The sequence below is a fragment of the Seohaeicola zhoushanensis genome (assembly GCF_014656415.1).
In the GTDB taxonomy this organism is placed as follows: domain Bacteria; phylum Pseudomonadota; class Alphaproteobacteria; order Rhodobacterales; family Rhodobacteraceae; genus Seohaeicola_A; species Seohaeicola_A zhoushanensis.
In genome coordinates this window covers 53,440-165,141 of record NZ_BNCJ01000001.1, presented here as the reverse complement: position 1 = coordinate 165,141, position 111,702 = coordinate 53,440, and the positions used below count along the sequence as shown (strand labels likewise).

The window sequence follows — 111,702 nt, the reverse complement described above, 5'->3', positions numbered from 1 at the left end:
GCGATGGCGATATCGGCGATGGAGTATTCGCCGGTGATCCACTCCTTGCCGTCGAGCTGCTTTTCGAGAACGGCGAGCAGGCGTTTGGCCTCGGCGATGTAGCGCTCGCGCGGGCGGGGGTCTTCGATCTCGGCACCGGCGAATTTCACGAAATAGCCCATCTGGCCGAACATCGGGCCGACACCGGCCATCTGGAACATGACCCATTGGATGGTCTTGTAGCGCTCGGCGGCGGTGCGGCCGATCAGCTTGCCGGCCTTGTCGGCCAGATAGATCAGGATCGCGCCGCTTTCGAACAGGCCGATGGGCGTTTCGTCGGGGCCGTTCGGGTCGATGATCGCCGGGATCTTGTTGTTGGGGTTCAGCGAGAGGAACTCGGGGCTTTTCACATCGCTGTCGGCAAGCGTGACCTTATGCGCCTCGTAGGGCAGGCCGAGCTCTTCCAGCGCGATGGAAATTTTCACTCCATTCGGCGTCGGAAAGGAGTAAAGTTGAATCAGCCCGGGATCTTTCGCGGGCCATTTTTGCATGATGGTGACGGGGGACTGGTCGAGCATTTCGGTTCGGATCTCCGTTACGGAAGAGGTAGGGTTAACGTAATTGGCTTTCCTCGATAAAACAGGGCAACCTCGGTGCGCGGGCGCACCGGCATATGTTGAGGCGCGAACACCGCAAGGCGGTGTCACAGGAGCAGGAAAACAGGAATGATCAAGGAATTCAGAGATTTCATTGCGCGCGGCAATGTCATGGACATGGCCGTCGGGATCATCATCGGCGCGGCCTTCACCGCGATCGTCACCTCGCTGGTCGGGGATATCATCAACCCGATCATCGGTCTGTTCACCGGCGGCGTCGATTTCACGAACAACTATTTCGTGCTGTCCGGCGAGGTTCCGGCGGGCGCCAGCCTGGAGCAGGCGCGCGAGGCGGGGGCGGCGGTCTTTGCCTATGGCGCCTTCCTGATGGCGGTCATCAACTTCCTGATCGTGGCCTGGGTCGTGTTCATGCTGGTGAAGGGTGTGAACAAGGTGAAGGATGCCGCGGCCAAGAAGGAAGAGGCCAAGCCCGAGGCGCCCAAGGGGCCGAGCGAGGTCGACCTGCTGATCGAGATCCGCGACGCGCTGAAGAACCGCTGATCGCGCGACTGAACTGCCTGCCGGGGGCCGCAGCGACGGCCCCCGAAACTTTTTTCGGAACCGAAGACGAACTTGTGCGTTAGGGGGACAGGATGGACGAGATAATTGCTGAAGTCGGGGTATATGCACCGCTGGTGATCAACGGTGTGAAGGCCCTGATCGTTCTGGTCGTCGGATGGATGATTGCCGGCGCGGTATCGCGCTTCGTGCACAACCGCATGACCAACAATCCCCGCATAGACCCTACTTTGGGCGGGTTCGCCGCCTCTATCGTGCGCTGGCTGATCCTGCTGATCGTGCTGGTCGCGGTGCTCAACCTCTTCGGGATCGAGGCCACCAGCCTGGTTGCCATGCTGGGCGCGGCGACGCTGGCCATCGGCCTGGCGCTGCAGGGCACGCTGAGCGACCTGGCCGCCGGGTTCATGCTGATCCTGTTCCGCCCCTTCCGCATCGGCCAGTATGTCGACATCGGCGGCACCAGCGGGACGGTGAAGGATCTCAACCTGTTCTTCACCGAGATGGCGACGCCAGACAACGTGCAGATCGTGGTGCCCAACGGGCAGGTCTGGGGACAGACGATCCGCAACTTCTCGCACCACGAGACGCGCCGCGTCGACCTGGTCTTCGGCATCGACTATGACGACGACCCGGACAAGGCGATGGGGCTGATCCTTGACCTGGCGAAGGGGGACGAGCGCGTGCTGGCGGATCCCGAACCCTGGGTGCGGCTCACCAACCTCGGCGAAAGCTCGGTCGATCTGACCGCGCGGCTCTGGTGCAAGGCTGCGGATTACTGGGAGCTGAAATTCGCCATGACCAAGGCGGTGAAGGAAGCCTTTGACGCCAATGGAATCTCGATCCCCTATCCGCACCAGGTCGAGGTGCGAAAGTCGGCCTGACCGTCTGGTCTTTGTACGGGGCGCTGGCTAGTCTGCGCCCCGAAGCACCCTTGGGGGAGACAGGACGTGGCCGCCACAGGGCAGGGACCGCGTGACCGGATGAAGCATTCAGGGCAGAGGGCTGCCTGATGCTTTCGGAGCGCACGCGCACGGTGAGTGCGCTGGGTGTGGTGCAGATCTTTACCTGGGGCAGCAGCTATTACCTGCTCTCGGTGATCGCGCCCGAGATTTCCCGAGATACCGGATGGCGCCCGGCGCTGGTCACCGGAGGCATGACGCTGGGCATGCTGGCCTCGGGCCTGGCCGCGCGCCGGATCGGCGCGCTGATCCATGTACATGGCGGGCGGCCGGTGCTGTCGGGCGGAGTGGGCCTGATCGCCGCCGGGCTGCTTACGATGGGGCTGTCGACGCATGTGGCGGTCTACCTGGCGGCCTGGGTGCTGATGGGGCTGGGGATGGGCGCGGGTCTGTATGACGCGGCCTTCTCGGCGCTGGGGCGGATCTATGGCCGCGATGCCCGCGGGGCGATCACGGCGCTGACGCTCTGGGGCGGATTTGCCAGCACGGTCTGCTGGCCGATCTCGGCCTGGGCGGTCGAGACGGTGGGCTGGCGGGGTGCCTGCTTTGGATATGCGGCTCTGCACCTGTGCCTGACGCTGCCGCTCTGCTGGTTCGCGCTGCCGCGCGTGCCGCCGGCGCTGGAGCCGCCCGAGCCTGGCGCGCCCGCCGCGCGGCCGCCGCTGCGCGATGCGCGGGTCTGGGCGATTGCGGTGACCGGCACGCTGATGGCGATGATCGCCAGCATCTGGCTGGTGCATATCGTGCCGTTGCTGGGCGCGCGTGGCTATGGGCTGGCGGCGGCGGTGGCGCTGGGCACGCTGATCGGACCGGCGCAGGTGGCGGCACGGGTGGTCGAGATGGCGGGGCGCGGGCGGCATCACCCGATCTGGACGCAGACCATCTCGGTCACGCTCTTCGCGCTGGGCTTTGCCGGGTTGAAGTTCGGTATCGCGGCTGCGGTGGCGATTGTCGCCTATGGCGCGGGCAACGGGCTGTGGTCGATCGCGCGCGGGGCGGTGCCGCTGGCGGTCTTCGGGCCGCGCGACTATCCGCGGCTGATGGGGCTGCTGGCGACGCCGATGCTGCTGGCCGCCGCCGCCGGGCCCGCCGTTGGGGCGCTGATGATCACCCGGCTGGGGGCCGAGAGGGTGCTCGACATCCTGTTCGTGATGGCGCTGGTGCCACTGGCGGTGACCATACCGCTGCTGCTGCGGATCCGGCGCGACGAGCGGGTCGCGCCGGCCGGGATGGTCTAGCCCTTGATGACCAGAGCGGGCGAGACGACGTCGATCCCCAGCGCCTTGCCGACCGCGTAGTAGGTCAGCTTGCCGGCATGGACGTTCAGCCCTTCGAGCAGGTGCGGGTCGTCGGCGCAGGCCTGTTTCCAGCCCTTGTCGGCGAGGGCCAGCATGAACGGCATGGTCGCATTGCCAAGCGCGATGGTCGAGGTGCGGGCCACCGCGCCGGGCATGTTGGCGACGCAGTAGTGCATGATGCCGTCGACCTCGTAGATCGGGTCCTTGTGGGTGGTCGGCTTCGAGGTCTCGAAGCAGCCGCCCTGGTCGATGGCCACGTCGACCAGCGCCGCGCCGGGTTTCATCGTCGCCAGCTGTGCGCGCGAGATCAGCTTGGGCGCGGCCGCGCCGGGGATCAGCACCGCGCCGATCACCATGTCGGCCTCGGCGATCACCTCGGCGATATTGCCGGCCGAGGCATACATCGTCTTGAAGTCGCGGCTGAAGATGTCGTCGAGATAGCGCATCCGCACCAGCGAGCGGTCGAGCACGGTGACCTCGGCCCCCATGCCCGCCGCGACACGGGCCGCATGGGTGCCGACGACACCGCCGCCGATCACCGCGACCCGCGCCGGCGCGACGCCCGGCACGCCGCCGAGCAGCACGCCGCGTCCGCCATTGGCCTTCTGCAGGGTCCAGGCGCCGACCTGCGGGGCGAGCTTGCCCGCCACCTCGGACATCGGCGCCAGCAGCGGCAGGCCGCCGTTGCGGTCGGTCACGGTTTCATAGGCGATGCAGGTCGCGCCCGAGGCAAGCAGGTCGCGGGTCTGTTCCGGGTCGGGGGCGAGGTGGAGATAGGTGAAGAGAACCTGCCCCTCGCGCAGCATCTTGCGCTCGGCGGGCTGGGGTTCCTTGACCTTGACGATCATGTCGGCGGCGGCAAATATCTCGGCGGCGGTGCTGATGATCTTTGCCCCGGCGGCGACATAGGCCATGTCATCAAAGCCCGCGCCCGCCCCCGCGCCGGTCTCGATCAGCACCTCGTGCCCGTGTTGCACCGCTTCGTGCACGGCGTTAGGCGTCATGCCGACGCGAAATTCCTGGGGCTTGATTTCCTTCGGGCATCCGATCTTCATGCCGCGTCCTCCCTGTATGGATGTTATGGCCTCACTATCGCGCCTGAGCGCCGCAATTTCTGTGAAAGTTTCGCTCGCATTTGGGGGAGTTCTTCGAATATTCGTCGAGAAATCTGAACGAACACGCGAAGGACTTGCGCGGAATGGCCCTTGATTCAATTGACCGGAAGATTCTGGCCGCGCTGCAGCTCAGGGGGCGCATGTCGAATGCGGACTTGTCCGAAAAGGTGAACCTGTCGCCCTCGGCCTGTCACCGGCGGGTGCAGCGGCTGGAGCAGGAGGGTTATATCCGCGACTATGTCGCCCTGCTGGATGCGCGCAAGCTGGGAGTGCCGACAACCGTTTTCGTCGAGATTACCCTGCAGGGCCAGGCCGACGAGGTGCTGGACGCCTTCGAGAAGGCGGTGACGCGGATCCCCGACGTTCTGGAGTGCCACCTGATGGCGGGCACGGCGGATTACATCCTGAAGGTGGTGGCCGAGAACACCGAGGATTTCGCCCGCATCCACCGCCAGCACCTGTCGCGGCTGCCGGGCGTCGCGCAGATGCAGTCGAGCTTTGCCCTGCGCACGGTGTTCCGCACCACGGCGCTGCCGCTCTGAGCGAGCGTTGCCTTTCCCCATTGCGCTGTTAGGCTGACCCTTGGGGAGGATCTTCGATGCAGGCCGATTTCATCGTGGTGGGCGCGGGCAGCGCCGGATGCGTGCTGGCCAACCGGCTGAGCCGGGCGGGGCACCGGGTGCTGCTGCTCGAGGCCGGGGGGCGTGACAATTACCATTGGGTGCATATCCCGATGGGCTATCTCTATTGCATCGGCAACCCGCGCACCGACTGGATGTTCCGCACCGCGCCGGACAAGGGGCTGAACGGGCGCAGCCTGATCTATCCGCGCGGCAAGGTTCTGGGCGGCTGTTCCTCGATCAACGGGATGCTCTACCTGCGCGGGCAAGCGGCGGATTACGACGGCTGGCGGCAGATGGGCCTGCCGGGCTGGGGCTGGGACGACGTACTGCCGCTGTTCAAGCGGAGTGAGAACTATGTCGACGGCGCGTCCAAGATGCATGGCGAAGGCGGCGAATGGCATGTCGACAACCAGCGCCTGCACTGGGACGTGCTGGATCACTGGATCGAGGCGGCCGAGGCGGCGGGGCTGCCGCGCACCGCCGATTTCAACACCGGCAACAACGAGGGGGTCGGCTATTTCAAGGTGAACCAGCGCCGGGGCTGGCGGCTGAACACCGCGCGCGCCTTCCTCGGGCCGGCGGACAAGGATCACCTGACGGTCGAGACCCACGCCCATACCACGCGCCTGCTGATCGAGGGCGGCAGCGTCGTCGGGGTGGAATACCGCCAGAACGGCCAGCTCAAGACCGCGCGGGCCGGGCGCGAGGTGATCCTGGCGGCGGGGGCGATCGGGTCGCCGCAGATCCTGCAATTGTCGGGCATCGGGCCTGGCGCGCTGTTGCAGCGGCACGGCATCGCGGTGCGCAACGAGTCGCCGGGGGTCGGCGGCAACCTGCAGGACCACCTGCAACTGCGCTGCGCCTGGCGGCTGACGGGGGCGCGGACGCTGAACACGCTGGCCAATTCGCTGATCGGCAAGGTGATGATCGGGTTGGAATACGCGCTGAAGCGGTCCGGGCCGATGTCGATGGCGCCAAGCCAGCTGGGGGCCTTCTCGAAGTCGCGGCCGGACCTGGCGACGCCCGACCTTGAATACCACGTGCAACCGCTGTCGCTGGATGCCTTCGGGCAGCCGCTACATGCCTTCCCGGCAATCACCGCCAGCGTCTGCAACCTGCGCCCGGAATCGCGCGGGTATGTCCACATCGTCTCGCCCGATCCCGGGGCCGCGCCCGAGATCGCGCCGAACTACCTCAGCACCGAGGGTGACCGCGCGGTGGCGGTGGCGGCGATCCGGCAGGCGCGGGCGATCATGGCGCAGACCCCGATGGCGCGCTATGCGCCGCAGGAGATGCGCCCAGGCGACGCGATCACCGAGGACGGCGATCTGGCCCGCGCGGCGGGGGATATCGGCACGACGATCTTCCACCCGGTGGGCACGGTGCGCATGGGGGCCGACGACGATGCGCCGCTGGACGCGCGGCTGCGGCTGCGCGGCATGGACGGGCTGCGGGTCGCCGATGCCAGCGTGATGCCGACGATCACCTCGGGCAACACCAACTCGCCCACCATCATGATCGCCGAGAAGGCCAGCGAGATGATCCTCGCCGACCTGCGCGGCTGAGCGGATCGGCCATCGCCCGCCGATGCGGGGCGCGGGCCTCGGCAAGGGCGCGCGCGATCCCCATATGCCCTTCATAGACTCTGTGGAGGGCTGAAGATGATCGAAATCCGGCGCAACGACAGCGTGCTCGAGGTGCGGATTTCCGCGCCTGTCACCGCCGCCGACTACAAGGACATCCTGGTGCCCGCGCTCGACGAGGCGATTGCGACCAGCGAACATGTGCGGATGCTGGCGGTCTTCGACGCGAAGGTTTCGGACTATACCTTCGGGGCGATGGTCGAGGACGCGCGCATGGGGCTGAAGCACTGGCGCGGCTTCGACCGCGTGGCGGTGGTGGGCGCGGCCAAGGGCCTGCGCCATGCGATCCGCGCCTTTTCGGTGCTGATGCCCTGCCCGGTGATGACCTTCGACGCCGGCCAGGAAGACGAGGCGCGGCGCTGGCTGGAAGAGTCGCTCGGGAGCATCCACCAGACCGATCTCGGCAACGGGGTGCTGCATCTCAAGCTGATCGGCAAGCTCGACAGCAAGGCCTATGCCGAGGAGGGCGGCGACATCGACGCCTTCGTCCGCCGGAACGAAGGGTTCCGCCTGCTGCTCGACCTGCGCGAGTTCGACGGCTGGCAGGGGCTGGGCGCGATAGGTGACCACCTGAAGCTGGTGCGCGACCATGTCGGGCTGGTCGAGAAGGCGGCCATCGTCGGCGATGCCGGCTGGCAGCGCATGGCGCAGGAGGTGGGCAAGCGGATCCTGCGCAAGGAGGCGCGGTGGTTCCCGGCCGACAGCTTTGACGCGGCGAAGGCCTGGCTGGGCACGGCCTGACCCCCAGAAACGACAAACCCCCGATGGCGGCTGCCACGGGGGTCGTCAACAGCATTCGGCAAAGCCGCAGGGAGACTTACATCATCCCTTCGCGCTGTGCTTTCTTCCGTGCCAGTTTCCGGGCGCGGCGGATCGCTTCAGCCTTCTCGCGAGCCTTCTTTTCGGAAGGCTTCTCGAAATGCTGCTTGAGTTTCATCTCGCGAAAGACGCCCTCACGCTGCAGCTTCTTCTTCAGGGCGCGGAGCGCCTGATCGACGTTATTGTCGCGAACACTTACCTGCATGTGGTTTTCACCACCTTTCTAAGTTGAGTTGCAAGGATTTGCAGGACGTGGTCCTATAGCAAGGCAGGGGCTGCTTGTCCAGCGCCGCATTCGGTCCTCACCGGAGGCTGTTCCATGACCGCGACATATGACGACATCCGCGAGGCCCTGCTGGGGGCCGCGCTTCCCCACGTGCCCTTCGACGGCTGGAGCGAGGCGACTTTCGCCGCCGCCGTGGCCGATTCTGGCACCGACCCCGCGCTGGCGCGGGCGGTCTGCCCACGCGGCGCGCTGGATCTGGCGCTGGCGGCGCATGCGCGCGGCGACCGGGCGATGCTCGACCGGATCGCGGCCGAGGACCTGGCGGCCATGCGGTTCCGCGACCGGGTCGCGGCGGCGGTGCGCTGGCGGATCGAGGCGGCCGGCGACCGCGAGGTGGTGCGCCGCGCGGTGACGCTCTTCGCGCTGCCGCAGCACGCGGCCGAAGGCGCGCGGGCGATCTGGCAGACGGTCGATGCGATCTGGACCGCGCTGGGCGACAGTTCGCAGGATTACAACTGGTACACCAAGCGTGCGACGCTGGCGGGGGTCTATTCCTCGACGCTGCTCTACTGGCTGGGTGATACCAGCGAGGGCAGCGTGGCGACCTGGGATTTCCTCGACCGGCGGATCGAGGACGTGATGCGGATCGAGAAGCTCAAGGCCTCGGCCAATGCCAATCCGTTGCTGAAGCCGATGCTGGCGCTGCCGAACTGGGTGCTGGGACAGATCCGCCCGCCGGCGGCGGACCGCACCGCCGGCTATCCCGGCCGCAGCGCGCCGCGGGGCTGAGGCGCCGAAATCCGTCACGGATTTCGGTCCGGAATTCGTGACGAATTCCGGTTCCGCCCGGTGGCGGGGCACATTGCACATGTCCGGTCGATCGGCCAGAGTGCCGCCACGCAGCCAAGGGGGAAAGCAGATGAGCGATACGATGCGCGCCGTGGAGATCAGCCAGCCGGGTGGGCCGGAAGTGCTGAAAGTCACCACGCGGCCGGTGCCGCAGCCGGGGCATGGCCAGGTGGTGATCCGTGTCGCCTGGGCCGGGGTAAACCGCCCGGATGCGCTGCAACGCGCCGGTTCCTACGCGCCGCCGCCCGATGCCAGCGACCTGCCGGGGCTGGAATGCTCGGGTGAGGTGGTGGCGCTGGGCTATGGTGTCGATACGCTGAAGGTGGGCGACATGGTCTGCGCGCTGCTCCCCGGCGGCGGCTATGCCGAATATGTCGCGACCCCCGCCGCGCATTGCCTGCCGGTGCCGAAGGGCCTGAGCCTGCGCGAGGCCGCCTGCCTGCCCGAGACCTATTTCACCGTCTGGTCCAACGTCTTTACCCGCGGCCGCCTGCAGGCCGGAGAGCGGTTCCTCGTGCACGGCGGCTCGTCCGGGATCGGCACGACGGCGATCCAGCTGGCCCATGCCTTCGGCGCGCGGGTCTTCGCCACCGCCGGCAGTGAGGAGAAGTGCAAGGCCTGCACCGATCTCGGCGCCGAGATGGCGATCAATTACAAGACCGCCGATTTCGTCAAGCTGATGCAGGCCGAGGGCGGCGCGGACCTGATCCTCGATATGGTGGGCGGCGAGTATATCGAGAAGAACCTCAAGTCGCTGGCCGAGGATGGCCGCCTGGTGCAGATCGCCTTCCTGCAGGGGCCGGTTGCCAAGATCAACTTCGCGCCGATGATGGTGCGTCGGCTGACCATCACCGGCAGCACCCTGCGCCCGCAGAGCGTCCTGGCCAAGGCGCGGATCGCCGAGGACCTGCTGGCCCATGCCTGGCCGCTGCTCGACGCCGGGCGCATTGCGCCGGTGATGGACAGCACTTTTGCGCTGGCCGATGCGTCTGCGGCCCATGCCCGGATGGAGGGCGGCGCGCATATCGGCAAGATCGTCCTCGAGGTGGCGGGCGGCTGAGCCGGCGACCTGGCCGCGCGATTCTGACGGCCTGAAAAGGAATGTGCCGGGGCCTCGGTGGCCCTGGCGATTCTCGCGTGGCCTTCACAGGGGCCGGCGAATCGGCTTTCCGGGGAGGCGTGGATCGGCGGGCAGAAGTCGCGACGCAGGTGCCGGGACCGAATGGCAGATGGCCATTGGCCGAACCTTGCGGCACCGCGCCGGTCAAATACCCTCAAGCTGCCGGCAATCTGCTGCCAACCCACTGAGTTTCATCGTTTTACGGGAATTTGGTGGAGCCTAGGGGGATCGAACCCCTGACCTCTTGCATGCCATGCAAGCGCTCTCCCAGCTGAGCTAAGGCCCCGTAGTGCGCCGCTGTCTAGGCGCATCACCGGGCGGGATCAAGCGAAAAAATCCGGCCCGGTGAGGAATTATTTCACTCGTCGTCGTTGCCGGCCACGCCGTGCAGATCGTCGAGCGAGACGTCGTCGTCATCTTCTTCCTCGAGCAGTTCATCGCCCAGATCGACTTCGACATCATCGTCATCGTCGAGGACGACATCATCGTCCATGTCTGCGCGCTTGGACTTGAGCGAAGCGGCGTCTTCGTTGTCGGCGGCGATCATGCGCGCCTTGCTGAGGTCGAGCTCGACCACCTCGCCCGTGTAGGGGCTGACGATCGGCGATTTGTTGAGGTCGTAGAAACGCTTGCCCGTCGTCGGGCAAAGCCGTTTCGTACCCCATTCTTCCTTGGGCATGGTTATCCCCTCGATTATGGCTTGAGTCGGTGCGACGATTCAGGTCACGTGCCACAGGACGTGGGAACTGTCAAAGCCTTTGGCAAGAGGGGTGCATGGGCGAACATCTGCTGCCGGGGAGGCCTCCGGTGCCTTTGCTGCTGCGCCGTTCGACCCGTGCGCGGCGGATCACGCTGCGCATCTCGCGGCTGGACGGGCGGGTGACGCTGACATTGCCGAAGGGCGTGTCCGAGGCCAGTGCCCTTGCCTTTGCGCGCGAGAAGGAGGGCTGGATCCGTGGCCACCTGAGCCAGCGGCCGGGGCTGGAGACGGTGACCGAGGGGGTACTGCTGCCGGTCGAGGGCGTGCCGCGCCGGGTGGTTGCGGTGCCGGGGCGTCGGGTGCTGCTGGGCGCGGGCGAGATCGGTGTGCCGGCGGGGGCCGAGGGGCCGCGGCTGGCGGCCTGGCTCAAGACGCTGGCGCGCGACCGGCTGGCGGCGGCCTCGGACGGCTATGCGGCGGCGCTTGGGCGGCAATACCGGCGGATCACGCTGCGCGATACGCGCTCGCGCTGGGGCAGCTGCACCTCGGACGGGTCGCTGATGTATTCCTGGCGGCTGGCGATGGCGCCGCCCGAGGTGCTGGACTATGTCGCCGCCCATGAGGTGGCGCATCTGGCCGAGATGAACCATTCGCCGGCCTTCTGGGCGCTGGTCGAGCGGCTTTACGGGCGGCCCTATGCGGCGGCGCGGGGCTGGCTCAAGACCGAGGGCAACGCGCTGCACCGCTTCCAGTTCTGAACAAGCGCGCTTTGTCGGGGCGGCCAATGGGACTATGATCGTCCGGCGGCAACCGGGCGGGCGCGATGGACGACAGTCAACGCAGACGGCTTGCCGCCATCATGGTTCTGGACGTGGTGGCGTTCAGCCGGATGATGGCGGGCGACGAACGCGGCACCCTTGCGAGGGTGCTGGAGCTTCAACGCGGCATCGTCGCGCCCTTCGTGGCGCAGCACGAAGGGCGCATCGTCAAGCTGATGGGTGACGGAGTGCTGGCCGAGTTCGCCAGTGTCACGTCGGCCGTGGAATGCGCGCGGGCGATCCAGCAGGCGATGGAGCGGGATGCGGGCACGCCGCCGATGCGGCTGCGGATCGGGATCAACCTGGGCGAGGTGATCGTCGAGGGCGACGACATCTTCGGCGATGGGGTGAACGTGGCCGCGCGGCTCGAAGGGCTGGCCGAGCCGGGGGGCGTGGCGCTGTCCAAGACCGCCTACGAGCAGGTGAAGGGCCAGAGCGCCTTTGGCTTCGCGGATACGGGCCTGCACAGCGTCAAGAACATCCCCGAACCCGTGCGGGTGTTTCAGCTGCGTCCGGCGGGTGCGGGCCGGCGGCGGCTCCGGATCGCCACGCGGCGCAACGGGATGCTGGCCGGCTTCGTGCTGGCGCTGGCGGTCTCGCTGGTCGGGGCGCTGACCTGGCGCGATCGGGCAGGGGGCACCACGACGATGGACCTGCAGGCGCGGCTGGTCGCCGCCGACAGCAAGCCCTCGGTGGCGGTGCTGCCCTTCGAGAACCTCTCGCAGGACCCGGAACAGGCCTATTTCAGCGATGGCATCGCGCAGAACCTGATCACCGATCTCTCGAAGGTCTCGGGGCTGCTGGTGATCGCGCGGAACACCAGTTTCAGCTTCCGCGACCACCAGGCCGACGCGCCGACCATCGGGCGCGAGCTGGGGGTGCGCTATGTCGTCGACGGCAGCGTGCAGAAGCTGGGCGGCACAGTGCGGATCAACGCCAGCCTGACGGATACCGGCACCGGCTACCAGGTCTGGGCCGGCAAGATGGACCGGCCCTTCGAGGATCTCTTCGCTTTGCAGGACGAGGTGGCGGCGGGGATCATCGACGCCTTGCACCTGGAGCTGACCAACGAGGAGCGCCGCCGGCTGTCCAAGCGCTATACCAACAGTCTGGAGGCCTATGACCTCTACCTTCGCGCCTGGGAAGAGATCTGGCGGTTCAACGAGGACTCGCGCCTTCTGTCGCAGGTCTACCTGCGGCGGGCGCTGGAGGTGGACCCGAAGTTTGCGCTTGCCCGGGCGATCCTGGCGACGAGTTATACCAACCGCAACGGCGTCACGATCCGGGCCAACGAGGATTCGCTCGATATCGCCTATCGGCTGGCGCAGGAGGCGGTGCAGGACGATCCGGACCTGCCTGCCATTCATGGCGCGCTGGGTATCGTGCACATGTTCCGGCGCGAGTTCGACGCGGCGGATGCAGCCTTCGAGCGGGCGATCGAGCTGGACCCGAACTATGCCGATGCCTATGCGATGCAGGCCTGGAACTGGAACTATGCCGGCGATCCCGAGAAGGCGCAGGCGGGGTTCGACTATGCGCTGAAACTGAACCCGCGACCGCCGTTCCCCTATCTCAACGCGATGGCGGAGGTGCAGTTCAGCCTGGGCCATTACGACAAGTCGCTGGAACTGAACCTCGAGGCGCTGCGGCGCAACCCGGCGGCGCTGCGCCAGCATCTCTTCGTGGCGGCCGCCTATGCCGAGACGGGGCGCCTGGCGGATGCGGAATGGGAGGTGCAGGAGGTGATGGTCTTGCAACCCGAGCTGACCCTGCGCGCGCTGGAGTTCATCGCGCCCTTCCGGGACCGCGAGGTGTCGGACCGGCTGACCGAAGCGCTGCGCCGTGCGGGTCTGCCGGAATAGCACCGATTGACAGGCGCGGGCTTTGTGATCACAGATGCGGCCATGCTGCCCCGTTCCGCCGATCTTCTGCCTGCCGCCCATGACCGCGTCTACCGCGCGCTCAGAACCCGCATCATGCATGGCGAGATCGCGCCGGGCCAGTCGCTGACCCTGCGCGGGATCGGCAAGGACTATGGCGTCTCGATGACCCCCGCGCGCGAGGCGGTGCGACGGCTGGTGGCCGAGGGGGCCTTGTCGCTGTCCTCGTCCGGGCGGGTCTCGACGCCGGAACTGTCGAACGAGCGGATCGAGGAACTGGCGAGCCTCAGGGCGCTGATCGAGGTGGAACTGGCGAGCCGGGCGCTGCCGCGCGCCTATAACGCGCTGATCGACAGGCTGCAGACCATCAATGCGACGATCAGCGAGGTGATCCTGACGCGAGATGCGGTGGGCTATATCCGCACCAACCTGGAGTTTCACCGCACGCTCTACCTGCGCGCGCAGGCACCGGCGATGCTGGCGATGACCGAGACGGTCTGGCTGCAGCTGGGGCCGACGATGCGGCAGCTCTACAGCAAGCTGCGCCGCACCGATCCGCCGCATTACCACAAGCTCATCATCGCGGCGTTGAAGGCGGGGGACGAGCCGGGGCTGCGGCTGGCGGTGCGGTCGGACGTCACGCAGGGGCTGCGGATGCTGGCCAACTGACGCGTTTGGCGTCATGACTTCGGCATGATCCTTGATGTGTTCATCGTGCTCGCGGTTCTGGCGACGGGCGGCCTGCTGCTCTGGCCGCGCCTGTCGGTACTGCGGCTGTGGCGGGCGGCGATCACGCCGCTGGCCTCGATCATCGGCAGCGGTTTCCTGGTGCTGGGACCGATCCTCGACGCCTCCTATGGCTGGCAGGCGCCGCTGGTGATGGCGGCGCTCTGCCTCGGGGCCTGGGCCTTTGGCGCGGCGATCCGCGCCAACATCGCCCATCGGGCCGCGCGCGAGGAGGCGACGCCGACCGAGGTTGCGCTGGAGAATGCTGCCTCCTGGGTGCTGTCCTTCGCCTATGTCATCTCGGTTGCCTATTACCTGAACCTCTTCGGCGCCTTCGGGGTGCGGCTGACGCCCTTTGACAGCCCGCTGAACGCCCGGCTTCTGACCACGGCGGCCTATGCGGTGATCCTGGCGGTGGGCTGGACGCGGGGGTTCGGCGCGCTGGAGCGGATGGAGCAGGTCTCGGTCGGGTTGAAACTGGCGATCATCGCCGGGCTGCTGGTGGGTCTGTGCGGCTATTTCGTCACCACCGCCGAGCATGGCGCGCTGATCGTGAAGCCGCCGCAGCTGGGCGGCTGGGCGGCGGTGACGCTGGCCTTCGGGCTGATCGTGACGGTGCAGGGCTTCGAGACCTCGCGCTATCTGGGCCGGACCTATGCGCCCGAGATGCGGATCCGGTCGATGAAGCTGGCCCAGATCGTCGCCAGCGCGATCTACATGGTCTATATCGTGCTGCTGACCTACACGGTCGATACCGCCGGGACCGAGCTGACCGAAACGGCGATTATCTCGATGATGGAGGTGGTCGCGCCGGTGCTGCCGCTGTTGCTGGTGGTGGCGGCGCTGAGCGCCCAGTTCAGCGCGGCGGTGGCCGATACCGGCGGTGCGGGCGGGCTGGTCAACGAGCTGACCCACGGGCGGCTGACCGCGCGGCAGAGCTATGCCGTGCTGGTCGGCCTCGGCCTGGCGCTGACCTGGAGTTTGAACGTCTTCGAGATCATCAGCTATGCCTCGCGGGGCTTCGCGCTCTACTACGCCGTCCAGTCGGCGATTGCGGTGGTGGGGGCCAGCGGACCACGGCGCGCGGGCTTTGCGGCGCTGGCGGTTCTGGGCGTGGCGATCACGGTTTTCGGGGTGCCGGTGGAATAGGTCCGGCCGCCATTTCCGTGAGGTCAAGTCTTTCCCCTCGCTGCCCACCCCGTTAGGTCCGACCCGACAAGGGCGGCGCCTACGCAATTGCGAAGGCTTGCCGATGCGTTCTAGGATCGCGCCAGATACCAAGGGAGGAGAGACCATGACCACATTCACCCGCCGCGGGGCGCTGGGCCTCGCCGGGGGCGCGGCCGTTCTGCCGCTGCTCGGAACACCGGCTCTGGCCAATACCAAACTGACCGTGGGCGCGCTGCGCTTCACCAGCCACGCGGCAAGCTTCGTCGCCTTCGAGCGCGGCTATTTCGCCGACGAGGGGCTGGACGTCGAGTTCAAGTTCTTCGAGGCGGCCCAGCCAATGGCGGTTGCCATTGCCTCGGGCGATGCCGATTTCGGCGTGACCTCGATCACCGGGGGCCTCATCAGCCTGGCCGAGAAGGGCGCGGCCAAGGTCATCGCCGGGGCGCTGATGGAGGAGAAGGGCATCGACGGGCAGATGATCCTGGCCTCGAACGAGGCCCATGCCGCCGGTCTGACCAGCCCCAAGGCGCTGGACGGCAAGAGCTTTGCCGTGACCCAGGCGGGATCGTCGTTCCACTACATGGGCGCCAAGATCGCCGCCGCCGAGGGCGTGAACATCAGTTACAAACCGCTGCAGAAGGTCGGCGCGATCATCGGCGCGCTGAAGTCGGGGCAGGTCGATGCCTGGACCATCGTGCCGCATATCGGCAAGGCGCTGGTCGGGGCCAAGGCGGTGAGCCAGATCGGCATGGTGGCCGATTACCTGCCCGACTACCAGGTCACGACGGTCTTCACCTCGGCCAACAACGCGGCGAACGAACGGGCCAAGACCGAGGCCTTCCTGCGCGCCTTCTCGAAGGGCGCGGCCGATTTCAACGCGGCGCTGGTGGACAAGACGCTGGACGCGGCGGGCCAGGAAGAGATGGTCAAGCTGATCCACAAGTATGTCTACGAGGACCAGCCCTACGAGAAGGCGGCCAAGTCGATCATCAACGGGGCGATGCGGCTGAACAAGGACTCGGCGCTGAACATGGGTTCGGTGCAGGACCAGGTCGACTGGTTCAAGTCCGAGGGCCTGGTCAAGGACAGCATCACCACCGAGATGCTGGTCGACCCCAGCTATGTGCAGATGATGTGAGAACATGCGGGGCCTCTCGGGGCCCCGCGATTGCCCGATGGACCTGACGCTCGACCATATCACTCACCGTTACAGCGGCATGCCGGTGCTGCAGGACATCGACCTGCAGATTCCGGCGGGCGAGATCCTGTGCATCGTCGGCCCGTCGGGCTGCGGGAAATCGACCCTGTTAAGGCTGATCGGCGGGCTGGAGCGGCCCGACGAGGGTGCGGTGCGCATGGCCGGTGCCGCCCCCGAGGGCTGTCTCAACCCGCTGACCTACGTGTTCCAGGATTTCGCCCTGCTGCCCTGGCGCACGGTCGAGGGGAATATCTCGCTGGTGCTCGAGGACCACGGCCTGGGCGGGCGAAAGGGCGAGGAGATCATTGCCGACGTGCTGGCCCGCACCCGGCTCTCGGGCTTCCGCAAGGCGCTGCCTAGGCAGCTGTCGGGAGGCATGAAGCAGCGGGTGGCCATCGCCCGCGCGCTGGCGGTCAACCCGGCGGTGATGTTGCTGGACGAGCCGCTCTCGGCGCTCGATGCGCAGACGCGCGAGCTGCTGATGGACGACCTGGTCGGGCTGTGGACACGGCAGCCCTTTACCGGGGTCTACGTGACCCACAACCTCGCCGAGGCGGTGCGCCTTGGTCACCGGATCGCCGTGCTGTCGCGCCGGCCGGGCCGGCTGCGCGAGGTGATCGAGGTGCCCCGCGCGCTGGAGGATCGTCGCGCCGGCGATCCGGAGCTGGAGGCCCTGCAGGAACGTCTCTGGGGGCTGATGCGCGACGAGGCGATGGCGGCGGATCAGGAACTTGTCGATGTCTGAAGCACGAGTGGTGCCCTTCCGCGGCGGCGGGTTCCGTCCCGTGGCCAAGCGCGGCGCGGGGCTTCTGGTCTTCGTGGTGCTGATCCTGCTGGCCGAATGGGGCACGCGGGCGGGCTGGATCGGCAACCTGACCCTGCCGCGCCCCTCGGACGTGGCGCTGACGCTGGTGGACCTGTGGCAGAGCGGGCGGCTCTGGACGCATCTGGTGCCCTCGCTGACACGTTTGGCGGTGGGCGGCGTGATGGGCATTTCCATCGGCATCGCGGTGGGCGTGGCCATCGGCCTCTTCAGCCATGTGCGCGCCGGGCTGGTGCCGCTGGTGGCGGCGCTGTTCCCGATCCCCAAGATCGCGCTGCTGCCGCTCTTCGTGATCTGGTTCGGGATCGACGAAGGCTCTAAATACGCGCTTATCGCCTTCGGGACCTTCACGCCGACCGTCGTGTCGACCTATGGCGCAGTGGACAACGTCGACCGCACGCTGATCCGGATGGGGCAGAGCTTTGGCCTCTCGTGGTTCTCGATCGTGCGCAAGATCGTGCTGCCGGGGGCGCTGCCGGGGATCCTCTCGGGCCTGAGGGTGTCGATCGCCATCGGGATCATCCTGCTGGTCGCCGCCGAGATGCTGGGCGCCGAATACGGGATCGGCGCCTATATCCTGCAGGCCGGTTCGCTCTACGACCTCGAACGGCTGTTCGCCGGGGTGGTGATCCTCTCGGCGCTGGGCGTTCTGACGAGCTGGGCCATCGGGCTAGCCGAGAAGCGGCTGCTGCGCTGGCGGAGCTGAGCATGTGCCGGGCGGTGGTCGCCCGTGCGGGCGAAGAATTCAGCCGATGATCTCGGGCCAGAGCGCGGCATTGGCACGCGCGAAGGCGCCCAGGTGGCCGACCTTCGAGAGACCCTTCTCGGCCGGGTCGAGCACGCGGAAGCGGCTCTGTTCCACGCCATAGACCCCGACCAGCTTGGCGGTGCTGACCGGCGGGCAGACCGGATCGTCGGCCAGCGCGATCAGCTCGGCGGTGGCGCTGCTGCGGTGCCATGCCGGCTGCGGCAGGCTGGCGCCGAGATGCGGGAAGTAGGAATGCGGATGGGTGCACCATTCGCGCCATTGCCAGTAGGCGGTGGCCGGAAGGTCGGGGCCGAAGCCGGCGATGCGGCCGGGCAGGTAGCCGAGCAGCCGGGTCAGCGCCGGCACATGGCCGAACCAGAACAGCCTTGCCAGACCCTGATATGGCCAGGGGTGATCCTGGTGGTGGACAAGGCCCGATGCCACGGCGATCATCCGGTCGATATCCTCGATGCCCTCCTGCATCGGCATCAGCATCCCGCCGAGCGAATGGCCGATCACCCAGAGCGGCACGCCGGGCAGGCGGCGGCGCATCTCGGCGCGGGCGGCGGGCTGGTCGCGCAGGGCCCAGTCGGCCATGGTGGCGGTCGAATGTTTCGGATGCGCCTGCGCCGAGCGGGCGAAGTCGCGGTAATCGTAGGTCAGGCAGGCGATCCCCTCGCTGTTCGCCAGCCAGGTGGCGAAGGCGCGGTAGAAGCCCTGGGGAACGGCGGTGGCGCCGTTCAGCACCACCGCGGCTCTTGGCGGCGACGCGGGCAGATACAGGGTACCCTGCAGGGTTGCGCCGGGGGCGGGGAAGGATATCGCCTCGGGCGCGGCACTGCCCGTCATCGGTTTCATTGTCTGCATGTCCAGCATGATCTGCCCTCGTCGCGCTCTAGACCGATCGGTCTAAATGCAACACTGGACCAATCGGTCTATTTCTGTCAAGAGTGAGTCATGAGCGAACGTCCGTTGTCCACCAAGGAGCGGCTGATCCGAACCGCGGCCGACCTGTTCCGCAAGCGCGGCTACAGCGGCGTTGGCGTCGCCGAGATCCTGGAGGCGGCGCAGGCGCCGAAAGGGTCGCTGTATCACCACTTCCCGAACGGCAAGGCGGACCTCGCGCAGGCGGCGGCGACCTGGTCGTCGGACGGGATGCTGCGGATCATTGCCGCCGCCTTCGAGCCGGCTTCGAGTTTCGAGGACGGCTGCCGGACGCTCTGCCACAAGCTGGCGAAGCTCTTCGATATCTCAGGCAGCTGGGAGACCTGCCCGATTGCCAGCGCGCTGACGGACGGGCCGGATAACGAGGCCTTCCGCGAGCTGAGCCGCCACCTGTTCGACGGCTGGATCGCCGAGTTCGAACATCACGCGCTGCGCTTCGGGGCCAGCCCCGAGGAGGCCCGGCGCAAGGCCGAGCATTTCTTCATCCTGATGCAGGGCGGCTGGGACCTGGCCCGGTCACGCCGCGATTCCGACATCATGCGGAAGCTGCCGCTTCCGGGGTGACCGACGGCCGGACGGTTCCCTGCGCGAAACAGCGGCCGAAGGCCGCCGCGCATCGCCGGGCCGCCCCCCGGCCCGGCGATTTGTCGACGCTTGCGCGCGGTTCAGAGGTCATCCGGGAAGACACCATAAACTGCCCGGCTTTCACCGGAGGATCGCCGCGCCGCGGCCCGCCGATGCGCGCTGATCGCTCTTGCGTCACCGGCCACCATGCGTAGGGCGGGGTTTACCCCGCCGCCGTCGCTGCGCCCTAGCGATGCGCCGCGTTGATCGCGGCGAGCGGGCCGGAACCCGGCACCAGCGCGCGCTCGTCGATCTCGTTCAGCGGCTGGTCGGGGGTGCCGATCAACTCGTGCAGGTCGGCCTCGCGCTTGTCGAGGTAAAGCAGCCCGGTCGCCACCTCGCCCCTCTGCCGGTAGCGTTCCAGCGCCGGCAGGATGGTTTCGCGATTGGTCGGGTCATAGGACTCGTCCAGCTTGGTGAAGCGCATCTGCGAGCCGTCGTGCAGGGTGACGTCGGCCGAGGTGCCGGGGGCGTAGTCGGCTTCGATCTCGGCCGAGGTCTCGACCAGGTCGAGCCGGCCGATCATGTGGTTGTGGTCGCGGACGTATTCATAGCTCTTGGTCGAGGTGGTGTGGTTGTTGAAGGTCACGCAGGGGCTGATCACGTCGATCAGCGCAAAGCCCTTGTAGCGGATGCCGGCCTTGATCAGCGGCACCAGCTGCGCCTTGTCGCCCGAGAAGGAACGGGCGACGAAACCGGCGCCAAGCTCGATCGCCATGTTGCAGAGGTCGATGGAATCAAAGGGCGTATCCAGCCCCTTGCGGTTCTTCGAGGCGCGGTCGTTGGTGGCCGAGAACTGGCCCTTGGTCAGGCCATAGGTGCCATTGTTCTCGCAGATATAAAGCATGTTCACCCGGCGGCGCACGGCATGGACGAACTGGCCGATGCCGATAGAGGCGGTATCGCCGTCGCCCGAGACGCCGAGATAGGTCAGCTCGCGGTTGGCGAGGTTGGCGCCGGTGGCGACCGAAGGCATGCGCCCATGCACCGAGTTGAAGCCGTGGCTGTAGTTCAGGAAATAGTTCGTGGTCTTCGAGGAACAGCCGATGCCCGACATCTTGGCGACGCGATGGGCGGGAAGCTCGAGCTCGAAACAGGCCTCGACGATGGCGGCGGTGACCGAGTCATGTCCGCACCCGGCGCAGAGGGTCGAGATCACCCCCTCGTAGTCGCGGCGGGTGAGACCCTGCGAGTTGGTGGCAAGGCGGGGATGGCGGAACTGCGGTTTGACGATATGGGTCATGATGGTTCCTATTGCGCGACGATGCGCGAGGCTTCGCCATAGCCGGGCAGGCGGCGAAGGGCTTGCAGGACGAATTCCCGCACGAAGGCGGCGGTGAGCGGCATACCGTCGATATTGGGCACGGCGATCAGCTTGGGCCCCAGGATATCGGCCTCGGTCATCAGCAGGTGGCGCATCTGGCTGTCGCGGTTCTGCTCGATCACGAAGAGATAGTCATGCGCCTCGGCAAAGTCGCGTACCTCCTGGGCGAAGGGGAAGGCGCGCAGCCGCATGTGGTTCATCACATGGCCTTCGCGGTCCAGTTCCTCGAGCCCCTCGCGCACGGCGGGGTCGGTCGAGCCGAAGTTGACGATGGCAAGCCGCGCCTCGGGGTCGCGGATATCGATGACGGGCTTGGGCAGATGCGCGGCGGCGCCTTCGATCTTGTATTTGATCCGCTCCAGCATCTGCGCATGCAGGCGGCCGTCCTCGGTATAGCCGCCGGTATCGGTGTGTGACGTGCCGCGGGTGAAATACGACCCCTTGGTCGGATGGGTGCCGGGCAGGGTGCGGTAGGGGATGCCGTCGCCGTCGACGTCCCGATAGCGGGCGAATTCGGCCACCGCGTCGAGCGCGGCGGCGTCCAGCACCTTGCCGCGGTCGAGCTTGCGCGAGTCGTCCCAGGTCAACTCGTCGATCACCCAGTCGTTCATGCCGATGTCGAGATCGCTCATCACGAAGACCGGGGTCTGGTAGCGGTCGGCGATGTCGAAGGCGTCGACCGACATGGTGAAGCATTCGCCGGGGTCGCCCGGCAGCAGCAGGATATGCACCGTGTCGCCATGGCTGGCATAGGCGCAGGTCAGGATGTCGGACTGCTGGGTGCGGGTCGGCATCCCGGTCGAGGGGCCGCCGCGCTGCACGTCGAAGAGCACCAGCGGGATCTCGGCGAAATAGGCCAGGCCGATGAATTCCGCCATCAGCGAGATGCCGGGCCCCGAGGTGGCGGTGAAGGCGCGCGCGCCGTTCCAGCTGGCGCCGATGGCCATGCCGACGGCGGCCAGTTCGTCCTCGGCCTGCACCACGGCGGCGTTGTGGCGGCCGTCCTCTGTGCGGCGCAGCTTGCTGGCGTGGCGCTCGAAGTTCTCGACCAGCGAGGTCGAGGGGGTGATCGGATACCAGGTGGCGACCGTCGCACCGGCGTAAAGCGCGCCAAGGCCCGCCGCCTCGTTCCCGGTCATCAGGATCTTGCCCGCGGTCTTGTCGGACATGCGCGCCCGCACGGCGATGGGGGTGTCGATGTTATCGCGCGCATAGTCGCGGCCGATGTGCAGCGCCTTGAGGTTGGGCTCGATCAGCTTGGGCTTGGACTTGAACTGCTCGGTGATGAGCTGTTCGACCACGCCGTCGTCCAGCCCGAGCAGCGAGATCAGCGAGCCGACGTAGATCATGTTCTTGAACAGCTGGCGCTGGCGCGAGTCGGTCCAGTGCTCGGCGCAGAGCCGGGCGATGGGGATGCCGATGACCTGGATGTCATCGCGGTCGAACCGGCGTTCCAGCGTCGAATCGTAGATCAGCGTGCCGCCCGGCACCACCTCGGCGGCGTCGCGCTTGTAGCTTTGCGGGTTCATGGCGACCATCACGTCGATGCCGGCGCGGCGGGCCATGTGGCCGGCCTCGGAGACGCGGATCTCGTACCAGGTGGGCAGGCCCTGGATGTTCGAGGGAAAGATGTTCTTGGCGCTGACCGGCAGGCCCATGCGGAAGAGCACCTTGGCGCAGAGGAAGTTGGCCGAGGCCGAGCCGGACCCGTTGACCGTGCCGAACTTGAGCACGAACTCGTTGAAGACCGTGTTACGCGACATGTTTCTTTTCCTGTTCCGGCAGCCGGGCGGTGCTGGCGTGGGCCTCGTTGTAGAGGAATTTCTGCATGTCCCAGGCGCCGGTCGGGCACCTTTCGGCACAGAGGCCGCAATGCAGGCAGACGTCCTCGTCCTTGACCATCACCCGCGCCGTCGGAAGCGTGTCCGAGACGTAGAGATCCTGGTCGGTGTTCTGCGCCGGGACGCGCAGCATCTGGCGCAGCTCGGCTTCCTCGGCGTTGGGGGTGAAGGTGATGCAGTCGACCGGGCAGATGTCGACGCAGCCGTCGCATTCGATGCAGAGGTTGGTCGAGAAGACCGTCTGGATGTCGCAGTTCAGGCAGCGGCGGGATTCGAGCAATGCCTGGCCGGGGTCAAAGCCCAGCTCGACCTCCATCGAGAGATCGCGCAGCGCCAGCGCCGGGTCGGCGTGAGGTACGTTCAGGCGGCGCGAGTTGGTCGGGTCGTTGTCATAGGACCATTCGTGAATGCCCATCTTCTGGCTGATGAGCGTGGTGGTCGGGGCGGGGCGCTGCATCAGGTCCTGGCCCTGGCAGTAGAGGTCGATCGAGATTGCCGCCTGGTGGCCGTGGGCCACGGCCCAGATGATGTTCTCGGGGCCCCAGGCCGCATCGCCGCCGAAGAAGACGCCGGGGCGGGTCGACTGGAAGTCGACCTTGCCGACCACCGGCGCCTCGCGGACGTCGAAGTCGATGCCGATGTCGCGCTCGATCCAGGGGAAGGAATTTTCCTGCCCGACCGCCATCAGCACGTCGTCGCAGGGAATCACCACATCTGGCTCGCCTGTCGGGACCAGCCTGCGCTTGCCAGTGTCGTCGTATTCGGCGCGCATCTTCTCGAAGACCACGGCGACCAGCTTGCCGCCTTCAAGGCGGAATTCCTTGGGCGCGTGGTTGTCGAGGATCGGGATGCCCTCGCGCTCGGCGTCCTCGATCTCCCAGGGCGAGGCCTTCATGTCGGCGCGGGGCGAGCGGACGGTGACGGTCACGCTGTCGGCGCCGAGGCGGAGCGCGGTGCGGCAGCAGTCCATCGCGGTATTGCCGCCGCCGATGACGACGACGCGCTTGCCGATCTCCTCGATATGGCGGAACGAGACCGCCGAGAGGAAGTCGGTGCCGATATGGACGTTGTCCGAGGCCTCCTTGCGGCCGGGGACGTTCAGATCCTTGCCGCGCGGCGCGCCAGTGCCGACGAAGATGGCGTCGAAGCCCTCGTCGAGCAGCGCCTTCATGCTGGTGATCTCCTCGCCGAAGCGGGGCGTCGCGCCCATGTCGAGGATGCGGTCGGTTTCCTCGTCCAGCACCGCGACGGGCAGGCGGAAGGAGGGGATGTTCTTGCGCATCAGCCCGCCGGCCTTGCGGTCGCGTTCGATCAGCACGCAGTCATAGCCCAGCGGCAGCAGGTCGCGTGCCACGGTGAGCGAGGCGGGGCCGGCGCCGATCAGGGCGACGCGCTTGCCGTTGCCGGGGCCCTTGCGCGGAATCAGGTGATCGACCACGCCGCGGTTGTCTGCGGCGACACGCTTGAGCCGGCAGATGGCCACCGGCTTCTCCTCGACCCGGCCGCGGCGGCAGGCGGGTTCGCAGGGGCGGTCGCAGGTGCGCCCGAGGATGCCGGGGAAGACGTTCGATTCCCAGTTGATCAGGAAGGCCTCGGTATAGCGCCCATGTGCGATCAGGCGGATATATTCCGGAACCGGTGTGTGCGCGGGGCAGGCCCACTGACAATCGACCACCTTGTGAAAGTAGGTCGGGTCACTCGTATTCGTCGGTTTCATTCCCTCGCGCTCTCCCCTTCGCGATTCCTGACCCGATATTGGCAACAAGCTTTCGGTTCGTCACCGAACTTCGCCCGCGCGGGCCGTTCACTGACACAATCGTGTGCATCAGGTGCGATTATGTGTCGCAGGTGTCACAAGATATCCAACCGTTTCACGGATTTTTGTCGGGCGGCGGCCTGTCGGCGCAGCAGGATCGCGCCGAGCAGCGAGAGCGCCGCGAACGCCGCACCGCAGAGAAAGGTGGCCGAGGCGCCGACCGTCTCCCACAGGACGCCGGCGGTCAGGCTGGCCAGCAGCAGGGCGATGCCCGAGACCAGATTGTAGAGGCCAAAGGCGGTGCCGCGCAGGTCGGCGGGGGCGGCGTCGGCCACCATCGCCGCGACCAGGCCCTGGGTCGCGCCCATGTGCAGACCCCATACCAGCACACCGAGGCCGGCGCCCCAGAGGCCGGGTACAAGGGCGAGGATGAGGTCGGCGAGGATCAGCAGGGCGAGGCCGCCGGCCAGGAGCAACGGGCGCGACAGGCGGTCGGACAGCGCGCCGACAGGATAAGCCGAGAGCGCGTAGGCGACGTTCATCGCGACCAGCACCAGCGGGACCAGCGCCGGACCCAGACCGGCATCCGAGGCGCGCAGGATCAGGAAGGCCTCGCTGAAGCGGGCCAGGGTGAACAGCGCCGCGACCGCGACGACCCCCCAGTAGAGCGGCGGCAGGCGGTTCAGGTTGGCGCGGGAGAGCGGGTTCCTCGGCCTCGGCCGGCTGTCGCGCGCGGGTTCCTTCACCACGGTCACAAGCAGCAGAACCGCAAGCGCGGCGGGGATCACCGCAACCCAGAAGACCGCGCGGAAATCATCGGCGAAGGCCCACATCAGGGCTATGGCCAGCAAGGGGCCGACAAAGGCGCCGGTGGTGTCGAGCGACTGGCGCAGCCCGTAGGCCGCACCGCGCTTCCCCTCGGGCACCAGGTCGGCGATCAGCGCATCGCGCGGCGCGCCGCGGATGCCCTTGCCGACACGGTCGGTGAACCGCGCCGCCACCAGCCAGCCGATCGAGGGGGCCAGGGCGAAGACCGGCTTGGTCAGCGCGGCGAGGCCGTAACCCAGCACCGCCAGTTCCTTGCGCCGCCCGAGCCGGTCGGAAAGCGCCCCGGAGAAGACCTTGGTGATGGCGGCGGTGGCCTCGGCCACCCCCTCGATCACCCCGACCGCGATGGCCGAGGCGCCGAGGCCAAGCGTCAGGTAGACCGGCAGCAGGGCATGGATGATCTCGGAAGAGACATCCATGAGCATCGACACCAGCCCGAGCGCCCAGATCCCCGCGGGAAGCTGGCGAAGGGTATTCCGGTGTTCCTTGTCCCCCGCCATCTTCCCTTGTCAGACCTCACTCGGAGAGTGCGACGCAATCCGCGTAGTAATGTTCCAGCCCGTCGGGGCCCCTTTCCTGCACCAGCCCGTGGATGTCGATCTCGAAGCCGGGGCATTCCTTCTCGAAGGCTCGGTTGAACTTCAGGTATTCGACGATCTTCTCGTTGAAGACCTCGCCGGGGATCAGCAGCGGGATGCCCGGCGGATAGGGGGTGATGAGGCTGGTGGTGATGCGCCCGACCAGATCGTCGATCGGCACCCGCTCGGTGGTGCGCCGCGCGATATGGGCATAGGCGTCGGTCGGCTTCATCGCCGGGGTGAGGTCGCTCAGATACATCTCGGTCGACAGCTTCGCCACGTCATACTTGGCATACATGCTGTGGACGTGCTGGCAGAGATCGTTCAGCCCCATGCCTTCATAGCGCGGGTGCTTCTGGCAGAACTCGGGCATCGAGCGCCACATCGGCGCGTTCTTGTCATAGTCGTCCTTGAACTGCTGCAGCGCGGTCAGCAGCGTGTTCCAGCGGCCCTTGGTGATGCCGATGGTGAACATGATGAAGAAGGAATAGAGGCCGGTCTTCTCGACCACCACGCCATGCTCGGCGAGATACTTGGTGACGATCGAGGCGGGAATCCCGGTCTCGTGGAAGAAGCCGTCCATGTTGAGGCCGGGGGTGATGATCGTCGCCTTGATCGGGTCGAGCATGTTGAAGCCCGGCGCCATGTCGCCGAAGCCATGCCAGCTGTCCTCGCCGTCGCGCTGCACGCCATCGCTGTCGGTGCGGCGCAGCACCCAGTCCTTGGTGCGGCCGATGCCCTCTTCCTCGAGCTCTTCCGGGCCCCAGACCTTGAACCACCAGTCGTTGCCGTATTCCTCGTCGACCTTGCGCATGGCGCGGCGGAAATCGAGCGATTCCATGATGCTCTCTTCCACCAGCGCGGTGCCGCCCGGCGGTTCCATCATCGCCGCCGCCACGTCGCAGCTCGCGATGATCGAGTATTGCGGCGAGGTCGAGGTGTGCATCAGGTAGGCTTCGTTGAACAGGTGCCGGTCGAGCTTGGTCTCCTGGCTGTCCTGCACAAGCACGTGGCTGGCCTGGCTGATGCCGGCCAGCAGCTTGTGGATCGACTGGGTGGCATAGGTGACCGAATGCTTGGTCCGGTCCCGCTTTTTCCCCATGGCGTGATAGGTGCCGTAGAAGGGGTGGAAGGCGGCGTGCGGCAGCCAGGCCTCGTCGAAGTGCAGGTTGTCGACATAGCCGTCGAGCAGGCCCTTGATGGTCTCGGTGTTGTAGAGCACCCCGTCATAGGTCGACTGGGTCAGCGTCATGATGCGCGGACGCACCGTGTCGGCGTCGACACCGGCCAGCAGCGGGTTGGCGCGGATCTTTTCCTTGATCGAGTCGATCTCGAACTCGGAATAGGGGATCGGCCCGATGATGCCGTGATGGTTGCGCGTCGGCTTCATGAATACCGGGATCGCCCCGGTCATGATGATCGAGTGCAGGATCGACTTGTGGCAGTTGCGGTCGACCACCACCACGTCGCCCGGCGCGACCGCGTGGTGCCAGACCATCTTGTTCGAGGTCGAGGTGCCGTTGGTCACGAAGAAGCAGTGATCGGCATTGAAGATCCGCGCGGCATTGCGCTCGGAGGCACCGATGGCGCCGTTGTGATCAAGCAGCTGGCCCAGTTCCTCGACCGAATTGCAGACGTCGGCGCGCAGCATGTTCTCACCGTAGAACTGGTGGTACATCTGGCCGATGGGGCTCTTGAGGAAGGCGACGCCGCCCGAGTGTCCGGGGCAGTGCCAGGAGTACGATCCGTCCTCGGCGTAGTCGAGCAGCGCCTTGAAGAAGGGCGGCTGGATGCCTTCGAGATAGCTCTTGGCCTCGCGCACGATGTGGCGGGCGACGAATTCCGGCGTATCCTCGAACATGTGAATAAAGCCGTGCAGCTCGCGCAGGATGTCGTTGGGCAGGTGGCGCGAGGTCTTGGTCTCGCCATAGACATAGATCGGCACGTCAGCGTTCTTCCAGCGCACTTCCTCGATGAAGTTGCGCAGGTTCAGCACCGCCGGGTCGAGATCGGGGCCGGCGCTGAATTCCTCGTCGTCAATTGACAGCACGAAGGCGGCGGCGCGGGACTGCTGCTGGGCGAATTGCGAGAGATCGCCGTACGAGGTCACGCCGAGCACTTCCATGCCCTCGTTCTCGATGGCCTGGGCCATGGCCCGGATGCCGAGACCCGAGGAGTTCTCGGACTTGAAGTCCTCGTCGATGATGACAATGGGGAAGCGAAACTTCATCAAGCTCTCCTGTCGGGAAATTCTGGCGCATCATGGCGCCGCGAGGGGGAACCGGCCGAGTCGCCTGCCGCGGCCAATGGGTTCAGGGTCTGGCGCCGTTTGTTTCGCCAAGCGCCTTGTCAGTCAAGACCTGCCGGGGAGTTGCAGGCCGCACGCGCGGTAAAACCCCCGGCAGCGGCAAGCGGTTCCGCGGCGCCGGTTGACGCACCGGGGGCGGATGCCTAAGGGGGCTGCGCTGCCCGAACGCGACGGGGTCGACAGAACCGCATGCCCTACCTCGGCCTTTTCCTGGCGGCCTTCCTTGCCGCGACGCTGCTGCCGGCCCAGTCCGAGGCGCTGCTGGCCTATCACCTGAGCAATCCGGCGCTGTCGGTTGCCGGCCTGCTGGCGGTGGCGACCGCGGGCAATGTGCTCGGCTCGGTGGTGAACTGGCTCTGCGGCCGCTTCCTGCGACACTTCCAGAACCGGCGCTGGTTCCCGGTTTCGCCCGCCCACCTGGCCCGCGCCGAGGCGCAGTATCACCGCTGGGGCCGCTGGAGCCTGCTGGCGAGCTGGGTGCCGATCATCGGCGACCCGCTGACCGTCGTTGCCGGCGTGATGCGCGAGCCGCTGCCGAGTTTCCTGGTCATCGTCACCATCGCCAAGGCGGGGCGATATCTCGTGGTGGCCGGGCTTGCGCTGCTCTGGTTCTAGGTGTGGGCCGGGCGGATGCGCCGGAAGACAAACGAAAAGGCGCCCAAGCGAAAAGGCGCCCAAGGGCGCCTTTGTTCATTGGTCGGAGTGAGAGGATTCGAACCTCCGGCCCCTGCCTCCCGAAGACAGTGCTCTACCAGGCTGAGCTACACTCCGACCGTGAGGCGCGACCTACAGGGAACCGATTGCTTTGGCAAGGGCCAGTTGCAACTCAACGTTTGAGGTTCAGCAGACGCAGCGCGAGGCTGACGCGCGGGATGCCGGGAGTGCCGGCGCGGCTGCGGGTTTCGAGCACGGGCGTGGTGCGCGAGGCGCCGGCGCGGGTCTCGCGGAAGACGATGTAGAGGCCAGACGCGATGATCAGGCTGACGCCGATCAGGGTGGAGGGGCCTGGCCATTCGCCGAAGATCATCCAGCCGTAGATCACCGCCCAGATCATCTGCGAATACTGCATCGGCGCGACCAGCGCGGCCTCGGCGCGCTTGTAGGCCATGATCATCAGCAGCATCCCGGCGAAGGCCATCGCGGCGATTGCCGCCGACATGGCGAAGTCGCGGCCTTCCATCGGGTGGTAGACGACCGGGAGCATAGCCCCCATCACCGCGAAGGTCGCAAGCATCGGGTAGAGCAGCAGCGTCACCGGCCGTTCATCGCGGCTGGTGCGGCGAACGATCACCGCGCCCAGGGCCGAGCAGCTTGCCCCGACCAGCGCGGCAAGGTGGCCGAGGGTCAGGGCCGAATCGCCCGGCCGCAGCACGATCACCACGCCGATCAGGCCCATCAGGATGGCGATGCCGCGGTGCAGGTGGATCCTCTCGCCGAGAATCGGGATCGCCAGCAGGGTCACCAGGATCGGCATCGAGAAGAGGATCGCGTAGGTATCGGCCAGCGGCAGGGTGGAGAAGGCATAGAACGAGGCGCCGGAAGCGATCACGATGGCCAGGGTGCGGGCGGCCATCCACCAGGGGTGCACCGGGCGCAGCGTCGCCGGCTCGGCCTCGCGGATCAGCATGAGCGAGGTCAGCGGAAAGGCGAAGAGGACCGAGAAGAACACGACCTGGAACGGCGAATAGGTTCCGCCCAGAAGCTTTATGAAGACATCGTGCAGCGCATAGATCGCAAAGCCCGCAAGGGCGTAGAGTATGCCGCTGGTCTGGCCGCTCATGTCGGGTCCTTTCGCTCGGCTGGGGGCGCCTGACGCGGGGCAGTCTTGACGTGCCGGGGGTCGGGTTGCAACCCTGTGGCCGGACGTGGCGGCGGGGAATTGTCCAAAGGGGTCATGGAGTACGCATTCGATCTTTCGCTGACGGTCGAGGAGAACCTGCGCCGCGGAGCGGTCGGGTTGATCGAGGGCGGGATCGCCGACCTCGACCGGGTCGGCGCGGATCCCGAGGCCTCGGTTCATGCGCTGCGCAAGCGGATGAAGAAACTGCGGGCGCTGCTGCGGCTGGTGCGGCCGGGGCTGGGGAAAACCTATGGCGCCGAGAACGCCGCATTCCGCGATGTCGCGCGGCTGCTCTCCGGGGTGCGCGATGCGCAGGTGCTGGCGGTGACCGCCGAGCGCCTGCTGGATGCAACGCCGGGCAAGAAGATGCGCGCGCGGCTCGGGCCGGTAGTGGACTGGGCCGGGGCCCTGCGCAGCGCGGCGGCCGGACAGGATCTTTCGGCCCGCGCGGCCGAGGCGCGCGGGGCGCTGGAGGCGGCGCTTCGGCGCGCACGGTATTGGGAACTTTCGGGCGGTGAGGTGGACTGCCTCGCCGGGGGTGTCGGCAAGGTCTACGGGCAGGGGCGTGCGCTGCTGAACGCGCCGGGCGACGCGGCCGCGCCCGAGCGTCTGCACGAGCTGCGCAAGCGGGTGAAATACCACCGCTTCCACTGCCAGCTTCTCAGGGCAGCCTGGCCCGAGGTGCTGGTCGCCCGCGAACAGCTGGCCGAGCAGGTGGGCGAGGCGCTGGGCGATGACCGCGACCTGTACATGCTGCGGCTGGCGCTCAAGGGCGCCAGGGGGCTGTCGGACGATGCGGTGGAACTGGCGGTGAAGCTGTCGGGGCGCGAGGGCGAGGCGCTGTGCCGGAAGGCGCTGCTGCTGGCGCCGAAGCTGTTTGTCGAGCCGCCCGCCGCATTGGGCGGACGGCTCGGGGAATACTGGCGACTGGCGGTCGCCGAGGCGGCCTGACCCGGCCGCCCCCGATCAGAGCGAGGCGTCGAGCTCGGCCAGGATCGCGTCGCCCATCTGGCTGGTCGACACCGGGGTCACACCCTCGGCGTTCAGCAGGTCGGCGGTGCGGATGCCCTTGGCGAGAACCGCGTTGACCGCGCTTTCCAGCCGCTCGGCCTCGGCGCCCTTGTCGAAGGAATAGCGCAGTGCCATCGCGAAGGAGAGCACGCAGGCGATCGGGTTGGCCTTGCCCTGGCCGGCGATGTCGGGGGCGGAACCATGCACCGGCTCGTACAGCGCCTTGGGCCGGCCGTTCTCCATCGGTGCGCCCAGCGAGGCCGAGGGCAGCATCCCGAGCGAGCCAGTCAGCATCGCCGCGAGGTCGGACAGCAGGTCGCCGAACAGGTTGTCGGTGACGATCACGTCGAACTGCTTCGGCCAGCGGGTCAGCTGCATGGCGCCGGCGTCGGCATACATGTGCGACAGCTCGACGTCCTTGTATTCGGCCTCGTGCACCTCGGTGACGACATCGCGCCACAGGATGCCCGATTCCATCACGTTGGCCTTCTCCATCGAGCAGACCTTGTTGTTGCGCTTGCGGGCCAGTTCGAAGGCCGAACGCGCCACGCGGGCGATCTCGCTCTCGGTGTAGCGCTGGGTGTTGATGCCCACCCGCTCGTTGCCTTCCTTGAAGATCCCGCGCGGCTCGCCGAAGTAGACGCCCGAGGTCAGTTCGCGCACGATCATGATGTCGAGACCGGCAACCACGTCCTTCTTCAGCGACGAGAAGTCGGCCAACGCGTCGAAGCACTGGGCCGGGCGCAGGTTGGCGTAGAGGTCCATTTCCTTGCGCAGGCGCAGCAGGCCGCGCTCGGGCTTCACCGAGAAGTCGAGCTTGTCGTATTTCGGGCCGCCGACGGCGCCGAGCAGCACCGCGTCGACTTCCTGGGCCTTGGCCATGGTGTCGTCATGCAGCGGCGTGCCGTGCTTGTCGTAGGCGCAGCCGCCGACGAGATCCTCGGAGACATCGAACTTGAGGCCGCGCTTTGCGCCGTACCAGTCGATGATGCGCATCACCTGCGCCATGACTTCGGGGCCGATGCCGTCGCCCGGCAGGATCAGAAGGGAAGGGTTGGACATATGCGCCTCCTCGGGAATGTGTCGGCAAGCGGCCTAACGTGGCGCGGGCAAAGGGTCAATGTGGATAGAGCCGCGCCACGTGCCGCCGCGTCATTCCGCGGCGGTTCTCTGGCCGGGCAGTGCCATCGATTCGAGCAGGGCGCGGATTTCGCGGATGTCGCGCTCCATCATCACCAGCCGCATCTCGGGCGATTCCTCGTCCGGCGGGATGCCGTGTTCGGCCATCTGCTCGCGCACGTCCTCCTCCTTCGCGTTCTGCATGGCGTCGACGATGATGCCGAACAGCAGGTTGAGCGTGGTGAAGGTGGTGAGGATGATGAAGGCGACGAAGAAGATCCAGGCATGGGGGTGCTGTTCCATCACCTGGCCGGCGATGTCGGGCCAGCCTTCCAGCGTCATCATCTTGAACAGAGTGAAGAAGGTGGTGCCGATGCTGCCGAAATGCTCGGGCACCGACTGGTGGAAGAAGCTGAAGCCGATGATCGCACCGACATAGTAGAGGATCGCCAGCACCGCCGCGACCGAGGCGCCACCGGGGATCGCCAGGAACATGCCGGTGATGACGCGGCGCATCGAGGGCACGACCGAGATCAGCCGCATCAGGCGCAGCACCCGCAGGGTTCGCAGCACGCCCAGGCCGCCGGCGTCGGGCATCACCGCGATGCCGACCACGATGAAGTCGAAGATGTTCCAGCCGTCGCGGAAGAAGTCGCGGCGGAACACCACGAGCTTGAGCGCGAGTTCCGCGACGAAGATGGCAAGGCAGGCCTGGTCGATCAGCAGCAGAAGGCTGCGCGTGCCGGGCGACAGGTCGAGGGTCAGCAGGCCGAGGATCACCGCGTTGACGAGAATCACGGCGATGATGAAACGCTGGAAATGGGTGCTGTTAACGAGGCGGGCGGCGATATTCATTTGGTGGCTCCGCGCAGATCACCGCCGCCGGGCCCGCGGATCACGCGGACGGGACGATGGGCGCTGTTCGGGGGTCTCAGGCTATTGTTCGGGCGGGGTATTCTGGTCTGGTCGTTTGCCGCTAGATGGGGCCTTGGCGCGGTCTGCTCAAGCAGAGAATTGCGCTGTGTACAGGGACCTTGGGGCCTTGCGCGAAATATTGCCCTTGAGATCGAGGGGTGATGCGCGTATATGCCCCTCAACAGCGGCGCGTCGGGGTCCAAACCTGACGCTCCACCGAGAAATATCGACGGGCCGCGCGCCCGTTTTTTTGTGTCTGGACCCATGCAGAACGACCTGATCGCAAAAGCAGCCATTGACCGCCGACTGGCCGAGATCGTGTCTCCGGCCATCGAGGATCTTGGATTCGAACTGGTGCGCATCCGGCTGATGTCGGGCAAGTCTACGACGCTGCAGATCATGGCCGACAAGCCGGGCGGCGGGATCGAGGTGGACGATTGCGCCGCGATCTCGAACGCGGTCAGCGCCATTCTCGACGTCGAGGACCCGATTCTCGACGAATACACGCTCGAAGTGTCGAGCCCCGGCATCGACCGGCCGCTGACCCGGCTGAAGGACTTCGACGACTACGAAGGCTACGAGGCCAAGATCGAGACCTCCGAACTGATCGACGGACGCCGCCGCTTCAAGGGCATGCTGGCAGGGGTCGAGGGCGACGAGGTTCTGATCAACGTCGAAGAGGGCACCATCGGGCTCAAGTTCGAATGGCTGAGCGACGCCAAGCTGGTGCTGACCGACGAGTTGATCCGCGAGATGCTGCGTCAGCGCAAGAACGCCGGGACACTTAACGAAGACCAGTTCGACGAAATACTGGAAGAGACCCCTTCGGGGGATGACGGGCCCGAGGCGCCCCAAGAGGAGAACGACTAATGGCAATCACCTCTGCCAACCAGCTTGAGCTGCTTCAGACTGCCGAGGCTGTGGCCCGGGAGAAGATGATCGACCCGCGTCTCGTCATCGAGGCAATGGAAGAGAGCCTCGCCCGCGCCGCCAAGAGCCGTTACGGCGCCGAGATGGACATCCGCGTCAAGATCGACCGCAAGACCGGCCGCGCGACCTTCACCCGCGTCCGCACCGTGGTCGAGGATGACGCCGTCGAGAACTACCAGGCAGAGTTCACCGTCGAGCAGGCCAAGCAGTATATGGCCGATCCGCAAGTGGGCGACGAGTACGTCGAGGAAGTGCCGCCGGTCGACCTGGGCCGGATCGCCGCGCAATCGGCCAAGCAGGTGATCCTGCAGAAGGTCCGCGAAGCCGAGCGTGACCGCCAGTACGAGGAATTCAAGGACCGCGCCGGCACGATCATCAACGGCATCGTCAAGCGCGAGGAATACGGCAACGTCATCGTCGACGTGGGCGCCGGCGAGGCGATCCTGCGCCGCAACGAGAAGATCGGCCGCGAGGCCTATCGTCCGAACGACCGCATCCGCTGCTACATCAAGGACGTGCGCCGCGAGCCGCGCGGGCCGCAGATCTTCCTGTCGCGGACCGCGCCGGAATTCATGGCCGAGCTGTTCAAGATGGAAGTGCCGGAAATCTACGACGGCATCATCGAGATCAAGGCCGTCGCCCGTGACCCCGGTTCGCGCGCCAAGATCGCCGTGGTGTCCTATGACAACTCGATCGACCCGGTCGGCGCCTGCGTCGGTATGCGCGGCAGCCGCGTGCAGGCCGTGGTGAACGAGCTCCAGGGCGAGAAGATCGACATCATTCCGTGGAACCAGGACGTTCCGACCTTCCTGGTCAACGCCCTGCAACCGGCGGAAGTGACCAAGGTGGTTCTCTACGAGGATGCCGAGCGCATCGAGGTCGTGGTGCCGGAAGAGCAGCTCTCGCTCGCCATTGGCCGCCGCGGTCAGAACGTGCGCCTGGCCAGCCAGCTTACCGGTCTCGACATCGACATCATGACCGAAGAGGAAGAGTCCAAGCGCCGCCAGGCCGAGTTCGAGAACCGCACCAGGCTGTTCATGGACACGCTGGACCTTGACGAATTCTTCGCCCAGCTGCTGGTCGCCGAAGGCTTCACCAACCTCGAGGAAGTCGCCTATGTCGACCTCGACGAGCTGCTGGTGATCGAAGGCGTCGACGAAAGCACCGCCGCCGAGCTGCAGGCCCGCGCCCGCGACTACCTGGAAGCGCAGAACAAGGCCGCGCTCGAGAACGCCCGTGCACTGGGTGTCGAGGACAGCCTGGTTGAATTCGAGGGCCTGACACCCCAGATGATCGAAGCACTGGCCAAGGACGGCGTGAAGACGCTGGAAGACTTCGCCACCTGCGCCGACTGGGAACTGGCAGGCGGCTGGACCACCGTGAACGGCGAGCGCGTCAAGGACGAGGGTATCCTCGAGCCCTTCGACGTCAGCCTCGAAGAAGCGCAGAACATGGTGATGACCGCACGCATTCTGCTCGGCTGGGTCGACCCGGCCGAACTCGAGAGCGCGGAAGAAGCCGAAGAAGGCGACGATACCGAGGAAGAGGAGGCCGGAGCCTAATTCGGGCTCCGTCAGGTGATGACGATGACGCGAGGGGGCGCCGAAAAGGACCGTGACGGCGCTGCCGAGCGCAAGTGCATCGTCACCGGCGAAGTACAGCCCAAGAACGGGCTGATCCGCTTTGTCGCCGGTCCCGACGGCCAGCTGGTGCCCGATGTCTCGGGCAAGCTGCCGGGCCGCGGGGTCTGGGTGTCCGCCGATCGGGCGGCGCTCGACAAGGCAGTGGCGAAGAAGCTCTTCGCCCGTGGTCTCAAGGCGCCGGTCACGGTGCCCGAAGGCCTCACCGACGAGGTGGAACGGCTGGTGTTGCGCCGGCTGATCGACCTCATCAGCCTCGCACGCAAGTCGGGCGAGGCGGTGGCCGGCTTCGAGAAGGTGAAGAGCTGGCTCGACAGGGAAGAGGCGGTTGTGCTGATTCAGGCGCTCGACGGATCCGGGCGCGGAAAGACCAAGTTGAGCACGCCGCACTTCGGCAAATACATCGGCTGTCTGACGGCGGATGAGTTGGGAATGGCCTTTGGCCGCCAAACTGTGATACATGCGGCGCTCGCCTCTGGTGGACTCGCGCCACGTGTTGTAGAGGAAGCGCAAAGATTGCGCGGTTTGCGTGAATTGATGGGTGGCAACGGCCGCTCGGAAGGAAAAAGAGCTGTATGAGCGATACTGACGGCAAAAAGACATTGGGCCTCCGCGGCGCGGGTGCACGTCCTGGCAACGTGAAGCAGAGCTTCAGCCACGGACGCACCAAGAACGTTGTCGTGGAGACCAAGCGCAAGCGTGTCGTCGTGCCGAAGCCCGGCGGCGCGAAACCCGCTGGCGGGTCGCAGTCGGGCGCCATCGGCGATCCGTCGCGGCGTCCTGCCGGCATCACCGATGCGGAGATGGAGCGCCGTCTGAAGGCGGTCCAGGCTGCCAAGGCGCGCGAGGTCGAAGAGGCCGCTGCACGCGAGGCGGACGAGCGTGCCCGCGAGGAAGAGCGTGAACGGCGCCGCGCCGAGATGGAGGCGAAGGAACGCGAGGACCGCGAGCGCGAAGAGGCGCTGAAGGCCAAGGCCGAAGAGGAAGAGCGTCAGCGCAAGCTGGCCGAGGTGGCCGCTCAGCGCGCCGCTGCTCCCGCCGCGCCGCAGCCTGCCCCGGCCAACCGCGAAGAGGCCGACGGCGGGGCGCGCAGCGCCAAGCCGGCCGCGCCGGCGAACCCGCGCAAGGTCGACGTCGAGCGTGACACCGACCGCAATGCCCGCAACAAGGGCCGCGACGACAGCCGCCGTGCCGGCAAGCTGACGCTGAACCAGGCGCTGACCGGCGGCGAAGGCGGACGTCAGCGCTCGATGGCGGCGATGAAGCGCAAGCAGGAACGCGCCCGCCAGAAGGCGATGGGCGGCGGTGCCGAGCGCGACAAGATCGTGCGCGACGTGCAGGTGCCCGAGGCGATCATGGTCAGCGAGCTGGCCAACCGCATGGCCGAACGGGTCGGCGCGGTGGTCAAGGCGCTGATGCAGAACGGCATGATGGTCACTCAGAATCAGACCATCGACGCCGATACCGCCGAACTGATCGTCGAGGAATTCGGCCACCGGGTCGTCCGCGTGTCGGATGCCGACGTCGAGGACGTGATCACCCAGGTCGAAGACGATGCGAAGGATCTCCAGTCGCGTCCGCCGGTCATCACCGTGATGGGCCACGTCGACCATGGCAAGACCTCGCTCCTGGACGCGATCCGCAACGCCAAGGTGGTTGCAGGCGAAGCCGGCGGGATCACCCAGCACATCGGCGCCTACCAGGTGAAGACCAAGGGCGGTCAGCTGATGACCTTCCTCGACACCCCCGGCCACGCGGCCTTTACCTCGATGCGCTCGCGCGGTGCACAGGTGACGGACATCGTGGTGCTGGTGGTGGCAGCGGATGACGCGGTGATGCCGCAGACCGTCGAGGCGATCAACCACGCCAAGGCGGCCGGTGTGCCGATGATCGTGGCGATCAACAAGATCGACAAGCCGGCGGCGAACCCGACCAAGGTGCGCACCGACCTGCTCCAGCACGAAGTGGTGGTGGAGAAGATGTCGGGCGAGGTGCAGGACGTCGAGGTTTCGGCCGTGACCGGCGAGGGCCTGGACGAACTGCTTGAAGCCATCGTGCTGCAGGCCGAGATCCTCGAACTCAAGGCCAACCCCGACCGCGCCGCACAAGGCGCCGTGATCGAGGCCAAGCTGGACGTGGGCCGCGGCCCTGTCGCCACCGTGCTGGTCCAGAACGGCACCCTGAAGCAGGGCGACATCTTCGTCGTCGGCGAACAGTGGGGCAAGGTCCGCGCGATGGAGAACGACAAGGGCGTTCGCATCAAGGAAGCCGGGCCGTCGGTTCCGGTCGAGGTGCTGGGCCTGAACGGGACTCCGGAAGCGGGCGACGTGCTGAACGTGGTCGAGACCGAAGCGCAGGCGCGCGAGATCGCCGCCTACCGCGAGCAGCTCGCCAAGGACAAGCGCGCGGCGCTTGGCGCGGCGACGACGCTGGAACAGCTGATGGCGAACGCCAAGGCAGATGCCAGCGTCACCGAGCTGCCGATCCTGGTGAAGGCCGACGTGCAGGGTTCTGCCGAAGCGATCGTCCAGGCGATGGAGAAGATCGGCAACGACGAAGTGCGCGTCCGCGTGCTTCACTCGGGCGTCGGCGCCATCACCGAGACCGACGTGGGCCTCGCCGAAGCCAGCAGGGCGCCGATCATGGGCTTCAACGTCCGTGCCAACGCCAGCGCGCGCAACTCGGCGAACCAGAAGGGCGTGGAGATCCGCTATTACTCGATCATCTACGACCTGGTCGACGACGTGCGCAAGGCGGCGAGCGGTCTGCTCAGTGCCGAGATCCGCGAGCACTTCATCGGCTATGCCACGATCAAGGAAGTCTTCAAGGTTTCCGGCGTCGGCAAGGTGGCGGGCTGCCTCGTCACCGAGGGCGTGGCACGCCGTTCGGCAGGCGTGCGCCTGCTGCGCGACAACGTGGTGATCCACGAAGGCACCCTGAAGACGCTCAAGCGCTTCAAGGACGAAGTGTCCGAGGTCCAGTCGGGCCAGGAATGCGGTATGGCCTTCGAGAACTACGACGACATCCGCCCCGGCGATGTCATCGAGATCTTCACCCGCGAGGAAGTGGCCCGCACGCTCACCTGAGCGGGCCACCCCGAACAAAGGAAAAGGCACGGTGGCGACACCGTGCCTTTTTTTGTCGTGTTGGATGTTTTCGAATTCAAGCCGATGCGGCTGCCGGTTGCACCGGGCGTCCCTTGAAGATCGTATTGCCGACCCTGACGGCGATATACCCGTCAGGGAAGGACCGAACGAACATCCCTTGTATGGATACGCAGGTACCTATCGTGATTGTGCGCAGCAAGTCTGATCCTCCCCAAAGAACGAGATGCTCACGGTAGGAATAGAATATTGCTATGCGGAAAATTAATCGAGGTTAATTTTCAGTCAAAGCGAACAAAATATTCGCAAACCTGCAGGTTTCGGCAGGATGGGCCAGATTTTCATAGCCAGTCACGCAAAATGGGGACAAGCGGCTTGTCCGCCTCGGGCATCGGGTAGGTTTTGAGGTCGTTCGGACGCACCCAGGCAAGGGTCTGGCCTTCGCGCGCGGCGGGGATGCCGTTCCACTTGCGGCAGGCGAACAGCGGCATAAGCAGATGGAAATCGTCGTAGCTGTGGCTGGCAAAGGTCAGCGGCGCCAGGCAAGAGGCCCAGGTGTCGATGCCCAGTTCCTCGTGCAGCTCGCGAATCAGCGCCGCTTCGGGGGTTTCGCCGGGTTCGACCTTGCCTCCGGGAAACTCCCAGAGGCCGGCCATGGACTTGCCTTCCGGGCGCTGCGCGAGCAGCACCCGGCCGTCGACGTCGATCAGGGCGACGGCGGACACCAGAACGGTTTTCATCAGGAGCGGTAATCCGCGTTGATGTCGATGTAGCCGTGGGTCAGGTCGCAGGTCCAGACCGTGCAGGCGCCCGTCCCCAGACCGAGGTCGACGCGTATCAGCAGGTCCTGCTGCTTCATGTGCTCGGCCGCGTCGGCTTCCTTGTAGTCCGGGCTGACCCAGCCGTGCTGCGCAACGAGGATGTCGCCGAAGTGGATGGTCAGCCGGTCGCGCTCGGCCGCCGCACCGGACTTGCCGATCGCCATGACGATCCGGCCCCAGTTCGGGTCCTGCCCGGCGATGGCGGTCTTGACCAGCGGCGAGTTGGCGATGGCCATGCCGTGCACCTTGGCGTCGGCGTCGCTGGCCGCACCGGTGATCTGGATCTCGACGAACTTGGTCGCGCCTTCGCCGTCCTTCACCACCTGGTGGGCGAGGTCGAGCATCACTTCGTAGAGCGCCTCCCAGAAGGCCTCGGCATCGGTGGCATCGACGCCCGAGGCGCCGGTGGCGCAGAGCATGAGACTGTCCGAGGTCGAGGTATCGCTATCGACGGTGATGCAGTTGAAGGTCTTGTCGCAGATCGCGGCGAGTTCGGTCTGCAGCCGGGCCTGTTCGACCTTCCCATCGGTGAAGATGTAGACCAGCATCGTCGCCATGTCCGGCGCGATCATGCCCGAGCCCTTGGCGATGCCGGCGATCGAGACGGTCTTGCCGCCGATCTCCACCGTCCGGGCCGAGCCCTTGGGGAAGGTGTCGGTGGTCATGATTGCCCGTGCCGCGTCGCGGATCTTTTCCGGATCCTGCGCCGTGTTCAGCTCATCCAGCTTGGCAACGATGCGCTCGTGCGGCATCGGCTCGCCGATCACCCCGGTCGAGGCGGTGAACACGCGCGAGACCGGAACCCCGGTGACGCGCGCAGTCTCCTCGGTCAGTTCCTTGACCGACAGCTGGCCGCGATGGCCGGTGAAGGCATTGGAATTACCCGAGTTTACCAGGATCGCGGCGCCGGCCGAGGCATCGCCGCCAATCTTGGCCTGGCAGTCGAGCACCGGGGCCGAGCGGGTGGCCGAACGGGTGAACACCCCGGCCACCGCAGTGCCGGGCGCAAGCAGCGCCAGCATCACGTCGGTTCGGTTCTTGTAGCGCACGCCGGCCTCGGCGCTTGCGAAACTGGCGCCGGCGATCACCGGCAGTTCGGGAAAGGCCGCGGGGGCCAGGGGGGAAACCTTGGTGATCTTCGCCATGTCTCAGTTCCTGATAAGGTCCAGGTTGCGCAGCACCGTCGGATCCAGCCCCTCGACCTCGGGGCGCTCGACCGTGGCGGCTGCCGTCAGTTCTTCCACTTTCTTCTCGACTGCGGCCTTGCGCAGCTCCATCGCGATCTCTTCCGAGACGGCCTCGAGCGCGGGCGCCTCGGCGCGGCGCTTTTCGTTCAGCTTGATGATGTGCCAGCCGAACTTGGTCTGCACCGGCTCGGACACGGCGCCCGGCTCCATCGCCACCACAGCGGCCGAGAATTCCGGCACCATGTCGGTGGCCGAGAACCAGCCCAGGTCGCCGCCACTCGGGCCCGAGGGGCCGGTCGACTTGGCCTTGGCCACCTCGGCGAAATCGGCGCCGTTGACGATCTCCTCGCGCACCGCCTTGGCGGCCTCTTCGGTTTCGAGCAGGATATGCGCGGCGCTGTATTCCTCGGCGCCGAAGCCGTCGCCGTAGCGGGCGTCATAGGCGGCCTTGATCTCTTCCTCGGTTGCGGCGCCGGCCATCACGGTTTCGATCGCGTCGGCCGCCATCATCGACCGCTTCTCGTTCTCGAGCGAGAGGCGGACATGCAGCGGTTCTTCGCCGGTCTGCGACTGTTGCAGCGCGCTCTGCTGGATCAGCTGGTTCAGAATCGCGTCGTAGAGCACGTCCGGCGGCAGTTGCTGATACTGCTGCGGCAGGGTCGCATGGGCTACGATCATGTGGCCAATCGTGATTTCCTGCCCGTTGACCCGCGCGACAACCGTGTCGACGCCGGGTTCGGCGCGAGAGGGCGTCGGCAGGGCCAGCAGGGCCGCGAGGGCCATTGCCGGCACGAAAGTGAAGCCTTTGGGCATGGATTTCTTCCTATTCCGGGGTCGCGACAGGGCGCGGCGTTGACACTACATGGCCTGCCCCCTAAATCGCCTTGTGGCCTTGGGGAGCCGCCGTTGCTCTCCGTATCTATAGGGTTGCGACACGGGCGGGCAAGCCTGCGACAACCAGGAAGCCTCGGATCGGCTGGAGAAAGCATGCTGGGAATCGGAACTATCGCCAGGAAGGTGTTCGGAACGCCGAACGACCGCAAGATCAAGGCGACTCGTCCGCTGGTCGAGAAAGTCAACGCGCTGGAACCGGAGTTTGTCAAACTCTCGGATGATGGCCTGAAGGAAAAGACCGAAGAGCTGGCCAAGCGGGCGATGGCGGGCGAAAGCCTGGACGACCTGCTGCCAGAGGCCTTCGCCAACTGCCGCGAGGCGGCGCGTCGCGCACTGGGCTTGCGCGCCTTCGACACGCAGCTGATGGGCGCCATCTTCCTGCACCAGGGCAATATCGCCGAACAGAAGACGGGCGAGGGCAAGACCCTGACCGCCACCTTCGCGGCCTACCTGAACGCGCTGCCCGGCAAGGGCGTGCATGTCGTCACGGTCAACGAATACCTAGCCAAGCGCGACGCCGAATGGATGGGCAAGGTCTTTGCCGCGCTGGGTCTGACCACCGGCGTCATCTATTCCGACATGCCGAACGAGGAGAAGCTCGCCGCCTATCGCAGCGACATCACCTACGGCACCAACAACGAATTCGGCTTCGACTATCTGCGCGACAACATGAAGTCCGAGCTTTCGGACGTGTTCCAGCAGCACCACCACTACGCCATCGTGGACGAGGTCGACTCGATCCTGATCGACGAGGCGCGCACGCCGCTCATCATCTCGGGCATGGCGACCGACAGGTCCGAGCTGTACCAGTCCATCGACGGGCTGATCCCGCTGCTGACCGAGGCGCATTACACGCTCGACGAGAAGACCCGGAACGTCTCGTTCACCGACGAGGGCAACGAGTTCCTCGAAGCGCAGCTGCGCGCGCGTGGCCTGCTGCCCGAGCACCAATCGCTCTACGATCCCGAAAGCACGACCATCGTGCACCACGTCAACCAGGGCCTTCGCGCGCACAAGCTGTTCCAGAAGGACAAGGACTACATGGTCCGCAACGGCGACGTCGTGCTGATCGACGAATTCACCGGGCGGATGATGTCGGGCCGGCGCCTGTCGGACGGGCTTCACCAGGCGATCGAGGCGAAGGAAGGCGTGGCCATCCGTCCAGAGAACGTCACCATGGCCTCGGTGACCTTCCAGAACTACTTCCGCCTCTATGACAAGCTGGCCGGCATGACCGGCACCGCCGCCACCGAGGCCGAGGAATTCCGCGAGATCTATGGCCTGGGCGTGGTCGAGGTTCCGACCAACCTGCCGATTGCCCGGAAGGACGAGGACGACCAGGTCTTCCGCACCGCGCGCGAGAAATACGCCGCGATGGTCGAAGAGCTGAAGGTGGCCCATGCCAAGGGCCAGCCGGTGCTGATCGGCACCACCTCGATCGAGAAGTCGGAAATGCTGAGCCAGATGCTGACCAAGGAGGGCATCAAGCACAACGTGCTGAACGCCCGCCAGCACGAGGCCGAGGCGCAGATCATCGCCGACGCCGGCCGTCTGGGCGCGGTGACCATCGCCACCAACATGGCCGGCCGCGGCACCGACATCCAGCTGGGCGGCAACGTCGAGCTGAAGGTGCTCGAAGCGATGAAGGCCAACCCGGATGCCGACCCCAAGGCGCTGCGCGCCGAGGAAGAGGCCAAGCACGCCGAGGAGAAGGCCAAGGTGCTCGAGGCCGGCGGTCTCTTCGTGATGGCCTCGGAACGGCACGAGAGCCGGCGCATCGACAACCAGCTGCGCGGCCGTTCGGGCCGCCAGGGCGACCCTGGCCGCACGGTGTTCTACCTCAGCCTCGAAGACGACCTGATGCGCATCTTCGGGTCGGAGCGGCTCGACAAGGTGCTGACCACGCTGGGCCTCAAGGAAGGCGAGGCGATCGTCCACCCCTGGGTGAACAAGTCGCTGGAGCGGGCGCAGGCCAAGGTCGAGGGGCGCAACTTCGACATCCGCAAGCAGCTGCTGAAGTTCGACGACGTGATGAACGACCAGCGCAAGGTGATCTTCGGCCAGCGCCGCGAGATCATGGAGGCGACCGACCTGTCCGAGATCGCCGACGACATGCGCCACCAGGTCATCGACGACCTGATCGAAAGCTACATGCCGCCGAAATCCTATGCCGACCAGTGGGATACCCAGGGTCTCTACGCCCAGGTGATCGAGCAGCTGGGCATCGACGTTCCGGTCATGGAATGGTGCGCCGAGGAAGGCGTCGACAACGAGGAAGTGCGCGAGCGCCTGATCAAGGCCAGCGACGAGCACATGGCCAAGAAGGCGGTCGAATTCGGCCCCGAGAACATGCGCAACATCGAGAAGCAGGTGCTGCTGCAGACCATCGACGCCAAGTGGCGCGAGCACCTGCTGACGCTGGAACACCTGCGCTCGGTCGTCGGCTTCCGCGGCTATGCGCAGCGCGACCCGCTGAACGAATACAAGAACGAAAGCTTCCAGCTGTTCGAGAACATGCTCGACTCGCTGCGCGAGAACGTGACCAAGAACCTCACGCATCTCTCGATGCCGAGCGAGGAAGAGCAGCGCGCGCTGCTGCAGCAGTTCTTCGCCCAGCAGGCGCAGATGGCGCGGGCCCAGGGCGAGGCGCCGGTGCAGGGCGTGACCACGGGCGGTGCGGACGTGGCCGTGGCCGAGGCCGAGCGCACCGAGCCCCTGCCGGGCTTTGTCGAGGACGATCCCTCGACCTGGGGCAACCCGGGCCGCAACGAGAAATGCCCCTGCGGCAGCGGCGAGAAGTTCAAGCACTGCCACGGCAAGGTCTGATCTGGCGGCGGCGCTTCGGCGCCGCTTTGCCCATGCCTGAATGACTCCCAACCACGGCCACACCTTGGCCCCGATTGACTGGGACAACACCCTCCGACCCGGTGTGGATGGAGGGTGCCATGAGCAGGAAGCGCAAGCTGTTGACTTCGGCCGGCACGGTCGGCGCGGCGCTGGCCATCGGCTGGGTCATGCAGACCGCCGTCGAACCGCCGAAAGGCGCGATCTCGCTCCGCCCCACCCCCATCGCCAAGACTTTTCTCGAACCGCAGCTTGCCGACCCGGCCCTGGCCGCCACGCAACAGGCCGCGCTGCCCGAGCCGGTGCTGCCCGATGCCCCCGACATGGTCGAGCTGCCGCTGACCCAGATCCGCCTGACCTCGGTCGAATCGCCGCTGCCGGCGATCTCTGACCTGGCCCGCGCGCTGATCGCCTCGGCCTCGTTCGAGCCCGACGTCGCCCCGACCATCCCGGAAGAGCCGCTGACGCCCTACCTCGGCTGCGAGATCACCGCGACGGCGGAGCCGGCGCCGCTTGCCACCGTCAAGCTGACCGTGATGGCGCCCTGCAACGGCAGCCAGCGGGTGACGATCCACCATTCGGGCATGATGTTCACCGAGACCACCTCGCGCGACGGCGGCCTGCACCTGGTGGTGCCGGCGATGAGCCACAAGGCGGTCTTCATCGTCCAGTTCGACAACGGCAGGGGCGCCGTCGCCTCGGCGGATGTTGCAGGTCTCGACGGCATCGACCGGGTTGCGCTGCAATGGACCGGCGACACCGGCTTCCAGGTCCACGCCCGCGAATTCGGTGCCGCCTATGGCAGCGATGGCCATGTCTGGGCCGGGTCGGTTGCCTCGCACAATGGCGGCAGCTTCCAGCGGCTGGGCGATCCGGGCGCGCTGGGGGCGAAGGTTGTCGAAGTCTATACCTTCCCGACCGAAGGGGCCAAGCGCTCGGGCACGGTCGATCTGACCATCGAGGCCGAGATAACGGCCGCCAATTGCGGCCGCGACATCAGCGCGCAGTCGATCGAACTGCGCCAGGACGCGGGCCTGCGCACGCAGGATCTCGTGCTGTCGATGCCGGATTGTTCTGCGGTTGGTGATTTTCTGGTGTTGAATAATCTGGTAGATGACCTGAAAATCGCCGCCAAATAAGCGGAAAGCAGTAGGCCCGACATGATGAATTGGCGTGCGGCGTTCATCGCCGCACTTTTGCTGTTCTGCATCCCGCTTGGCGCGGCGGCGCAGGACGTCACCCTGACCTCGCACGACGGTTCGATCGAAGTGACCGGCACCCTGCTGGGCTTCGACGGCGAATTCTACCGGGTCGAGACCAAGTTCGGCCCGCTGACGGTCGATGGCTCGGGGGTGACCTGCGACGGGCCGGGCTGCCCGAACCTGCAGGATTACGTGGCCGAGATCCTGTTCTCGGGCTCCTCGACTATGGCCGAGGTGCTGCTGCCGGCGCTGGTCGAGGGATTCGCGCTGCGCAGCGGCCACCAGGCCGAACGGCGCGACCTGGACGAATCGCATTTCCAATACGAGCTGAAGGCGCCCGAGACCGGGCGCACCCTGGCCCGCTTCATCTTCCGCGTGACCAATACCGACGAGGGCTTTGCCGACCTGCTGGCCGACGAGGCCGACCTGGTCATGGCCCTGCGCGAGATCCGCCCGAGCGAGCGCGCCCGTGCCATCGAGGCGGGCATGGGCGACCTGACCCAGCCGGGGCGGGCGCGGGTGGTGGCGCTGGACGCGATGGTGCCGGTGGTGGCCCCCGACAACCCGGTGCGCGAGATCTCGGCCGTGCAGTTGGCGCAGGTCTTCTCGGGGCAGATCACCAACTGGGCCGACCTGGGCGGGCCGGATGCGCCGATCACGCTGCATCTCGCCGCCGAGGGCACCGGTCTGGCGCAGGTGGCCGAGGACACGCTGCTGCGCCCCGGCCGGCTGCACCTGGCCGAGGGCGCCGAGCGCCACGCGCCGACCAGCAAGCTGGTCGAGGCGGTGATGAAGGACCCCTTCGGCATCGGGCTGGCCAGCTTCGCCGAGACCGGCGAGACCAGGGTGCTGCCGCTGGCCGGCGGCTGCGGCTTCTCGCTGGAGGCGACCCGGCGGTCGATCAAGACCGAGGACTACCCGCTGACCTCGCCGATGTTCCTCTACCAGCCGGCGCGCCGGCTGCCGAAGATGGGCCGCGCCTTCCTGTCCTATGTCGGCAGCCCGATGGCGCAGATCGTGATCCGCCGCGCCGGCTTCGTCGACCAGGCGCACGAGACCATCGGCCTCGGGCTGCAGGGCGACCGGCTGGCCAATGCGATCCTCGCCGCCGGGCGCGAGGTGCCGCTGGACGAACTGCAACGGATGATCGGCGTGCTGAAGCCCATGACGCGCCTGTCGCTGTCCTTCCGCTTCGAGCCCGGCTCGGCCCGGCCCGACGCGCAGTCGCGCACCAATATCCTGCTGCTGGCCGAGGCGATCGAGGCCGGGGCCTTCGACGCCAGCACGCTGACCTTCGTCGGTTTCAGCGATGGCGACGGGCCGGCGGGCAGCAACATGCGCATCGCCCGCGCCCGCGCCGAGGCGGTGCGCAACGCGGTGGTCAAGGCGGCGCAGGCCGCGCCGGGCGAGGTGGCCACCCATGTCGAGGTCTTCGGCGAGGCTCTGCCGATGGCCTGCGACGACAGCGACTGGGGCCGCAAGGTCAACCGCCGGGTCGAGGTCTGGCTGCGCTGAAGCGTCAGAACCGGCGCACCCGGACGTAGGTGCCCACCGCCTTGCCCTGCTCCCAGCGCACCAGCCCGCCACGGGAATCGACGCTCAGCACCTTCTGGCGGAACTTGGTGTTGCCGTGGTTCACCCGCATCTGGCGCACGTTCAGCGTGACCGTCCGGCCGTCGGTCTCCCAGCAGCCGCTCGCCTCCTCGTCATAGGCGCCGTAGCTCAGCATGTAGCCGAAACTGCCGTCGGGCGAGAGCATGATGAGCGAGCCGACCTCCATCACCCCGCGCAGCTCGTAGCCGCCGGCAAGCTGCGGTTCGACCGGCTTGCATCGGACCTTGGCAAGGGCGGGGGAGCACAGGGCGAGGGCTGTGAAAACGGCAAGGACAAGACGCATGGCAATCCTCCGGTTTCCACCGATCCTAACCTAGTACCGGGCACCGGGCGAGGCATCTGTGCGGCTCAGGGCGGCCGGCTGTGGCCCTTGGGGTATTCCTCGCAGGCAAACCGCCGGGGGGCCGGGATCGCGGCGCGGGCGGAGCCGAAATCCGTCACGGATTTCGGACCGTTTTCCGTGCCGGAAAACGGCGTGCCCGGTGTCAGCAGGTGGCGCAGCAGGGCGACGGGATGCGCCTTGAGGCTGAGGCGCAGGGCGACGAAATCCTCGACCACCTGCTCGCCCAGGGTCATCTCGGGCAGCTGCGCCGGGGCCTCGCGGATCGCCTCGCCCTCGATGTCGAGCGCGAAGAGCGGCAGCGGTTCGGTCTTGGCGATGGCCTTGGCGGCCCAGAGCGCCTCGCGCCGGCTGACGCCCAGGGCGGCGAAGGCATCGGCCTCGGACAGGCGCTCGATCACCGCCGGGCCAAGGCCGGCGCGGCGCCAGAGGTCGTTCACCTCGAGATAGCCGTTGCCGCGCGTTGCCGTCAGCCAGCTGGCATCCTCCTCGGCCAGCCCCTTGATCTGGCGGAAGCCCAGCCGCAGCGCCAGCCCGCCCTTGCCGTCGGGCTCCATCACGTTGTCCCAGTAGCTGGCGTTGATGCAGACCGGGCGCACCTCGACCCCGTGTTCGCGCGCGTCGCGCACGATCTGCGCCGGGGCATAGAAGCCCATCGGCTGCGAATTCAGCAGCGCGCAGGCGAAGATGCCGGGGTGGTGCCGCTTGATCCAGGCCGAGGCATAGACCAGCAGCGCGAAGGAGGCGGCATGGCTTTCGGGGAACCCGTAGGAGCCGAAGCCCTCGATCTGGCTGAAGCAGCGCTGCGCGAAATCCTCGTCATAGCCGTTCTTCCGCATCCCGCGCAGGAAGAGCTCGCGGAACTCGCTGACGCTGCCATGCTTCTTGAAGGTGGCGAGCGAGCGGCGCAGCCGGTCGGCCTGTTCCGGCGTGAAGCCCGCGCCGACGATGGCGATCTGCATCGCCTGTTCCTGGAACAGCGGCACGCCCAGGGTCTTGCCCAGCACGGCCCCCAGCGCGTCCGAGGGAAACTCGACCTTCTCCTCGCCGTTCCTGCGGCGGATATAGGGATGCACCATGTCGCCCTGGATCGGACCGGGGCGGATGATCGCCACCTCGATCACCAGGTCGTAGAAGTTGCGCGGCCGCATCCGGGGCAGGAAGTTCATCTGTGCCCGGCTCTCGACCTGGAAGACGCCGATGCTGTCGGCGCGGCAGAGCATGTCATAGACCGCCGGATCCTCGGGCGGCAGGGTCGCCAGCGTGTGGTGAAGGCGGTGATGCGTGGCGAGCAGGTCGAAGGCCTTGCGGATGCAGGTCAGCATCCCGAGGCTCAGCACGTCGACCTTCAGGATGCCCAGCGTGTCGATGTCGTCCTTGTCCCAGCAGATGACGGTGCGGTCCTCCATCGTCGCATTCTCGATCGGGACCAGTTCGTCGAGCCGCCCCTCGGTGATGATGAAGCCGCCGACATGCTGCGACAGGTGGCGGGGAAAGCCCTCGATCTGATGCACGAGGTCGAGCGTCTGCATCAGCCGGCGGTCGGTCGGGTCGAGTCCGATCTCGCGCAGGCGCTCGTATTGCATCGCCTCGGAGGAGAAGAAGCCCCAGAGCTGCGAGGAGAGGCCCGAAAGCGTGTCCTCGGACAGGCCCATGGCGCGGCCCACCTCGCGGATGGCGCGCTTGCCGCGGTAGTGGATCACCGTGGCGCAGAGGCCGGCGCGGTGGCGGCCGTAGCGGTCGTAGATCCACTGGATCACCTCCTCGCGGCGCTCGTGCTCGAAATCGACGTCGATGTCGGGCGGCTCGTCGCGCGCCTCGGAAACGAAGCGCTCGAAGACCATGGTGCCGATCTCGGGCGACACCGAGGTGATGCCGAGGCAGAAGCAGACCACCGAATTGGCCGCGCTGCCGCGCCCCTGGCAAAGGATGTTGCGCGAGCGGGCAAAGGCGACGATGTCGTGCACGGTCAGGAAATAGGGCTCGTAGCGCAGCCGGCCGATCAGGTCGAGCTCGTGGCGCATCATCGCCCGCACCCGCTCGGGCGCGCCGGCGGGATAGCGCCAGGCCAGGCCCTCTTCGGCCAGCCGGGCCAGGCGTGCGGCCGGGGTCTCGTCGTTCTCGACCTCGCTGGGGTAGTCATAGCGCAGCTCGGAGAGCGAGAAGGTCAGGCTTCCGGCCAGCGCGCCGGCGCGCGCGACGGCCTCTTCGTGGCCGGCGAAGAGGCGGCGCATCTCGCTCTCGCCGCGCAGCCGCCGCTCGGCATTGGCCAGGGCGCCGCGGCCCAGGTCCTCGACCCGGCAGTGCAGGCGGATCGCGCTCAGCACGTCGGCGAGACGGCGGCGGCTGCCCCGGTGCATCATCGGCGCGGCGCTGGCCAGGGTCGGGATCCCCAGCAACTCCGCCTCGCGCGCGAGGGCGTCGAAGCGGGGACCGTCGCGGCCGTCGTAGAGCGGGTGCATCAGCAGGTGGACCTTCCCGGCAAGGCGGCGCGCCAGCCGCTGCGCCTGTGTCCGCCAGGCGCCCGCGCCGCCGGTCTCCGTCGGCGCCTCTGGCGGCCAGAGCAGCAGCTGCAGGCCCTCGGGCCGCTCCAGCAGGTCGTCGAGATGCAGGATGCAGTCGCCCTTGTCGGCGCGCAGGCGACCGGCGGAGAGGATGCGGCAGAGGTTGGCCCAGCCGGCCCGCGTCTCGGGCAGCACGGTGACCGGGGGCGCATCGGTGAAGAGCAGCCGCGCCGCCGGGATCAGCCGGGGCACATGGGCCAGCGGGAAGGCCGGCGGCGGCGGCAGATGCGCCGGGCGGGGCGGGCCGATCGGGTCATGCGCCGCGTCCCAGTCCTGCCGCTCGCGCACCCTGCGGGCGATGGCCTTGCCCTCGGCATGGGCGCGCACGATGCCGGCGACCGAATTGTCGTCGGCGATGGCCAGCGCCGGGAGCTCCAGCCGGCAGGCGAGCCGCATGTACTCCTCGGGGTGGGAGGCCCCGGTGAGGAAGGTGAAGTTCGAGGTGATCGAGAGCTCGGCGAACATGGGAAGGTCAGTATATTCACGTTTTGTTCTTGTTGGGAGTCCCCCGTGGCCGCTGTTGCAGGGGGGCGCTGCCCCCCGCCGCCCGTGCCGGGCGTCTCCCCCCGGAGGTATTTGAAAAGAAGAGAAATCAGGGGCGTGGCGCTGGCTCGAACGGCGCCTCTTGCGGCGTCAGCCGAGGAAGCCGCGGGCGCGGATCAGGGCGACCAGTTCCTGGGCCGAGGCCTCGACCGGCTTGCCCGAGGTATTGAGCTGCGCCTCGGCGCGGGCGTAGAGCGATTCGCGGCTGGTCAGGATCGAGCGCAGCTGTTCCATCGCCTCGGGGTTTCCGGCCATCGGCCGTTCGTCGCCCTGGGCGCGGACGCGGGCCATGTGTTCGTCGGGCGAGGTGCGCAGCCAGATCGTGTGGAAATGGCCGAGCAGGCGGGCATAGGTCTCGGGTTCCACCACGATGCCGCCGGCGACCGCCAGGACCACGCTGTCATGGGTGCAGATCACCCGGTCGACCGCCTGCGCCTCGAGGCTTCGGTAGCCCTCCTGGCCGTAGAGCGCCAGCACCTCGTCGACCGGCATGCCGGAGTGTTCCTCGATCTCGCGGTTCAGCTCGATGAAAGGCACGCCCAGCATCTTTCCGGCCATCGCGCCCAGCGTCGACTTGCCGGCGCCGCGCAGCCCGACCAGACAGATGCGGTGGGCGCGGCGCGCCTCGGGCGAATCGGAGCTGAGCGCCTCCATCACCGCCTGGCGCACCTCGGGGCTGGCGGCGCGGTAGAGGTCGGCCATGCGCGAGACATCGGTGGCCCAGGGATCGTCGGCGCTCATCAGCCATTCGATGCGGTGATCCAGCGCCTCGGCCACCCGTTGCAGCAGGCCGATCGAGATATTGCCCTCGCCGGCCTCGAGCTGGGCCAGGTAGCGCGGCGAGACGCCGGAGATTTCCGAGAGCACCCGGCGCGGGATGCCCTTGCGCTCGCGCGCCTTGCGCACCCTTTCGCCCACCCGCTGGATCAGCGCCGCGACGCCGGCATCGCCCTGCATCTCGTCAGGGGGGGCGATCCGGTCTCCGCGAAAATTGGTGATCTCTGTCATGGCTGCGCTGGCTTATGTATTATAGTGCATAATCTAGCCTGTGGCGGCGATCCAGGCAATGGCTTTCGCCGCCAGCGGCGCCGTTCAGGCGCGGATCAGCGGCGTGACGATGGCGCGGATATCGGGCGGCGCGGGGAGGGTCTTCACCGAGCCCGCCTCGGTGAAGACGCAGGTGAAGCGGCCCTCGAAGCAGGTCACCCCGTCCTGCCGGCCGATCACCGCGAAGCTGATCGACCTTGTGCCGAGCGCGGTGGGGAAGACCTCGCACATCAGCCGGTGGCGCGGCGTCACCGGCGACCGGAAGTCCAGCGAGAGATGCACGAAGGGCGTGCCGAAGCCGCGGTCCATCTCCATCTGGTACCAGCCATCGCCGTCCAGGTGGTGCTCCCACCAGCCGTTGATCGCCAGCAGCGCGAATTCGGGCAGGCGGCCGGTATAGGCGATGCGCGCCGGGTCGCAGTCGCCCCAGGTGACGTGGATCGGATATTCGAAGGCGCGGGGCCCCTCGGCAGGGGCCATTCAGTAGGTTTCCACGTGGTAGCGGCCTTCGTCGCGCATGGTGTCGCGCAGGGCGGTCCACTGCTGGCCGATGCTCTCGGCGATATTGGTCAGGGTCTTCTCCACCCCTTCCTCCATCCCGCGCAGGCCGCAGATGTAGATATAGGTGTTGGGATCGCCCAGCAGCTCGGCCACGGCTTCCTGCTCGGCCACCATGCGGTCCTGCACGTATTCCTTCGGCTGGCCGGGCTGGCGCGAATAGACCAGGTGTTTCTTCAGCAGCGCGTCGGGCACCTTCTTCAGCGGGCCGAAGTAGGGCAGGCTTTCCGGGGTGCGGGCGCCGAAGAACATGGTCATGCCGCCCGACTTGCCGCCGACCGTGCGCTGGCGGCGCATGGTGAAGGCGCGCATCGGGGCCGAGCCGGTGCCGGTGCAGATCATCAGCAGCCGCGCGTCCGGGTCGCCGGGCATCAGGAAGGTGGCGCCGAAGGGGCCGGTGACGCGCACCCTGTCGCCCTTCCCGAGGTCGCAGACGTAGTTGGAGCAGAGGCCCTTGTCCTCGCGCTTGACCGTCAGCGAAACGTTGTTGAAGCCCGGCCGCTCGCCGTCGCGCGGCGAGGAGACCGAGTAGAGGCGCGGCAGGTGCGGCTTGCCCTCGGCATCGGTTCCGGGCGGGATGATCCCGATCGACTGGCCTTCGAGCACCGGGAAGGGCAGGCTGCCGAAATCGAGGATGATGTGGCGCACATCGGCCTCGCCGCCCTCGTCGGTGAGGCGGTAGTTGCCCTGCACCGTGGCTTCGGCCGGCTTGCCGAGATTGTACATGTTCACCGTCGGCTTGGAGGCGGTGGCCGGCGGTTTCGCCTTGCCGCCGGCGCCGGCATGGGCCTCGGCCAGCAGGGCGGCCATGGCGTCGTCCATCGCCTCGATGCTGGTGTCGGCGCTGGCGATGTCCGCCTGCTCGGGCAGTTCGGTCCAGCTGTACTGGTCGTCGAGCGAATAGGGTTCCTCGACCACGCGCCATTCATCGATCGAGCCGGTCGGGCAGACCGGGATGCAATCCATGCAGAAGTTGCATTTCGAGGCATCCACCACGACGTTGTTGTCGTCATGTTCGATCGCCTGCACCGGGCAGGTCATTTCGCAGGTATAGCAGCGGATGCAGATTTCGGGATCGATCAGGTGCTGCTTGAGGGGCTTGTTCATGGGCTCGTGCGCTTCCTGGACAGGATGACGCCGGGGATCACCAGGACGTCGATGAGCTCCGCGCACAGGCCGTTGCAGTTGTCGCATCCGACGCAGGGGTTGGCCAGATCGTTCAGCGCGGCCGAGAGGGCCGTGGTGTGGGTCTGATCGGGTTTCGAGCGTTGGATGTTCATGCTGCAACTCCAGTACAAAACAGGCTCTGTGCCAACGCGGTGTGGGGGTGACGGTCCCGAAACGGCCGTGGCCGTCACCACTTTACCACATCCGGCGCGCGCGCGGCAATTTCGCTGCCGTGTCGCGCCCTGCTGGCGAGGGGGCCTAGCGGCCCCCGGCCGGTTCGGTTTCGGCGCGGGGGTGGGGCGGGTGGCCCGGATCAGGCCATGTGCAGGCGGACGTATTCGAAGTCGCCCGGCTTGTTGTCGATGCCGACCTTCGGCGGGGCGATCCAGCTGGCGTATTTGCCCGGCTCGTAGCAGGGCTTCATCAGCGACTGGATGAAATCGCCGTCGGCCTTGGTCGGCAGCCACTCGCCGCGGCGCTTCTCCCAGTCCTCGGACGAGATGATATTGCCCGCCGGATCGACCGCCACGGTGCTGAACACGCCGATCTGGCGGTGGAAGCCCTCGTGCGGCAGGGTCAGCTCAAAGTTCACGCCGGCCTTCTCGATGATCTTGTTCCAGCGGCCGACGCCGCCCGCCGCGTCGCGGACGTAATCGTCGCGCAGGCGCATGTTGATCGCGGTCAGCGCCGGGGCGGCCTCGGTGACGATCTTGCCGTCCTTGACGGTCTTGACGTCATAGGTCGCATCCTTGAGCTGGTGGTCGTCCTCGATGCGGCTTTCCATGTAGCGGCCCTTGATGCCCGAGTTGAAGGCATTGGCGGCGTTGGTGGAAATCTCCTGGCCGAAGAGGTCGAGGCTGAGCGTGTAGTGCAGGTTCAGCTTCTTCTGGATCGTCGGCAGGTCGATCACGCCAAGGTCGCGGATCTTTCCGATGGCATAGGGGTCGGTGATGCCGGCCTCGTTCATCGCCTCGCAGGTGCGCTGCACCACGCGGCCGACGCCGGTTTCGCCGACGAACATGTGGTGCGCTTCCTCGGTCAGCATGAAGCGGCAGGTGCGGCTCAGTGGGTCGAAGCCCGATTGCGCCAGCGATTCCAGCTGCATCTTGCCGTCACGGTCGGTGAAGTAGGTGAACATGAAGAACGACAGCCAGTCCGGCGTCTCCTCGTTGAAGGCGCCGAGCATACGCGGTGCCTCGTCCGAGCCGGAGGAGCGGCGCAGCAGGTCGTCCGCCTCTTCGCGGCCGTCGCGGCCGAAGTATTTCTGCAGCAGGTAGACCATCGCCCAGAGGTGGCGGCCTTCCTCGACGTTGACCTGGAACAGGTTGCGCATGTCATAGAGCGAGGGCGCGGTCAGGCCGAGGAACTTCTGCTGTTCCACCGATCCCGGCTCGGTGTCGCCCTGGATCACGATCAGCCGCTTGAGCATGTTGCGGTATTCGCCGGGGACTTCCTGCCAGGCCAGTTCGCCCTTGTGCTCGCCCATCGGAATGCGCCGGTCTTCGACCTGCGGCGCCAGCAGGACGCCCCAGCGGTATTCCGGCATCTTCACGTAGTCGAACTTGGCCCAGCCCTTCGGGTCGACCGAAACGGCGGTGCGCAGGTAGACCATCGATTCCTGGAAGTTCTGCGGGATCAGATGGTTCCACCAGTTGATGTAACCGGGGTGCCATTTCTCCAGCGCCTTCAGGACCTTCTTGTCCTGGCTCAGGCCGACGTTGTTCGGGATCTGGGTGTCGTAGCTGACGTTGATGAGATCGAGCATTCGTTGTCCTCCTGGGAAGGTGCGCAATGAATGCGCACCCTACGTCGGGTGCGCAGCCAAGGCGTTCCGTGTTACACGCGTTCCATGTTGTATTCGCCGCGCACGCCGGTGCCGTAGCGCTGCAGCGCGCCGTCCTTGCCGACCGCGTTGGGGCGCTGGAAGATCCAGTTCTGCCAGGCGGTCAGGCGGCCGAAGATGCGGGTTTCCATCGTCTCGGGCCCGGCAAAGCGGAGGTTCGCCTCCATGCCGGTCATCGCGTCGGGCGAGAAGCTGGCGCGCTCTTCCATGAAGATGCGGACTTCGTCTTCCCAGTCGATGTCGTCGAGGATGTAGGTGACCAGGCCCAGTGCATCGGCCTCGTCGGCCTCGATCGGCTCGCCGATCTTGCCCTTGAGCGCCTCGACCTGTTCCGGCGTGCCCAGGAAGCGGGTCTGCAGGCGGGTCAGGTCGTTGCTCATCGGGTATTGGCCGAAGTTGCCCTCGGTCAGGGTGATCGCCGCCATCGGGCGGTTGTCGCCGTCGAACTCGTCCAGCATCATGTAGCTGCGGTCGACCGACCAGAGGATCTCGGCCAGCATCCCGGTATAGCACGAGCCATGCTCGACCAGCGCCACCATGCTGCGCGAGGTCAGGTCGATGCGCTTCAGCACGCGCTTCCAGTATTGCAGGATCTCGTTGGCCAGCCAGTGATCGGCGTTGTCGCGCAGCAGCGCCTCGTGGGCCGCGACCAGTTCGGCGTCGCCCTGGGTGGTGAAGACCACCAGGCCGATCTGCCGCTCGTTCAGGCGCAGGTGCAGGATGGCGTCGTCAAGCTCGCGGGCGAGGCGCAGCATGTAGGTCTCGCTGCCCTGGGCCACGACGGCATCCATGTCGGCGGGGGCCTCGGCGTCCGGACCCTTGACCAGGATTGTCGCCTTGCCGCCCTCGCGGTCCAGCGTCACCTCGACCAGCGAATAGGTCACGCTGTCGGTGCCGAAGCTGCGGGCCAGCGGCTTGAGCTCGATGCCCTTGAGCCCCGAGGCCTTGCCCGAAGCGGCGGCGAATTCATGCGCGCGCTTTGCGACCGTCTCGTCGAAGACCGAGTTGGCGACAACCTCGTCCACCAGGTTCCAGTCCTTGGCGCGCTCGCCCTTGATGCCTTCCTCGATCGAGCAGAACACGTCGGCGCGGTCGCGGCGCACCTTGCGCTTGTCGGTGACGCGGGTCAGGCCGCCGGTGCCGGGCAGCACCGCCAGCAGCGGCACCTCGGGCAGGGCGACCGAGGAGGTCGCGTCGTTGGTCAGCATGATGTAGTTGCAGGCCAGGGCAAGTTCATAGCCGCCGCCGGCGCAGGCGCCCTTCACGGCGGCGATGTATTTCTGGCCCGAGTCGGCCTCGGCCGCCTCGAAGGTGTTGCGGGTCTCGTTGGTGAACTTGCAGAAGTTCACCTTGTGCGCATGGGACGCGCCGCCCAGCATCCGGATGTTGGCCCCGGCGCAGAACACCTTGTCCTTGCCCGAACGCATCACCACCACCTTCACCTCGGGATGTTCGAAGCGCATCCGCTGCACCACGTCGGCCAGTTCGATGTCGACGCCGAGGTCGTAGGAATTCAGCTTGAGCTGATAGCCGTCGAACAGGCCGCCGTCCTCGTCCACGTCCATGAACAGGTTGGCGACGTCTCCGTCATATTCCACGCGCCAGTGGCGGTACTTCGAGGGGTCGGTTTGAAAGTCGATGACCTTGGACATGAGTCGCTCCCGAAACGATGTGTGTTGGATGCACTTTACTGCGATTCTTGGCGGCGCGTAAAGCGAGAATATGCATGATAGTGCAGATTCTCGCGCTGTAACTGGAAAATATGCATTATAATGCCAATTTACGGGCCATTTCGGCTGAGTCGTGCCGGATGGAGGAAAGATAGTCCTCGACCGGCCGCCGCGGCAGCCCCAGCAACGCCGGATGGCTGGCGCATTCGGCCAGCAGCGCCTCGGCGATGTCGACGATCCGCAGCGCCGCGCGGGGCTGGACCATGGCCAGTTTCAGCGCCGCATTGGCGGTCTGGATCAGGCCCTGGACAAAGCGCCGCTCGGGCGCGTTTGGCGGCAGGGCGAGCCAGACCGGCTCGAGCACCTCATGCGCCTCCCAGAAGTAGCCCTTGGTGATGAAAAGCCAACCCGAGCGCCAGGCCAGCGAGGCTTCGAGCGCGGCAAGGTCCATGCCGGGACGGACCGAGGCATGGGCCGCGGCGAAAACCTCCTCGCCGTGGCGCGGGTTGCGGCCCGGTTGATGGGCATGGGGCGGCAGGGAGATCTCCGCGCCGGCCACGGGTCAGGCCGTCTCGACCTCGGCCGCCTCGATCCGTTCGAGCCGGGCGGCATATTCCGCGACCTCGGCCAGAACCCGCTCGGTCGCTTCGAGATGCGGGGCGTGCTTGCAGGCGTCGATCACCACCAGGTCCACTGGCGCATAGGCGCGCGTCTCGATCTCCTGCACCTGGGCCAGCGTGCCATACTGGTCGTCGCGGCCCTGGATCGCGAGGATCGGCACGCGGATATAGTCGATCACGTCGGCGACGTTCCAGGCCTTGAAGTCGGGGTCGAGCCAGACGCCGTTCCAGCCATAGAAGGCGACGTCAACATCGCGGTGATAGCGCCCGAGCTTGTCCCTCAGATCGCCGTCCTCGAAGGCCGTCTTTGCCTCGGCAATGGCCTTCAAGCCCATCGGTTCGGTGAAGAAATGCGGCGCCATGACGATCAGGCCGCGGACGCGGAAGTCCTCGATGCTGCCGGCATGGATCGCCGTGATGGTTGCGCCGTCGGAATGGCCGAAGAGGATGCATTTCTGCACCCCGATCGCGTCAAGGATCTGCGGCAGCGGCCCGGTCGCCTCGCGCGTCATGAAGTCGAGCGGGCGGGGCAGGTCGACGCTGTCGGACTGGCCATACCCGGCGCGCGAGTAGACGAAGACGCCCATGCCGGTGGCCTTGGCCACCTTCTCCGGGAAGTCGCGCCACAGCGCGACGCAGCCCAGCCCCTCGTGCAGCATGACGATGGTGGGGGCCTTGTCGGGCGCTGGGCCGAAGCAGGCGTATTCCAAGCGTTTGCCGTCGATCACCAGCGGCGTTTTCGGAGTCGCGGACCAGTCCATCGTCATGCTCCCTGGCGCAGCTTGAAACGTTGGATCTTGCCGGTGGCGGTTTTCGGCAGCTCGTCGACGAATTCCACCCAGCGCGGGTATTTCCACATGCCGATCTTCTCCTTCACGAAGTCCTTCAGGTCGCCGGCCTCGTCGACCGACTTGCCGCTTTGCAGCACGACATAGGCCTTGGGCTTTTCGAGCTGCTTGTCGTCCATCCACGGCACGACCGCCGCCTCCAGCACCGCCGGGTGGTCGATCAGCGCTTGTTCCACCTCGAAGGGGCTGACCCAGATCCCCGAGACCTTGAACATGTCGTCGGTGCGCCCGCAGTAGACATAGCGTCCCTGCGCGGTGCGCTCGTATTTGTCGCCCGTCCGGGTCCAGTGACCCTCGAAGGTCGACCGCGACTTGTGCCGGCGGTTCCAGTAGCCGTCTGCGCTGGAGGGGCCGCGCACCAGCAACTCGCCGATGCCGCCGTCGCCGACGTCCTCGTCATGTTCGTCCACGAGGCGCACCTCGTAGCCGGGCACAGCCACGCCCGAGGTGCCATAGACGCAGTCGCCGGGACGGTTTGACAGGAAGATGTGCAGCATCTCGGTCGAGCCGACGCCATCGACGATCTCGGCGCCCCAGAGTTTTTCGAATCGCTCGCCGATCTCGCGCGGCAGCGCCTCGCCGGCCGAGGTGCAGAGGCGGACGCAATGGTCCGGCATTCCGCTGCGCGCCTGTTCGGCCACCAGCGCGGCATAAAGCGTGGGCACGCCGCAGAACAGCGTAGGCCGCTCGCGCGACATGATGTCGAAGACCGCGTCGGGGGTCGGGCGGCCGCCGAAGATCACCGTGGTGGCGCCCACCGACATCGGGAAGGACATCGCATTGCCAAGGCCGTAGGCGAAGAACATCTTGGCGACCGAGAACATGACGTCCTCTTCGCGGATGCCCAGCACCTGGCTGCCGAAGGTATCGGCGGTGGCCTTCAGCGAGGAATGCACGTGGCGCACGCCCTTCGGCGTGCCGGTCGAACCCGAGGAATAGAGCCAGAAGGCCATCTCGTCGTCATGGGCGTCGACGGGGTCCATCGGCTCGGCCCCGGCGACAAAGTCCTCGAAGCTCTCGCAGCCCTCGGGCGCGGCACCGATCACCACCACGGCGCGCAGGAAGCGGTTGCCCTGGATCGCCGGCTTGACGGTGTCCCAGAGCTGTTCCGACACCACCAGGATCGAGGCGCGGGAATCCCTCAAGATCTCTTCATAGACCGAGGCCGAGAGCAGCGTGTTCAACGGCACCGGGATCGCCCCGGCCTTGATCGAGCCCCAGAAGACCACCGGGAATTCGAGCTGGTCGCGCACGATCATCGCGATCCGCTCTTCGCGGCGCACGCCGTGGCGGGCCAGCGCGCCGGCAAAGCGGCTCGTCTGGTCGGCCAGTTCGCCGTAGGTCAGGCTGCGCCGCTCGCCGTCGGCCTCGCGGAAGGCGGTCTTGCCTGCGCGTCCCTCGGCGATGTGACGATCCACGAAATAGAGTGCTGCATTGCCGTTTTCGCTCATGCGATGTGGCTCCCCTCGCGTCTTGATCCCCCGAATGCGGTTGAGGCTTGGGGAATCATGCTTCTCCTCCGCTGCTTTATGCATGATAGTGCTTAAATTGGCAATATACTGCATAAATCTTTCGTGACCGAGGCTGTGGCGGTTGTCCTCGCTTGAGCAATACGCGCGCCCCACCAGCCCCTTTGGGCAACTGCCCAAAGGGTATTCCCGAACCATTCAACCCGAGTGATCAGACCCGGATCACCGCCGGGTCATCATTGTCGTAGAGCCGTGCCAGCATGTCGGCGCGGCGCGTCAGCAGCTTGCGGAAGTTGAGGTTGCCCTTGGCGGTGATCTCGCCCTCGGCGATCGAGGGCGGCTCGGCCAGGATCAGCGCGCGGGTGATCCGGTTCGACGACCCGGCCGCGCTCTTGGCCAGTTCGGCCAGCCGCACGCGGATCTCGGCCTGCACCTCGTCACCCACCATCGCGCCGTTGTCGGGCGCCATGCGCCCGGCGGTATCGGCGGCGGGGACGATCAGCAGGCCCACCTCGTTGTGCCCCTCGCCGGTCACCACCACGTCGGCGGCCAGCGGCACCAGCTTCGCCAGCGCGTCGAGCCGCAGTTGCGCCGCCCGCACCCAGGTGCCGGTCAGCAGCTTGAAGTCCTCGGAAATGCGCCCGTCAAAGCGCAGGCCCTTGGTCATGTCCTCGGGGTCGACAAAGGCCATCGCGTCGCCGGTCTTGAAATAGCCCTCCTCGTCGAAGGCATCGGCGGTCTTGTCGGGGGCCTGGTAGTAGCCGGTCATGATGTTCGGCCCCTTCACCCGCACCTCGAAGCGGGTGCCGTCGTCGGGCACCAGCTTGACGGTCACGCCGGTCATCGGCACCCCGACGATGCCCGAGCGGTTGGTCGGCTCGTGCTGGATCAGGCAGGCCGGGGCAGTCTCGGTCAGCCCCCAGGACGAGTTCATCAGCGGGATCGACCCCCGCACCTCGGTCGCCATGTCCTCCAGGTCGGTCCAGACATCCTGCGGCAGCGAGGCGCCGGCATAGAAGATCATGTCGAGGTCTTCGAAGTATTTCCGCCGCAGCCCGGCGTCCCTGCGCATGGCATCGCGCATCATGGCAAAGCCCACGGGCACGTTGAAGGCCATGGTGCCGTTCATCAGCGCGTTGTTCTCGACCGACTTCTCGACCAGCCCCTTCGCCGGCTTGCCCTCGTCGATATAGAGGCTGCCGCCGTTCGCCAGCATCATGTTGAAGTTGTGCGAGCCGCCGAACACGTGGTTCCAGGGCAGCCAGTCGACGATGCGCGGCGGCCGCTTCATCAGGAAGGGCAGGGCGTCGAGGATCTGCGCCTGGTTCGCGCACATCATCCGATGCGTGGTCAGCACGCCCTTGGGCGAGGAGGTGGAGCCCGAGGTCATCAGGATCTTGACCACCGAATCCGGCCCGACCTGCGCCGCCGCGGCATCGACATCGTCGCCGCCACCCTTCAGCAGCGCCGCAAAATCGGTCTGGCCGGGGCCGGGGTTGCGGCTGACCACGATCTCGCGGCCGGCCATCTCGTCCATCGCCAGCGCCTGGGCGAAACGCGCGCCGTCGACGGCATAGACCATCTTCGGGTCGATCAGGTTCAGCACGTATTTCAGCTGGGCATGGGCGCCGGGGATCAGCGAATACTGTTCGGCCACGGGCACTGTGGGGATGCCGACGTAATGCGCCGCAAGCGAGAGCAGCCCGTGGTCGACGCCATTGCCCGAGATGATCAGGATCGGCGTGTCGGGGCCCAGCCCGCGCGCCAGCAGCGCCGAGGCCAGCGCCCGCACCTGGCCGAGCGTCTCGGCGTAGGAGACTTCGCGCCAGCCGGGGCCGCTGCGCTCGGCAAGGAAGGTGGTGCCGGGGCGCTCCTCGGCCCAGCGGTGCAGCCAGTCGCCCGAGACTCGCGCCACCGGCGACATCTCGTGGCCGGAGGTCAGCAGGACGGTTCCGTCGGGGCGGTCCTCGCGGCGCACGCTGTGGCGTCGATAGAGGTCGGCTTCAGGCATTTCGGGTCTCCTCCTCGGTCGCGGCTCGCTCTACCAGCGCCAATGCGCGCATGAGGGCCCGCAGTTCAGTCTCGTCCAGGTCTCGGGTCAGCTGCGCCTCATGTGTCTCCACCGCAGCTATCGCCTCCGCGCAAAGCGCGCGTCCCCTGTCTGTCGGCTCCAGCGCCTGAGCGCGCCGGTCGTCGGGCGCCGGGTTGCGCGTGATGAGCCCGGCCTTCACCAGTTCGGCCACCAGGGCCACCATGTTCGGCCGCTCCACCGCCAGCGCATCCGAAAGCTGCGCCTGCCGCAGGCCGGGGTTGTCGACGATCACCACCAGGGCGGAAAACGTCATCATCCGCAGGCCATAGGCCGCCAGCACCCGGTTCAGATCGGCCTGCACGCCAAGGAAGGCCCGCTTCATCGCATAGCCGCAGAAGCCGCGGAGCGTTGCGTCGGTGCCTTCGGTGGGGGCCATGATCAGCGGAACGCGGGCGCGCGTTTCTCGAGGAAGGCGGCAAGCCCCTCGACCGCGTCCGGGCTGGTCTGCGCCAGCGCGGCGCAGAGGCTTTCGGTGAACAGGCCATCGGCCTTGGACATGTCCTCGATCCGGGCGATGCCCTGGATCATGACATAATTCGACAGCCCGGCATTGTCGGCGATCTTGTTCGCAAGGTCGCGGGCCAGCGCCATCGATTCCCCTTCGCCTACCGCGTAATGCGTCAGGCCCAACCGCAGCCCGTCCTCGGCACCGTATTTACGGCCCGTCAGCATCATCTCGATCATCCGGTCCGCGCCCAGGATGCGCCCCACCCGCACCGTCGCGCCGCCGCCGACGAAGATCCCGCGTCGGCCCTCGGGCAGTTGGAAGATCGTCGAGGGCTCGGCGATGCGCACATGGGTCGAGGTCGCCAGCTCCAGCCCGCCGCCGATCACCGCGCCATACATGGCCGAGATCACCGGCAGCCCGCTGAACTGGATGCGGTCCATCACCTCGTGCCAGTGGCGCGAGTGCCGCATGGTGCCCTCGGCGTCGCGCTGGACATGCTCGGACAGGTCGAGCCCCGAACAAAAGTGCCCCGCCGTGCCGGTCAGGATCACCGCCCGCACATCCTTGGGTGGCGCGCGGAAGAAGGCGTCGAGTTCGCCCAGCAGCGTGTCCGACATGGCGTTACGCTTGTCGGGGCGGTTCATCGTCAGCGTGGCGACACGGCCGTCGGTTTCCACCAGAAGGGTCGGCTCTGTCATCGCGGGGGTCTCCGGTTATTGCGAGGCGTCTAGAGAGGCAGAAGGAACAGGGTTATCGCGGGTATGGCGACCAGCACCGCAACCCGGATCAGGTCGGTGGCGACGAAGAACATCACCGCCTTGTAGGTCTCGAGAATGGGGGTCTTGTTGTCCATCGAGTTGATGATGAACAGGTTCATCCCCACCGGCGGCGTGATCAGGCCGACCTCGACCACGATCAGCACCAGGATGCCGAACCAGATGGCGGTGTATTCCTCGTCGATGCGGTTCGCCATGCCCTGGCTGACCCGGATGCCAAGCGCGCTGATCTGGTCCTTGGTCAGCAGCGCGCCGTCGGCAATGGTCTGCTTGATCGAGTCGAGCATCGGCTGGGCAAGGTCGACGCCATTCGCGATCGCCTCCATCGCGCGCTGGGCGTGCAGTGTTTCCAGCGAGACCATGTTGAAGTCGAGCGACTGGATCACCGGCCAGAACACCGGGATCGTCAGCAGGATCATCGACAGCGAATCCATCACGCAGCCGAAGATCAGGTAGAACACCAGGATCACGATCAGCACGGTCAGCGGGGCATAGCCCTGCGCCAGGATGAACTCGACCAGCGCGTCGGGCAGCTTGGTGATGGCGAGGAAGCCGTTGTAGAAGGCGGCGCCGAGGATGATGAAGAAGATCATCGCGCTGGAGCGGCCGGTGACGATGAAGCTGTCGACCAGCGACTTGCGGGTCAGCCCCCCGTTGAGGAAGGCGATCGCCCCGGTGCCAAGCGCGCCGACGGCCGCGCCTTCGGTCGGAGAGAACCAGCCGAGATAGATGCCGCCGACCACCAGCCCGAAGACCAGCAGCACCGGCCAGACGTCGAGCAGCGCGCGGAAGCGCTGGGCCATCGGAACCGGCGGGCGGGTGCCCGCGCTGTCGGGGTAGAGGCGGACATAGACCGAGATCGCGATGACATAGCCGATGGCCGCCAGCACGCCCGGAATGAAGGCGGCGAGGAACAGCTTGGCGATGTTCTGCTCGGTCAGGATGGCATAGATCACCAGCACCACCGAGGGCGGGATCAGGATGCCCAGCGTGCCGCCGGCGGCCAGCGTCGCGGTCGAGAAACCGCCGGCATAGCCATACTGGCGCAGCTCGGGCAGGGCGACCCGGCCCATGGTGGCGGCGGTGGCCAGCGACGAACCGCAGATCGACCCGAAGCCCGCGCAGGCGCCGATGGCGGCCATGGCGACGCCGCCCTTGCGGTGGCCGAGAAAGCCCTCGGCCGCCTTGAACAGCGCCGTGGACATGCCGCCCAGCGTGGCGAAATGGCCCATCAGCAGGAACATCGGCACGATGGAAAGGGAATAGCTGCCGAAGGTCGAGAAGACCTCGTTCTTCATCCGCAGCAGCGGGAAGTCGATGCCCTGCGTCAGCCACAGCCCGACAAAGGCAGTGACGAACATCGCCAGCCCGATGGGCACGCGCAGGAAGATCAGCAGCAGCAGCGCGGGGAAGGACCAGATGCCAATGGCAAGATCGCTCATGTAATCAGCCCTCGTTTCCGTCGATGACGATGATGCGGCGGGTCAGGAACTCGGTGACGCGGACCGCGCCCATGTAGACCCCGACAATGGCGGCGGCGACGGCCCCGAAGAGGCTCAGCGCATAGGCCCACCAGACCGGGTAGGCGAGCAGGAAGGAGGTCTCGCCGTTCTTCAGCTTGTCGGTCATCCCGCTGTAGAGCTGGATGGCGATTGCGATGAGGACCACCGCGAAGATCACCTCGATCGCCATGCGCAGGAAGCGGTTGACGCCGCGCGGCAGGAAGCTCGCGAAGATGTCGACGCTCGCATGGCCGGCGGTGATCTGGCACAGCGGCAGGAAGGCGAAGACGGCAAAGGCCATCCCGGCCTCGACCAGTTCGAAGTCGCCGCTGATCGGGCCGACCCCGATGGCGATCATCCAGGCGGCGAAATCCGGGGCGACGGCCTTCATGAAGGCGCCGTGGAAGAAGCCGTTGAGCAGGCGTCCGGCAATCGAGATGCCGGTGATGAAGATCAGCACGACCAGGACCAGCCCGCCGAGCATGGTCATGAACCGGCTGAAGCCGAGCATGAATTTATACATAGCCCCTCCCTTCCCGGACGTTGTCCGGGGTGACGGGCCGTGCACTGGGCACGGCCCGAAATCAGCAGTTGATCTGCCTTACTTGGAGTATTTCTCGATCAGCATCTGCGCTTCTTCCAGAAGCGCCTTGCCGTCCTTGCCGCGAGCATTCATGTCAGCGACCCACTCGTCGTAGATCGGCTGGGAAAGCTTGCGCCATTCCTCGGTCTGGTCGGCCGGGATGGTGATGATGTTGTTGCCCAGGTCCACCGCGATCTGACGCGCCGGTCCGTCGGCATCGGCTTGGGTGCCGCCCGCGAAGACCGAGAACTCGGCGCCCGAGTTCTTGTCGATTACCGCCTTGAGGTCATCCGGCAGGCTTTCGTATTTGGCCTTGTTCATCGCCAGCACGAAGGTCAGCGTGTAGAGCGCCTTGCCCTCGAACTCGGTATGGTTGGTGACCAGTTCCGGAACCTTGAGCGAGGTGGTGACTTCCCACGGAATGGTGGTGCCGTCGATCACGCCCTTGGACAGGCCCTCCGAGACCGCCGGAACCGGCATCCCCACCGGGGTCGCGCCCAGCTTGGTCAGCAGCGAGTTCACCGAGCGGCCGCCGCCACGGATCTTCATGCCCTGCAGGTCGGACGGCTGTTCGACCGGATCCTTGGTGTGGATCATGCCGGGGCCGTGCACCCAGGTGCCGAGGATGTGGACGTCCTTGAACTCGTCGTCCTTCATGTGCTTCTCGAACATGTCCCAATAGGCATGGCTCACGGCCCGCGCATTGGTCATGATGAAGGGAAGCTCGAAGACCTCGGTGGTCGGGAAGCGGCCGGGGGTATAGCCCACCACCGTCCAGACGATGTCGGCCACGCCGTCGATGGCCTGGTCCATCAGCTCCGGCGGCTTGCCGCCCAGCTGCATCGACGGATAACGCTCGACCTTGATGCGCCCGCCCGAGTCCTTCTCGACGTTGTCGGCCCAGACATCGAGCACGAGTTTCGGAACGTTGGCCTGCGCCGGCAGGAACTGGTGAAGCTTGAGCGTCACCTCCTGCGCGAAGGCAGCCGATGCGGCCAGTGCGCCGATGGCAGCACCACCCAACAGTCCAAGGACCGTTCTTCTTTTGGTCATGTGAGTCCTCCCTCTGACCTTTTTTAGGCATTATAGTGCTCATTATGGACTATAATGCAATTTGGTCGCAAGTATTTTGCTGCAGGAGATTACAGAATCCTCCCGATTCGGCAAGATAGTTATACTTCATAACGATCTTGCGACAGCGGGCCGCAGCCGCCCGCTGTCTTCAGGCGCGAGCCCACCGCGCCCCGGCCGCCTGGCCGGGGTCTCCGTTCGGGGTCTCGCGCCTATTCCGCGGCAGTGATCGTCAGTTCGATCGGGTCGAGCCCGTCGATGCCGCCGGTGATCTTGTCGCCAGCCGTCACCGGGCCGACCCCGGCGGGGGTGCCGGTCATGATGAGATCGCCCGGAACCAGGTGGTAGAACTTCGACAGGTCCATCACGATCTCGTCCAGCTTCCAGATCAGCTCGTTCAGCGTCGCGTCCTGCTTGACCGCGCCGTTGACCTCGAGGTGGATGCGCTGCGGGCCGATCTCGCCGAACTCCTCGGCCCTGGTCAGCCGGGACAGCACCGCGCTCTGCTCGACATCCTTGCCCAGGTCCCAGGGGCGCTGCTTCTCGCGCGAGGCGATCTGCAGGTCGCGCCGGGTCATGTCGAGGCCGCAGCCATAGGCCCAGATCGCCGCCTTCGCCGCTTCCTTCGAGGCGCGGAACACCGGCTTGCCGATGGCGATGACCAGTTCCATCTCGTGGTGATAGTTCTTGGTTCCCGGCGGATAGGGCACGCTCGCCCCGGTCAGCACCGCGCTCGCCGGCGACTTGGTGAAGTAGAACGGCGCCTCGCGGTCAACCTCGAAACCCATCTCGGCGGCATGGGCGGCATAGTTGCGCCCGACGCAGAAGATCCGGTGGATCGGATAGTCTTCGGTCTCGCCCTTGACCGGCAGGGTCACGGGCTTGGGCAGGTCGAACAGGGTGGAGGTCATCTCTCGCGTTCCTCGTGTTGGTCAGGCTGTGCCCGCAGGGTCGGGCGTGAAATGCGATCCGACACGTCGGGCCGCCGGTCCCCTTTTTGATGTAGGCAAAGCGGCGCGGGGTAAAGGGATGCTTTACGTCAGTGTTACCGGTCTCGCCGCCACTGGCAGAGCGCGAAAACACAGGCCAGGGCGTAAACCGCGCATTAGGAACCTTGTGCCAGACTGCCTTACGGGCGTTCGTGCTGCTGCGCCTTCGCCCGGTTGGGAGATCTGCTTGCAAGGTTGATCGCAGTGATCGGATTGGTGATTCTCGGTACTTTCGCGGGCATGGCCGCGGGCTTGGTGGCGCTTCTTGCAGGGCAGGGCATCTGGCTGTCGCTGTTGGCACATTCCCTTGCGGGCGCGGTGACGATCATTCTGCTTGCCGGCGTCGCGCATTGCGCCAGGCGGCAGGCCCCGGACCAGCCTCGCATGTCCGTGCCCCCGCAGCCGGTTGCCGATCCCCACAGGTGATTCGCCTGCCGGCTGGCAACCGCCGCAAATTCCTGTCATTCCGGTTGCGGTCAGCCGGAGTTGCCCCATGCCGCAGCGCACCCCGTTTCATCGCCTCGCCCTGGCGGCGACAGCTGCCATCGCGGTGGCCATCGCTGTCACGACCCTGATGCCCGTATCCGGTCGGCCCGGTCCTCCGGGCATGGACAAGATCGCCCACTGGCTGGCCTTCGCGCTGCTGGCCCTGCCACTTGCGGTCGCTGCTCCACGCAGCCTGGTCTGGCTGCTCCCCCTCTCGCTGGCCTATGGCGGCGCGATCGAGCTCATCCAGCCTCACGTCGGGCGCAGCCGCGAACTCGCCGATTTCCTCGCCGACGCCGCCGGAAGCGCGACGGGCGCGCTGGTGGGAATGTTGCTGGGATGGTTGACGCGGCGCCTGCGCCGCTGAGGAAAACCTGTTTCCCGGAAGAAGTGGTGAGCCGTGATGGGTTCGAACCATCGACCTACTGATTAAAAGTTGTTAGTGTGTTAAATGAAATCAATCACTTAGCCCGTTTCATCCGAAATATTCTGTCGTTTGTTTTCAATGGCTTAGAAAAGCGTTGCTCCGAATCACAAGCGTAGGCAACCTGACCTGGTTTTGACCGGGGGGTTATGATGAAAGTTCTTGCCGCGCTCTTCGCGCTTCTTTTTGCCACGTCCGCACAGGCGGCGACTCACGAAATCATGTTCATGATGCGTTTTGAATGGGGCGAAATCGGCCCTGTTCAAAATGAAAGTGAGACCAAAGACTACGGTTACATAGACGTATTGCCGGGCGGCGACCCATATAACTTCAAAGTAGGTTTTGGCCTCGACAAGACGGTAGACGGCCAAGACTATCTTGGAAGGATAGTAATCGACGACTCAGACACCGGCCGGCCTGTGTATTGCAGGATCGCCGGTGTGGACTGCCGTTACGCCTTCGACGTTTTTGAGGATAGACCCAGCTATACGTCTTTTCATCTTGGAACAGTGAGTTTGTTTGGATACGAGATCGGCATCCCAAAAGATGGATCGGGTAACTACTTGGGGGATGGTCGCCTGCGGGTCTACAATGACGTCGTCGTATATGGCACCGATCCTGTCACTGGTGAGGTAATCTACTCGTCTGGCGGCTGGCTTTACCAGTACAAGCTTACTCTGATCCCTGCGGTCCCACTGCCAGCCACAAGCTTGACGCTCATGGCTGGAGTTGGGTTGCTTGTAGCTGCCGGACGCAGACGGAAGCGGGTCATACTGGGTAGTTGACCGTCACGCCGCCAGATCCGTTGGCAATCGTAAGCAGCACCTGAGTGGACGTCACATCAATCGTGACGTCCTTTTCATCTCCGCCGTTGATTGTCACGGTTCCGAAGTTGGCGTTGTGAACCACGCTGCCGACGTCGATCAGCGGGAAGTCCGTCACGTTGCCCATCATCCAGAGATCAATCTCCAGGTTGATCCCGTTCAGGTTCACGACCGATGCGACGTTCTCGGCAATGACATCGCCATTCGCGTCGAAGCCGTGCATCCCCGACTGCACATCAGTGATAGCCCCCATGACGGGCTGATACGTGCCCTGAACATTGCCGAATACCTTCGTGCCCTTGTCGTAGTAGTAGGCCGCGATGGTAGGGCCGGTCAGTGCTTCAGTATCGGCAAAGGCGGGGCCGACAAGGTCATCAGCATAAACCCACACTGCATCTGCGCCGGTGGCTATAGAACCTATTACAGATGCAACGCAGCGAGCTTGGTTCGCGTTCGTCCCTGTGAACGTGCTTCCCTTGACGGGCATATGGAACGGATAGAACGTAATAACGTTCATCACAATCGGGTCGTAACTCATAGTCGAGGTGTTGAGCATGAAACGCATCGACGGCTTGAACTTGAGCGTGCCGCCTGCGTTGAGGTTCAGCGTGGCAGTGCCGCCGCTATCACCTTCAAACCCGACGTCAGCATAACCGTAGACCGTCAGCGTGTCGCCGCTGCCCACGGTATAGCTTCCACCCTCGTAGGCGAGGATACCGATGGACCCGTAGCGGAAGGTCGCATCGACCACGGTTGTCAGTGCCTGACGGTTAATGAACACGCCCTCTGTAACGTTGAGCGTCAGGTCGCCTCCGGTCACGTCATTGACGTAGAAGTGAGCGTTGTCGCAGACCGTCAGTGTGGAGCCGCTGGCCGGAACGATCAGGTCGCCCAGCAGGTCCATACACCCGCCATTCCAGAGCAGCGACGGGCCGAGAGTAAAGTCAGTGATCCGGTTCTTCGGGTTGAAGCTGCCCTGCCCGTGGTGCCCCGCCATGTCGATGCTGTCGCCAGCGACGGTGCCAGGAAGATCACCCTGCGTCCAATCCAGTTCGATATCCATACGGATACCGGGCGAGCCAACGGCATGTTGTTGGAACACGCAGGTCTGCGGCGTGGTGCGAACCGTCGAACTGATGACGCCGAACGGGCTGAGCTGGAACCTTTGCAGCGGTTCAAGCGCCGAGATCGGGTCTTCCAGCGTCCGCAGGTAGTCGCAGAAATCGAAGTATGTCGCGGCGGGATTATCCAGCAGGATCTTGGCATATTCGCTGATGTCCAGCCCTTCGATAGCCGTTGCATCAAGGCCGTTCGTGTTTTGGTTCGGATAACTACCCGAGTTCCAGTTCCCTATAATCACGCCGGAATGGTCACGGATATACACAGGCGATGCTGGCGACGGATAAATCGAGGCAGACACAAACGCGTCACCATTCTTCGGCGTAGTGCTGTGCCCAAGGGGGCCGATCTGATCGCCAGAAATGAAAGTGCCAAGCTTCGTTCCCATGTTCAGGATAGCAGTGCGAAACGGGACAACGCCCTCTGGAGGGAGGTTGATACCTCTGGCGTCAGAGTTTGTCGGAGAAGCAAAGTAGTTTTTGAGTCCCGCATGATGCTTTACGTATCGGTCAGAGTAACCCCAATGGCCGATACGCTCACCTTCCACCACATCATTAACCCACCAGCCCAGCGTGTGGGTGTTGCCAAGGTTGGCGTATGAGGTGTTGATGTTTTGCAGCATCCCGCCGCCACGAAGTTGGAAGTCAGACCCGCTCGGCCTCGTGATGATGGAGTTCTTGAAGTGGATCTCCATCGTGTTCTGCTGGAAGTAGAAGCCATGCGAGAAAATATCCGGTCCTTTAGGCCAGAAGTTCACGCCATCCGTGTAGAGATAATCCCCACGGTACCCAATTGACCAACCTGACATATCAATAAAGACTTCATCAATCAAAACGCCAAGCATATTAGTAGCGTACATCGCGCTACCACGGTCTCCCTTGCCAGTAGACCATGATGTTCCGCCACTCACCGGAACTCTACGGAAGGAGTCTAGTAGTTTCGAGCGGCGAACAGTAATGCCCTCCGCAGTATGCCGAGCGGTTGAGGTCACTGCCCCGCCAAACTCGAAGCCGCCTTCCGCATCCTTGTAGGCCGAATCCAGATCAGACCCGTCGATGCAGAGGTAAGAACAATCTCGCACCTCCATTCTGTCACCGAAGGTAATGTCTTGAATGCCGACATACGGCATTCCTTTCATGGTAGCGGACTCGCCAGCAAAGTATGGCTTACCCGTTCCGTAGGCCCCTAGGACCGACGGGTGAACCCTGTTTTCACTCACCTGCCCAGAGAAAACTTTCCCTTTTACGAACGTGTCTCCGCCCTTGTAGAGTACCCAAGGAGATACAAAGTCGGTAAACTGGTTGTCCGCAACCAACTCCCCAAACACTTGGTCCAGCGCGAGATTATCCGTCTTGCCGTAATAGGCCCCGGCGTCAGGTGCTACGGTGCAGGGATTTGCCAAGACCCAGGTCATGACCTGACCAATAGTCGCAGTATCGGACAGGGCTGGCTCACGTGCTGCAATTGCTTGATAGGTGAAACCAGCCGCTGCAATCTTAGTGACCCTCGTAGATTTGCCTGGCCAGAACACGGCCTTGTTCGTCGCAGGATCAACAGGCGGCAGATTGTAGCCGTGCAGAGAATACCCCAACAGAGCGAGAGGTCGAGTAAAGTTTACCGTGGCCGTGACTGATGTCGTAGATACCCCGACGATCCGATTGTAGGTGAACGATACGCTGTCCGTCTCAAGGTTCGTATGGTTCAGATAGTCGAAGCCCTTGCCATCGGCGCGCTTTACCAATTCGCCGCGCGAGGGTTGAGTCAGAAGCTCGACATCATCCGGGTCTTGAGGATCGAGCAGCGGAACGTTGTCGCCCGACATAATGTCGAACGTTACGAAGTCTACCGTAGCAGACGAAAAGAGAAACTTTGCCATTATCGGATTACCACGCTGAGGGCTACAACATCCGCAGAACCATCACCAGTTGGGGTAAGGGTCATGGTTCTCGGAATTTCGGTTGAGGACGGAGCGGCTTCATAGAAGACATGCCTCTTGGTGCCTTGCACGTTCGGGTAATTTCGTCCCGTGCTGACCGTCAGGCCAGTTGGAGTGAAGTCACCAGTCGTTCCGAGGTTATACATATTGCCAATCGCACGAACGGTTTCTCCGTTGTATGTGTCTTGGCTGACATCGAGAGCGCCATACGATGGGTCGTAGTCCTTGACCGCCGCATATGCGCTGTTTCGATTGACGACAGTGCTGATCCGGTAAGAAATGCCGCGCCATTGACCCGTTGGGTTTGCTTGGTCGATACTGAGCGAAAGATTGCCACCAGCAGGTACAGCAATGTAATACGCGGCTACGTTACAGAACCTGTTGCTTAGATCTTGTTCGATCAGAGTTGGGGCATTCCCATCGACAAGAATAGCCAATCCAGTACTTGTAGCAGCTTCACCCCACGCGGCCTCAATCAAGACTTCTTTTGTCGCATCAGCCGCACCAGCAGGGATCGTATTCGTAACTGCTGCGGTGCCAGTGGTGCCAGAGGAAGCAGCCAACACTTCAGTCACGGTCGGCATGGTGACGGAAGACGACGCCACCACGACATCGGCGTAGGTCTCCCAGACCTCGTTACCGAACTTGTCCTTGTAGTAGATCGTCGGCTGGTAGGTCGCAGCACCGAGGCCAAGCACTTCGCCGGACTCTTCCGTGTCCTCGACAGCCGCCCCGGTGAGGGTCGAGACGGAGCCAGTGCCGCTTGCGATCAGGGCGTCCGAAGGATTGGTCCCATCCGCCCAGAAGGACAGACGGTAGTCCGTGCTTGGCGCGCTATCGTCGTCAGGAGTGAAGGCGTAGAGGATGCCCTCGTTATCGTTGTCGGTGAAGGAGACAGACGACAGAACTGGGGCCACCGTCTTCATGATGACCGCCGTGCTGACAGCGACGTCCCCGTCCGTCCCGCTCGGTGGCAGAAGGGCCAGCTTGCGAGACGCCTTGGCAAGGCCACTCGGGATGGCCAGTTCGATATCCGTGCCGGTCGTGGTCAGCGCCACAGTTCCGATATCGACGTAGGTTGGTGCACCGCCCCCGTTGAAGTCCGCTGCACCAGGGTTCGCCTCGGTGGCCTCGAATACCACGCCCTCTGCCGTGAGATTGGCGCTCACCGCATAGGCAGCGTCAACATTCCCGTTTTCGTCCATAGGCGAAATCGAGGAGATGATGATCGTCTCGGCAGTGGAGGCAGCGGATATGGTAATGTCGAACGTCGTCGTGGCATTGCCGCCCGAGTTCGTCCCGCGCACAACGATTGTGACGGCTGCGGCCTCGGTTGTCGGCGTCCCGGTGATGAGACCGGCAGGGGAAAGGGATAGCCCTGCAGGGAGCGGATCAGACGTCGGGTCAAGCGTGAACGTCACGCCGACGAGGCTTGCATCTCCAGTGACCGTGAAATCTGCCGAGACGTCGAAGGCCGTTATAGCAGCCTCTGCTGGCCACGACTGGTTGCTCAGACCAGATGCAGCGACCGGGGCATTGTATCGGATAAGGGCGGTTGTCTCATAGGAGTTGCCGCCGATGACAACGGACACGACTAGTTCGACACCATCGCCGCCTGCAATCGAAGTCGGGTTTGCCCCGGTGCCGAACAGATCTTCGACAGCCTCCGTGCCCCAAGACGTCGAGGTAATCGTTCCAATGTCGGACGTAACCGTGATGCCGGCCTCGGAGCCGATTACGGCATCCCCGCCGGTCAGGCCGTTGATCGTCAGAACTGGTAGCGCGACGGGGCCGATCACATCGGAATAGGTCGTCAGGCTGCCTGCGCTGTTGGTGGCTGTCGAGGCGAAGCGATAGTTTTCCCCGAAGACACCAGGCGGGCCGCTGGTGTCGGTATCCCCCGTTCCGGTCCAGCCAGTGGAGCCATCGTCCGACACCTCCCACTCGGAGATCTCGACCAGATTGGTGCCGTTGAACGTGCCGGGGGTGCCAGTTGGGCTTTCACCAACCACGGCATCACCGGAGGCCGACGGTGCGGCGTTCTGCGTCGGGGCGATGTCTTGGACGGCAGGGATGCTAAACCTGCGGAAGTTCCCCTCGCTGTCGGTCACAAGCCATGATGGCACGTCCGTGACGCTCAGAACGGTGTTCGTTGCGACAGTCACCTCGTTGACCTGGTAGACCGCGCTGACGATGGTCCCAGCGGACGATGCGTAGTTGCCGCTGCTGTCGTATGACGCAAAGTTCGCGAGGTCATCCGCCGCGTTCTCGCCGTCGTAGAGCGTGCCCGAGGGCGTCAGCGTGGCGGTGATGATGGGAGGTTCAATGGAGTGCGGCACCATCAGCCAGGCCGAAGGGCTGTCCCGCGCGAAGAGGAAATCACGCATGGCTGAACATGATCTGGACGCGACGTTTCTCGGCCGCGGCGAAGATCCGGTTGGCGCCAGCCAGGCCGGGGAACAACTGTTCCAACGTGAAGCCGGCCAGCATCGCGCCGGGCGGCACGGAGATCCGCGCAGCCGTGTTGTAATCCGGCGCCGCGCTGTCGACGCTGCCCCAGAGGAAAACCTCTTCGTCCACCGAATTGTTCTGGAAGGCGAAGGTGGTGATGTTGGCGTTCGTGATCTCGGCCGGGGTGGCGGTGATCGTGGTCATCAGGTGTTTTGCCATCGTGGTCTCCTAGCGCTTGTCTGCCCTGGCGTTGATTGCGGCGCTGACGCCGGCGGCCCAGGTCGCCAGCACCTGCTTCTCGGCGCGGCAGCGCAGCAGCTCGTCGCCGATGCGTCCCGCGATGATCTCCCAGTCACCGCTTCCCGGCGGCGGCAGGAACTCGGTCGGGTGCCGGCAGACGCGCATGGCGCCGGCCGGCGGCGGTTCAAGACGGGGTGCCCCAGCGGGTCCCGAGGCGTCGCAGGCTGTCAGCGCCAGGACGGCGGCTGTCAGCATCAGGATCCTGGCGTGCTTCATCTTCGATCCTCTCGATCAGGGTGGTGCGGTCGTTCTGCGAGGCCACCAGTGCGGCCTGCAGCGCCGATGCCCGGCGGGTGGCGGTCAGCAGGTCGCCCTCCAGCGCCGCTGTAGCGGCCACCTGGCGGGCTTCGGCCTTCGCGAAGCCCCTGTGCCAGGCCCAGGTGCCAATCAGGCTGTGCGAGGCGGACAGCGCGGCTACAGCGATGATGAGCCCCAGGCGGTTCATGCGGGCAGCACCGCCTGCGCCCGGCAGAAGGCCACGGCGCCCTCGTAGATCGCTTCGGCCAGCTGGTCCTTGCGGGCATCGGCCACCGCGCAGTAGCGGGCGTTGCCGCCAAAGTAGGGTTCGACCAGGATCGCGCTGGCCTTGCCGGCGTGCAGCGACAGACCGCCGCGCGCCTCGCGGCCGCGCACCTCGATCCCGTCATCCTGGTTGCCCATGACGGCGAGCATCCGCGCGTGCACGGCGTCGGCCAAGCGACGCGATCGGCTCGAACCGCTGGACAGGGTCAGGCAGCCGGTGGCGCGGGGATCAGGCGAGCCATTGAAGTGGAGCTCGATGCTGCAGGTCGCGCCCCAGGCGTCGACCTCGCCATAGACGCGGTTGATCTCGGCCGAGTAGCCGCCGCCCGATCGGCGCCGGAAAATCCGCACTTCCGGGCCGTGCTCGGCGATGAGCTGTGCGAGGTGGCCGTTCCAGACGTATTCCGACTGGCCGTCGGTGATCCGGGTCGCGCCTTGGGCGCGCTCGTTGTGGCCGACGACGATTGCGATTTTCATGTTGGGTCTCCTTCGTCAGGGGGAAGGGTTTCGCGGCGCAGTTCAAAGCTATGGCCGGCGGCAGCTAGGCAAGTGGCGCCCTCCGGCTCGGTTACCAGCAGCGTCCAGCTCCCACTCTCCGGGTTGGCGAAGAGCTCGATCATGTTGCCCCCGCCGTCGATGCCGATCGCCTGCAGGCTCTCGCCGTGGAGCTGCTGAAGAGTGGCTATCGTCGGAGATCGAAGCCCGCAGTGGCTGGCCGCAGCTGGCCCGCCGACCAGAACCAGGGCGGCAATCACGACCCGGATCATTTGGGCACCCGGTTCAGGATACGCGCGAGGGTGCGCAGGCACAGTCGGCGCCGGGGGTAGAAGGACATCTCGAGGACGGACCAGTAGGGCCGGTCCTCGGGATCGAGGGACTGGTGCATCGCTTTCAGGTGCAGCCATCCTGCGAAGGCGCCGCCGCCCTTGAACAACAGGTCGGCATACTTGCCGCCGGCCCGCAACTGCTCGGGTGTGAGCCAGCCGGCGGCAACGGAGATGGTGCCGAAGATCTGCCAGTAGGCAGTGTTCACGGCGGCCGCGAAGAAGCCGATCCAGATCGCCAACGCCAGGAGGCTGGGGCCGCTGTCAACGCGGTCACCGCCAGGGCGATAGGCGAACATGACGAACACGGACATGACCAGCAGCGCGCCGCCGGCCAAGAAGCTGATGATTTCCGGGGCGGTCATTCGTCGCTGCCTTTCTTCAGAGTATCGGCGAGAAGCTGTTCGCGGCGGCGCGCCAGCTCGGCGCGCAACTCGTCGGTGTGGCGCTGCTCGGCGATCAGCGCGCTGTCGTCCTGGCGCGGCCTGGGCGCGACGGCGCGGGCAATGAGTTGCAGCATGTTCATTGCCTCCCCCCAGCGGTGCGCACCGCATCGATAGTGGTCACCAGCTCGCGGCTGTGTTCGCGCTCTCGATCGAATGCCCGGTCAATCAGCTCGCGCTCGCGGGCGCGGCCCTCGCGGCGCTCCTGCCAGTAGGCGAAGGCCAGGGCGACGATCACCAGCGCCGGCAATCCGCCCCCCAGTTCCTTTGTGATGGCGAGCCAGTCCATGGGCCTATCCGTTCACACACATCCACGAGGTCCCAATGCGCACGAGGTGCGCGACCTTGTCGGTGCTGCTGAGGGTGAAATCGGCGCCAGAGGCGCAGATGATGTTGCCGACGCCGTGCTTGATTACGACATCGCGGGCGCTGCTTTCCGTCCGCAGGTAGAGCACCTGGCCGCCGGGCGCGTTGGTCGACTGGATGGTTTCGAGATCGTCGGACGCCGCGTCGGCCTCGGTGTCGATCCGATGCACGATGCTGTGGGGTGTGATCGAGCCGGCCGCGATCGTCAGCTCGCCGCCAGAGCGGGCCAGATACCAGGCGCGATCCCGGACGCCGTTGGCATCGTAGGCAAGGATATCCGTCCCGTCGATCTTATGCGTGACCTCGGTGCCGTCGTATTTCCATTCGAACGTGGCGCCGTTGATGTTGTAATAGCGCCCGAGCTTGCCGCCCGGGCGAAAGTGCCGCTCGATCGGCTTGGCAATGTCGGTGCGCGCCCAGAGGATGTTTTTCGGCTGACCAAACTCGGAGGTGTAGGGCGTGCTGCGGGCGTCCACATCGCCATAGCTGGATACCGCCATGCTGGCCGGGAGCCAGTCGCGCGACGTGTTGCCGGAATAGCTGGCGGTGATAATCACATAGTCGCCGCGGTTCAGCTGGAAGCTGACCGTGCCCCCCGCGCCGCGCAGCACGATCGAGTTGTCCGTCAGCACGTCCATGTCCTGGGCGACAACATACAGGGCATTGACGGTCGCGCTGGTCGGCACCTTCACGTCGCAGTTGCCGCTGACCAGCCCGCGCGCCGTGCGGCCGCTGCTATCATAGGCGAGGAACTTGGCAAAGGTCAGCCTTCCAACCGCGCCGGCAGGCTGGTTGAGCAGGTTCCAGTCGGTGTAGTCGCCGTCGAAGTCGGTGTAGCCGGCACGCGGGAAGACCCCGATCGTGCAATTCGCCACGCCCGCGATCAGCCCGCCCGAGGGGTTGGGGCTATTGTCGGCATAGATGCGGACACGCGGGTCCATGACGACCACGCGGTCGGCATTGGCGCCCAAGTCGTCGGGGAACCTGTTGGTGCCCCCGGAGATGTAGGAGCTGTTCGTCATCTGCAGCGACTTGCCGAACAGCTGCACTGTCGACGCGTCGATGTCGCCATTCAGGAAATAGGCGTTGTTGCCGGTGTTGTAGCACTCGATCGACACCGGTCCGCCGAGCTCAATCCGATCATATCGGGGAGAGGCGGCACTGCCACCGAAGCCCTGCATGACGTGGCATCCGATGTAGAAGACATCCCCGGTGCCCTTCGACTTCTCCTTGAAATCGACCTCGCTGGAGAGGCCGTCAAAGTAGAAGTCCTCGCGCTCGGCATTCCGGGCGCCAGCCTTGCTATAGTCGTCAAGCAGCAGGATCGCGGACTTCGACCAGCCGAGCGTGCCGCCTCGAACCATATGGTCCTTGGTGAGGTGCACGATGCAGTCTCCGGTGTAGTTGGTCTGGTTCGTATTGCCGCCTGCGCCCATGCGCCCGTCGAAATCATTGGCGTCTTCGCTACCCAGCAGCCACTGCTTGCAGTCTGGGTCGTAGATAACCAGGCCGTTGTTCGACCGATCGAGGATCAGGTGCCCATACTTCCGGAAATGGTAGACTTGGCGGGGCGTAATCTGGGTACCGGTGCAGGTGTGATACCGGATGCCCGAGCACCAGAACTTACAGTCGATCGGGCCGAGCTCCACGATGGATCGCTGGAGCTTCAAGTTGAAGATCGGCAGAGGCGCGATCTCTGCGACCGGGACACCAGCCGACAGATAGGTGCCGGCATAGTGGGCCTCGAAATCGCCGCCGCCGGTCGCTTGGATGCGGCATGGAATGTAGGCACGAAGCTCACCTGATGCCCCGCCAGACTTGGTGATATGCAGCGGGCCGGAGGCGAGGAAGTCGCTTTCGCACGAGAAGAAGACGTTCGGTTCAGCGTCGGTTCTGCCGTCCCTAGACAGGTCGCAGGCGAATGCTGCGGCCGCATTGAACTCGTCGGTGCGATCAACGGGGATGCCGTCGGAAGGCAGCGTGCAGCCGAACCATTCGGCCTTGATGCCCCGGTAATAGACGAGCTTCAGCCGGACGCCGGTGCCTTGCACGATAACACTGCCGTCGACCGTGCCCACCCCGTCGGCGATGACCAGGTATTCTGCATCGCCTTTGTCGCCGGCGTAGCCTCTCCCGCGCGTCGCAACATATTTCCCGACGGTGAGACCTGTCGCGCCGACGGCGGCTGTCAGCGTTTCGAACCGCCTGGCAAGGCTCAGGGCATTCACATCGACCGCCGGACCTTGGGGGCCCTGCGGACCCTGCGGGCCTTGCGGGCCTGCCGGGCCGGTTGCCCCCGTGGCACCCGTTGCGCCGGCCGCGCCGGTGGGACCGGTGGGACCGGGATCGCCCTGCGGGCCCTGGATCATGCCGTAGTCGATCCAACCGGAGCCGATCCAGACATACTGATGACCGTCCGCGGTCACCAGGTAGGCGTCTCCATCGGCGTTCCCCGAGGCGGGAAGCGATGGAACGTCAGCCACGCTGCCTTTCGGCGTGATACCGGTTCCGGCCGCGCCCTGCGGTCCGGTGGGCCCCTGCGGACCTGTCGGCCCAGTGGCGCCCGCTGGGCCCTGGGCGCCGGTGGCGCCGGTGGCCCCAGCGGGTATGCCAAACGTCAGCAGCCCGAATTCCGCGCTATAGGCGGCGGTTGGTGTCTCTCCTGCAGCGAGCGGATTGGCCGCCACTGCGAGATCGAGAATGCTGGCCGCCGCCTCCGAGGCTTCCGCCGCCTTGGTAGTTGCGGTTTCCGCATTCGTTATCGCCGTAGCGGCGGAAGCAGCTGCCGCACCTGCACTCGCTGCCGCTGCTGTCTCGCTGTCTTCCGCAGCATCGGCATGCCCAGCCGCCGCCGCTGCTGCAGCCACGGCCGCGCTCGACGCGACCGATACCGCGTCGAGCTCGTCCTGGGTCGGCGCATCCAGCAGCGTCATCGCACCCGCCTCGTCAAACACCGGCATCTTGCCGGCGCGCGCGGCGTCCAGCGGCAGATCTTCCCCCGCATCGCCATGAGGCAGCAGGAACGGAATTCTGCGGGTGCGCTCCCATGTGTCCTGGACAGCGAGGGTCAACTTGTCGAGCTGGGCGGCAAGGCCCTGTTCGCGGGCAGTCTGGCTTTCCCAGCCCTGCTCAATCGCCGTTTCGCGAAAGATCAGGAGGCTCCACCCGGCGTAGGTTGCTGCCGGCCCGGCGCCCAGCGTGAGGGTGCCCGTGAGACCATCGACGGCCAGGACAATGGTGTAGTCGGACGGGACCAGCGTCACGCTGTCGGCGCCATCGCGGACCTGAACGACAATGTCTGAGCCACTCAGGAATGGATGAGTGATCTCGTAGGGTCCGGTGCCGGCAACCAAATAGACAGGCGTCGGTGTCTGGGTCTCGGTCGTCATGGGCGGCCTCCGAGGGCATTGGTCAGATCGGGGGTTCGGTCAGGGGTAGCAGCGCCACGCGGCCAGAAGCTGCGCGTGCCATAGTCCTTCTCGCGCCGGCGCATCTGGCGGTGCCATTGCTGCTCGGCTTCAGGATCGAGGAAGGATTGCAGCGTGTCCGCCACCAGCCGGTCATAGGCGAGGCGGGTGTACCAGAGGCTCGATGCAACCGGCGTGTTGTAGCGCGCGAAGTTCGCGATATCGCGGCCGAAGAGCGTGCCCTTGCCCTCGATCAGACGCTGTACGTTCGAAGCGACGGGACGCATGACATCGCTCGCCAGGCCCGCCACAGGGCCCGCCAGCGTTTCGCCAATTCCGCCACCAGAGCGACTGGTCTCCGAGCTGAAGAAGTCTCCGAAGATCCCGAGACCGCCGCCCTGCATTAGGGCAGCCATCCAGAACTTGCCGGTGTCCATCGGGCGTGGATCGTTGCCCTTGGCCAGTTCTTTCAGTTGCACAGCGAGGGCGCCGAGCGTGATGAGGCCGACTGAAACCTTCGCGGCATAGACCGCTTTAGACCAGGGCGTCGGCCTCCCGATGAACCGGCGGTACTGGCCGAGCGTCAATGAAAGGGCGAAGTTCTTGTATTGTGCGGTGCTGCGAAGGAACTCGCCGGCAAAGGTGCCTGGCTTGTTCCCCCGCAACACGAAGGCCGTCCCTTCAAGCGAAGCGTTGGGGATGGCGATTTCCATCTGTTCCTCGATCGCCATGTCCAGGCGCATCGCCAGCCCCTCGGCCTGGGCGCGGGTCAGCTTCGCCTGGTGTTCGAGGAAGTGATGGGCGGTCAGGAAGGTCTTGCCGCCGCCGGCGTCGAAGAGTGTCGCGGGATCGCGCAGAAGGTCCCAGTCAGCGGCCGTGATGCCGCGATCGGTGAAGAGCTTCTTCAGGGGCGCGTCGATCTGATCGAAGGCCTTCCCGGCGTTGTCCGCGAGGTAGCCCGCGAATTCCATCTTGAAGGCGGTGCGGGCCATGTCGGTCCAATAGGCCAGGCCCGAGGCGCGCATGGTGATGTTGGACAGGAGCTCGGGCAGCTCGCCGGACATGACCTCGCCGGTGAAGCGAGCGGTCGTGCTGCCGGCATTGGCCAGCGTATCGGCAATATAGCCCATGCGGGCGGCCGTCTCGCGGGTTGCATGGCTCGCCATCAGCTGGACATGGCGCGCCGTCACATTGTTTGGGTTCAGCCCGGAAACGGCAGCGCCTATCCTGATGGTCGCCAGGTCGGTGGTAGAAGACAGGATGGCCGAGCCAAGCTGGATCGAGGTCAGAACCTGCCGAGCGCCTGCGAAGAACCGCCCCCAGCTTTCGGCTTCAGCCACGCTGGCGGAGCCGTCCAGATGCGCGAGCATTGTCTTGGCCGTTCCGGCCGCTGACTTCACGCGGGCTTCCAGCTTCCAATCGCTGGCCGTCGTCGCGCGCTTGGTCGCCACCTGCGACGCGAATTCGAGGCCCAGTTTCGGGTTCGGTCCCAGAACGCGCATCAGCGCGACATCGCGCGCCATGCCGTGCAGCTGCCCGATCATCGCGCTGAAGGGATCGGCGCTTCCGAACTTGGCGTTGTATTCGAGCCAGTTGCTGCCGTCCCGGAAGTGCAGCACCCGAGCCTCGGCGCGGGTGTTGTAGAGCGCCTTGCCGCCGACGGTCATCTTCGGGAACTGATCGTCCCAGCCACGGGTGACGATGCCCTGGTAGACGTCGCGCAGGAAGGCAGCCTCGGCTGCCGGCGCGGGACGTCCGCCTTGAGCCGCAAAAGGCTGGCCGGTCTTCTTGTCGATGATCCGGTCCCACGCCAGGCGCGGGGCAATCTCTTTCGCCCAGGTGTCGAAGCCGGCCTTGCGCAGCCGCGCGGTGTCGTGGCTGTGCGCCAGGCCGTAGTCGGCGATCTCGCCGATGTCGCCACCGTGGGCGTTGAAGGCCTGGCGCATCCGCTTCTGCTGGTGGCGCACTGCGTCGGCCAGCTGCACCGCGCGCGGCTTGCCGGTGGCCTCGCCATGCAGCTCGCGCACGACGTCCTTCAGCAGGGCGACGTCGCGGCTCTTGCCCAGGAGGTTGCGGCCGGTCGCCTTCAGCACGTCGTTCAGGCCGGCATTGATCGAGCGCACATAGGCGTTCTTCAAGCTGGACACGCTTTCGCCGGTAAAGCCGGAGCCTTCAGTGAACTCCAACAGGTTCTTGAGCGCCACTGCCGGATCCGGGCTGTTGCCGATCAGGTCGCGGATCCGAACCATGCTCTGGAGCTGGTTCAAGACCATATGCCTCCGCGACCGCCGTGCCCTTGAAGTTGCCTCTTTCAAATGGGCGACGGCGGTCGCTTCAGCCTGGTGGCGCGGCATCGCCTGAGAGTACCGCTCCACAAGCTGGTCATATTCCCAGCGCGCTCCGTTGGCGCGCACCTGGTCGAGCTGGCCCGCGTCCACGGCGCGCTGCAGGCAATCGTGCAGGTTAGCCATTGGCGGATCCTTTCGTTGCGCAAAGGCCGATCACGGTGTCCAGCGCCTCGTCGGCGTCCAGTTCGTCCAGGAGCTCGCGCGCCGAGACGGTGTTGCCGTCCGGCAACGTCAGCTCGACGTCATTGAAACCTGCGTCGGCAGGCGCTATATCTGGCGTGGAGGTATCCCCCATGACACCAGTGTTTGCAGATTGGGACGGCCGACCGGCGGTTCTGTTCTCGGCCGCGCGCGGTGAGGCGCTTGCGCTGCTCGAACGCGGCGGGGCCTGGGAAGCGGTCGATGCGCTCGATGTCGCCGAAAGCGGCCGAGTGGTCGCCTCGGCCGAGGATCTCAAGTCCAGGTTCGCCAGCACCTTCGGCGCATTCGAGCCGCCGGCAACCTTCGCCAGCGAAGCATCCTCGCGGGCCAGCGCCGCCGAATAAAGCTCCATCTGCTCGGCTTGCAGCCGCTCGATCTCGGCCGGATCACTTGCCGATCGCGACTGCGTGTAGAGCTTGTGGCCCGTCTTCTTGGCCGCGATCATTTCGGGGGTCCAGAGCTGAACCTCGGCCAGCAGGCCGTTCGGGGTCTGCACCAGCACCTTGCGGTCCAGGTAAGACACCGGGTTGACGTTCCAGCCTTCATCCATCACGCCAGCAGCTGCGGCCAACCGGGCGACGACCTGGTCGGCTTCCTCGGCGGTGCGCACGATGAAGCCCGCGCGGGCCACGTCAGTGATCTGATTGACGTGCGAGTATCGCTTGCGGCCCATCTTCTCGTCGGCCGTCGCGCGCTTCTTGAAGCCGGGATCCTTGAAGGTCACGCCCAGCTCGTCCTCGATCGACTTGCCCAGGCGCGCCAGGAAGGCCTGAGCCTCGGGCGCCAGGGCAAAGATGTCGTCCATGGTCTTGACCGGCTGGGCCTGCTTCAGCTGCGCTTCCAGCGCCTTCGGATCCGCGACCTCGGCCATGGCCGGCCGCGAGGGGGCGATTGCCGCCAGCTCCTGCTCGGCGAGATCCGCGGCAGCCTCGGCCTCGGGGCTGGCCGCGCCGTCGTTGTAGGCGCTGTCCGGCAGATCCTGCACCTCGGGTTCGCGGGCCATCGCCCGCGCGGCACCCATCTCGGTCAGGTCGCCGAAGGCATCGGGCGCAATGCGCTTCAGCACGTCCAGCGGGCTGGGCGGATCGAGCAGCGCGTCGCCGGTCTGGCCCGCCTTGCGCGCCTCGGCGGCGTAGCGGCGCAGGAAGTCGGCGATCTTCGCGAATGGTGCCTGGCGGCCATTCGGGGCGAAGAGGCGCACCAGGGCCTGCGTCAGCGGCGCGACGGCACCGTCCAGCAGGTCGACCTCGGCCAGCAGTTCCTCCAGCAGCTCGGCGACCTGTCCGCCGCGTTCGGCCAGGTCGCGGGCGGTCACGATCAGCCGCACCGCGTCCAGGATGAAGGGCGTGATGTCCATCTCCGGGCGCACCAGGCCGGCGTCGATGTCTGCGCGCAGCATCGCCACGTCGGGCGCGGCCGAGGCGAGGGCGTCGAGCAGGCCCTTCAACTCGCCCGGTTCGGCCTCCAGGGCGCGGGCGACGATGTCGGGTGCATCCCAGGCACGGGCAAACAGGCTGTCCTGGATCTGCCGGATCCCGTCCGCGCTGATGCGCCCATCGGGGCCGACGAAAGCATTGCGTTCGGCGCGCGGGAAGTGGCCCGCGAAATCGCGCGCGAAGTCGCGGTTCGAGGCCGCGCTCAGCTTGGTAGCAGGATCGAGCCGGCCCAGCAGATCCGCATTGAGCGCGCGGGTGCCGACGCGGGCACGCTCGGCGGCCGTCATGCGGGCGACGCCGCTGTCCTGCGCCTCGACTACCAGCTGGCGGCGCGCAGCATCGTCCAGCTCGGAGGTGCGCCGCGCGACCAGGACGGGACGTTCGATGCCCTCGGGGATCGGCGCGCCGGTGGTGGCCTCGATCTGCCGACGGTAGGCGTCGGCGCGATCCGGGTGCCGGTCGTAGGCGCGTTCGATCGCGGCAAAGCGGCCGTTGCCGCTCTCGATCACGTTGTCCGGCCCGATCAGCGGTGCGCCACGGTCGGCGGTGGGGGCAGGCATCAGAAGGGCGGGATCGAGGCGGGCGGCGGTGTCGCTGACCCAGGCATCCGAGGCGACGCGGCTGCGGTCGCGCGGTTGCAGATCGCCCGAGGCGCGGCGCAGGAGCGAGGCATCGACAACCTCGTATTCCACATCGACGCGCATGGTGTCGCCAACCGCGACCTGGCCAGTGCCGGTGTAGCCGCGGCTGGTGCCGTAGCCGGTAAAGGTGGTGGTGCCCTCGGCGCTGGTGCTGACTGCCCCGTCCCACCGCGGCACGGATCCGGCCTCGTGCTGCTGGGCAATATGCGAGGCATAGGCCACGCGGCGCGGCAGATGCGGGGTGCCCGGACGCTCGTAATACTGCGAGACGAGAGCGGCGGCCTGCCGGGCGTCCGACGCCTGGGAGATCTTCGCCATGGCGCCAGCCTCGGTGGTCGCCAACTCGTGCATCACGAAGTCGATCTGGGTGTCCAGGTCGCCGGGATCCTTGCCGGCCCTGGATGCGAAATCCAGGTAGGCGTGGCGGCGCGGTCCGTTCCATTGGGCGATGCCGAAGGCGTTGCCGCCGTCGCCGACGGCGCGGGTGTTCAAGCCGGCTCCGCTTTCGGCCATGAAGTTGCCGACGAAGCCGGCCGCGATATGCGGCTCCATTCCGCGTTCCAGCAACCGGCCGTAGACATAGCCGATGCGGTTGGTGATCGGGCTGGCATTGCCCGAGCGGGAAAAGTCGAAGTCGCCCATTCGCAGCAGGTCGCCGAGTGTGCCCGCGGCCGGGCGCTCGATCTCGGCGCCGGGTCCGAATTCCATCTCGTGACGCCGGGCCTCGATCTCGTCCGAATGCTCGATCTCGCTGACGCCGTCGGGGCGGCTCTCGCGGGTCACGGCCTTGCGGCCGACGGCGTAGCGCACCAGGCGCTCGGCACCGGCGAAGGTCAGGCCGAGAAGGCCGCCAGCTGCGGCACCGGTTGCCAGACGAGGCAGCACTGCCGGCGTCGGCAGGTCCAGGTCCTCGGCCACCTCGAACTCGCGGGGCAGCACGAGCGCCTCGCCGGCAGCGCCCAGCAGGGCTTCGCGTGCGGTGATCTTCCAGAGGGCGCCGCCGGCGCCGAGTGGAGCCATCGCCAGGCTGATGGGATCGGTCATCGCCCGCGCGCTGCCGCCCAGGAACCCGGCCAGGCCGCTGCCGGCATCCATGACGGCTTCTGCATCGTCCAGGACATCGCGCCGGCGGCGGTTCACCTCGGCTGTCATCTCGTCGCGGGTGGCGGGCAGCCCCTCCCAGGCAGGATCGCCGGCGCTGCGCAGCTTGCCGGCCTCATTCAGCAGCATGGTTTCCTGGCCGGCCGCGTCGTTGATGTTGCGCTGCCGGTAGTTCCAGACGCGCTCCTTCGCGGCATCGTCCAGCCGGTCGTAGATCGACATGAACAGCTGGTCACGAACGCGGGCCGAATAGGACCAGGCGTCGGTGCGCACGGTCTCGGCCCGCCACGCGGCCCCGGCAGTTTCCCAGAAGCCGGGATCTGCCTCGGCGGCACCGGGCTGACCGGTAAGATCGGGGAGGGCGGTTTGTGTCACTGCGTCGCCTCCCGCAACCGATTCAGTGACATGACGAAGGGTTTCCCTTCCGTGTCCTGAAGATACAGGCGGCGACTGCCCTGCTGCCGATAGAGCAGGTAGCTGTCCGTCGGGCTGCCGTCGGGCCAGACGGCTTCGATGCGCAACTGGCCCCAGAGCGAGCGGGGCGCATAGTCCTCGCTGGCCGGATCCCCGAAATCCGGGACCTGTTTGCCGGTGACCGAGGCCTGCACCAGCCGCTTCAGCTCAACCGGCTTGAAGTGATGCGCGCCTGGGCCGCCCTGTTGTTTCGGATCGTCGTAGACCAGCGGCCGCGAGAGATCGGCCTCGATAGCATCGAAGCCGTGTTCCACCTCGTCTCGCCCGATGTTGACCGGCAAGGGCACGGTGTAGCGGCTGCCAATGCCGCCCAACTCCTGCAGGCCGCCGACCTTTTCGCCATTGCCGCCAAGCGCCCGGTTGACGGCGCGCTCGAATGCCTCGTTGTCGATCGACGCCGGATCCGCATCGGGGTTTTCGCCGGCGTAGATCGCGATCGCGCTGGTCAGCACGCGCTCGCTCAGCTGGTTGAGGTCGCGGAACTCGCCGCCCGTCACTTCGTGGAACAGCTCGATCGCGTCGTTGCGGCTCGGCGAAATCGCCGTCTTGTCATCGAGCTTCGACTGACCGTCGAGGATGGCGCGCTGCGTCGCCTTCGGAGCGCCGAGCCGAACAAGGTCGGTCACCCAGTCAAGCGCCGGATCGTCGCTGATCTTGCGCGCCTCTGCCGCCGCGTTCTTGCCGAGCCCCTGCACCAGCTCGTTGGCCAGGGCGAGGCGCACGGCGGGATCCGCGCTCTTGTTGGCGAACTGCTCCAGGCTCTCGCGCTCGGCGTCCGACAGGATGTCCGTGCTCTTGGCGCCGTGAAGGACGCGGTCCTGCTCGGCCCAGTCGGTGCGCGCGCGAAGCGACTGGGCGAGGTTGCCGGGCTTGGCCGGGTCGAAGGTCAGCAGCGGCGGCACATCGCGGCCCAGCTCCTGGGCATAGGCCACATAGTCGTCGCCATAGCCTGCTTCGTGCTTGGCCAGCGTGTCTTCCAGCAGCTTCAGCCGGTCGGTCTGCCACTCGTGCTGTTTCTTGCCGGCCTTCTCCGAGGCGATCTCCTTCTTCAGCTCGGCCGGCGTCATGTGCAGGATCAGCTTGCCCTCGTCGCGCAGGGCCAGAGCCGCCTTCGCCTCGGCGGCCTTCGGGCGCGCCAGGACCTCGGGGTCGTTCAGGAACTTCTCGTCCACCGCCTGGGCACCCCGGCCGGCGATGCCGATGATCTCGTCCAGGCGATCGTCAAGCGCCTTCGCGCGCTCCTTCGCGGCCTTGTCGGCGGCGACCTGCGCGGCCTTGGCATTGGCCTCGATCGCGTTCTGCGCCTGGGCGCGGTAGCGCGCCAGGTTGTCGGCCGGAATGCCGGGGAACTGTCCCGCGTCGGCGGACTTCTGGAAGGCCTCGGGATCCGCGCTGATCATGTTGATGGCGCGGGCGTTGTCGCCGTCGGAGCGGAAATCCTGCTTGCGCTTCTGGCCCTCGGCCGCGTCGTATCGGCCCGCGGCCACGTCGGCGTCGATCATCGCGTCCAGATCGGCCAGCGTCTTGTCGCGCAGCTGCTCGTCGCCCGAGGCATAGACCTTCGCGGCCTCGTGCGTGTAGGCCATGTAATTCGCCTGGCGCTCGGCACGGCGCAGCTCCAGGGTGCGGCTGCCCAGGCTGAAGGCGTGGCGGTTCGCCAGGTCGTCGAACGCGAGGCCGAAGCGCTCCATGTTCTTCGGGTCGACCCGCGCGCGACCGTCGGCGCCAGCCTGGTTGTAGCTTGCCAGGAGCGCGGCCTTGCCTTCCTTCCAAGCTGTTTCGGCCGCATCCGGGTCGCCGATCTGCTCGGTCTTCAGGCGCAGGTCGTTCAAGTCGCGGGTGATGTCGACCTGCAGACGCTGCATCTGCCGATCGAGCCGGTCAGTCTCGAGCGCGGTGCCGACCTTGAACATCACGTTGCCGAAGTCGGCCACGGCCTCGGCAGCGCCGTTTGTGACCGGTGCGCCGACGCGCGCGGCGCGGCCCGGATCAGCGTTGGAGCGGGGGACCGTCAGGCTCATGCCAGCAGCTCCGGCCAGATCTCGGGAGCGGCGGTCAGGAATTGGCCGGCAGCACCAAAGCCGCCCTTCAGGAGCGCGCCCTGTCCCTGTGCACGCAAGGCGCGCTGGCTGGCGGTCAGCTCGGCCGCCGTAGCCTGACCGCCCTGGCGGATGGTCTGGGCCTCGTAGACCATTTCGGAAGCGGCGTTCTGGCCGAGGAAGATCGCGGTCGGGCTGTCAAGCTCGACGCCGCGCGACACCAGATCCGCGCGCTGCTGCGCCATGGCCGAGCGGAACCTCTGCCGGCTGCGCTCTTCGCGCGTGCTCGACAGAACCAGCTCGGTTTGCTTCTGCTGCTCGATCGCGGCGGCGCTGTTCTTGGCGGCATTGTTCGCCTGAATGCCGGTGGCCAGCGAGCCGACGATGCCTGTGACCATCCCGAGCGTCTGAAGCGTGCTGCCGATGGAGGCCGCGCCGGCTGTTGCCGCGCCGGCCGCTGCGCCACCAGCTGCTGCAGCCCCCGCGCCAGCGGCTGCGCCGCCGCCGACCAATGGTGCGAGAAATCCCGGCGGGAAACACATCAGGGACCCCCTTCGTCGATGTTAGGCGTGAGGGCGGTCACGGTCATGGGGGCGGCGCCAACGGGGTAGAAGCGCAGTGAGACCTCGTCCGCAAATCCGCTATTCGCGTCGACCCGTGCCGTGCCCGACCAGGCGGTGGTCAGATCGGCTGCGATCTGGCGGCGCAGGAGATCGTGCTGGCCGAGCTCGCGCGGCTCGGATCCGAACATGCGCTCGACGGCGGCGACGCGCCCGGCGGCGGTTTTGTAAACGTCGATGCCCTGCTTATCCAGGAGCCGACGCTGCCGGCCCTGGGTTGCCCCGTCCTTCGCGGCCGCCTGCAGTCCGAGGGTTTCGACCATGTGGGTGTCATCGAAGAGGCCGATCACTGCATGATTGACCTCGACCGGCAGCTGGATCGACCCGCCGACCGGGACGGTGAAGGGGCCATGTTGGCCCTTGTCCGTCCAGGCGTAGACGTCCTGGCCGACCAGGTGCGCAACCGTGAAGGTGTCCTCCGGCGCCCCCGGTTCGAACACTGACGCGGCAAAGACATGGATCGCCTTGTGGATCGGCTCGGTTCCGATCAGCACGCCGTAGATCAGCGCCTGCTCTTCGACATAGCGCACGGTCACGCCGTCGATCGTGCGGCGCACAACGAGGTTGACGATGTCGGTGCCGCCATCAAGGCCGGGTGTGACGTCGATGTCTTCGACCACGCCACCCGCCACCGGAATGACGGCCCAGCCGAGGACGTCCTGATCGGGGTCGTAGCCCACGACTGCCAGCGAGCCATCGCCCAGGATGTACCAGCCATAGCGCTGCGGCTTGGACTGCCAGACGCCGCGCCCGAAGCCGCGACCGCCCAGATGCTGGGAGGGAAGGGACAACTCAATCGGGCGCACGCCGTCTTCCTCGAAGGAATAGCGCAGTTCCTGGACAATGAAACCGCCGCGAGCGACGTGGATCGGATAGCCGTGGCCACCGATCGGCCGTTCCTTCGTGGATCCGTCGGGGCTGACCAGCTCGGTGTCGAAGGTGGTAGGGCTGATCGCGCTGCCGGGTGTATCGGACTTGCCGAGATAGACCTCGCCCAGGGCACCGATGTAGATGCCCTTCCTGCCGCGCGCCAGCCACTGGATCTTGTTCTGGGTCTGTGTCGCGCTGATCGTATAGGCGAAACTCTCGTCCGCCTCGGCGCCCGGCGTGAAATCCTCGAAGGCGCCCAGAGTGCTCGCCCAGACAGTGCGTGGCTCGCTCTCGGTGGCCGCCGCCCAGAAGCGCTGGATGTACATTTCAAGCGCGGCCGGCCATCCCTGCCGGACGCTCCAGGCGCCTTCGGACCAGCGGTAGGTCGCGGCCGCAACGATCGGCGCGGGGATCGTCTTCAGCACCTCGGCCGTGACGTGGTTGCTGTCCGTGTAGGCGGTGACACGGACGAGGCCGACCAGGTCAGAGATAAACTTGTATTTTGTGGTGCCGGTGGTCAGCACGGTGCCGGCCTCGTGGGTCGGCGGCTCCAGTCCGGTATTTGTGCCGGCGGTCAGCTCGTAGATCCGGCTGTCGAAGATCACCTTGTCGCCGACGCTGGCGGTCTGGTTGCCGACCCATTTCGGGATGTCGATGTCGGTCGGCGCCAGTCGGATCAGGCTGCCGACCCAGTCTGCCGAGAAAATGCCTCCGGTGGCGGTCAGCGTGATGGTGCCGGTGGCGGCCGATGCCTGGATGGTCAGGGCCTCGTCCAGGTTCTGGACCTTGAAAGGGCCGGTATCGAAGGCGGCGTCCGCAATCGTCCAGTTGTCGAGCGCGAGGCGGGTGATCTTCTGAACCGGGCCTTCGCCATCGGTCATGTAGATCACGTCCTTGTCCTGCACCCAGCTCAGCTTGTTCAGGTCGTTCTGCTTGAACGGGGTGGCGAGCTCGTAAGGCGAGCCGCCGGACAGCACCAACTCGCCGTAGCGCCAGACGCGCATGACCAGCCCGGTGAATTCCAGGCTCAGCGCGTCGTTGTCGGCGAACTGGAAGGGCACACGGCGGCACTTCTTGTTGTCCTTCGTGGTGCCCCGGTAGATCGAGCCGGGCGCGCGGGTGAAGCCGCCCTGGCGCAGCGGAATGAAGCCCGACATCGTGCGTGTGCCGGTCTGGTGGCGCTGGAAGTCCTCGCGCGAATGCAGCAGCGGGTCGATCTCGCCGCTGCTGAAGGCGTTCTGGCGGGGCCGGGTCGCGCTCATAGGATCGCCTCGGTCGCCCAGTCGGGTTGATCGTCGCGGCCGTCCAGGCGGAAGTGCGAGGCATTGGTGCGCTCGGCCATCTGCGCGGCGACGAGTATCTGGCCGCGCATGGTCGCCATGTCCTCGCGCTTGGTGCGAGATCCGACCCACTGCGGCGCCAAGCGCAGGGCCAGCTCGTAAGCGGCCAGCAGCGTGAAAGCGGGCGGCATGACCGCTTCATTGGTCTGCTTCGCGGTATAGCGGATCGTGAGGCTGGTGGTCTGGAGAGCGCGGAGCAGAGTGCCATCCTGCCGATAGGCCAGATCGTTCGGGTATACCTTGCGCAGGACGAGGCAGTCGCCGGGCAGCTGGAAGGTTCCGGGAAGGTCGGGATCCGCGAATACGCCGGCCGGCAACGCGCTGAGCGGCGGCAGGACGGTGAGCTTGCGGGCAAAGCTCCAGTCATACTCGGCGAGGCAGAAATTGATCGAGGGCAGGTATTGGTTGTCGAGGCTGGCGGCCAGGTCGCCACCATCGGCCAGCGAGGAAACCGGGGTCTTCTCCATGATCCGGCACGCCTGGGCGGTGATACCGGCGGTGGCGATGGGGTCGGCCATGGATCAGGCTCCGGTTCCAGGCGAGCGGGCAGGGCGGTCGGCCCCGCCCGTCGGTGTCAGTCGGTGAGGTAGGTCAGCTCGAAGGGCATCGAGCCCGCGCCGGCGGCATCGGCCTCGGCGTGCACCCAGAGCGAAATCATGCCGCCGGGATCGGCCGACAGGCCGAGCATGTCCCAGAGCTCCTTGGCGTGGTTCGCGGTGCCGCGCGTGGTGATCGTCTGGGTGGTGGCGGCCGATTTCGCGACATCGAGCAGCGCGTCGGTGTCGGTCTCCGTGCCGATGACCACCTGGGCAAAACCCCAGTTCTCGACGTCGAAGAACAGCTCCTTGGGGATGCAGCGCGAAGGCAGATCACCCAGGTGATACTTCGACGTGTTGCTGTCGGCGGCAGCGTTTGCCAGCGTGCCGGTCAGGGTCACCTGGCGGCCGCGGGCGCGCTTGGCATCCGCCGGCACGCTGGTGGCGTCGGCGGGATCGTGGATGAGGTCGGAACGGCCTTTGACTACAGCCATGTCTGGGTCTCCGTTTGGGTCCGGTCAGGGGGCCGGGAAGGAAGGGGAAACGGGGCCGGCCGCGCCAGCCCCGCAGGAAAAATCAGGCCGCTTCTTCGCAGCGGATGACGCGGACGCCGATGTCCTCGATCCGGGTGGCGTCCAGGTAGGCGTCCACCATGATCTGCGGCAGGTTGCGCTTGGAGGTGTCGTTCCAGATGCGGCCGTTGATGCCCTGCCACTCGCCGACGATGACGTTCTCCTTCGTCCAGATCGGGCAGAGGCGATAGCCATTGGCGTCGGTCGGCAGGCGGTTGGTGAAGATCCAGGTGATCCCCAGCAGCGTGGTCGGCTTGCCGCTCTCAATCTGCTGCAGCTGGAACTGGTTCAGCTGGGTCTTGGTCGCCAGGGCAAGGTTCAGCAGGTCGGTCTTCTGCTTCGGCGTGATGGCGCAGTAGACGGCCATTTCGGTCTCGAAACCGAAGTCCGCCAGCTCCATCGCCTCGGTCGCCTTGCGCAGCTTCTCGGTGTTCAGACCGGTGGAGCCGCCTGCGGCGTTGTGCGGGATGAAGTTGCCCGAGGGCAGGTCCGACAGATCGGTGCCCGGCAGCTTGCCGCCCGATGCCTGACCGAAGAGGCCACGGCCGGACATCTCCCAGCCGCCGCCGACTTTGGCCTTCACGCCCAGGATGCGGTCCTGCTGCTTGCGCACTACGGCCGCGACGTGCGCGCGCAGCAGCATCGAGGTCGAATCCATCGCGTGCTTGAACATCACGTCCTTGGTGATGAGCTCGCCGCTCTCGATGCCGATCGGGTAGACCAGCCAGCGGCGCGACTTGCCGGCCGGGTTGTCCGGGTTCGTGCGCGAATGCTCTTCGATGTCGCTCGCTTCGACCTTGCCGACCAGGTCGGCGGCGTTGACCGCTTCGCCGCTCGCCGGGATGACGGTGACCGCGCCCATGATGTGGTTGGTGACCTGCTGCGCGACCATCGCGACGTTGTCGCGGAAGAGTATCTTGTGATGGTCTTCGACCAGTTGTTCGTAGGACATGCTTGCCCCTCTCTCGAAAAATCAACGATGGTGGTTGGTTTTCGGAGGGGTCGCCCGGCTGCTGCCGGACCCGCACCTGACCGTATCGCGGCCTTGGCGCCGGGGCTTGTCCCGGATCAGACGGACCCCGCTAAGGCAGGGTCGCCCGTCAGGGGGGATTTCATCCCGAGATTTCGGCGGAAGTCAAACAAAATCTGGTTTGTGAAGCGACTAGCGGCCGAACATGTGGGTGTTTGGCGCGATCGACTTCGCTCGCGAACAAGATGGTGAATACGGGAACATAAGCGCAACAAAGCGAAACACAGCGCTGGACTCGCAAAACTGGCTTACCGTATATTGTGTGGGTGAGTGGACCGAGACACAACTCCCCAGCCATGTCTCGGCTTTCCTTCAGCAACCGCGCTGCATGCGGCTACCACTCACGGAACACTTGAAACTAGGCTCTGATTAGGGCCAACGTCAAGCCGCATTGCAGCGTCACTTCGCCCCAAGGAGGGGCAAATGACGATGGATCTTAATAAGTCCCGCGACCGGCTAGAGTGGGCTCGTGACGACTTGAGCTACCTCAAAAAGGCGACCAATTTTCGCCAGTTCGAACGAGCGTGGAACGACTTTCTAACACACGCAAACGGCGCGTTCGTCCAGCTTGAAGTTGCCTGCAAGTGCTCGGAACAGACCCGGCAATGGTACGCCGGCCAGAAACAAAGGCGCCAAGATGATCAGCTCATGCAGTATCTGCATGAAGCTCGAAATGCGGACGAACACTCGGTCGAGAAAGTCACACAGTTTCACCCTGGGAGCGTCATGATCGGGAAGCAGGCGGAAGGATATTCGAACGAAATCAGTTTCAGCCAAGGTCCTGACGGTAGGATGGATGTCCAGTCTCTCGACGGAAAACCAGTTCTGATCGAAGTCCGCAAACCGGAAGTTAGGCTTCGTCCCGTGACGGTAAAGCGCGGCGGTAAAGTCTATGGTCCACCAAAGTCTCACTTGGGCGCGTCGCTAGAGGATACGTCGCCCATCGCCATTGCAGAAAAGGCTGTCGAATTCATTTCGGGCGTACTGGCCGAAGCTGAGGCCAAATTTGCGTACACCATGGCCCGGAAGACGCATTCCAGAACATAGGCCCAATCTTCACCCAGGTTGTGCTCTCGCAGTTCTTCGAGGCCGGCCGTGACCATGTCTTGGGTGACTGGGATCTCCGGAATGCTCATTCGGACATTTCCCCTGGCATCATGGTGGCCGGCCCTTTTTTGGGGCCGGCCATCGTTTGAATTCAGACCTTCTGCCCCTGGGCAGCCAGCTTGGTCAGATGCTCTATGCGACGCTGGAGCTGTTCGGGAACCTTCGATCCCGGCCCGCCCTTCGTCGCCTCGAAATACTCCCCGCCAGGCGCGCGCAGCTTGTTCAGCTCGGCGCGGGCCTCGGCCGGCGTGGTGGTCAGGGAGCCGCCACCACCGCCGCCGTTGAAGGCGGAAAGCCGATCGTCACCCATCATCTCGCCGATCGCCTGGAACATGCGGATCACGTTGGCGTCGCCGACCTTCGGCGACAGCGTTCCGGCGATCTGTTCCAGCGCGGTGTTGTCGAGGCCCGCCACCTCGGCGATGACCTGTGCCGCCGCCTTTGCCTGAGCCTCCTTCACCGGATACTGGTCGCCCCAGTCCTTCACCAGCTGGGCGCGCATCTCGGCCGTCGCGGTTTCCAGGTCGGCCTGCGCCTTGCCCATCAGGCCCATGATGTTCTCGGCTTCGAGGTTCACGATGTCCTGCAGGGCCGCGCCGGACAGGCCGTGCTTATGCGCGATCTCGCGGGCCTTGCCCTCCAGCTCGGTGTTCCACTTGGCATCCTTCGGCCAGTTCTCCGGCGGCTTGACCTCGTATTTGTCGGGGCTCTCGGGGATCCCGAACAGAGCGGCGTTCTTCTTCATCCAGTCCGCGACGGGTTCATCCTTGCCGGGGCGGTCCATCAGCTGATCGGCCGGCTTGCCGAGCTTCTGTTTCGCGGCACGTTCCATGTCGGTCAGCTTGGCCACCGCAGCGACAGGATCGTCCACGGTTAGCCCCAAGGCGGTCAGCTGCTCGCGCTGCTGGTCGTTGATCCCGGCACCCTGCCACCAGGGTGTGCCGGTGCTGCCAGCGCCCGCATCCGCGCTAGGTGCGCCCGATCCAGCTCCAGGTGCACCTGCACCCGCTCCAGCGCCAGCCGCGCCCGCTCCCGGCGCAGATCCGCCAGGCGCTGCTCCGGCAGCACCAGCGCCCGCAGCACCAGCATTCGGCGCTCCGCCTGGAGCTGCGCCCGCAGCTCCTGTCGCTCCAGCGCCAGCTGCGCCATCACCAGTAGCCGCGCGAAAGGGCGCGGGCAGAAATCTCCAGAACTCAGGCTTCATCGGGTTTCTCCATCAGTTGGGTAAGCTCATAGGGGGTGATGCCGCCAAGGCTCAGCAGCACCTTTGCCAGCTGCTGCTGCCCGCGTTCGAACATGACGGCGTGCGGGTCCACCGGGGCAATCCCTGTGGGAATACCCTCGGTGAGGATGTGCGGCTGCACGGCCAGGAGGCCGGACAGCCGGATCAGGTCTTCGGCCAGCTCGGGCTGGTCGCGGAAGGCCTTGCGCCAGCGCAGCACGGCAGCGCCACGGGCCATGCGCACCTCGCGCACAGTCGGGTGGCCGAAGCCGGTGATCAGGGCGCTGATGCGGTCGAGGATCCCCATCAGTAGCCTAGCCTTCCCAGCGCATAGAACCCAAGCAGAAGGCACGCCAAAAACAGGCGTCCATGCCAGCCATCAAGATCGACAGACCAAGAGCGACGCCCGTGCCGCTTCACTCGAAAGCTCACTGCCCTTGCCCTCCCTGGACCTGCCCGGCCGCGCCGGCGACGTCGCGCACAACGCGGCCGCCCTGCTCGGCCATCTGCATGGCCTGCATGGCCTGCATCTGCTGCGCCCGCGCCTGGCGGTCGGCATCGGCCTGTTCGCGCGAAACCAGCAGCCGCTGCGGCAGTGCCGGCGACATCTCGTGCAGGATCTCGGCATAGTCGTCGGCGCTCAGCCGATCGGCCAGTTCGGGCTTGACGTTGATGACCGGCAGCAGGTCGGCGACGTAGCGGCGCACCGCGCCGGCCTCCGAGGCGCGCAGGGCCATGGCGGCGGCGGTCTGGTAGTGGACCTGCAGCACGGTGCCCTCGGGCGTGCCCTGCGGCACCGGCTCGATCTGGCCGTTGCGCAGCAGCAGGTCATAACGTCGGCTGAACTTCCGCGCGGCGTATTCCTCCATGATCCGGTCGGCGTGCGGCGCCCAGTTGCGCAGCTTCGCCTCTTCGATCACGCGGTTTTCCTCGTCGGAGATCCCGGTTCGGCCGGTCAGCGACATGACCGAATACATGAAGGCGTCCTTGATCGCCTCCTGCTTCGCGCGCTGTTCTTCCATGGTCAGGCCGATGTTGGCGGAATGCTCCATGTTCCGCACCATCGGCTCGCCCCGCACGTTGACGCCGCCGTAGATGGTCGAGCCCGGCCGGAAGACGCCATTCAGCGGGATCGCGTTGCGATCAGGCGCGAGCTTGGTCGGATCCGCGGCGAACTGCGCGGCGCGGATCTTGGCATCGTCCATCAGGTGGTTGGCCCGCGCCGAGGCCAGGGCGACGAAGCCGGGGCCGGTGCCGTAGGTCATGCCGCTGTCGACGTCCCAGCGCGGGAAGTAGAAGGGCATGGTGTCATAGCCCTTCACCTTCACCAGGGTGTTCTCGACCTCGCAGACGTAGAGCGACAGCCAGGGCTTGCCGCGCGGCCCCAGAGAGCGGGGCACGAAGTCGTCATTGGGCAGGACGTGGTGATACCAGGCGTGCTTGTCCTGGCTACCCTTCTCGGCCAGCTCCCGCACCTTGGCCGGCACGCGGTCCTTGAACTCGCGCACGGCTTGGCGCGGGGTCAGGTGGAACTTGCGCAGGATCTCGATCACCCGGCCGTGGGCATCGAGCGCGACGACAACCTGCGCCAAGCTGATGGTCACGTCGATGAACCGCCGCTCGGCCAGGTCGAGCTCGTCGTAGCCGGCGGCGTTGCCGAAGGCGCAGATGTCGGCATAGGCTTGGTAGGAGGCCGGGTAGAACGACGACATCGACGGGCTGAAGCTGTTCATCACCTTGGCCGCCTGGCGATCGAGCCAGTCGGCAAAGGGCGGCCAGCGGTTCAGGTCGGGATCGGGCGTCTTCAGCCCGCCCCAGCGGCTCGCCGGGTTGGTGATCGCGGCATAGATCCCGGCCGCGAAGTTGCCGTGGGCGGTCACCGGCTCGCTCGACAGTGGCTTGATGAGGGTGCGCGCCGTCGGGCTGTCCAGGCCGAAGCCGCCCCGCTGGGGGCGGATCAGCCGCGCGATGTCGTTCCAGTCCGCTTCGAAGGGGGTGCGCTCCTGGCGCAGCTCTTCCCAGCGCTGGATCGTCTCCTTCGCGCGATCGCTCTGCGCGTGGATGGGTTCCGGTTTCATGCCGGCACTCCCAGCTTGGGCGTCGCCGGGATCCCAGTGGGCGAGGTGAACACGTTGGCGGCCGCGCCGGCGCGCCGACGGCGCAGCAGCGCCTCGACATCGGCGGCACGGTTCGCCTCACCGCTGGTGGTGCTGGCCAGCACCGGAGCGGCCGCGACGGGGGCGGGGGAATTGAAGCACATGGGCGTTACTCCTTCGGTTGGTGGTGGGTCCAGGCGAATTGGGAGAAGGTTACGGCGCCGTCGGCGCCAAAACCTGGCATGTCGGTCTCGTGGCGGAAGCCACAGGCACGCAGGAAGCGGGCGGCGGTCGGATGGTCGCGCCAGCTGCGCGCCTCGATCCGGTGAATGCCGCGCTCGGCGCAGAATTTCGGCATGTCGTCGCGGATCTGCAGCGCCGCATGGGCGAGGGCGCGACGGTGGACGCGATGCGAGCGCGCCAGCAGGGCGGCCGAGGCCACACCCGCCTGCCCGGTGTTCACGAGGGCCAGCACCGCAAAGGGCTGGCCCGCGCGGGAGTGATCGTGCAGCACCAGGTTCAGAACGCTGACCGGCACCATGGACCGCCACTCGGCAAACAGCGCCAGGTGGCTGACGGACGCCCCGCGCACCAGGCTCGCCTCGACCAGGTCGGACGGGTCCAGGCGCGACAGGACGGCCATGCCGTTCAGGTCATCGAAGGGCTGCGCGCGGATCATGGGCGGGCACCCACTTCCAGGAGATGCCGGTCAAACTGCGACTTGAAGCCTCGGTAGAGCCCATGGACCGCAGCCATGAGCTGGTGCCTGGTCATGTCGCCCAGGCGCTGACCGCAGTACCGCATGTCTTCCAGCTCGGCCTCGCTGGGCGACCGAACAGGGTCGGAATATTCCCCATGCGCCAGCCGGCGTTCAGCATCCATCCGCGCGCTGCTCATGGATACACCGGCGTCGGATCGTAGGTTGCCGCGAAGATGTCGGGCTTGCAGGGATACAGCTCGCCCTTCACTCCCCGGATGATCATGTCTCCGGGCGAAGCGCGATGCGCTCCTTCCAGCGTGCCGATCCAGAGCTCCCCGTCGAAAACCGCGACTTCGTTCTCGCGCAATTCGCTGATCAGCTTGTCGCCGTTGGACACTTCCCGCACCACGGCCGGAAACCACTCCGGGCAGGTGCCCTTGATCACCGCACCTGCGCCGTCCGGTTCGCCGACAAGCTTGCCGTCGAACAGGGCGGCTTCGACGGTCACGGGTTTCTTGCGATACCGGGCCATTACGCCACGGCTCCCGCATTCACCGCCCGGCGCGCCTTGTTGCCCCAGAGGTAAAGCGCCTCTTCCAGGCCACGGGGCGATTTGGCTTCGATCCCGGCCATGGTCACGGTGGTGACACCCTTGGCAGCCTTCACCTTCAGCCCTTCCTCGGTTTCGAGGCGGGCAAGCAGGTCGGTCTTGTCGCCGCCCTTCTCGAACGGGGCGATCTCGGCCGCCAAGCGCTCCAGGCGCGGCAGGTCCAGTTTCTTCGCCTTGGCGGGCGCCTTCGTCGTTTTCGTGGTCATGCTGATGCTCCATAGGGATCGAGCAGATCCCATCCTGATGTCAGGCCGCCGGTCTCCTGCCCCGGCATGGGCGGCCCTCCGTTGTGCCCCATCATGCGGGACGGTGAATTGCCGGGAATTCTGCGGACGTAGGGGGATTGCCCCATGCCGTCGTGGCCGCTCAGCAGCAGATACTGCAGGGCGTCCATCACGTTGGCCTCGGTGAAGCTCTTATCGGGCACCTTGCGCTTGTCGCCGGTGCTGTTGACCTCGTCGGTCCAGACGTAGCGGGCGAGGAAGCCGGCGCGCAGGAAGCGGCAGCTGGGATCGATCAGCAGCCCAGGCTCGCCCGCCTCGATCGGGGCCTCCAGGGCCGCGCGCACGGCCTCCAGGCGCGGCTGGATGCGGTTCGTGCCGATGGTCTGCGGCCGCACCCGGAAACCCGCCGTCTTGCCGACCAGGAGGTTCCAGGTCTCGTTCTCGTCGGAAGCCAGGCTCGAGCCGTGTTCCCCGGCCATGTCGCCATAGGCGCATTCGACCTGCAGGCCGGGCCAGCGGTCTTCCAGGAGGGCCGACAGGCGCTGCCCGAAGATCGTCGCCAGCAGGCGCTCGCGCGGGAAGTGCAGCTCGCCCAGGATGCGCCAGCGGAAATACCCGGTCCTCTGGGCGATCACGGCGGCACCGAAGAGCCCCTGGTCGAGGCCCAGCAGCAGCGGCAGGCCGGGGATGACCTTCAGCGGCTCGGATGAGACGTGCACGCGCGGGCTGAACTCGCGCTTGAACACCGGATCCCCGACGCGCAGGTAGGTCACCTTGTTGTAGACCAGGCGGTCGTTCATGTCGCCGCGCCCCGCCAGGGTGTTGGCGGCGATCTGGCGGGCGTAGTAGCTGGGCGAGAGGTTCTGCAGGTTCTCGCAGCCCGGCTCGCCGTAGCCCGGCTGGTTGAAGAACTCGATCGTGATCGCCTTCGCCCCCTCGGGCAGGCCGGCGCTCAGCTGCTCGCCCATGCGCTTGCGCTCTTCGGGGTTGTGGAAGACGGTGAAGGTCCAGTTTTCCTCGTCGGGCGCGTTGAAGTCGCCGACGATCTGGCCGTAGCTGCGCAGCTGGGGCGGCAGCCCCTCGAAATGCTGGCGCGCCGGCCAGCGGTCGATCCGGCCGATGCCGACGGTCAGCACCTCGACGGGCAGGGTGTCCATTTCGTTCAGCACCATGTCGGTGGTCTGAACGCCGCGCATCGAGGCGATGATGTTATCCCCGAAGGCCATGAACTCGACGGTGAACTCGATCGGCCCCCAGGCGTCCTCGAAGGTGATCTTGTGCGTCACCGGGTCGCCTCGCCCGCCCGACCAGGTGCCCATGCTTCGCGGGAAGGTTTCCAGGTAGCTCGGGATGGTGGTCGACCACAGCTGCCGGTAGGTCTCGCGGATGAACAGCAGCTTGTAGCGCCGCACGCCGTCGATCACCGACTTCGGCATCTCGATCGCGCGGCGCAGGCGCGATTTCATCAGCGTGGTGGTCTTGCCGCTCCCGACCGGGCCCTGGATGCCCAGGATGTCGTCATTCGACCAGAAGAACGCCTCGGCGATCGGGCCGGGGAAGGTAACCTCTGCCAGATCGGGCAGTTGACTGGCGGCCTCGACCAGGTCTAGGCTCTCGACAGCCTCTTTCGCCCCCAGCCCATTCAGCTGCGCGACCCGTTCCTCTGTCAGCTCCGCATCCGTCGGTTCCGCAGAGGCACTTCCCCCCACCCCTTCGTGGGCGGTCCCAAGGACCACCCCCCGACCCCAAAGCCCCATTCTAGGTTTCGCGCTCATTGGCGAACCTCCGGGGCCGAAAAGGTGCATGGGGTCGGAGCCAGGGGCAGGAACCAAGAGGCCGAGGCCCCCCCCAGGGGGGTCCGGCGGTCGCGGCGGGCCTCGCCCGAGTGATTTTCGATCAGTCGGGCGAGGGCGATTTTCCCCTGCGATTTCAGTGCCTTGGCGGTTGCGTCCGACAAACTGCGTCCGATCATTCGCTTTCGTCCTCGCTAACCTGCTGATTTTGCTTGATTTCATGGGCGACGTCGGCGGGCATCATCCGACCGGCGATCCGAGCCGGTTTCGGCGTCACGTCGCGGGCCGATCGACCAGGATCCTGCCGGCTCGGCTGGCTCGGCATGACGATCTGGACGTTCTGCTGCACGCTGACATCGGGCGAGGCCTTCGGCGTGCCGTAGGGCAGCAGAGCCTCGGCCGCGCGCAGCTTCATGGCGTAGAGCTGGCTGAACATGGACAGCCGCTGCAGCGGTGTGGGCGCTGGACGGCCTCCGTCGCTGTCCTTCGCATCGGCGAACGCCCAGGTCAGCAGCTCGTCGGCCTCGCGCATCGCGGTCAGCATCGCGGTCTCGCCGCTCGCCAGGCCGGCCATCTCAGCCAGCACGTCCTCGGGCATCCGGTAGCCGCGCGCCGCCAGCCACTCGCGCAGCTGGCTCGATCCCTTGCCCAGGGCGCCCTTCGGACGGCCGGGCTTGCCGGTGCCGACCTCGTCGGGCGTCCGGCCAGCCTCGTCTGCCAGGAAGGACAGCTGCTCGCTGTTCTGCCGTGCCTGGTCGAGCCGCTTGGCGGCCTCGGCGGCTAGCGTCTGGAAGCTGTTTCGCGCTTCAGCCATGCCGGAAACCGCCTTTATTATTGCGGATCAATGGCTTAGCGCATCCCACAACGGCCACAACGGTCGAAAACCCTGCCGTTGTGGGCACCGTTGTGGCTTTTTCTCTAACCTTATCAATATGATAGGTAGTAACCACAACGGCACAACGGAGAAATGCGGTTTTCTCACGTGCGCGCAGGCGCGGGCATACGCGTATACGTGAGGAAACGCTGTATTGCCGTTGTGGCGTTGTGGGAGGTGGGCAACCTGTTGAGAGCAAAGGACTTTTGCCCACAACGGTGGCCACAACGGTTGAATTTCGTGCCGTTGTGGCGTTGTGGCCCTGACCCATGATCTGGAGCCCGAGCCGCGCGTCAATAATGGCATGGCCACGGGTCGGGGAGAAGCGGAAAGACTGGCGCGATTTCAGCGGGTTACGAGATTGTCCCATGGTCATCCCCATTCGTCGATGCTGGAGCCGTCATCAGCAGCGCCAGGGCTCGTCTGCGGCGTTGTGGGCGCGCGGTCGTCCCGATCCATCGGGAAGGACATCAGGCCGGGAATGGAGGCGAATGGCACCAGGTAGCCGCGCGTCTGAATTCCGGCCAGCGTGCGGGGTTGGGGGACGGGCTCTGCACCAGGTATCCGGCTGGTCGATTGCTGCCAGACACCGCCATGCCACTCGGTGCCCTTGAAGAGCTCGTTGAGGGCCGGGATCTTCTTGTTGGCGATGAACAGCTGCGCCTTGTCCTTGGTGCCGTAGACGCGCAGGCCGAACTTGGCGAGCTTGGCGTTGACCTTCTCGCAGCGCTCGCGATCGGTGGCGGTGGCCTCGTCTACCAGGTTCGTCGGTGCGCCTGGCAGGCCAGCGGCCGCCTGGACCCACTGCGCGATCGTGTGGAGCTCGCCCTTGCGGTAAGGATCGAGGATCTGGCCCATCAGGTGGAGCAGCAGCGCCTCGCTGTCGTTCATCGTCTCTTCGCGTCCTGCAGCTGCCAGGAAGGACACCTTGTGCGCCAGCTCGGCCGCGTCGTCTTCGTTCGGCAGCTCATCGTGGCTCGCCATGTCGGCCATGGCCAGCACGGTGCCCCAGTTGTCGGCGTCACGGCCGCGCACGCCGGCCTTCTCCAGGGCGTGGCGCCAGACAGCCATGCGTGCTGGCCAGCTGTGCCAGCGGTCTATCAGCAGCCGCTTCAGGATCGCGCCGCGTGATCGCCAGTCCTTCGGGACCAGGGCGAGTTTGGCAGCGCCCTCCTTCAGCGGCTTCATCTCCAGGCGGATCAGGCGCTGCACGTCCTGGCTCTTCATCACGCCAGGGATCAGGATCGAGCTGAACAGGAAGGAGGAATAGACCTTGCCGCCGACACTCGACTGGTCGGCCGAGCCGCGGAACCATTCGCCACCGGATGCGGCGACGCGGGCGAGCTTGATGATGTCGCGCTCCTTGGTCGAACGCTCGTCGCCGGGTTCGAGCTCGTCCAGGGAGACCGGCAGGCTGGAGTGCTTCAGCTTCGAGGTGATGCCACGCTCGGTGGCGTCGTTGGACTGCACCAGGCCGTCATCGCCATGGATAAGCTTCAGCAGCTTCTGGAATTCGCTCTTGCCGCTCGCGGCCGGCGCCAGCAGCCAGAAGACCGGACGCCAGTCGAGGGCGCCGCAGAGCATCTGGACGCAGATCATGCCCAGGGCGACGGTCGGGTGGATCTCGGGGTTGGTCCAGTTCCAGGTGCGCAGGACGCGCAGCAGCTCGGGAACGGGATCTGGGGCTTCTGCGGTGGGCGCAGGGTGCGGGATGGGCGCGGCAGCGGGATAGATCCGGCTGCCGACGCGACCAGGCTTGTGCGCCTTGCCATCGACCAGCACCTGGTCGCCCATGTGATAGACCAGGGCGCCCTCGTCGTCGGTCCAGGCGCCGACGCCGCGGACGGCATTGTCGGGGTTGAAGACCCCGCATTCGCTGACCGCCTGGAACATCACCAGGCTCGCCGATGTCTGGTCGAAGCGGTTCGGCACACGCTCGAAACCGCCCGAAGGTGTCTGCCGCCACTGGGGGAAGGCATGGCAGAGGCGCGGAATGTCCCGGCCGAAGAGGCTCTGGATCATCTGCGCCTCGTGCTTCTTGATCGAGCGCAGCTGTCCTAGGACGTCCAGGTAGAAGCAGAGATCGCCGTTGACCCCAAGAGGCGTGACCGGGCAGTTCTCAAAGATCTCACCACGGGCTCGACCTGCTGGCGGACGATCGCCTCCACCACCGGATGAACCTCGGCCTTTGCCCTTCGCCCCGCGATCATCGCCCGAACTGCCGGGGGCATCGCCTGTTCTTCTCTTAGTTCCATCGTCATGGCCCTTTCCTTTTGCTTTGGGTTTCACTTTCGCGGCCTCGGGGGCGTCCTTCAGCGCCTTGCGCAACTCGTCTTCGGACGGAGGCTTGGGGCGCGCCGGCTTCTTTCGCGGCGTCCGCGCAGATGGGGCGAGGCTCAGGGACGGATCGTCCAGCCAGGCCATCGGATCTTCGCTGGGCTGGTCGGTCATGCGTCGACGCTCTCGGGGAGGTTCGCGATCAGCTCGATGAGATCGCGTAGGGCGCGGGGCTTGCGGATGCGGTAGCGGATGATGGGGGCAAATTCCGGGTCGTCACATACCCGTCGAAGTTCAGATTTGAACCAGCCGGTGCGAACCTTACGCCAGCGCCACATCCACCACGGAGATGTAGAGCAGGTTTTCTCAAGGGGCCCTGGCCTTTTCCCGCCGGACGACATATCGCAAACGATCTCAATTTCAGCGTTGACGTGCGGCCCTGTGCCCCCGTCATGCTCGATCCAGGGGCCGAATTCATCGTCGGTCATCGGGCGGTCCCCCAGTTGGCGGAAGGAGCAGGTTTAAGGCGACGGCCGTGATTGTCGGCTTCGGGATGGCTGGGTCCGTAGTGGCGATAAGTGTCCTCTGCTTCTCTGTTCCGAATATTCTCAGCACTGATCGCAACGGCCTGGAGCATGCTCAGCCCGAGCCGGCCGGTCAGCTGCATAAGGTTCTCGCCGATACTCTCTGCGGCCCAGCTTCCCACTGCCGTTCGCAGCATTGCCCTTGCTTCAGGTGGCAGCGCGTCATAGGCGCGCATGTCATCGTATCTGCTGGTCCGGTAGGTGCCGTAGCCGTTGCCGCTCATGCCTCGCCTCCCTCGTCTTCCCGCGCCGCGCGCAGCGCGTCGTTCAGGTCCTTGCCGCCCCAGTCGTTCTGGAAGACGCGCACGGTGCGGCCCTTGTCCTGGTGCCTGGCGATCGCGCGGATCAGCGCCTTGCGCGCGTCCTCGTTGCTGTCCCGATCAGCCACCAGGGTGATGCTGTCGATCGCGTCGGGCAGCTCGACCTGGCCGAGGTTCGACAGGCTGATGGCGCAGATCACGCGGGCCTCGGGGATCAGGTCGACCACGCTCATGGCGTCCTCGATCCCCTCGGTGATGTAGAGGTGGGTGCCTGGCGGGACATCCTTCAGCGCGCAGGGCTTGCCGCCTCTGGGGCCGATGCCCTTCCAGATCGAGATATGACCGCCCGCCCAGGGACCGAGCGTCAGCTTGGCCTTGGGCACCGGCGCCTTGTTCCAGCGGCCGGCCGGATCCTGTGCCAGGTAGGTTCGATGCACGCCGACGGGCTCGCCCGCCAGGTTCTGGATCAGCGCGACCATCGCCGGGAATTCGCCCTCGGTCACTTCGCCGGTTTCCTGGTCGACGTGGTAGTAGCGGCAGTCCGGCCGATATCGCAGGGCGCCAGGCTGGCGACGCAGACGGTCCAGGTCGACCTTGCGGACGTCCTGCAGGTAGCGGTGGACCGGCGTGCCGCGCAGCTCGGGCACCGAATGATGCCAGAGACCGACCGCGCGGCGGCTGCGCTCGGCGAGATCAGCCTGGGCGCGCTCCTGATCCGCCTTCCTCTGAGCTGCGAAGCGGTCGGCGTCGTCCTGGCGTTTCTTCCGATCGGCTTCGGTCTCGCGCTCAAGGCCGAGGATCTCGCGCGCCTCGCGGATTGCCTCGGCGTTGGAACAGCGCCGAAAGAGCGCGATCAGGTCGATGATGTCGCCATGTTCGCCGGTCGCGAAGTCCTGCCAGTAGCCGAGGCGCGGTTCCCGCGTGTTGACATAGAAGCTGCCGACGTTCCGGTCCTGGCGTCCAGGATTGAGGGTGAAGTAGCGGCCCTGATGATCGGTATGGCTGCCGTTGGCGGATGGCGCGAACCTATCCAGCAGGTACGCGAATTTTTCCCTCAGCAGCAGTTCCTTGATCTGCTGCACCGAATAGTCTTGTTGGGTGGCCATTCGTTCACGCAGCCCCCCTGTTTTGCGACTGGCGGGCGGTGATCTCGTCCATGATGATCAGGCTGCGCCAGTAGAAGAAATCGCAGACAGCTGCCGAGGCGCGCAGATGGGCGGCGCAGCGGTCGTTGCTGTCGCGCACGCTGCCGAACAGCGCCGCGGCGTCGATCATCGGGCGCACGCGGCGGTTCTCGGCGTTGGCGTTCGATGCCGCGCGGCGCAGCCGATCAAGCATGTAGGCTTCACGATCGGCGCGCGGCGCGCGCTCGGTCACCACGGCGGTCAGCACGGCAGCCAGCTCGTGATCGTGAAGGGTGAGCCGTTGTTCATCCATGCAGATCCCTCCGGTCCTGGCCGGGCGGTTCCGGCATGTTCAGCGCCTGGACGAAGGTCAGCAGCTCGTCGCCCAGGGACACGCGCTGGGGATCCGACTGCGCCACGTCCCACATCGTCGCGAAATGGGTGATCGCCAGGGACAGGCGGTGCGCGCTGCCCAGCAGCTGCTCCGACTTCGTCACCAGGGCGTCGATGTCGAGCTGCTGCAGCCCGCCGGCCTTGGCCTGCATCGCGACGGCGAAGGCGTCGAATTTCACGGCCACGATCTGGTCATAGGTCATTGCGACCTCCCCGCCGCCGGGCGGCGTGTCCCGACGCCGCCCGGCAGGGGTCCTGCAACCGCGCTAATTGGCAGATCGACGCGGGAGGACATTTCGCCCGTGGTGCGGTGCTGCTGCCCCACCGCACCACGGGACAGCCTGCCACTACCTGGGGGGGTGACTACTCGTGCAGGCTGATCGGAAGAGAAATGGCGGACGGTCGCCCTCGGGGAGGAAGAGGGAAGGCGAACCGTCCGCTGAGTTGCCCGGCCGTCAACAGGGAGTGAACCGGCGGGCGAGGCAAGGCCCCACATCGGGCGGACCGCGATATGAGGCCGGCAGTAATTCATTCGGCCGCGACCTTCTCGGCGAGCAGAGCGTCGATTTCGGATCGCTCGGCGCCGTGGATCAGGTGATCGGCCGTGAGAGGGATGCCACGAGCCCTGGCATAAGCGAGCGCTCGGCGGTTGGCGTCGGGAGGCATGTCGCCAGCATCGCGCCACTTGGAGCCCTGCCGCCAAGCATAGGCGGCCTTCTCCTTGTAGCCCAGAATTGGACCCAGCGCCTTGGCCGGGGCAATCAGGCGTTCACATACTTCAAGTGGTGTCAGGTGGCTACTCATGACGCAACATCTAGAGTGTGGCCGCCTGATTTGGCAATGCAAAATTTGTGAAAATCACCCTGAAATTAGTAGTCGCGGGTGCCTACTTTGCGAAGATGGACGCTAAGTGGTTTAAGGATCAACAGAAAAAAGCCGGCGTCACAGCCGAGGATATTGCGCGCGAACTGGGTAGAGATCGCTCCGTAGTGTCCCGGATCTACACCGAGCGCCAGCCAATGAGCCACGCCCAGGCGCGCGGTTTTGCCAAGATCCTTGGCGTCAGCCTGGCTGATGTATTGGCGCACGCCGGCGTTCTGGAGGACGAAGAAGCCCAGCAGCTCGCGCCCAGCTATTCCGAAAGCGACGTGGCGCCGTATGTGCCCCGGCCAGCGGAAGCGGCGAAATTTGCGGCGATCGCGCGGGCGCTAGGCGAAAATTCCGCCGAACTAAATCTGTGGCGCGTGAAGGGGTTGGCCTTGTCCCTGGCGGGTTATCTGCCAGGAGATTTCCTGTTGGTCGACGCCACGCGCAGTGAGCTTGTTCGGTCTGGAGATGTTGTAATTGCTCATAAATATGGCCGCAATGGCGACTATGCCACGTTGCTGCGGCGCTACGAGCCGCCGGTGCTGATATCCGCATCTGGCGATCCGACGGAGCAGCGCGTCGACGTCGTCGATGGCCGAAATGTCGTGATTAGGGGCATGGTGATTGCCTGCTGGCGTTGGCCGTGATACGGGACCTCACGCCAGAAGAGCGGCGCATTTACGATGTCGCATATGACCGTTGGGCCACTAGGGCTATGGTCTCGATCTCTTTACTAACCATAGCGATGGTGTGGCCCGTTTCCCTACTTCGCGGATCGGAGCTTTTTTATGGGGCTCTGTTCGTTGGGGTGGTCGCGCCCATCGCTTTGATCTTGCTCGCTGTCGAACCTTTTGCGAGGTGGGCGGCCGACAGGGCTATTGTGCGAATGCGTCGCACGCGATCACCAAATAGGTGATAATCACAAAATCTGTGTTGACAGTCACGGGTAGCCACTCGTAACGTGCGCTCATTGCTAGAGAACAATGAGGCAAAAGATGGGCAATAATCAGGCAATATCTGTCGAGAAGGCCCGCGGTGGCATGATCTCGGATCCTGTTCTGGATCGGATCATCGCCGCGGGCCACGCACTTCAGCGAGAAGAAGCGACGGCCGAAAGCGACCTCGTGCTGATCATCCAGAACCTGCCGCAGCTGGCGGAAGAGCTGCGCCAATACCGGCAGGCCATGGCCCTGGTCAACGACATCAGCCAGGCACCGTCCAACGTGATCTTCCTGCCGCAGCACTGACATGACGAACGGGCCGACAATTCAGACCCTGACGCCTGCGCAACGCGAAGGCTACGAGCTGGCCTGCGACACTCTCGCCCTGTGGGCCGCCCAGCTCGGCTGCAACGGCATGAAAGGCGCCACCATCGCCGGCTATATCGCCGAGCTGATGCGTGCCGCCGCCACTCCACACTCACGGACAGGGGCCGCTGCGGGCTGTATTTCGGTCCGCCCCTGAACATCAGAGCCCCGGTGGCACGCGGCGCGCCGGGGCCAGCAGCTGAGGCGAGCATGTGGCAAACATTCGTTGATATCTTCACCTGGGTCGGCGGGGCAGGGCTTGTCTTCCTCGCCGGCTCGACCGCTTGGAGCATCGTGCGCGGCGGCGGGCGCAAGCCGGATCCTGCGCCGGAGACGCAGGACGATTTCCACGGCGCCATGGCGCGCTGGAGAGACATGCAGTCCAGGACGGAGCAGGGCCGATGACCTTTGTGACGGCCGACGAGGTCGCCCGCATGACGGGCTTCGAGAGCGGCGAGGCGTTCCTGCGGGCACGCGATCGCCTGGAGAAGCGAGAGCGCTTCCCGGCACCCATGCCGACCTGCCTGCGCCCCCTCAAGTGGCGGCGCGACGCGATCGCCGCCTGGGTCGAAGAGCATGGCATCTTCGGGACACGGGCCGTGTCGGGGCCGAACGTGGTGCTGTTTGAGATGGCGAGGCAGGCATGAGCAGCTTGGAAAGAATGGCGAAGGTCACCCGTCCGACAATCCGAAAGCTGGCCAGACAAGGCAAGCTGGTGGATGAAACCTTCAAGGTGTTCCAAAGGTCCGTCTATCCCGGAGCTTCGGAAAGTCAGATTGCAGCGATGCGCACCTGCTTTTTCGCGGGTGCGAGCGAAATTGCGGCACTGATGATGTACGGCCTGGACGAGGGCAGCGAACCGACCGAAGGCGACCTGGAGTTCTTCGATCATTGGCACTCCGAAGTTGACCGATTTCACAAGCGGACACTGGAGACGCTGATGGCGTCGACCGACAAGCCGAACTGATCGAGGATCCAATATGAGCGCTCGTTCCCCAATCGGTACCCGGATCCAGCACCTGCGGCAGCGTCGGCGCTCTGACGGCAGCTGGCGGGTCTGGTGGGAGCCCTCGGCCACCGGGCGCGCCCTCGGGCTCGAGCCCGTCGAGCTGGATCCAGATCGGCCGACCTGGTCGGTTCGTCAGGCGATGAAGCTCAACGACGAATTCCACGCCAGGAAGCGGGGCGAGCAGCCGACCAGGTCGGGCCCAGGCGGGCGCACGATCGCCGCACTGGTCGCCTCCTACACGCGGGATCCCGAATACCTGGACAAGCGTCCGGCGACCCGGAAGAGCTACGATGCGAACCTGCGGCTGATCGTCCAGAAGTGGGGCGCACAGCCCGTAGGATCGTTCTCCAAGGCGATCATGCGCCAATGGTATCTGACCTTGCGCCAGTCGGCCGGGGAGACCCAGGCGGTGCGCCTGCTGGGCATGTTCTCGATCCTGATGAACCACGCCGAGATGATCGAATGGCGCGCCGAGGACAGCAACCCGTGCCGCCGATTGAAGATGTCGATCCCGAAACCGCGCCAACGCGTGGCGAGCTGGGCCGAGCTGGACGCGCTGGTCGCGGCTGCCGACGCCGTCGGCCTGGCCTCGGTCGGAACGGCCTGCCTGATGTCTGCCCTGCAAGGGCAGCGCCAGACCGACGTGCTGGCTTCCCAGCGGGCGGACATGCGCAAGGTGGATGGTGCCTGGTCCTGGCAGGTAGACCGCTCCAAGCGCGGCACGCTGGGCCTGATGCAGCTGCACCCCCTTGTGGTGCAGCGCCTGGTCGGCCGCCTCCTGGTGGACGGTGGCGAGCCGGAGGACCACCTGCTGCTGGATGAACGCACCGGGCAGCCCTACAGCGTCGACCTGTTCGGCGCCCGCTTCGAAGAAGTGCGTGAGGCCGCCGCCAAGCAGGTGTCGAGCCTGACCGGCCGCGACCAGCTGCAGTTCAGGGATCTGCGCCGCACCTTCGCCGTCCTGGCGCGTGCCGGCGGTGCGAGTGACGACGATGTGGGCGACGTCCTGGGCAACTCGGCCGCGCTCGATCCGCGCCTGCAGGAAACCTACATGCCGGCAAGCTTTGCCACCGCCAGCCGCGCGGTGCTGTCGATCCGCCGGCCCGAGCCGCAAGAGAGGAAGAAGGCATGACCGCAGACCAAGCCGCCAGGATGGACAAACTGACCAGCGAGCTGGGCAAGTTGGCCGAGGAAGCCGGCATCAAGACTTGGACTGTCGTGATGATCGACGGCAATCAAACCGCGCACCTTACAGGCTCCGGCTGCTGGTGCGCTATGTGTGTGTTCAACCTAGTCTCCGCGATCCACGCTGCGGCGGAAGTGTCGAATCAGCCGAAAGAGCAAATGCAGAGGGTGCACTGATGCGTCCGACACGGACGCTGTCGGACTGTCGGACGCGACTTTGTCGGATTGCTGGATTTTCGTTTGTTTTCAAGGAAGAAGTGGTGAGCCGTGATGGGTTCGAACCATCGACCTACTGATTAAAAGTCAGTTGCTCTACCAGCTGAGCTAACGGCCCACTTCTAACGCGAGACGGTTGCCCGTCCCCTGCGCTCATATGATGATTGTTCCGTCGGGATCAACCACGATCTTCTGCGCGGTGAAACCCGAAGCGATCAAT

At 65.9% G+C, this 111,702-nt stretch carries 107 protein-coding genes and 3 tRNA genes (1 of these 110 only partly in view); 37 read left to right on the top strand and 73 right to left on the bottom strand.

Going from position 1 to position 111,702, the window contains the following annotated elements; all coding sequences use genetic code 11:
- On the bottom strand, positions 1-557 hold the 5' portion of the coding sequence (locus tag IE266_RS00845) for a glutathione S-transferase family protein (RefSeq protein WP_189678135.1). It extends 142 nt beyond the left edge of the window; only the first 557 of its 699 coding nucleotides appear in the window; the start codon lies at positions 555-557; its stop codon lies beyond the left edge, outside the window.
- Positions 558-704: 147 nt separating this feature from the next.
- Here IE266_RS00845 and mscL point away from each other — a divergent pair, with 147 nt between their 5' ends.
- From mscL to IE266_RS00830, 3 genes are all read left to right on the top strand, one after another.
- Positions 705-1,136: a large conductance mechanosensitive channel protein MscL gene (gene mscL, locus IE266_RS00840; RefSeq protein WP_189678134.1), complete on the top strand. Its 432-nt coding sequence runs from the start codon at positions 705-707 to the stop codon at positions 1,134-1,136.
- Between the two features lie 92 nt (positions 1,137-1,228).
- Complete coding sequence (locus IE266_RS00835; RefSeq protein WP_189678133.1) at positions 1,229-2,035, top strand: mechanosensitive ion channel family protein; 807 nt, start codon at positions 1,229-1,231, stop codon at positions 2,033-2,035.
- Between the two features lie 128 nt (positions 2,036-2,163).
- Positions 2,164-3,351, top strand: coding sequence for an MFS transporter (locus tag IE266_RS00830; protein WP_189678132.1), 1,188 nt, complete (start codon positions 2,164-2,166; stop codon positions 3,349-3,351).
- Here IE266_RS00830 and ald read toward each other — a convergent pair.
- On the bottom strand, positions 3,348-4,466 hold the full coding sequence (gene ald / locus IE266_RS00825) for an alanine dehydrogenase (protein WP_189678131.1): 1,119 nt from the start codon (positions 4,464-4,466) through the stop codon (positions 3,348-3,350). The two genes, IE266_RS00830 and ald, sit on opposite strands and share 4 nt — an antisense overlap.
- Positions 4,467-4,609: 143 nt before the next feature.
- On the opposite strand from ald, the gene IE266_RS00820 reads away from it, so the two are divergent.
- From IE266_RS00820 to IE266_RS00810, 3 genes are all read left to right on the top strand, one after another.
- The gene (locus tag IE266_RS00820; RefSeq protein ID WP_189678130.1) at positions 4,610-5,068 is read left to right on the top strand and encodes an Lrp/AsnC family transcriptional regulator; all 459 of its coding nucleotides are present in this window, start codon (positions 4,610-4,612) and stop codon (positions 5,066-5,068) included.
- Positions 5,069-5,124: 56 nt separating this feature from the next.
- Complete coding sequence (locus tag IE266_RS00815; protein ID WP_189678129.1) at positions 5,125-6,714, top strand: GMC family oxidoreductase; 1,590 nt, start codon at positions 5,125-5,127, stop codon at positions 6,712-6,714.
- A gap of 96 nt (positions 6,715-6,810) precedes the next feature.
- Positions 6,811-7,533, top strand: a complete 723-nt coding sequence (locus IE266_RS00810; protein ID WP_189678128.1) for a SpoIIAA family protein — start codon at positions 6,811-6,813, stop codon at positions 7,531-7,533.
- A gap of 76 nt (positions 7,534-7,609) precedes the next feature.
- On the opposite strand, the gene rpsU is transcribed toward IE266_RS00810, so the two are convergent.
- Positions 7,610-7,816 (bottom strand): 30S ribosomal protein S21, encoded by a 207-nt coding sequence (gene rpsU, locus IE266_RS00805; RefSeq protein WP_007118112.1) that lies wholly within the window; start codon positions 7,814-7,816, stop codon positions 7,610-7,612.
- 114 nt (positions 7,817-7,930) lie between these two features.
- Here rpsU and IE266_RS00800 point away from each other — a divergent pair, with 114 nt between their 5' ends.
- Complete coding sequence (locus IE266_RS00800; RefSeq protein WP_189678127.1) at positions 7,931-8,626, top strand: COQ9 family protein; 696 nt, start codon at positions 7,931-7,933, stop codon at positions 8,624-8,626.
- A gap of 130 nt (positions 8,627-8,756) precedes the next feature.
- Positions 8,757-9,746: an NAD(P)H-quinone oxidoreductase gene (locus IE266_RS00795; protein ID WP_189678126.1), complete on the top strand. Its 990-nt coding sequence runs from the start codon at positions 8,757-8,759 to the stop codon at positions 9,744-9,746.
- A 270-nt stretch (positions 9,747-10,016) separates the two neighbouring features.
- Here IE266_RS00795 and IE266_RS00790 read toward each other — a convergent pair.
- Positions 10,017-10,092: transfer RNA gene (locus tag IE266_RS00790), tRNA-Ala, on the bottom strand.
- A gap of 72 nt (positions 10,093-10,164) precedes the next feature.
- Positions 10,165-10,485: a TIGR02300 family protein gene (locus IE266_RS00785; RefSeq protein ID WP_189678125.1), complete on the bottom strand. Its 321-nt coding sequence runs from the start codon at positions 10,483-10,485 to the stop codon at positions 10,165-10,167.
- Positions 10,486-10,580: 95 nt separating this feature from the next.
- Here IE266_RS00785 and IE266_RS00780 point away from each other — a divergent pair, with 95 nt between their 5' ends.
- The 7 genes from IE266_RS00780 to IE266_RS00750 all read left to right on the top strand — a co-directional run bounded on the left by IE266_RS00780 (position 10,581) and on the right by IE266_RS00750 (position 17,827).
- Entirely contained in the window at positions 10,581-11,264 is a 684-nt protein-coding gene (locus IE266_RS00780) for a M48 family metallopeptidase (RefSeq protein WP_189678124.1), read from the top strand.
- A gap of 65 nt (positions 11,265-11,329) precedes the next feature.
- Complete coding sequence (locus IE266_RS00775; RefSeq protein ID WP_189678123.1) at positions 11,330-13,186, top strand: adenylate/guanylate cyclase domain-containing protein; 1,857 nt, start codon at positions 11,330-11,332, stop codon at positions 13,184-13,186.
- 42 nt (positions 13,187-13,228) lie between these two features.
- Complete coding sequence (locus IE266_RS00770; protein ID WP_189678122.1) at positions 13,229-13,873, top strand: GntR family transcriptional regulator; 645 nt, start codon at positions 13,229-13,231, stop codon at positions 13,871-13,873.
- A gap of 24 nt (positions 13,874-13,897) precedes the next feature.
- Positions 13,898-15,079, top strand: coding sequence for an Aq_097 family APC-type transporter (locus IE266_RS00765; protein WP_189678121.1), 1,182 nt, complete (start codon positions 13,898-13,900; stop codon positions 15,077-15,079).
- A gap of 145 nt (positions 15,080-15,224) precedes the next feature.
- Positions 15,225-16,238 (top strand): ABC transporter substrate-binding protein, encoded by a 1,014-nt coding sequence (locus IE266_RS00760; RefSeq protein WP_189678120.1) that lies wholly within the window; start codon positions 15,225-15,227, stop codon positions 16,236-16,238.
- Positions 16,239-16,275: 37 nt separating this feature from the next.
- Complete coding sequence (locus tag IE266_RS00755; protein WP_189678744.1) at positions 16,276-17,043, top strand: ABC transporter ATP-binding protein; 768 nt, start codon at positions 16,276-16,278, stop codon at positions 17,041-17,043.
- Entirely contained in the window at positions 17,036-17,827 is a 792-nt protein-coding gene (locus IE266_RS00750) for an ABC transporter permease (RefSeq protein ID WP_189678119.1), read from the top strand. Before IE266_RS00755 ends, IE266_RS00750 begins: the two co-directional genes overlap by 8 nt.
- 39 nt (positions 17,828-17,866) lie before the next feature.
- On the opposite strand, the gene IE266_RS00745 is transcribed toward IE266_RS00750, so the two are convergent.
- A complete protein-coding gene (locus IE266_RS00745; RefSeq protein ID WP_189678118.1) occupies positions 17,867-18,727 on the bottom strand; it encodes an alpha/beta hydrolase family protein in 861 nt (286 codons plus the stop codon).
- Positions 18,728-18,826: 99 nt separating this feature from the next.
- Here IE266_RS00745 and IE266_RS00740 point away from each other — a divergent pair, with 99 nt between their 5' ends.
- Complete coding sequence (locus IE266_RS00740; protein ID WP_189678117.1) at positions 18,827-19,378, top strand: TetR/AcrR family transcriptional regulator; 552 nt, start codon at positions 18,827-18,829, stop codon at positions 19,376-19,378.
- A gap of 247 nt (positions 19,379-19,625) precedes the next feature.
- Here the strand turns inward: IE266_RS00740 and IE266_RS00735 are convergent, their stop codons facing one another.
- From IE266_RS00735 to IE266_RS00715, 5 genes are all read right to left on the bottom strand, one after another.
- Positions 19,626-20,681 carry a 2-oxoacid:ferredoxin oxidoreductase subunit beta gene (locus IE266_RS00735; protein ID WP_189678116.1) on the bottom strand — a complete coding sequence of 352 codons (1,056 nt, stop codon included), beginning with the start codon at positions 20,679-20,681 and terminating at the stop codon, positions 19,626-19,628.
- 8 nt (positions 20,682-20,689) lie between these two features.
- Positions 20,690-22,525 (bottom strand): 2-oxoacid:acceptor oxidoreductase subunit alpha, encoded by a 1,836-nt coding sequence (locus IE266_RS00730; RefSeq protein ID WP_189678115.1) that lies wholly within the window; start codon positions 22,523-22,525, stop codon positions 20,690-20,692.
- A complete protein-coding gene (locus tag IE266_RS00725; RefSeq protein ID WP_189678114.1) occupies positions 22,515-24,320 on the bottom strand; it encodes an FAD-dependent oxidoreductase in 1,806 nt (601 codons plus the stop codon). Before IE266_RS00725 ends, IE266_RS00730 begins: the two co-directional genes overlap by 11 nt.
- Before the next feature lie 134 nt (positions 24,321-24,454).
- Entirely contained in the window at positions 24,455-25,687 is a 1,233-nt protein-coding gene (locus tag IE266_RS00720) for an MFS transporter (RefSeq protein ID WP_189678113.1), read from the bottom strand.
- 16 nt (positions 25,688-25,703) lie between these two features.
- Complete coding sequence (locus tag IE266_RS00715; protein ID WP_189678112.1) at positions 25,704-27,995, bottom strand: arginine/lysine/ornithine decarboxylase; 2,292 nt, start codon at positions 27,993-27,995, stop codon at positions 25,704-25,706.
- Between the two features lie 267 nt (positions 27,996-28,262).
- Here IE266_RS00715 and IE266_RS00710 point away from each other — a divergent pair, with 267 nt between their 5' ends.
- Positions 28,263-28,688 carry a YqaA family protein gene (locus IE266_RS00710; RefSeq protein WP_189678111.1) on the top strand — a complete coding sequence of 142 codons (426 nt, stop codon included), beginning with the start codon at positions 28,263-28,265 and terminating at the stop codon, positions 28,686-28,688.
- A gap of 79 nt (positions 28,689-28,767) precedes the next feature.
- On the opposite strand, the gene IE266_RS00705 is transcribed toward IE266_RS00710, so the two are convergent.
- Both IE266_RS00705 and IE266_RS00700 read right to left on the bottom strand, forming a co-directional pair.
- Positions 28,768-28,844: transfer RNA gene (locus IE266_RS00705), tRNA-Pro, on the bottom strand.
- A gap of 55 nt (positions 28,845-28,899) precedes the next feature.
- Positions 28,900-29,853 (bottom strand): DMT family transporter, encoded by a 954-nt coding sequence (locus IE266_RS00700; protein WP_189678110.1) that lies wholly within the window; start codon positions 29,851-29,853, stop codon positions 28,900-28,902.
- A gap of 114 nt (positions 29,854-29,967) precedes the next feature.
- Here IE266_RS00700 and IE266_RS00695 point away from each other — a divergent pair, with 114 nt between their 5' ends.
- Entirely contained in the window at positions 29,968-30,864 is an 897-nt protein-coding gene (locus tag IE266_RS00695; RefSeq protein ID WP_189678109.1) for a CHAD domain-containing protein, read from the top strand.
- Positions 30,865-30,879: 15 nt separating this feature from the next.
- Here the strand turns inward: IE266_RS00695 and leuB are convergent, their stop codons facing one another.
- Together leuB and IE266_RS00685 are read right to left on the bottom strand one after the other, a co-directional pair.
- Positions 30,880-31,986, bottom strand: a complete 1,107-nt coding sequence (leuB, locus tag IE266_RS00690) for a 3-isopropylmalate dehydrogenase (RefSeq protein WP_189678108.1) — start codon at positions 31,984-31,986, stop codon at positions 30,880-30,882.
- A 90-nt stretch (positions 31,987-32,076) separates the two neighbouring features.
- Entirely contained in the window at positions 32,077-32,898 is an 822-nt protein-coding gene (locus IE266_RS00685) for an ion transporter (RefSeq protein ID WP_189678107.1), read from the bottom strand.
- Positions 32,899-33,222: 324 nt separating this feature from the next.
- On the opposite strand from IE266_RS00685, the gene rimP reads away from it, so the two are divergent.
- Genes rimP through infB form a run of 4 tightly spaced genes read left to right on the top strand, consistent with a single transcriptional unit; the run spans position 33,223 to position 38,614 of the window.
- Positions 33,223-33,828 (top strand): ribosome maturation factor RimP, encoded by a 606-nt coding sequence (rimP, locus tag IE266_RS00680; RefSeq protein WP_189678106.1) that lies wholly within the window; start codon positions 33,223-33,225, stop codon positions 33,826-33,828.
- The gene (gene nusA / locus IE266_RS00675; RefSeq protein WP_189678105.1) at positions 33,828-35,450 is read left to right on the top strand and encodes a transcription termination factor NusA; all 1,623 of its coding nucleotides are present in this window, start codon (positions 33,828-33,830) and stop codon (positions 35,448-35,450) included. The genes rimP and nusA overlap by 1 nt, the downstream gene beginning before the upstream one ends.
- Positions 35,451-35,474: 24 nt before the next feature.
- Positions 35,475-36,107, top strand: a complete 633-nt coding sequence (locus IE266_RS00670) for an RNA-binding protein (RefSeq protein ID WP_189678104.1) — start codon at positions 35,475-35,477, stop codon at positions 36,105-36,107.
- Entirely contained in the window at positions 36,104-38,614 is a 2,511-nt protein-coding gene (gene infB / locus IE266_RS00665; RefSeq protein ID WP_189678103.1) for a translation initiation factor IF-2, read from the top strand. Before IE266_RS00670 ends, infB begins: the two co-directional genes overlap by 4 nt.
- 359 nt (positions 38,615-38,973) lie before the next feature.
- On the opposite strand, the gene IE266_RS00660 is transcribed toward infB, so the two are convergent.
- Genes IE266_RS00660 through IE266_RS00650 form a run of 3 tightly spaced genes read right to left on the bottom strand, consistent with a single transcriptional unit; the run spans position 38,974 to position 41,453 of the window.
- A complete protein-coding gene (locus tag IE266_RS00660; RefSeq protein ID WP_189678102.1) occupies positions 38,974-39,372 on the bottom strand; it encodes a (deoxy)nucleoside triphosphate pyrophosphohydrolase in 399 nt (132 codons plus the stop codon).
- On the bottom strand, positions 39,372-40,598 hold the full coding sequence (argJ, locus tag IE266_RS00655; protein WP_189678101.1) for a bifunctional glutamate N-acetyltransferase/amino-acid acetyltransferase ArgJ: 1,227 nt from the start codon (positions 40,596-40,598) through the stop codon (positions 39,372-39,374). Before argJ ends, IE266_RS00660 begins: the two co-directional genes overlap by 1 nt.
- A gap of 3 nt (positions 40,599-40,601) precedes the next feature.
- Entirely contained in the window at positions 40,602-41,453 is an 852-nt protein-coding gene (locus IE266_RS00650) for a peptidylprolyl isomerase (RefSeq protein ID WP_189678100.1), read from the bottom strand.
- 174 nt (positions 41,454-41,627) lie between these two features.
- Here IE266_RS00650 and secA point away from each other — a divergent pair, with 174 nt between their 5' ends.
- The 3 genes from secA (at position 41,628) to IE266_RS00635 (ending at position 47,095) form a co-directional block, all read left to right on the top strand.
- Positions 41,628-44,360, top strand: a complete 2,733-nt coding sequence (gene secA / locus IE266_RS00645) for a preprotein translocase subunit SecA (RefSeq protein ID WP_189678099.1) — start codon at positions 41,628-41,630, stop codon at positions 44,358-44,360.
- 119 nt (positions 44,361-44,479) lie between these two features.
- Positions 44,480-45,517: a translocase gene (locus IE266_RS00640; RefSeq protein WP_189678098.1), complete on the top strand. Its 1,038-nt coding sequence runs from the start codon at positions 44,480-44,482 to the stop codon at positions 45,515-45,517.
- Positions 45,518-45,538: 21 nt separating this feature from the next.
- Positions 45,539-47,095 carry a phosphate ABC transporter substrate-binding/OmpA family protein gene (locus IE266_RS00635; RefSeq protein WP_189678097.1) on the top strand — a complete coding sequence of 519 codons (1,557 nt, stop codon included), beginning with the start codon at positions 45,539-45,541 and terminating at the stop codon, positions 47,093-47,095.
- A gap of 4 nt (positions 47,096-47,099) precedes the next feature.
- On the opposite strand, the gene IE266_RS00630 is transcribed toward IE266_RS00635, so the two are convergent.
- From IE266_RS00630 to IE266_RS00545, 18 genes are all read right to left on the bottom strand, one after another.
- Positions 47,100-47,477: a hypothetical protein gene (locus IE266_RS00630; RefSeq protein ID WP_189678096.1), complete on the bottom strand. Its 378-nt coding sequence runs from the start codon at positions 47,475-47,477 to the stop codon at positions 47,100-47,102.
- A gap of 65 nt (positions 47,478-47,542) precedes the next feature.
- Positions 47,543-50,563 (bottom strand): error-prone DNA polymerase, encoded by a 3,021-nt coding sequence (locus tag IE266_RS00625; protein ID WP_189678095.1) that lies wholly within the window; start codon positions 50,561-50,563, stop codon positions 47,543-47,545.
- Between the two features lie 168 nt (positions 50,564-50,731).
- On the bottom strand, positions 50,732-51,649 hold the full coding sequence (locus IE266_RS00620; protein WP_189678094.1) for a helix-turn-helix transcriptional regulator: 918 nt from the start codon (positions 51,647-51,649) through the stop codon (positions 50,732-50,734).
- Positions 51,650-51,733: 84 nt separating this feature from the next.
- Positions 51,734-52,168 carry an acyl-CoA thioesterase gene (locus IE266_RS00615; RefSeq protein WP_189678093.1) on the bottom strand — a complete coding sequence of 145 codons (435 nt, stop codon included), beginning with the start codon at positions 52,166-52,168 and terminating at the stop codon, positions 51,734-51,736.
- Positions 52,169-53,353 (bottom strand): benzoyl-CoA 2,3-epoxidase subunit BoxA, encoded by a 1,185-nt coding sequence (boxA, locus tag IE266_RS00610; protein ID WP_189678092.1) that lies wholly within the window; start codon positions 53,351-53,353, stop codon positions 52,169-52,171.
- A complete protein-coding gene (locus tag IE266_RS00605) occupies positions 53,350-53,526 on the bottom strand; it encodes a hypothetical protein (protein WP_189678091.1) in 177 nt (58 codons plus the stop codon). Before IE266_RS00605 ends, boxA begins: the two co-directional genes overlap by 4 nt.
- 200 nt (positions 53,527-53,726) lie before the next feature.
- A complete protein-coding gene (gene boxB / locus IE266_RS00600) occupies positions 53,727-55,178 on the bottom strand; it encodes a benzoyl-CoA 2,3-epoxidase subunit BoxB (RefSeq protein ID WP_189678090.1) in 1,452 nt (483 codons plus the stop codon).
- Between the two features lie 71 nt (positions 55,179-55,249).
- Entirely contained in the window at positions 55,250-56,908 is a 1,659-nt protein-coding gene (gene boxC / locus IE266_RS00595; protein WP_189678089.1) for a 2,3-epoxybenzoyl-CoA dihydrolase, read from the bottom strand.
- Between the two features lie 115 nt (positions 56,909-57,023).
- Entirely contained in the window at positions 57,024-57,485 is a 462-nt protein-coding gene (locus IE266_RS00590) for a DUF309 domain-containing protein (RefSeq protein ID WP_189678088.1), read from the bottom strand.
- 3 nt (positions 57,486-57,488) lie between these two features.
- Entirely contained in the window at positions 57,489-58,307 is an 819-nt protein-coding gene (locus tag IE266_RS00585) for an alpha/beta fold hydrolase (RefSeq protein WP_189678087.1), read from the bottom strand.
- A 2-nt stretch (positions 58,308-58,309) separates the two neighbouring features.
- The gene (locus IE266_RS00580) at positions 58,310-59,845 is read right to left on the bottom strand and encodes a benzoate-CoA ligase family protein (protein WP_189678086.1); all 1,536 of its coding nucleotides are present in this window, start codon (positions 59,843-59,845) and stop codon (positions 58,310-58,312) included.
- 229 nt (positions 59,846-60,074) lie between these two features.
- The gene (locus IE266_RS00575; RefSeq protein ID WP_229863850.1) at positions 60,075-61,874 is read right to left on the bottom strand and encodes a feruloyl-CoA synthase; all 1,800 of its coding nucleotides are present in this window, start codon (positions 61,872-61,874) and stop codon (positions 60,075-60,077) included.
- Entirely contained in the window at positions 61,867-62,331 is a 465-nt protein-coding gene (locus tag IE266_RS00570; protein WP_189678085.1) for a MarR family winged helix-turn-helix transcriptional regulator, read from the bottom strand. Before IE266_RS00570 ends, IE266_RS00575 begins: the two co-directional genes overlap by 8 nt.
- A gap of 2 nt (positions 62,332-62,333) precedes the next feature.
- Positions 62,334-63,101, bottom strand: coding sequence for a crotonase/enoyl-CoA hydratase family protein (locus IE266_RS00565; protein WP_189678084.1), 768 nt, complete (start codon positions 63,099-63,101; stop codon positions 62,334-62,336).
- Positions 63,102-63,130: 29 nt separating this feature from the next.
- A complete protein-coding gene (locus IE266_RS00560; RefSeq protein WP_189678083.1) occupies positions 63,131-64,621 on the bottom strand; it encodes a TRAP transporter large permease in 1,491 nt (496 codons plus the stop codon).
- Between the two features lie 4 nt (positions 64,622-64,625).
- On the bottom strand, positions 64,626-65,204 hold the full coding sequence (locus IE266_RS00555) for a TRAP transporter small permease (protein ID WP_189678082.1): 579 nt from the start codon (positions 65,202-65,204) through the stop codon (positions 64,626-64,628).
- 78 nt (positions 65,205-65,282) lie between these two features.
- Positions 65,283-66,317 carry a TRAP transporter substrate-binding protein gene (locus IE266_RS00550; RefSeq protein WP_189678081.1) on the bottom strand — a complete coding sequence of 345 codons (1,035 nt, stop codon included), beginning with the start codon at positions 66,315-66,317 and terminating at the stop codon, positions 65,283-65,285.
- A gap of 230 nt (positions 66,318-66,547) precedes the next feature.
- A complete protein-coding gene (locus IE266_RS00545) occupies positions 66,548-67,246 on the bottom strand; it encodes a fumarylacetoacetate hydrolase family protein (protein ID WP_189678080.1) in 699 nt (232 codons plus the stop codon).
- 273 nt (positions 67,247-67,519) lie between these two features.
- Here IE266_RS00545 and IE266_RS00540 point away from each other — a divergent pair, with 273 nt between their 5' ends.
- From IE266_RS00540 to IE266_RS00530, 3 genes are all read left to right on the top strand, one after another.
- Entirely contained in the window at positions 67,520-67,750 is a 231-nt protein-coding gene (locus IE266_RS00540) for a hypothetical protein (protein ID WP_189678079.1), read from the top strand.
- A 67-nt stretch (positions 67,751-67,817) separates the two neighbouring features.
- Positions 67,818-68,177 carry a VanZ family protein gene (locus tag IE266_RS00535; RefSeq protein ID WP_189678078.1) on the top strand — a complete coding sequence of 120 codons (360 nt, stop codon included), beginning with the start codon at positions 67,818-67,820 and terminating at the stop codon, positions 68,175-68,177.
- A 209-nt stretch (positions 68,178-68,386) separates the two neighbouring features.
- The gene (locus IE266_RS00530) at positions 68,387-69,019 is read left to right on the top strand and encodes a VPLPA-CTERM sorting domain-containing protein (RefSeq protein WP_189678077.1); all 633 of its coding nucleotides are present in this window, start codon (positions 68,387-68,389) and stop codon (positions 69,017-69,019) included.
- Here the strand turns inward: IE266_RS00530 and IE266_RS00525 are convergent.
- The 19 genes from IE266_RS00525 to IE266_RS00435 form a co-directional block, all read right to left on the bottom strand.
- Positions 69,003-72,053: a hypothetical protein gene (locus IE266_RS00525; protein WP_189678076.1), complete on the bottom strand. Its 3,051-nt coding sequence runs from the start codon at positions 72,051-72,053 to the stop codon at positions 69,003-69,005. The two genes, IE266_RS00530 and IE266_RS00525, sit on opposite strands and share 17 nt — an antisense overlap.
- A complete protein-coding gene (locus IE266_RS00520; RefSeq protein ID WP_189678075.1) occupies positions 72,053-74,500 on the bottom strand; it encodes a hypothetical protein in 2,448 nt (815 codons plus the stop codon). Before IE266_RS00520 ends, IE266_RS00525 begins: the two co-directional genes overlap by 1 nt.
- A complete protein-coding gene (locus IE266_RS00515) occupies positions 74,493-74,783 on the bottom strand; it encodes a hypothetical protein (RefSeq protein ID WP_189678074.1) in 291 nt (96 codons plus the stop codon). Before IE266_RS00515 ends, IE266_RS00520 begins: the two co-directional genes overlap by 8 nt.
- A gap of 9 nt (positions 74,784-74,792) precedes the next feature.
- Positions 74,793-74,969 (bottom strand): hypothetical protein, encoded by a 177-nt coding sequence (locus tag IE266_RS00510; RefSeq protein WP_189678073.1) that lies wholly within the window; start codon positions 74,967-74,969, stop codon positions 74,793-74,795.
- A gap of 19 nt (positions 74,970-74,988) precedes the next feature.
- Positions 74,989-75,309, bottom strand: coding sequence for a hypothetical protein (locus tag IE266_RS00505; RefSeq protein WP_189678072.1), 321 nt, complete (start codon positions 75,307-75,309; stop codon positions 74,989-74,991).
- On the bottom strand, positions 75,306-75,863 hold the full coding sequence (locus IE266_RS00500) for an N-acetylmuramoyl-L-alanine amidase (RefSeq protein ID WP_189678071.1): 558 nt from the start codon (positions 75,861-75,863) through the stop codon (positions 75,306-75,308). Before IE266_RS00500 ends, IE266_RS00505 begins: the two co-directional genes overlap by 4 nt.
- A complete protein-coding gene (locus IE266_RS00495) occupies positions 75,860-76,153 on the bottom strand; it encodes a hypothetical protein (RefSeq protein WP_189678070.1) in 294 nt (97 codons plus the stop codon). Before IE266_RS00495 ends, IE266_RS00500 begins: the two co-directional genes overlap by 4 nt.
- Complete coding sequence (locus IE266_RS00490) at positions 76,150-76,575, bottom strand: hypothetical protein (protein ID WP_189678069.1); 426 nt, start codon at positions 76,573-76,575, stop codon at positions 76,150-76,152. Before IE266_RS00490 ends, IE266_RS00495 begins: the two co-directional genes overlap by 4 nt.
- Positions 76,572-76,730, bottom strand: a complete 159-nt coding sequence (locus IE266_RS00485; RefSeq protein ID WP_189678068.1) for a hypothetical protein — start codon at positions 76,728-76,730, stop codon at positions 76,572-76,574. The genes IE266_RS00490 and IE266_RS00485 overlap by 4 nt, the downstream gene beginning before the upstream one ends.
- Positions 76,731-76,732: 2 nt before the next feature.
- Positions 76,733-76,942, bottom strand: a complete 210-nt coding sequence (locus IE266_RS00480; protein ID WP_189678067.1) for a hypothetical protein — start codon at positions 76,940-76,942, stop codon at positions 76,733-76,735.
- A gap of 4 nt (positions 76,943-76,946) precedes the next feature.
- Positions 76,947-80,408, bottom strand: a complete 3,462-nt coding sequence (locus IE266_RS00475; protein WP_189678066.1) for a collagen-like triple helix repeat-containing protein — start codon at positions 80,406-80,408, stop codon at positions 76,947-76,949.
- Positions 80,405-82,897, bottom strand: coding sequence for a hypothetical protein (locus IE266_RS00470; RefSeq protein ID WP_189678065.1), 2,493 nt, complete (start codon positions 82,895-82,897; stop codon positions 80,405-80,407). The genes IE266_RS00475 and IE266_RS00470 overlap by 4 nt, the downstream gene beginning before the upstream one ends.
- On the bottom strand, positions 82,890-86,528 hold the full coding sequence (locus IE266_RS00465; protein WP_189678064.1) for a phage tail tip lysozyme: 3,639 nt from the start codon (positions 86,526-86,528) through the stop codon (positions 82,890-82,892). The genes IE266_RS00470 and IE266_RS00465 overlap by 8 nt, the downstream gene beginning before the upstream one ends.
- On the bottom strand, positions 86,525-88,648 hold the full coding sequence (locus IE266_RS00460; protein WP_189678063.1) for a hypothetical protein: 2,124 nt from the start codon (positions 88,646-88,648) through the stop codon (positions 86,525-86,527). The genes IE266_RS00465 and IE266_RS00460 overlap by 4 nt, the downstream gene beginning before the upstream one ends.
- Positions 88,645-89,208: a hypothetical protein gene (locus IE266_RS00455; RefSeq protein ID WP_189678062.1), complete on the bottom strand. Its 564-nt coding sequence runs from the start codon at positions 89,206-89,208 to the stop codon at positions 88,645-88,647. The genes IE266_RS00460 and IE266_RS00455 overlap by 4 nt, the downstream gene beginning before the upstream one ends.
- Positions 89,208-91,418, bottom strand: a complete 2,211-nt coding sequence (locus tag IE266_RS00450; protein ID WP_189678061.1) for a phage tail protein — start codon at positions 91,416-91,418, stop codon at positions 89,208-89,210. Before IE266_RS00450 ends, IE266_RS00455 begins: the two co-directional genes overlap by 1 nt.
- The gene (locus tag IE266_RS00445) at positions 91,415-92,014 is read right to left on the bottom strand and encodes a phage connector family protein (RefSeq protein WP_189678060.1); all 600 of its coding nucleotides are present in this window, start codon (positions 92,012-92,014) and stop codon (positions 91,415-91,417) included. Before IE266_RS00445 ends, IE266_RS00450 begins: the two co-directional genes overlap by 4 nt.
- A 56-nt stretch (positions 92,015-92,070) precedes the next feature.
- Complete coding sequence (locus IE266_RS00440) at positions 92,071-92,526, bottom strand: hypothetical protein (RefSeq protein ID WP_189678059.1); 456 nt, start codon at positions 92,524-92,526, stop codon at positions 92,071-92,073.
- Positions 92,527-92,608: 82 nt separating this feature from the next.
- Complete coding sequence (locus IE266_RS00435; protein ID WP_189678058.1) at positions 92,609-93,556, bottom strand: phage capsid protein; 948 nt, start codon at positions 93,554-93,556, stop codon at positions 92,609-92,611.
- A gap of 501 nt (positions 93,557-94,057) precedes the next feature.
- Here IE266_RS00435 and IE266_RS00430 point away from each other — a divergent pair.
- Positions 94,058-94,681, top strand: a complete 624-nt coding sequence (locus IE266_RS00430) for a hypothetical protein (RefSeq protein ID WP_189678057.1) — start codon at positions 94,058-94,060, stop codon at positions 94,679-94,681.
- Between the two features lie 151 nt (positions 94,682-94,832).
- Here IE266_RS00430 and IE266_RS00425 read toward each other — a convergent pair whose 3' ends face one another.
- The 17 genes from IE266_RS00425 to IE266_RS00345 form a co-directional block, all read right to left on the bottom strand.
- The gene (locus tag IE266_RS00425; protein ID WP_189678056.1) at positions 94,833-95,612 is read right to left on the bottom strand and encodes a hypothetical protein; all 780 of its coding nucleotides are present in this window, start codon (positions 95,610-95,612) and stop codon (positions 94,833-94,835) included.
- Positions 95,613-95,629: 17 nt separating this feature from the next.
- Positions 95,630-95,890: a hypothetical protein gene (locus tag IE266_RS00420; protein WP_189678055.1), complete on the bottom strand. Its 261-nt coding sequence runs from the start codon at positions 95,888-95,890 to the stop codon at positions 95,630-95,632.
- Positions 95,891-95,934: 44 nt separating this feature from the next.
- Positions 95,935-96,270: a hypothetical protein gene (locus IE266_RS00415; RefSeq protein WP_189678054.1), complete on the bottom strand. Its 336-nt coding sequence runs from the start codon at positions 96,268-96,270 to the stop codon at positions 95,935-95,937.
- Between the two features lie 121 nt (positions 96,271-96,391).
- Complete coding sequence (locus tag IE266_RS00410) at positions 96,392-98,041, bottom strand: portal protein (RefSeq protein WP_189678053.1); 1,650 nt, start codon at positions 98,039-98,041, stop codon at positions 96,392-96,394.
- The gene (locus IE266_RS00405; protein WP_189678052.1) at positions 98,038-98,223 is read right to left on the bottom strand and encodes a hypothetical protein; all 186 of its coding nucleotides are present in this window, start codon (positions 98,221-98,223) and stop codon (positions 98,038-98,040) included. Before IE266_RS00405 ends, IE266_RS00410 begins: the two co-directional genes overlap by 4 nt.
- A gap of 5 nt (positions 98,224-98,228) precedes the next feature.
- Complete coding sequence (locus tag IE266_RS00400; RefSeq protein WP_189678051.1) at positions 98,229-98,738, bottom strand: hypothetical protein; 510 nt, start codon at positions 98,736-98,738, stop codon at positions 98,229-98,231.
- A gap of 214 nt (positions 98,739-98,952) precedes the next feature.
- Entirely contained in the window at positions 98,953-99,291 is a 339-nt protein-coding gene (locus tag IE266_RS00395; RefSeq protein WP_189678050.1) for a hypothetical protein, read from the bottom strand.
- Positions 99,291-99,575 (bottom strand): hypothetical protein, encoded by a 285-nt coding sequence (locus tag IE266_RS00390; protein ID WP_189678049.1) that lies wholly within the window; start codon positions 99,573-99,575, stop codon positions 99,291-99,293. The genes IE266_RS00395 and IE266_RS00390 overlap by 1 nt, the downstream gene beginning before the upstream one ends.
- Positions 99,572-101,368, bottom strand: coding sequence for a terminase large subunit domain-containing protein (locus IE266_RS00385; protein ID WP_189678048.1), 1,797 nt, complete (start codon positions 101,366-101,368; stop codon positions 99,572-99,574). The genes IE266_RS00390 and IE266_RS00385 overlap by 4 nt, the downstream gene beginning before the upstream one ends.
- A 193-nt stretch (positions 101,369-101,561) precedes the next feature.
- A complete protein-coding gene (locus IE266_RS00380) occupies positions 101,562-102,200 on the bottom strand; it encodes a hypothetical protein (RefSeq protein ID WP_189678047.1) in 639 nt (212 codons plus the stop codon).
- A gap of 432 nt (positions 102,201-102,632) precedes the next feature.
- Positions 102,633-104,711: a hypothetical protein gene (locus IE266_RS00375; protein WP_189678046.1), complete on the bottom strand. Its 2,079-nt coding sequence runs from the start codon at positions 104,709-104,711 to the stop codon at positions 102,633-102,635.
- Complete coding sequence (locus tag IE266_RS00370; RefSeq protein WP_189678045.1) at positions 104,708-105,025, bottom strand: hypothetical protein; 318 nt, start codon at positions 105,023-105,025, stop codon at positions 104,708-104,710. The genes IE266_RS00375 and IE266_RS00370 overlap by 4 nt, the downstream gene beginning before the upstream one ends.
- Positions 105,022-105,345, bottom strand: a complete 324-nt coding sequence (locus tag IE266_RS00365; RefSeq protein WP_189678044.1) for a DUF6525 family protein — start codon at positions 105,343-105,345, stop codon at positions 105,022-105,024. The genes IE266_RS00370 and IE266_RS00365 overlap by 4 nt, the downstream gene beginning before the upstream one ends.
- Positions 105,342-106,487 (bottom strand): DUF7146 domain-containing protein, encoded by a 1,146-nt coding sequence (locus IE266_RS00360; RefSeq protein WP_189678043.1) that lies wholly within the window; start codon positions 106,485-106,487, stop codon positions 105,342-105,344. Before IE266_RS00360 ends, IE266_RS00365 begins: the two co-directional genes overlap by 4 nt.
- Positions 106,488-106,491: 4 nt before the next feature.
- Positions 106,492-106,818: a hypothetical protein gene (locus IE266_RS00355; RefSeq protein WP_189678042.1), complete on the bottom strand. Its 327-nt coding sequence runs from the start codon at positions 106,816-106,818 to the stop codon at positions 106,492-106,494.
- Complete coding sequence (locus IE266_RS00350) at positions 106,811-107,101, bottom strand: hypothetical protein (protein WP_189678041.1); 291 nt, start codon at positions 107,099-107,101, stop codon at positions 106,811-106,813. Before IE266_RS00350 ends, IE266_RS00355 begins: the two co-directional genes overlap by 8 nt.
- Positions 107,102-107,426: 325 nt before the next feature.
- The gene (locus IE266_RS00345) at positions 107,427-107,702 is read right to left on the bottom strand and encodes a hypothetical protein (protein ID WP_189678040.1); all 276 of its coding nucleotides are present in this window, start codon (positions 107,700-107,702) and stop codon (positions 107,427-107,429) included.
- Between the two features lie 47 nt (positions 107,703-107,749).
- Here IE266_RS00345 and IE266_RS00340 point away from each other — a divergent pair, with 47 nt between their 5' ends.
- The 8 genes from IE266_RS00340 to IE266_RS00305 all read left to right on the top strand — a co-directional run bounded on the left by IE266_RS00340 (position 107,750) and on the right by IE266_RS00305 (position 111,443).
- Complete coding sequence (locus IE266_RS00340; protein WP_189678039.1) at positions 107,750-108,412, top strand: LexA family transcriptional regulator; 663 nt, start codon at positions 107,750-107,752, stop codon at positions 108,410-108,412.
- A gap of 348 nt (positions 108,413-108,760) precedes the next feature.
- Entirely contained in the window at positions 108,761-109,012 is a 252-nt protein-coding gene (locus IE266_RS00335; RefSeq protein ID WP_189678038.1) for a hypothetical protein, read from the top strand.
- 1 nt (position 109,013) lies between these two features.
- A complete protein-coding gene (locus IE266_RS00330; RefSeq protein ID WP_189678037.1) occupies positions 109,014-109,229 on the top strand; it encodes a hypothetical protein in 216 nt (71 codons plus the stop codon).
- Between the two features lie 53 nt (positions 109,230-109,282).
- Entirely contained in the window at positions 109,283-109,477 is a 195-nt protein-coding gene (locus tag IE266_RS00325) for a hypothetical protein (RefSeq protein ID WP_189678036.1), read from the top strand.
- Complete coding sequence (locus IE266_RS00320; RefSeq protein ID WP_189678035.1) at positions 109,474-109,719, top strand: helix-turn-helix transcriptional regulator; 246 nt, start codon at positions 109,474-109,476, stop codon at positions 109,717-109,719. Before IE266_RS00325 ends, IE266_RS00320 begins: the two co-directional genes overlap by 4 nt.
- Positions 109,716-110,039: a hypothetical protein gene (locus tag IE266_RS00315; RefSeq protein ID WP_189678034.1), complete on the top strand. Its 324-nt coding sequence runs from the start codon at positions 109,716-109,718 to the stop codon at positions 110,037-110,039. Before IE266_RS00320 ends, IE266_RS00315 begins: the two co-directional genes overlap by 4 nt.
- Before the next feature lie 13 nt (positions 110,040-110,052).
- On the top strand, positions 110,053-111,213 hold the full coding sequence (locus IE266_RS00310) for a site-specific integrase (protein ID WP_189678033.1): 1,161 nt from the start codon (positions 110,053-110,055) through the stop codon (positions 111,211-111,213).
- On the top strand, positions 111,210-111,443 hold the full coding sequence (locus tag IE266_RS00305) for a hypothetical protein (RefSeq protein ID WP_189678032.1): 234 nt from the start codon (positions 111,210-111,212) through the stop codon (positions 111,441-111,443). Before IE266_RS00310 ends, IE266_RS00305 begins: the two co-directional genes overlap by 4 nt.
- Positions 111,444-111,524: 81 nt before the next feature.
- On the opposite strand, the gene IE266_RS00300 is transcribed toward IE266_RS00305, so the two are convergent.
- A tRNA-Lys gene (locus tag IE266_RS00300) sits at positions 111,525-111,600 on the bottom strand.
- Between the last annotated feature and the right edge of the window lie 102 nt (positions 111,601-111,702).

Coding starts and splice junctions, on each gene's coding strand:
- mscL (WP_189678134.1), top strand. CDS start 705: ATGATCAAGGAATTCAGAGATTTCATTGCGCGCGGCAATGTCATGGAC.
- IE266_RS00835 (WP_189678133.1), top strand. CDS start 1,229: ATGGACGAGATAATTGCTGAAGTCGGGGTATATGCACCGCTGGTGATC.
- IE266_RS00830 (WP_189678132.1), top strand. CDS start 2,164: ATGCTTTCGGAGCGCACGCGCACGGTGAGTGCGCTGGGTGTGGTGCAG.
- ald (WP_189678131.1), bottom strand. CDS start 4,466: ATGAAGATCGGATGCCCGAAGGAAATCAAGCCCCAGGAATTTCGCGTC.
- IE266_RS00820 (WP_189678130.1), top strand. CDS start 4,610: ATGGCCCTTGATTCAATTGACCGGAAGATTCTGGCCGCGCTGCAGCTC.
- IE266_RS00815 (WP_189678129.1), top strand. CDS start 5,125: ATGCAGGCCGATTTCATCGTGGTGGGCGCGGGCAGCGCCGGATGCGTG.
- IE266_RS00810 (WP_189678128.1), top strand. CDS start 6,811: ATGATCGAAATCCGGCGCAACGACAGCGTGCTCGAGGTGCGGATTTCC.
- rpsU (WP_007118112.1), bottom strand. CDS start 7,816: ATGCAGGTAAGTGTTCGCGACAATAACGTCGATCAGGCGCTCCGCGCC.
- IE266_RS00800 (WP_189678127.1), top strand. CDS start 7,931: ATGACCGCGACATATGACGACATCCGCGAGGCCCTGCTGGGGGCCGCG.
- IE266_RS00795 (WP_189678126.1), top strand. CDS start 8,757: ATGAGCGATACGATGCGCGCCGTGGAGATCAGCCAGCCGGGTGGGCCG.
- IE266_RS00785 (WP_189678125.1), bottom strand. CDS start 10,485: ATGCCCAAGGAAGAATGGGGTACGAAACGGCTTTGCCCGACGACGGGC.
- IE266_RS00780 (WP_189678124.1), top strand. CDS start 10,581: ATGGGCGAACATCTGCTGCCGGGGAGGCCTCCGGTGCCTTTGCTGCTG.
- IE266_RS00775 (WP_189678123.1), top strand. CDS start 11,330: ATGGACGACAGTCAACGCAGACGGCTTGCCGCCATCATGGTTCTGGAC.
- IE266_RS00770 (WP_189678122.1), top strand. CDS start 13,229: ATGCTGCCCCGTTCCGCCGATCTTCTGCCTGCCGCCCATGACCGCGTC.
- IE266_RS00765 (WP_189678121.1), top strand. CDS start 13,898: ATGATCCTTGATGTGTTCATCGTGCTCGCGGTTCTGGCGACGGGCGGC.
- IE266_RS00760 (WP_189678120.1), top strand. CDS start 15,225: ATGACCACATTCACCCGCCGCGGGGCGCTGGGCCTCGCCGGGGGCGCG.
- IE266_RS00755 (WP_189678744.1), top strand. CDS start 16,276: ATGGACCTGACGCTCGACCATATCACTCACCGTTACAGCGGCATGCCG.
- IE266_RS00750 (WP_189678119.1), top strand. CDS start 17,036: ATGTCTGAAGCACGAGTGGTGCCCTTCCGCGGCGGCGGGTTCCGTCCC.
- IE266_RS00745 (WP_189678118.1), bottom strand. CDS start 18,727: ATGAAACCGATGACGGGCAGTGCCGCGCCCGAGGCGATATCCTTCCCC.
- IE266_RS00740 (WP_189678117.1), top strand. CDS start 18,827: ATGAGCGAACGTCCGTTGTCCACCAAGGAGCGGCTGATCCGAACCGCG.
- IE266_RS00735 (WP_189678116.1), bottom strand. CDS start 20,681: ATGACCCATATCGTCAAACCGCAGTTCCGCCATCCCCGCCTTGCCACC.
- IE266_RS00730 (WP_189678115.1), bottom strand. CDS start 22,525: ATGTCGCGTAACACGGTCTTCAACGAGTTCGTGCTCAAGTTCGGCACG.
- IE266_RS00725 (WP_189678114.1), bottom strand. CDS start 24,320: ATGAAACCGACGAATACGAGTGACCCGACCTACTTTCACAAGGTGGTC.
- IE266_RS00720 (WP_189678113.1), bottom strand. CDS start 25,687: ATGGCGGGGGACAAGGAACACCGGAATACCCTTCGCCAGCTTCCCGCG.
- IE266_RS00715 (WP_189678112.1), bottom strand. CDS start 27,995: ATGAAGTTTCGCTTCCCCATTGTCATCATCGACGAGGACTTCAAGTCC.
- IE266_RS00710 (WP_189678111.1), top strand. CDS start 28,263: ATGCCCTACCTCGGCCTTTTCCTGGCGGCCTTCCTTGCCGCGACGCTG.
- IE266_RS00700 (WP_189678110.1), bottom strand. CDS start 29,853: ATGAGCGGCCAGACCAGCGGCATACTCTACGCCCTTGCGGGCTTTGCG.
- IE266_RS00695 (WP_189678109.1), top strand. CDS start 29,968: ATGGAGTACGCATTCGATCTTTCGCTGACGGTCGAGGAGAACCTGCGC.
- leuB (WP_189678108.1), bottom strand. CDS start 31,986: ATGTCCAACCCTTCCCTTCTGATCCTGCCGGGCGACGGCATCGGCCCC.
- IE266_RS00685 (WP_189678107.1), bottom strand. CDS start 32,898: ATGAATATCGCCGCCCGCCTCGTTAACAGCACCCATTTCCAGCGTTTC.
- rimP (WP_189678106.1), top strand. CDS start 33,223: ATGCAGAACGACCTGATCGCAAAAGCAGCCATTGACCGCCGACTGGCC.
- nusA (WP_189678105.1), top strand. CDS start 33,828: ATGGCAATCACCTCTGCCAACCAGCTTGAGCTGCTTCAGACTGCCGAG.
- IE266_RS00670 (WP_189678104.1), top strand. CDS start 35,475: ATGACGCGAGGGGGCGCCGAAAAGGACCGTGACGGCGCTGCCGAGCGC.
- infB (WP_189678103.1), top strand. CDS start 36,104: ATGAGCGATACTGACGGCAAAAAGACATTGGGCCTCCGCGGCGCGGGT.
- IE266_RS00660 (WP_189678102.1), bottom strand. CDS start 39,372: ATGAAAACCGTTCTGGTGTCCGCCGTCGCCCTGATCGACGTCGACGGC.
- argJ (WP_189678101.1), bottom strand. CDS start 40,598: ATGGCGAAGATCACCAAGGTTTCCCCCCTGGCCCCCGCGGCCTTTCCC.
- IE266_RS00650 (WP_189678100.1), bottom strand. CDS start 41,453: ATGCCCAAAGGCTTCACTTTCGTGCCGGCAATGGCCCTCGCGGCCCTG.
- secA (WP_189678099.1), top strand. CDS start 41,628: ATGCTGGGAATCGGAACTATCGCCAGGAAGGTGTTCGGAACGCCGAAC.
- IE266_RS00640 (WP_189678098.1), top strand. CDS start 44,480: ATGAGCAGGAAGCGCAAGCTGTTGACTTCGGCCGGCACGGTCGGCGCG.
- IE266_RS00635 (WP_189678097.1), top strand. CDS start 45,539: ATGATGAATTGGCGTGCGGCGTTCATCGCCGCACTTTTGCTGTTCTGC.
- IE266_RS00630 (WP_189678096.1), bottom strand. CDS start 47,477: ATGCGTCTTGTCCTTGCCGTTTTCACAGCCCTCGCCCTGTGCTCCCCC.
- IE266_RS00625 (WP_189678095.1), bottom strand. CDS start 50,563: ATGTTCGCCGAGCTCTCGATCACCTCGAACTTCACCTTCCTCACCGGG.
- IE266_RS00620 (WP_189678094.1), bottom strand. CDS start 51,649: ATGACAGAGATCACCAATTTTCGCGGAGACCGGATCGCCCCCCCTGAC.
- IE266_RS00615 (WP_189678093.1), bottom strand. CDS start 52,168: ATGGCCCCTGCCGAGGGGCCCCGCGCCTTCGAATATCCGATCCACGTC.
- boxA (WP_189678092.1), bottom strand. CDS start 53,353: ATGAACAAGCCCCTCAAGCAGCACCTGATCGATCCCGAAATCTGCATC.
- IE266_RS00605 (WP_189678091.1), bottom strand. CDS start 53,526: ATGAACATCCAACGCTCGAAACCCGATCAGACCCACACCACGGCCCTC.
- boxB (WP_189678090.1), bottom strand. CDS start 55,178: ATGCTCGATCTCATCAACGTCAGCTACGACACCCAGATCCCGAACAAC.
- boxC (WP_189678089.1), bottom strand. CDS start 56,908: ATGTCCAAGGTCATCGACTTTCAAACCGACCCCTCGAAGTACCGCCAC.
- IE266_RS00585 (WP_189678087.1), bottom strand. CDS start 58,307: ATGGACTGGTCCGCGACTCCGAAAACGCCGCTGGTGATCGACGGCAAA.
- IE266_RS00580 (WP_189678086.1), bottom strand. CDS start 59,845: ATGAGCGAAAACGGCAATGCAGCACTCTATTTCGTGGATCGTCACATC.
- IE266_RS00575 (WP_229863850.1), bottom strand. CDS start 61,874: ATGCCTGAAGCCGACCTCTATCGACGCCACAGCGTGCGCCGCGAGGAC.
- IE266_RS00570 (WP_189678085.1), bottom strand. CDS start 62,331: ATGGCCCCCACCGAAGGCACCGACGCAACGCTCCGCGGCTTCTGCGGC.
- IE266_RS00565 (WP_189678084.1), bottom strand. CDS start 63,101: ATGACAGAGCCGACCCTTCTGGTGGAAACCGACGGCCGTGTCGCCACG.
- IE266_RS00560 (WP_189678083.1), bottom strand. CDS start 64,621: ATGAGCGATCTTGCCATTGGCATCTGGTCCTTCCCCGCGCTGCTGCTG.
- IE266_RS00555 (WP_189678082.1), bottom strand. CDS start 65,204: ATGTATAAATTCATGCTCGGCTTCAGCCGGTTCATGACCATGCTCGGC.
- IE266_RS00550 (WP_189678081.1), bottom strand. CDS start 66,317: ATGACCAAAAGAAGAACGGTCCTTGGACTGTTGGGTGGTGCTGCCATC.
- IE266_RS00545 (WP_189678080.1), bottom strand. CDS start 67,246: ATGACCTCCACCCTGTTCGACCTGCCCAAGCCCGTGACCCTGCCGGTC.
- IE266_RS00535 (WP_189678078.1), top strand. CDS start 67,818: ATGCCGCAGCGCACCCCGTTTCATCGCCTCGCCCTGGCGGCGACAGCT.
- IE266_RS00530 (WP_189678077.1), top strand. CDS start 68,387: ATGAAAGTTCTTGCCGCGCTCTTCGCGCTTCTTTTTGCCACGTCCGCA.
- IE266_RS00525 (WP_189678076.1), bottom strand. CDS start 72,053: ATGGCAAAGTTTCTCTTTTCGTCTGCTACGGTAGACTTCGTAACGTTC.
- IE266_RS00520 (WP_189678075.1), bottom strand. CDS start 74,500: ATGCGTGATTTCCTCTTCGCGCGGGACAGCCCTTCGGCCTGGCTGATG.
- IE266_RS00515 (WP_189678074.1), bottom strand. CDS start 74,783: ATGGCAAAACACCTGATGACCACGATCACCGCCACCCCGGCCGAGATC.
- IE266_RS00510 (WP_189678073.1), bottom strand. CDS start 74,969: ATGCGCGTCTGCCGGCACCCGACCGAGTTCCTGCCGCCGCCGGGAAGC.
- IE266_RS00505 (WP_189678072.1), bottom strand. CDS start 75,309: ATGAACCGCCTGGGGCTCATCATCGCTGTAGCCGCGCTGTCCGCCTCG.
- IE266_RS00500 (WP_189678071.1), bottom strand. CDS start 75,863: ATGAAAATCGCAATCGTCGTCGGCCACAACGAGCGCGCCCAAGGCGCG.
- IE266_RS00495 (WP_189678070.1), bottom strand. CDS start 76,153: ATGATCCGGGTCGTGATTGCCGCCCTGGTTCTGGTCGGCGGGCCAGCT.
- IE266_RS00490 (WP_189678069.1), bottom strand. CDS start 76,575: ATGACCGCCCCGGAAATCATCAGCTTCTTGGCCGGCGGCGCGCTGCTG.
- IE266_RS00485 (WP_189678068.1), bottom strand. CDS start 76,730: ATGCTGCAACTCATTGCCCGCGCCGTCGCGCCCAGGCCGCGCCAGGAC.
- IE266_RS00480 (WP_189678067.1), bottom strand. CDS start 76,942: ATGGACTGGCTCGCCATCACAAAGGAACTGGGGGGCGGATTGCCGGCG.
- IE266_RS00475 (WP_189678066.1), bottom strand. CDS start 80,408: ATGACGACCGAGACCCAGACACCGACGCCTGTCTATTTGGTTGCCGGC.
- IE266_RS00470 (WP_189678065.1), bottom strand. CDS start 82,897: ATGGCTAACCTGCACGATTGCCTGCAGCGCGCCGTGGACGCGGGCCAG.
- IE266_RS00460 (WP_189678063.1), bottom strand. CDS start 88,648: ATGAGCCTGACGGTCCCCCGCTCCAACGCTGATCCGGGCCGCGCCGCG.
- IE266_RS00455 (WP_189678062.1), bottom strand. CDS start 89,208: ATGTGTTTCCCGCCGGGATTTCTCGCACCATTGGTCGGCGGCGGCGCA.
- IE266_RS00450 (WP_189678061.1), bottom strand. CDS start 91,418: ATGAGCGCGACCCGGCCCCGCCAGAACGCCTTCAGCAGCGGCGAGATC.
- IE266_RS00445 (WP_189678060.1), bottom strand. CDS start 92,014: ATGGCCGACCCCATCGCCACCGCCGGTATCACCGCCCAGGCGTGCCGG.
- IE266_RS00440 (WP_189678059.1), bottom strand. CDS start 92,526: ATGGCTGTAGTCAAAGGCCGTTCCGACCTCATCCACGATCCCGCCGAC.
- IE266_RS00435 (WP_189678058.1), bottom strand. CDS start 93,556: ATGTCCTACGAACAACTGGTCGAAGACCATCACAAGATACTCTTCCGC.
- IE266_RS00430 (WP_189678057.1), top strand. CDS start 94,058: ATGACGATGGATCTTAATAAGTCCCGCGACCGGCTAGAGTGGGCTCGT.
- IE266_RS00420 (WP_189678055.1), bottom strand. CDS start 95,890: ATGGCGCAGCTGGCGCTGGAGCGACAGGAGCTGCGGGCGCAGCTCCAG.
- IE266_RS00415 (WP_189678054.1), bottom strand. CDS start 96,270: ATGGGGATCCTCGACCGCATCAGCGCCCTGATCACCGGCTTCGGCCAC.
- IE266_RS00410 (WP_189678053.1), bottom strand. CDS start 98,041: ATGAAACCGGAACCCATCCACGCGCAGAGCGATCGCGCGAAGGAGACG.
- IE266_RS00405 (WP_189678052.1), bottom strand. CDS start 98,223: ATGTGCTTCAATTCCCCCGCCCCCGTCGCGGCCGCTCCGGTGCTGGCC.
- IE266_RS00400 (WP_189678051.1), bottom strand. CDS start 98,738: ATGATCCGCGCGCAGCCCTTCGATGACCTGAACGGCATGGCCGTCCTG.
- IE266_RS00395 (WP_189678050.1), bottom strand. CDS start 99,291: ATGGCCCGGTATCGCAAGAAACCCGTGACCGTCGAAGCCGCCCTGTTC.
- IE266_RS00390 (WP_189678049.1), bottom strand. CDS start 99,575: ATGACCACGAAAACGACGAAGGCGCCCGCCAAGGCGAAGAAACTGGAC.
- IE266_RS00385 (WP_189678048.1), bottom strand. CDS start 101,368: ATGAGCGCGAAACCTAGAATGGGGCTTTGGGGTCGGGGGGTGGTCCTT.
- IE266_RS00380 (WP_189678047.1), bottom strand. CDS start 102,200: ATGGCTGAAGCGCGAAACAGCTTCCAGACGCTAGCCGCCGAGGCCGCC.
- IE266_RS00375 (WP_189678046.1), bottom strand. CDS start 104,711: ATGACCGACCAGCCCAGCGAAGATCCGATGGCCTGGCTGGACGATCCG.
- IE266_RS00370 (WP_189678045.1), bottom strand. CDS start 105,025: ATGACCGACGATGAATTCGGCCCCTGGATCGAGCATGACGGGGGCACA.
- IE266_RS00365 (WP_189678044.1), bottom strand. CDS start 105,345: ATGAGCGGCAACGGCTACGGCACCTACCGGACCAGCAGATACGATGAC.
- IE266_RS00360 (WP_189678043.1), bottom strand. CDS start 106,487: ATGGCCACCCAACAAGACTATTCGGTGCAGCAGATCAAGGAACTGCTG.
- IE266_RS00355 (WP_189678042.1), bottom strand. CDS start 106,818: ATGGATGAACAACGGCTCACCCTTCACGATCACGAGCTGGCTGCCGTG.
- IE266_RS00350 (WP_189678041.1), bottom strand. CDS start 107,101: ATGACCTATGACCAGATCGTGGCCGTGAAATTCGACGCCTTCGCCGTC.
- IE266_RS00345 (WP_189678040.1), bottom strand. CDS start 107,702: ATGAGTAGCCACCTGACACCACTTGAAGTATGTGAACGCCTGATTGCC.
- IE266_RS00335 (WP_189678038.1), top strand. CDS start 108,761: ATGGGCAATAATCAGGCAATATCTGTCGAGAAGGCCCGCGGTGGCATG.
- IE266_RS00330 (WP_189678037.1), top strand. CDS start 109,014: ATGACGAACGGGCCGACAATTCAGACCCTGACGCCTGCGCAACGCGAA.
- IE266_RS00325 (WP_189678036.1), top strand. CDS start 109,283: ATGTGGCAAACATTCGTTGATATCTTCACCTGGGTCGGCGGGGCAGGG.
- IE266_RS00320 (WP_189678035.1), top strand. CDS start 109,474: ATGACCTTTGTGACGGCCGACGAGGTCGCCCGCATGACGGGCTTCGAG.
- IE266_RS00315 (WP_189678034.1), top strand. CDS start 109,716: ATGAGCAGCTTGGAAAGAATGGCGAAGGTCACCCGTCCGACAATCCGA.
- IE266_RS00310 (WP_189678033.1), top strand. CDS start 110,053: ATGAGCGCTCGTTCCCCAATCGGTACCCGGATCCAGCACCTGCGGCAG.
- IE266_RS00305 (WP_189678032.1), top strand. CDS start 111,210: ATGACCGCAGACCAAGCCGCCAGGATGGACAAACTGACCAGCGAGCTG.